This window comes from Shewanella sp. TC10 (assembly GCF_009663145.1).
Taxonomy (GTDB): Bacteria; Pseudomonadota; Gammaproteobacteria; order Enterobacterales; family Shewanellaceae; genus Shewanella.
Genome location: NZ_VKHR01000012.1, coordinates 1 through 95,879, shown reverse-complemented (window position 1 = coordinate 95,879; position 95,879 = coordinate 1). Strand labels below are relative to the sequence as shown.

Below are 95,879 nucleotides of genomic sequence, written 5' to 3'. Positions count from 1 at the left end.
CAAGTAGATAAAACAAACAAGCCGCGCAAGATGCRCGGCTTGTTTGTTTTATCTACTTGGTAATGCGAGACCTATAGCATATATGGCGATACCTCGTGACTTTATCAATGAGCTTATAGCTCGCACCGACATCGTTGATCTAATTGATCATCGTGTGCCTTTGAAAAAAGCAGGGAAAAATCACTCTGCATGTTGTCCTTTTCATAGCGAAAAATCACCTTCTTTTACTGTCAGTCGAGATAAACAATTTTATCACTGCTTCGGTTGTGGTGCCCATGGCAATGCCATCGATTTCATTATGGAATACGATAGGCTTGAATTTGTTGATGCCATCGAAGAACTCGCAGGTAAATTAGGACTGGATGTACCAAGAGAACAAGGTACAGGTCCTAAAAAAGATCAAGGTTTGAGCCGCGACTTATATCAACTGATGGAAGAAGCTAACCTCTTTTATCAAAGTCAGTTACGTCAGCACTCAGACAAACAAAAAGTACTAGATTATTTAGATTTCAGAGGGCTTTCATCCAATGTGGTTGAGCACTTTGGGATAGGTTTTGCGCCTGACGGTTGGGATGGACTATTAAGTCGCTATCGCCAAAATCAGTCAGCACAAGACAAATTACTGACTGCAGGCATGTTGATTGCCAACGATAACGGTAAACGTTACGACCGCTTTCGCGACCGTTTAATGTTCCCTATTCGTGACCGTCGTGGTCGTGTAGTTGGCTTTGGTGGTCGAGTTTTAGGCGATGGAACACCGAAGTACTTGAATTCTCCAGAAACGCCCATATTTCATAAGGGTAATGAGCTTTACGGCCTTTATGAATTGAAGCAAAGACATCGTGACCCTCAACAAGTGTTGATTGTTGAAGGCTATATGGATGTCGTTGCACTTGCTCAATTTGATGTAGACTACGCTGTTGCATCACTTGGTACGGCAACAACTGCTGAACAATTTCAGCTTTTAGTGCGTAGTGCTAAAGAAGTGATTTGTTGTTATGACGGCGATAAGGCGGGTAAGAAAGCCGCTTGGAGAGCATTAGAAACTGCCCTTCCGCTATTAAAACCCGGCGATGTGGTTAGATTTATGTTTTTACCACAAGGTGAAGATCCAGATACTATGGTTCGCCAAGTCGGTAAAGATGGTTTTGAAAAGTTAATGCTTGATGCGCTTGATTTACCAGCGTTTTTATTTGAGACATTAACCAATCAATACGGTACTGATAAGAGTGCATTGGCTAAAGAAGCAATTGCACTGATTGAACGAGTACAAGATACCGTTTTACAGAATTTATTATTAGAGAATCTTGCGCATAAGATTGGTATGAACAGCGCAGACGATCTAAAGAAAAAATTAGGTTTTGCCGTAAAACAGCAACAGCCTATGAATAAAAAGGGCTTACAAGGGCGCGGTACACCATTGCGATTAGCCATTGCTTTGTTAGTACAACGACCTGATTTAGGTTATGGCTTAGCCGCCCAACCTGCATTAGCCCATTTACAAATTGCTGGCATTGATTTGCTAATTGATTTGTTAAATTTAACTCGCGAACAACAGTTTAACAGCGCACAACTACTTGAGATATATCGAGAGCACGAGCAAAAAAGTGCCTTGATAAAATTGGCCCAATGGGACCACCAAGTGGCGGATGAAAACTTAGTTCAAGAGTTTAAACAAACCCTGATCTGGTTGAACAATCAATATATTGAACAGCGTTATCAGGAATTGAGTCTTAAACAAACTCTAACGAAAGCTGAAAAAATTCAGCTAACGAAGCTGATTTCAATAATGAAAGGCATCGCATAATTGCATTTTTTATTTTAAAAATGTTCAGTTAAGCAATGTCATGGACTAGCGTACTTTAGTTCATACAGCTATAATTGACGATTTGCTTGACACTTATGCTTCGGCAGGTGTCCAGTCGTTATTTCAGTTTCCCCAACTTGGATGATATCTATGGAGCATACTCCGCAGTCGCAACTTAAATTGTTGCTTGCTAAAGGTAAAGAGCAAGGTTATTTAACCTATGCTGAAGTCAATGACCACTTGCCAGCTGACATGGTCGATTCAGATCAGATTGAAGATATTGTCCAGATGATCAATGACATGGGCATCCGCGTTTACGAACAAGCGCCAGATGCCGATGACATTATGATGTCTGAGGACAACACCGATGAAGATGCTGCAGAAGAAGCTGCAGCAGCACTTGCAACGGTAGAGAGTGAATTAGGTCGTACAACAGATCCAGTACGTATGTATATGCGTGAAATGGGTACTGTTGAGCTATTGACCCGCGAAGGCGAAATCGTCATCGCAAAACGTATTGAAGAAGGTATTAATACGGTTCAAAGCTCTGTTTCAGAATACCCGCAAGCCATTGCGATGATTCTTGAGCAATTTGATAAGTATGAAGCGGATGAGCTTCGTTTAACCGACATCATTGCAGGCTTCGTAAACCCAGATGACGACGATGTAGCACCGACAGCTACACACGTTGGTTCTGAGTTATCTGAAGAAGAGCTTGAAGACGAAGATGATGACGGCGATGACGAAGATGAAGAGGAAGGCCCAAAAGGTCCAGATCCTGAAGAAGCTAAAGAGAAGTTCACTCAGTTACGTGAGTCTTACGAAAAAGGCTTAGCGGTAATTGAAAAGAAAGGTCGTGATCACCCTGAAGCCATTGGTGCTTTATTTGTCATCGGCGAACTCTTTAAAGAATTCCGTTTAATTCCTAAACAGTTTGATCGCTTAGTAAAAAGCATGCGCACCATGATGGATCGCGTACGTGTTCAAGAGCGTTTAATTCTAAAATTATGTGTTGATCAAGCTAAAATGCCGAAGAAAAACTTTGTTAAGTTCTTCACTGGCAACGAAACTGATTTAGCTTGGTTCCATGCAGAGAAAGACAGTAACAAGCCTTACGCTGAAGGCTTGAGAATGGTTGAAGAAGACGTGATTCGTTGTAGCACTAAATTAGCTGCAATCGAACAAGAAACAGGTCTAATCATTCGTGCAATTAAAGACATCAACCGTCGTATGTCAATCGGTGAAGCAAGAGCTCGTCGTGCGAAGAAAGAAATGGTTGAAGCAAACTTACGTCTAGTAATTTCGATTGCTAAAAAGTACACCAACCGTGGTTTACAGTTCTTGGATTTGATTCAAGAAGGTAACATCGGTCTGATGAAAGCGGTAGATAAGTTTGAATATCGTCGTGGTTATAAGTTCTCAACTTATGCAACATGGTGGATCCGTCAGGCAATTACACGTTCTATTGCTGACCAAGCGCGTACAATTCGTATTCCAGTACATATGATTGAAACGATTAACAAACTTAATCGTATTTCACGTCAAATGTTACAAGAAATGGGTCGTGAACCAACACCTGAAGAATTATCAGAACGCATGTTAATGCCTGAAGATAAGATTCTTAAAGTGTTGAAAATCGCTAAAGAACCAATTTCAATGGAAACACCAATTGGTGACGATGAAGATTCGCACTTAGGTGACTTCATTGAAGATAATACCTTAGAGCTTCCTTTAGACTCAGCAACAAGCGAAAGTTTAAAGAACGCCACTCACGAAGTATTAGCAGGTCTAACTGCTCGTGAAGCTAAAGTATTGCGTATGCGTTTCGGTATCGACATGAACACCGACCATACACTTGAAGAAGTCGGTAAGCAGTTTGACGTAACACGTGAACGTATTCGTCAGATTGAAGCAAAAGCGTTACGTAAATTACGTCACCCTTCTCGCTCTGAAATCTTGAAGTCTTTCTTAGACGAGTAATAAATACTCGAGTAAGACTCAGTTTGAATTATCAAACAAAAAGCCCGCTAATAGCGGGCTTTTTTATTGTTATAAATCAGCGATATCATCAACAGATAGTTAATTGATTGCTTAACAGATAACCAAACGATACCAAGAAGTGAATTTCTAGCTAATTGAGTGGTGACAAGTATCAATAAACTTCGTATACTTCCCTCCGCTTTTGATAGTGACGACTGTCTTAAGTCGGCCCCTTAGCTCAGTTGGTTAGAGCATACGACTCATAATCGTCAGGTCCCCAGTTCGAGTCTGGGAGGGGCCACCAATTTTGATAAGCCGCTTAAAGAAATTTAAGCGGCTTTTTCATGTCTAGATTTTGTAAAAAGTGCTTCATCACTTTTGTGTAGCTGATGTATCTATTACTGCATCAATATCCGCAACTTAACTTTGGCGAGTAAAGCGATAAGATTGGATTTGTACTTCTTTGCCATCAATTTGAGTAAAGCTGTCGACTAAAAACACATCCTGACCGACAAACCTCAGTTCAATACGCATTTTATTTCTGTCATTACCAGAAAAGCTTTCGCCGCTGACCTTAACAGGGTAGTAGCTATAGCGCCCATTTTCGCCTGCTTCACCCACAAACTTTAATGGCTGATTATCTTTAAAGTTTGTCGTAATTTGATAACCTTCTTCAGTGCTATAAGCTAAATCAACTTTACCTGCTAACGTTTGCTTTTTACCGTTTACAGTCAGGTTATCAACCGTAAGCTGAGTTGCTGTGGTTTTAACTAATGCACCTTGAGCTTCTGCATTCGCTTCAATTCGAGCACCTTCATTATTTAGTGCCCAGATATTCACCTGCCATTGGCCACTAAATGTGTCCAACTTATCCCATGTTGCGGGTTGTTGATTGTTCTGAGCCGTTGATTGACCATTTGCACTTACACCACCAGCAGGCAGGCCATTAATATTGATACTCTTGCTGGCATTTTCATTGCGGTAATCTTCGCGATCATTAGCATAGTCAGCACTCGCCCCAGCAACACCACCTGCAGCTGCACCAACTGCTGCGCCTTTAAGAGCCAAACTAGCATCTCCCGCTGCTGCGCCCATGGCTAAGCCTAGAATTGCCCCACCTGCGATACCCGTTTTCATACCACGGTTACTGTTTTCACTACCATCTTCATTTACTGCACCTGAATTAGCGCAAGCACTCAATAATGTAATACTCGCTGCTACCATCATCATCTTGGTTGATTTAATCATATTAATACCCTCAGTTTTATTGATAGCTAAGTAATGGCTTCATGTCTTATAACCATTGCTGCTTCGTTGGTCATCATTAAATCAAATTGTTAGGGAACACATTAGGGCATGCTAACGAAAAAAATATTTCGCCATGCCTAGAGGCTGCTGATCTTTGCTAGTTAAGTTTTGCTCGAAATAAAAGCGTTTTAAACGAGGTAGATAAAGTGATGCCTAGTCATCTAAGCACCTTGTAATCTCAAATGTCCATTTAACAAAGGTGCATTCAACAATAAGCGGTGTTAACTTGGAATGAGTCGTTTGTTCAGTGTTCAAATAACGAAAGCGGGAATTGGCTAATGCGTGAGAATACATTTAAAGACATTGCTGACTATATTGTGACTAGGCGATCTGAGGCGGGATTTTCACAAGAATCTTTGGCTCTAAAACTCGCAGCTTACAATACACTGTTTGAAAACCTAGACTCATTGACAATTAGTCGTTGGGAGAGAGGAAAAGTCAGCCCTAATATCGTAAGGCAAGTATCATTAATGGAGTTTTTTAATGATCAACCTCAGCAATTGCTTTGCGATGCAGCATTTGAATTAAAGCAGCTCCCTTCCATAGACAGTTTTTTCAAAATGATTGATCAACAACTCAACTACAACCATTTAATGGGCGCTCACCCCTACATATCCCAAGATACTATTAGCTTTGATAAATTGACCAAAAATGCAGATGAAGCCGAAAATATGTATGGCTGGATTGCGAACTACCACACAAACTTAACCAAAGGGCGAGAGGTATGGAGCAAGGATTTTATCAAGTCATTAGCTAACGTCGACTCCACAGAGGTCACATTCTATTTAGTTAATGGATTGCTAGCTGGGCATATATTTATTATCAAAGTCAGTGAAGCAACTTTTGATGCTTTATCAACAAACCAGCTTACAGATCAGCAACTCACCCATGAGCATTTGATACAAGCCCATGAGCCTGGTTGTTTGTATATGCTCAGCACCTACTTGGGAGGTAAGCATGTCACAGAAGATTTCTTGTCGCATCTATTGCTCACACTCGCTGAAACGGAAAATAATATTGCCTTTGGCTATAAAGCACGCTCAGACATTGGCGTAAAGTTGATGGACTTTTTAAGCGGGGAAGTTGTTGACCTTGGTGACACTCTGCAAGAGAAAATGGATGGCGCAAAATACCAAGGAAAACGTCGCAGTTATGTCTCATTTAAACTCAGTCGACAGTCATTAATTTCCAGCAGTTTATTTTTAAACCTCACCAGAAATTGCAGTTAAGTGCAGTCAGCTAAGACTCTTTTGCACTCAATGACATACTTACAGCTATCTACTGAAGCGATAATGAAATACAACATAGGACATTCAGCATACTCAGCTGCTATTTTTACTGAGCGATTCAGTTGAGCGCTGCTCTTTTATAGATTGGGCAATTTCTAAGTGTGTTTGCGCTGCAGTAATAGCCCTAACCGCTCGAGACTTAAACTCACGGCGATATAAAGTGTATACCACCAGCAAGCTAGCTAGTATCAATAAAATAGGGTTCCAGAACCAGCATAGCGCAGCCATAGAGAAGTAATATGATCTTAGGCCGTAATTGTATGAGTGAGCAGCTTGATCGCCTACAGTGGCCATTTGACGGGAATAAGCCAATAAGTTTTTATTTTCTCCAGAAGGATCTATTGGTGCAGCACCAATCATGACATTCAAAAAACCATATTGACGCATAGACCAAGTAAATTGGAAAAAGGCTAACACAAAAATTGACGCCAACATCGCCAGCTTCACTTGCACTAACGCATGGTTAGGTTCAGCTGAAAACGGAATTGAACTAATCACTTCTTCTAAACGCTCAACCTGGGCAAATAGTGTCAATACACCCGCTAGTACCAGTAAGGTTGTTGAAGCAAAAAACGCAATATTTCTCTCTAAATTTGCCAGTAAAGAGGCTTCCCCTACACGGATTTCTTTTTTCATCACTTCAGCCATCCAATGGATGCGATGTTGATGTAAGCAACGTGCAATACAATTGGTTGTTTTGGCTTTCCTGCGGGCAAAGAAGGTATAACCTATCCAACAAAGGAAAAAGCAAATTAACGCAATAATATCTAATGGGGAGAAAAGCATAATACTCAATGATTTATTTCAGATGTGTTTAATTATGCAACACATTGAAGCAGGCATAAATAGCTTTTCATCAATTATCAATTTAAACCGCTAAACACACGTATTTCATTTCAAGGTACTCATCTAAACCATGCCTTGAACCTTCACGGCCAAGCCCTGACGATTTAATGCCACCAAATGGCGCAACTTCAGTTGATATCAATCCCGTATTTACCCCAACCATGCCAAACTCGAGCGCTTCAGAGACTTGATAAACTAAACTGATATCACGAGCATAAAAGTAGGCAGCAAGACCAAAGTCAGTATCATTAGCCATTTGAATCACTTGCTCAACAGATTCAAATTCAAAGATAGGCGCCAGTGGTCCAAAGGTTTCTTCTGATGCTAATAGCATTTCCTGAGTCGCACCCGTTATTACTGTGGGCTCAAAATACATCCCTTCTGATTTAACTCTTTTTCCGCCCAATAATAACTCTGCGCCTCGTTCAAGTGCATTTTGAATATGAGATTCAACTTTAACTAGCGCATTGTTGTTAATTAATGGGCCAATGTCTGATTGGTTATCTAAACCATTTCCTACTTTTAGCGCTTTTACCGCTGCAACAAATTTATGGGTAAAAACCTCAAGCACATCTGATTGCACATAAATTCTGTTTGCACATACACATGTTTGGCCAGCATTTCTAAATTTGGCTTGAATCGCTCCCTGCACTGCGGCATCAATATCTGCATCATTAAATACGATAAAAGGCGCATTACCGCCGAGCTCTAACGATAACTTCTTAACTGTCGGTGCACATTGCGCCATTAGCTTAATGCCAACTGCCGTTGACCCTGTAAAAGAAAGCTTTCTAATAACTTTGTTACTACACAACTCATTGCCAATAGCTTTAGCATCTCCAGTGATGACATTAAACACACCTGCTGGCACACCTGCTCTATGGGCAAGCTCCGCAAGGGCTAACGCGCTAAAGGGGGTATCTGGTGCTGGCTTAACAACCATACTACAACCAGCAGCGAGGGCTGGAGCGGCTTTACGGGTAATCATCGCTAATGGAAAATTCCATGGCGTAATTGCAGCAGTCACGCCAATGGCCTGTTTGATAACGGTTATACGTTTATCTGTTTGATGACCTGGAATCGTTTCACCGTAAACTCGCTTGGCCTCTTCAGCAAACCATTCAATAAACGATGCTGCATAGCCGACTTCAGCTTTCGACTCTGCTATAGGTTTACCTTGCTCTAAGGTCATAATTAACGCTAGGTCATCACGGTTATCAATCATTAACTGATGCCAAGTTAATAATATTTGCTGACGCTCTTTGGCAGTTTTAGCTCGCCATTGTGTTAAGGCATTATCAGCCGCAGTAATCGCAAAGTTTGCCTCTTCTTCAGCCATGACAGGGACAGTACCCAATGTTTCATTTGTCGCTGGATTAACGATGTTTTCAACATTGCCGGTATTAGCGTGATGCCACAGACCGTTGATATATGCCTGTTGGCGAAATAAGCTTGGATCTCGAAGTTGCTGCATGACGGCCCTATAAGGTATGGCAAATTGATGATATTTACATTAACTCGACTTAAGGATTAAGGCCTTAAGTAACTCATTCAATATTAGCGAATTTCTCTTTAGATAACGAGGATAAATCGAGTGATTCAAATCTAAGCATCTCGCTTAATATCACTAGGGCCTGTTGATCTTTCAAGGTTGTTTTTGCAGCGAATTGTCGGTCATTTGTACAAGGCAGAGACTTTGTGGTGTAGTTATTCTACATAAAAAGTCGATAACGCAGTAAAAATGACCAACAAACGCTGCCCGAAGGGGTCGACTAAAAGCGTTTTACTCTTTGTTGAATGAACTTTGCTTAGATGACTAAGCATCAATTCATTCGCCTCGATTAAAACGCTTTTATTTCGAACAAAACTTAACCAGCAAAGAACAACAGGCCCTAGGCTTAATTGCAAGTGTGAGCTTGATTATAAAGCTATAAATAAAATTGCATTCCTCAATTAGCGGAGTATCTTAAATATTATAGATATTGTCATATAGAAGGAATTAAGCATGCTTGAAACAGGGTTTAAAGTATTCTTTGTTTTAGTTTTTTTCGTTATTGCCTACAAGCTCATCTTTTCAGGCGCCCGCGGTTTAAAGGTTTTTGAAATGCATTTTAAAGACGGCAAACTCAATAAACACTCGGGAAAAATACCTGAACGTTTTTCAAGAGAATGCAAGTCGATTGCCAAACATGAAAAACTCACATGCACGGTGAGAGCAGAAAAACTCAATGGCGTGCGACTGCATATTTCAGCAAATGTTGATGATAAAATTTCTCAACGGATTAGAAACGTATTTCCCTTTGAGTACTACGACAAAAAACAACCTGATAATTCCAAGTTAAAAGGTTAGTTGCTGATTTTAAATCACCATTAAAACACTAAAATACAAAACCAAAAACGGCATTGAAAACAATGCCGTTTTTGTAAAACTGATTAGTTATAAAAAAGTAGTTAGTTATAAAAAGTGATTAGTTATAATTGCTCATCTTTAAGGGTGGCTAAACTGAGTTCGCTCTTAAAATGACTATCGTTAATTCTCTTTTTGAATAACTAAGCTTAATTCACTTTTTGAATGACTAGAGTCACTTCAGCCACCGTTATACCAAATTTAATAATATCGCTTTTATTAATGATGGTATTTTCATCCACTAAGAACATCCAATCATCAAAGTGGACCTCATACTCAGAGTCATCTACCACTAAGTTCATATCATAAGCCCAGCGTAATGCACTGCCTCTAGCTTCTCCCTCGGCAATGCCCAAAATGTCATTTGCTGTACCTTGATATTGGCCGTTGCCTAAGTCAGTTATTTGCCAAATACGAGTTTGTTTTTCACCATCATCATAAATAAACCATTCATTAATAACCCCCTTATTACCCTGCCAACTGGCTTCCATCGTCACAGTAAATTTACGGGTAACCGTGCCAGAATAATCTTGCACTATGCCTGAGGCGGTCAACTCGCCATCAAAAAAGGTTTGTAAGTCTAATACAGGAGTGGTCTTGTCATAGTCCTCAATCGAGGCTGAAGAACACGACATCAGAAGCAATAAGCTGACCAGCAACAGGCAATACTTGGTGAACTGTTTAATCATAGTCATTACTGATTTGCTCCGATTAATTGCTCACGTAATTCAGGTCTACTGGTTTTTTCTGATAGCCATATACCTAAAAATGCTTTCGAAAAGCCAGTTTCTTCAATCAGTGGCAAGGGGTTATCATTGAAATAAAACTGACCTAAGTCATCGTTATGCATCATGAAGCTCAACTTATCGCCTTCTTTAACATCTGGCCAAGCTTGTTCAATTTGTTGCTGTAACCTCGGTATATCTTGCTCCGCAATCCCGATATGTTGCCACTGGTCTACAGTCGCTTCGATAAGATCTTCTGCTTCGATATCTCTGTGATATTGGATTTCAAGCTTGAGTGGGAATTGATTTTGTTGATAATCACCGTCTACAGACATCAACTTGGCGCTATAAATGGAAAACCACAGTAAGTCCATGTCGGCCTCACCGACCATTTGTAATGCTGACAATGATTGCAAATTAATTTGAGCCGTATCTTGAGTCTTATCTTGAGTCAAAAAATGCGACTCAGACTCTTGTGTCTTTTCAAGTTGATCCGCCCGAGCTTCATTCAATATCAAGGCAGATATCATAAATAAAAATGACATTTTAACTAATGGCATCTTCAAAACAGACTTTGATAAAGAAGGTTGCACTGATTTTTCAAGCGCTAAGTTTACTCTTTTCATCAGCGTTATCTCCTAACCAAGCTGCTACACGAGTTTTTCAAAAGCAACTCGTGAATGCTTTAAACCGATTGTTTTAGCAATCCAAAGTAATAATGGGAACATGAGTGACCAGACCATCAACAATATCAACCCCGAAAATACAGTGCCGTTTGGCAAGCTCACAGCCTGTAAATTGGCGCCACCGATATAACTCAAACTGCCAAAAACGCCTCCCAGTAGAGCCTGTACGGATATAGGAAGTCGATTAAACAGTGCCAGGCTGTAATTGAGGGAAATGGCAAAGTAGCACCACAATAGTCCTAACCAAAATGGGAAGACAGTAAACTCAAACAAGCCAGTAAACGTTAATACAGTATCAAGTGCTATGCCTATCACGCCACAGACTACTAATACTTTAAAATCAAACTTCTTTTGCTGGCTTACGACAAAATGCCAAACCACCAATAAAACTGGGATAATGATAAGCTGGTTACCCGCAAGTACTCCTGCCCACCAAATCACCTGAAAAGCGAGAGCATTGATAATGTTGGTATGAGCGGATAACGGCATGGTTTATAAACCACTTGCCAATGTAGTGCGATAATCAGGACGCACAGCGACTAAATGAACCGTACTTGTCGTGCGCTCTAAAAAACCACCTTCACAATAGCTTAAATAGAATTTCCACATTCTGATAAAGTCATCGCCATAGCCTAATTGCTTAATGGATTCTTGGGCTTTATCGAAACGTTCATGCCAGTGGTAAAGCGTTTGTGCATAATCTTTGCCCATATCGTCAACGGACCACACTACCATGTCAGTTTGTTTAGCAATGTGCTTATTCATTTCACTCACTGAAGGTAAGCAACCACCTGGGAAGATATAACGCTGAATAAAGTCGACACCTTTGCGATAACTGTCATAACGTTGATCAGCAATGGTAATCGCTTGAATCAACATTTTTCCAGAGGGCTTAAGTAAGGTTTCTAATTTCTTAAAAAAGCCGGGTAAGTATTCATGTCCTACGGCTTCTATCATCTCAATAGACACCACTCGGTCATACTCACCTTCAAGTAATCGGTAGTCACTCTTTAACAAGGTAACCTTATCTTGCAAGCCTTCTTGATTAACTTTTTCAACGGCATAGTCGTACTGAGCATCTGAAATGGTCGTCGTTGTTACATCAACATCAAAATGCTTCGCAGCGTAAATGGCTAATGCTCCCCAACCTGTTCCAACTTCTAAAAGGCTCTGACCAGGTTTAAGCTCCAAGCGCTCGCAAATAGTTTGCAGCTTGTGAATTTGAGCTTCTTCTAAACTTGCATCTTTATGAGGGTATAAAGCACTTGAGTAGAGCATTTCTTTATCAAGAAACTGCTCATACATTGCATTACCTAAATCGTAATGCGCTAGAATATTACGTTTAGAACCCGCTGCAGAGTTTCGATTAAACACATGGGTTAACCGATTCATACCAACGCTAAACCAAGAAAAATAACGTTCGATATTATCGAGTAGTGCTAAGTTACGTGCGAATAACTGAACAACTTTGGTCAAATCAGGGCTGGACCAGTGACCTTGAATGTAAGCTTCACCCGCACCAATTGAGCCACCCCATATAATTTGTTTGTAAAAGCTTGGATGTGACACTTGAATACTGGCGTGTAAGTCAGATTCAAAATCTCCGAAACTTAAACTTTGCTCCGCGGTCGCATGATTGTCAGAATTTACAATAGTTAAATAGCCGCCAGAGAGGTGTTTTAACGCGCGTAATAATATTTTCTTTGCAAAGCTGTCTGAAATCGTTGCTTGCACTACACTCGCATTAATCGCTGTATTTTCCATATCTCTCTCCGCTTCCTACTTTGTAGCAATTTAATAATGATATCTTTCAGTACGTAACAAATTTGATTTTGGTTTAAATAAACTCACTCACATAATTAAGACGAATAATTAAGACTATTTACTAAGACTGGGGATGCGCAATAAATGGGATTTTTTTGACAAATAGTTTCATTGCTTGCCAGTAAATCCCCCACATTATTTTCAGTGTCATCACTGGAAAACCCACTAACATCTTACGCACATTGCTGGCGGTAAATGGCCTTCTTTTGAGCTGAAGACTTGCATCAAATAGTTTGTTATTCGCATCATCTCTATTTTGAATCGTGACATTAAGACGCTTACTGGGGGCGACAACTTGCCATTGATAATGCATATCTAAATTCATAAATGGTGAAACATGAAAAACTTTGTCTGTGCTTTGGGTTTGCTCTAGGTTGACCAAATAACAATGGCGCTGATCCCATGGGGTATTACTGACTTCAGCTAACATATAAATGGGCTTGTCTTCTTGATAACAAAAATAGAAGTTAACAGGGCTAAAGTAAAAACCGAAATGACGAATTTGGCCAGCAAAAATAACGCTTTGGCAATCTTGAGATGCTCCAAGCTGTTTAATCGTCCACAACACCCGTTGCTTTAAGGCCTGCTCTGGTGAGGTTTCATCACTTGCAGAAACATCCATGAGGTTTGAATCTTGCTCTGTTAACCGTGCATCAGAAAATTGCTCCGCAAGACAAGTTAAATAGTCATCAGGATTAAACTTTAACATTGACCATTTAGCGGTACCGAAAAACCGGCTCACTTTATTTAATGCTTTGACTTCATCTAAGTCGATTGCCAATAGCGCCATTTCATAAGCAAAGCTGTGATTTTTAGGTGTAAAACGTCGGTGACTCACCTCGCCTTGATATACACCGCTATTAAAATCATCTTCGACAGTATTTGTATTCATAAGCAGGTACTCAAAGACTTATACCAAAGTTATTACACACATCTAGGCCACTACGCACTCCATCCTCATGAAAACCGTTATACCAATAAGCGCCAGCAAAATGGGTATGACGAACACCACAAATACGTGAGCGCTCTTTTTGCGCATTCATACTCGCTTCATTAAATACCGGATGGGCGTAATTAAATTTACGTAAAATCTTACTACTATCAATGGACTCTGTTTGATTTAAAGTTACGCAAAATGTGGGCGCATCTTTAGGTAACTGCTGCAGAATATTCATATTGTAGGTCACACTAGCTGGCTTGCTAGCAATATCATCAGCATCTTTACCATCCAAGCGGTAATTCCAGCTCGCCCACGCAGCTCTTCGTTTCGGTAAAAGGTTCACATCGGTATGCAGTACCACTTCATTGTTTTGATAAGCCATGGCACCTAATACTTCTTGTTCATCTTCAGAAGCATCTACCAACATGGCTAAAGCTTGATCACTATGACATGCCAAAATCACTTCATCAAAATACTGCACTTCGCCATTGTTGACTCTAATGTTTACCCCATCCTCTTTACGCTCAATGGATGTCACCCCAGAATTTAACAATAGTCGCTCTTTAAACGGTGCTATTAGCGCAGGAATATAGCTGCGAGAGCCACCTTGAAGTACATACCATTGAGGTCGGTCACTGATATTAAGTAAACCATGATGATGGAAAAAACGAATGAAGAAACGCAGCGAAAATGCGCGCATATCATTAATGCTAGCAGACCAAATCGCCGCGCCCATTGGCAAAATATAATGCTCACTGAAAAACTCAGAAAACCCTTGTGAATCTAAAAATTCACCTAAGCTGTTTATTTGATAATCTTCAGCGTCATAAATGGCTTTACATTGGTTATTAAATTTAACTATCTCAGCTAAAAAACGGTAAAAATCTGGCTTTAATAAATTACGACGCTGGGCAAACATACTCCACAAAGTGTGGCCGTTGTACTCGAGCCCGGTGCGAGTATTTTGAACGCTAAAGCTCATTTCAGTTGGTAATGACTTAACATCTAAACGGCTCATCAACTTTTGAAATCTTGGGTAAGTTCTATCGTTAAAAACGATAAAACCACTATCGATAGCATATGGCTTTCCTTCAACTTCAACATCAATCGTTGCGGTATGGCCACCAATATAATCATTTGCTTCAAACACAGTAACTTGGTGCAATTCACTGAGTAAATGTGCACAGGTCAACCCTGAGATACCCGAACCAACTACGGCAATTTTTTTCATATTAATCCTTCAGGCTTTTCGTTTAATTATTGTTTTAATTATTGTTTTAATTATCGTTATTAACTGTTCTTTAAAATACTGTGTTCAATTCACTTTAAACAGTTTGAACTTCTGTACAGCTCTGCTAAAAAGTTGTGCTTCATAACCCATGCTTAATGAATGCTCGACCATGACGGTTCATATTGCTCGACCATGACGATTCACAATAGTGATCAAGCTTTATCTGCATTAGGTGTTAGCATGCGAGAAACAAAAGCTTTAGGTAAACATGCTATGCACTTTAGTAAATAGGTAAATCGTTTAGGAAAATGTATCTCGCTTTGGCCTTTATTCATGCCATAGATAATTTCAGATGCTGCTTTATCAGCAGAGATTTGCATCGGCATCGCAAAATCGTTTTTGTCAGTTAATGGCGTTTTCACAAAACCAGGACAAATGACACTTACGCCAATTCCATAGGCTTTTAAGTCTATGCGAAGACTGCTTGCCAAATAATTAACCGCAGCTTTTGAAGCTCCGTAGGCTTCAGCTTTAGGAAAAGGTAAATAAGTTGCACTTGAACTCATTAGCCCCACCCGACCATTAGCGCCAACTAACGGCAAAAAGTGCTCTAAGCAATACCCCATGGAAACAACATTAGTTTGAATCACTCGTTCAAATAGCGCGCCATCGAAATGAACAGGATTATTGATGTACTCACAGCTACCAGCATTAAGTATCACCATGGTTAAACTTAAGTCATTTTGCTCAAGGGATGTTGAAAGCTGCAATGCAGCTTGCCGTATTTGATCTTTGTCGTTGATGTCAAAAACAAGTGGCGTCGCGCCTTTTATGCTATTTAACTTTTGCTCATTTCGACCGCAAGCAAAAACATGACAGCCTTTTTCGACATATTGAAGTGCTAGCGCAAGACCAATTCCGGAGCTTGCGCCAGTAATTAGCACAGCCTCTTTAGTCTGGGTTGTTAATTTGTTGGGTGTGGATGGTGAATCCGACAATGAGCTGTTCATGACGATGCCTTTGCTTTCACCATGCCAATCACTTTGCCTAAAAGTGGCAATTGTTCATATAGCATTTGCCCTAAGTCAAAGTAATCCCGGTGTGCCGTTATTTTTTCAGAAAACGAAAGGTGGCTCATGCCATCAACAGTGATAGATTTACCACCATTGAGTTTGCTGTGGCTGTAGGTCATACGCCAGAATATAGAAGCTTGCGAAGATGTAGAATTAACTTGCTGAATATCAAAATCAATACTGTCTACATTTTCGTAGAGATTAGCGAAGTAGTTTGTAAGGTCGTTTAGGCCATCCACTTTATGCAGTGGATCTTGAAACACAACATCCTTGCTATAAACCTGCTTAAGAAGATGCAATGAATTTTTATTAAGCGACTGGTACATATTGATAAAGTCATCAATAATTTGTGGCTGAACTAATTCATTAGCAAGTTTATCTGCAGCAACACTTTTTGGCTCAGCTCCCTGCTCAGTAAACAGCTCAGTTCCCTGACTCGTTTTAGTGAGCTTTATTTTAGAGGGCTCTATTTTAGTGGGTTCTATTTTAGTGGGCTTTAGTAACTCACTAACGTTATTAGCGCTACTGTGCATTAAAATCTCCTTGAACTATCTCATTAAACATCATGTTGCCGATATAACACGGTGCGCAATTAATCTTTCGAGTAATTTTTAACAATTAAAACGAGTAGTTATCTATTGATACTAATCTTAGTTGAAAGATTTGTCTTACAAAATTTAAACAAAAATAAAATTATTTTGTTAATTTTATATACGCTAAATAAATGGATGAAGATCAAAAAAGGCGCTTAGAATTATCTAAGCGCCTTTTTATTATTAAAGCGGAATATTATTAAAGCGGAATATAGTTAAAGTAGATTTCTAACTAAAGCGTTATTGATAACCTCTTATTGCAATTGGGTTCCAATGCTTCTCTACTTCTTCTTTGATGAACTTCTGTTTTGCTTCACTCAACTTAGCTTCATTAATACCCACAGCGGCATGTGCGGATTCTTTTGAGCTAATATCTGGATATTCAACGTCAGTGACTTTTAAGCTTTCAAGCACTTGCGCTAATACCGCTCTTGCCATTTTGGCTTGTGACGTCGCTCGGGTTAACAACATACGTCCTTCATCTGGATTATGTGCATACAAACCATGTGAGGCCATCGCAAAATCCCAATGCCATTGGCCATGACGAATCGCCATAATTGCACTGTTCATTTGTTCCCAGTTTGCGCCCGCATCCCAAGCAGCTTTTGCTTCGTAATGCGCTTTTACCAGTAAACCTTCCACTTCACGTGCCATGGTTTCAATTTCATGCTTATCAGCATCTAATTTTGCGGTAATCGCTTCTTTACTTTCATGACAACCAATACAGGTTTTATCAAAATGCGGCAGGGCTTTATCTACTTTGTGATTAGTAAACTCTTCACCTTTTTCATTTTCCTCAACCGGCATATGACAAGTGATACAGGTAACATTGGCTTCAGCATGTTTACTGCGACTCCAATGCTCAAATTCTGGATGACGAGCCTTCAATATTGGGGTTTTAGAAATCGGGTGGATCCACTCGTAAAAACGACGGGTATCGTAATACTTCAAAATATTGTCGGTATCACTGCCAAAAATCCATGGCATATTCACCACATTACTTTTTTCCGGTTGGAAGTAATACGTCACATGACATTGGCCACACACTTGCGCACCTTGCATGGAAACATCTTGTTTCTCAAACGGAATACCTGTCTTCTTCATTGCGTTTTGCGCATGAGGACGTGGTAACGCCAGTTCAGCACTACCATCCACATGACAATCAGTACAATAAACCACACTATTAATTTCAGTGCCTAAATCGGTAAAATTTGAAGCAGAATAGCCTTCAAAACCCATCTCTTTAATCAAGCGAGGAGCATCAGGAGTTTTACAGGTCCAGCAACTTGCTGATGTCCCCATTTCACCTTCTTTAGGTGGCACACCTGTTCGTAGCGTTTGGGTAACATCAGCCACAGCAAATTGGTGACCGCGAGGACTATGATATTCTTTAGCAAAAGATGAACCAGCCCATAAGATAATATTGGCAGGATAGCTAGCAAGCATGTCTTCTCGTTCAGTTTGCTCTTCAGTTTCAGCCCAAGTTTTAAATTGATCTGGAAACTTAGCCTCATTAACATCAGCTTTAGCAATCGCTGTAGCGCACGTTGCCGTGGTTAATATCGCACCGAGGGCTAAACAAAAGTTCTTGCTTAAGCTTTTAACTGTTAAGCGTTTTTTAGTAAACAATGCTAATTGCATATTCACAATTCTTCCTTTAAAAATAATCATTAAATGGCTTAATAACCCTAAGTTATTAACCCGGACGCCCATCAATTCGTGGGCGCGACAAAATTGGACTGTAATGCCAAACAAATAGCCCAAAAGCTAAAAACCAAAATCCACCCGCTAACCATAACCAGGTTTGTGTTTGAGCCGGAAACATTAGCGGCATCACCGCTCTCAAGAAAGCTGCAATAGGTAAGCAAATAAACGCAAATACCATATTGGGACCTTGATATATGTTTCTACTGGTGTGGCCGAGTGAAACCCGTGAGATCATCGATAAACACAATGAAGCCAAACAACCAATGGCAAACAAATGCAATAAGCTTCGATAAGCAAACTCATTGTTAATAAACCAACCTAACCCTAGTAAAGCGATAGGCAAGGATAAATACGATAAATGAAGAGACCACAACATAGGCTCTTTTAACGTTTTATGGGGCAACCATCGACTCATTCGAATCAAGTGTAATACACCGGCGCTGAGCAATAGCACTTGCTCTACGGCCATAGGTAAAACCTTAAAAATGGCCTGGACAACCAGTGCAACCATTAACACTAACAAGCTTTTTTCTAATGCAAAAATGGATTCGGCTTTCGTTTGCTTGACTCGCATTGCTGTAAAAAAGGGAATCACTCTCCCGCCAACAATGGTAATCAACAAAGCCAGCCAAAATAACATCCCTTGCCAAATTTGATTAGCTAAAATGAAATTACGTTCCTGTAATGCGTAATAACTCACAAGATTCACAACCAGTGCAACACTAAGCATGATCGAGAAACCAATGTTTTGCCATTGTTTGACACGATAGACACTGCGCCACATAGTGAAAGCAGCTGTCCCTAAAAAGATGCTGTCGAATATCGCAGGTAAAAACAAAGGGATATCAAATGGAAGCAACAGCAATAATCTAGCCAATAACCAACTTGCAAATGTAGCAGCTAATGTAGAACCTTTAAGACTAGGTTGATTGGTCCAGGTTTGCACTGCAGTCAGTAAAAAACCGCACACTATTGCCATAGCAAAGCCAAATAACAACTCATGAGGATGCCACCATAACGGCAATACATTCGACCAAAAGTTGCTATTAAACAAACTATATTGTGGTGTGTACCAGCCCATTAGCCATAATGGAATATACAACATCGCCAGCGCTGCCCCGCCTAAAAAGAAAGGCCTAAATGCTAATCGCCATATTGCCGCGGTTTTTTCTGTTTCTGCTGGGTCGTCAATATTTAGCATAATAATCAAACCTTTTTGATAAAATATTAAAGATGCATTTAAAATATATGTTTATTGTATGTGGTTATGCTCAATCCAGCAATCATAAAAATAACTCATCTTACTAACCTAGTAGAATCTGTGATCTGTAGCAAAGAAAGTGAGTAGAATTACTCAATAAAAAAGCCACTATCAAGTGGCTTTATCAAATAACGAATGGCTTTAATGGGGTATCCAGTATCAGCGCTTTAGTGCACTTAACACTTCAATGGCCCGTTTTCGCGCTACACTATGCTCGACCATCGGCGATGGATAAACTGGACTGGAACCCCTATCTTGTTGTGTAACATTGTCAAACAAATCATCCTCCGAAAAACCTGCCTGCTCATTAAAACGAATTTCAGACTGTTCAATAAACAAAGGCTGATGGATCAGTTTCAGTGATTGCTGCGATAACTCAGGCACATACTTTTTAATGAAGCTTGCATCAGGGTCAAATTTACTGCTTTGATTCATAGGGTTGAACACTCTGAAGTAAGGCTGTGCATCACACCCTGTTCCAGCAGACCATTGCCAACCACCATTATTTGCAGCGAGATCGCCATCAATTAATTGCTGTCTAAAATACTGCTCGCCCCAACGCCAATCGATAAGTAAGTGTTTAGTGAGAAAACTGGCCACCACCATTCTTAAGCGGTTATGCATCCAGCCCGTTTGATTAAGTTGTCTCATTGCAGCATCTACAATAGGGAAACCTGTACGCCCTTCACACCACGCCGTAAATTCAGTTTTATCATTACGCCAAACCACATAATCGCCTTTTTCATTGAAGCTTTTACCTTTTGAAAGACGAGGAAAGGCAACTAACAAATGACGATAGAACTCACGCCATGCTAATTCGTTTATCCATGTTTTAGCTGGGCTCGTATCATCCACCAGCCCCTCAGGATAATAATGTAAAGCAGCAGCTAAGCATTGCTTAGCACTTATCACCCCAATGGCTAAATATGGCGATAACTTACTGGTGTTATCGAGCGCGGGAAAGTCTCGTTCTAATTGATAATCTTGAATCTTATTTATACAAAATTGATCGAGTATTCGTTTGGCCTCGCCCTCACCTGCTCGCCACAGCTTACTTGAACGTTTATCGGCATCAAATTCGATAGTTGCAGGTGTAGGAAGCGCAGCGCCAATAGGTGCTGGAACAGATAATGGCGCGATCATTTTACTGGCTGCAATTTCACGCCACTTTTTAGAAAAAGGCGTAAATACCTTGTACATTTGCCCCGAAAGGTTATTTACGTCACCCGCATTAATGATGCAATCTTGAGCCACAAAAGTAATTGGCAATCCTATATCGAGTAATTGCTGATCACGTTTTCGCTCATTAAACTCAGGTTCTTGGCTTGCAAATATTTGCTCAAATTGATTATCGACGATAAAGCCTGGCATCCAATCCATCACATCATCAAACCATGGCAAGGTCACCACATTAAGCTTTACTCCAAGCGATGCTAACCCTTGGGCCAAAACATTCACATGTCGTTCAATAAAATCGATTTGAATCGGCGCAACATCATGGCTTTGCCATTGCTTAGGGCTAACAATATATAAGGCTTCAACCTGAGCGGTAGAGTCAGGTTTGCTAGTGTGTTGCTGACGAGCAAAAGCGAAGGCTTCGCAAACAGCTAGGTTGTCAGCAAGACGTAAATCTTGCCTAAACCAAATGAGAGTTTTCATTTACGCGCCCTCAACAGCATTAACAACTAATAGGCATATCTTAGTCTTAAGGCCTCTGGATGAGGGTTAAGATAAACCTGCCCTTCTATGTACGGCGTTGGAAACTCGCGTAAATAGTGGTTAATCAAAGTAATAGGCACCAAAAGAGGCAGCAATCCTTCACGGTATTTCATGATTGATTCACTAAGCTCTTGCTTCTGCTCTTTAGAAAGGTGCTTTTTAAAGTAGCCCTGAATATGCTGTAAAGTACTAGTATGATTCTTTCGGGTTGCTTTAATTTTTAACGCCGTCATAAAGCCAACAAAATAGGTTTGCGCAGTCGCATCAAGATCATCAATCTGGGCGAGAATAGGCCCTAAATCACGATACCATTGAGGGCTATGTGCCATTAAAAGATATTTATAACGCGCATGAAACTGCATTAGCTTGTGCTTAGTCCAACCTTCGGCTTGTAAGGTATGCCACTCATGATAGGCATACACTCGGGTGATAAAGTTTTCTTTAATCACAGGGTCGTGTAAGCGCCCTTCTTCTTCAACAGGTAACTCAGGGTATGTATCCATCAATTTTTTTGCAAATACACCCACACCACTTTTAGTACCATTATTGGTGCCATATTTGTACTCAATCACCCGCTCCATCCCACAAGTTGGAGATTTAGCACATAAAATATAACCGCCAATAAAGTCGAGTTCACCGACGCGTTTTTGACTGTATGCTTCAAGTTTATCTGTGACATCAATACTGCCATCACCACTCTTGATATAAATTTTATCGCCATCGCGTTCTTGACGAATACTTTTGCGCGGAGCACCCATACCAATTGCCATTTCAGGGCAAACACTGATGTAATCAAAAAATGGAGCAAGGTCGATATTGCAATAGTTTGAGTTTTTATGGCCGCCGTCAAAACGGACTTTTTGTCCTAATAGGCAGCTACTGATACCGATTTGTATTTTTTCAGGATTAAAGATTTCTTGATTCACGATACGACTCCTTGTGGCTTAAACAACATTACGAGCTGTAATGGTTTTCAGATCACTTGTGTGTATTGATATTAGTCTTTAACTTATTAAATTTTAATAAAAAGAAATAATTTATTTTATTATTTGGGAATGATTAACTTTGAAGGGGCATGCGATGGTTAAAGCGATAGTTATTACGATGAGCTATTTACTGCCTAGTTCAAGCCAGTAAATAGCCATTTTAGATTACCCATTAGGCCTTTTGGGCAGAGCGTTGACCGAACTTCTCTAATCCCCAAACCAAGCCAATTCCCACCAATAGGCACACAACAGCAGCAGCTAATTGCGAAGACTCGCCGGTCAGTTGTTCAAACTGCATCGGTGATAAGTTTTGCTCAGTTAATGGCACTTGTTCGCCCTTAGAGTTTTCACGCCAAGTGATGACTTCTTTCCAAGGCCAAATTTTTCCTAAGGTGCCGAGCATTAATCCGGTTAGAAACAATAATGTTTCGTCATGAAATTTACGTAACATCGCTGAAAGCACATGACTGAAGCTGAGCAAACCAACCACGCAGCCCATAGCAAAGCATGCAAGCAGTAAGATATCAAATCCCTTCGCCGCAGCTAATACAGCTGGATAAAGTCCAAGCAGCAGTAATATGAAACTGCCTGAAATACCCGGCAAAATCATTGCACATATGGCAATGCATCCAGCAAAGAAAAAGCTGGTATAGCCAGCATCTAACTCAATTGGGCTTAACACTGTAATAAACCACGCAAAAGCAACACCTAAAACGAATAAGACACAACGTAAAAGGTTGATACTTTTAACTTGTTTAAGCATGTGAATAACAGAAAACAAGATTAAGCCAAAAAAGAACGACCAAACGGGTACAGGGTGATTGGTTAACAACCATGAAATTAGCTTAGCAAGGCTGAATATGCTCGTCAGGATCCCACCAAATACCGCCACTAAAAAAGGACCATTGATATGCATAAATGCAGCTTTAATCCCCTGTTGCTTTATCACGCCGATTAATGAAGGGTTAATCTTTTTAATCCCCTCCAATAGTGGTTCTAAAATCCCAGTAATAAACGCAATCGTGCCACCCGAAACACCAGGAACCACATCCGCGGCGCCCATCGCCATTCCTTTGAAATAATTTAATAGTTGCTGCAAAGCCATTCCTTAATCAAACATTTGAAAACTACATTTATCTAATTAGCGCTGAGACTATATGTTGAGACCACATTTTAAGACAGTGCAATCGCCCAGAAGTGCCAAAAAAGTTAAGCCGAATTATACCTGTAACTGAGCTTTAGACTAATTAATCTTTCTCAACTTAATTAGGTTATGTGCAATCAGTTACAAGGATGTTAAACTATTTTCAAATCAACTCATCAGACCAGATGGGTAATAATTCTAAATAACCAAAAACTCTAATAAAAGAAAAGGATTGATATGAGCAGCTCAAAACCCAACCATGTTTTAGCTTTATACAATAGGGTTACCAAGTATCCTTTTGGTAATAAGATTTTTTCCATCATGGTCTCAAGAATGGCACCGTACTTTTCCACGGTAAAGCCTTTGGTGACAGAGCTAAAAGTTAATCGTTGCTCAGTGTTAATCAAAAAGCGTAATGCGGTGCATAACCATATCAAAACGGTACATGTTATCGCCATTTGTAATGGCTTAGAGATGGCGATGGGCGTTATGGCTGAAGCATCAATCCCAAAACATCTCCGCTGGATCCCAAAAGGAATGTCTGTTGACTACACTGCTAAAGCCGGTAGTGACATACTCTGCGTTGCCGAAGTCACACCAGAACAATGGCAAGTAGGTGACTTAATGGTTCCTGTTAACGCTTATGATACTGATGGTAATGTCGTGGTAAAAGGCACCATTAAACTGTGGATTTCTGAAAAACCACAAAAATAACATATCAATGATTGAAACGAGTCAGCAGTTTCAAACTAAGCAATGGCATAAACTAAGCAATGGAATAAACTAAGCAATTGTTTTGAAAGTCTAATCCTGTATCTTTTTTAGTTACAGACTGTTAGGCTTTCACCTTCCATTCATTATCAATAACAATAAAAATATAGATATGAATAGCGCAAAGGATTCTGCAGCTCATATTAGTTCCCCTCATGCTTCGAGAACTCAAGCTTCGGCAATTGATAGTTCGACAATTGCAAGCTCGACAATTAAAAACTCAGCTAATAACCATCCAGTTTCAGCCAATGGCCCAACGATCGTCCAACGACCAAATACGATTAATGAAAGCCATGGTAACCGTAATACCAATATTGATGCCTTAAGAGGCATAGCCATTTTAGGCATTTTGTTCATGAATATCTTTTTTATGAATGACAGCTTTTACGGCTACGCGCCTCACTCCCCCCAAATACAGTCCGACATCATTTTAGAAATATTCAGTAATTTCTTCCTTGAAGGGAGATTTTTAAGCCTGCTATCTATTTTGTTCGGTGCAGGGTTACTCATTCAATATCGCCGTTATGAAGCCAATGCGTTACCAGCATATCCTTTAATTAAACAACGCTTAAAGTGGTTAATTATTTTTGGCTTAATACATGGCATTTTCATTTGGGGCGGCGATATTTTACTCACTTATGGGATCAGTGCATTCTTAGCCCTCAATTATATTAATTCGGATATCGGCACGATTAAAAAACGCGCTAACCAGTATATTTTTATGGCGTTAGTTATCGTGGCTTTATTTAGCTTAACCATGGAAGAAGAGCATTACTTCAGAGGCTCAGAACTACATCAACAGCAGCTTTTAGATTGGTCTGCAGCTTATATTGATATTGTGCTACTACAGCTTTTGCAGGTGGGGTTTATGTTATTAGTTATCCCTCTCACTATAATGTGGTTTACAGCTGGATTAATGATGTGGGGAATGGCACTTTATCAGCAAGGCATTTTTGAGCATGGTTTAGATAAAAACACCTTATTAAAGTGCGTTGCGGTGGCGTTTATTTTTTCGACTATTGACTCAACAATCAGCTTTTCAGCCAACCCCATGTTAGTGGAGTTATCAACGATCATGATGATGGTAAGTGCAGTCGCTATGGCACTTATTTATGTTCATCTTGTGGTCAAAGCCTGTCAAAACAGCGATCAAATTCTCGCGCCATTTCAAGCCGTCGGTAAACTGGCTTTCAGCTGTTATATTTTGCAGTCACTCATTGGCGTCGGCATTTTTCGTTACGCTATCAACCATTATGCAAGTGACTTATACATGAGCCTGAATAGAGTGGACTATTTCCTGATTGCAATCATAATAAGCCTGTTACAGTTAGTGTTAGCGCCAGTTTATCTTAGATATTTTAATCAAGGCCCATTAGAAGCCCTGTGGCGTAAACGGGTTATGGCAAAGTTCAACACGTAAACGGCAAATCAGGATGACCTATGAGTCAATATCTCAAAGTATTATTTACGGGCATAGCACTATTATCGTTAAGCAGCTGCGTTAGCTGGATAGCCCCCAATGTAGAGTCTGAACTGGTTGAGCTGCAATCGGGTGAATATCAATTAGATGAAAACCATGCTGCGTTAATATTTAAAATCCAGCATCTTGGATTATCAACCTATGTCGGCCGCTTTAACCAGTTTGATGCTCAACTTAACTTTGACCCAAGCAATATGGCAGCAGCAACGCTCAGCGCCGTAGTTGAGATAAACTCGATTGATATTAATAATCCTGACTTAGCCGAAACATTACAAGAAGACACTTGGTTTGATAGTGCTCAATTCCCTCAAGCGGTATTTGTTAGTCATACCGTTACTCCCATTGATGACACCAGCTTTAATTTCAGCGGTGATCTAACCTTGCGCGGCGTAACTAAACCCGTGACATTTAAGGCCACTTTTCATGGCGGCGCCGATAACTGGATGACAGGGAAATATACCGTCGGGTTTAGCGCAGTGGGACAAATTAAACGTTCAGACTTTGGCATGAGCAGCTACATTCCAATCGTTGGGGATGAAATAGATTTAGAAATTTATGCAGAGTTTTTAAAATAAAAAAAGCGAGTAAATGATGAAAATTTTCGGCCTGATAAGTTTAACTACCATGTTAGTCATCGGCTTTATGATTTCATTGAATTTAGGTTACTACTTAGTCGCTATCAATGGGATCAGTGGCTTTATCACATGGCGAGATAAACGCGCTGCCAGTAAACAGCAATGGCGTATTCAAGAGCAAACATTACATGGCTTTGCACTCATTGGTGGTTGGCCAGCTGGTGTCATTGCTCAGGAAGTATTTAGGCATAAAACCCAAAAATCACCATTTAAATGGGTATATCGATTGATGATTTTACTTAACTTCTCTTGCGCATCTTTATTGGCTTATATCACTTTTTTTACTCAATAATGTCACATTTGACAGTTATTTCCGCTGCTAGATAAAACCTAAACACAACAAAACAAGCTTTCGCTTTACCCTGCTAAATTCAATCAGTAACATGCACCCTACAAGCGTTTATATCATGAGCTGTTATTAGACCTCTTCATTGGAGACTCTGGTTCAACCTTGAGCTTTCAGCGGTATAAACTTAAAAAAAATACATAGGAATGAACACTATGAAAGTCGTTTTGGCTGTATGCGTTATCGCAGGACTCATCTTTTACTTTTTCACCCAATCAAATAATAAAAAAGCAGCGCAAGAGAATATCGTTAAGGGCGACGCTTTCTTACTAGAAAACCAACAAAAAGAAGGTGTAGTAACCACACTTTCGGGCCTGCAGTATTTAGTGATGCACAAAGGTGAAGGAACTGAACACCCAAAAGCGACTGATACCGTTACCGTGCATTATCACGGCACCTTGATTGATGGCACTATTTTCGATAGCTCAGTCGACCGTGGTCAAAGTATTGATTTCCCACTTAATCGCGTTATTCCAGGTTGGACTGAAGGCGTTCAGTTGATGAATGTTGGCGATAAATTTAAATTCTTTGTCCCAAGCACTTTAGCCTATGGCAACCGTGCAGCAGGTAAAATTGAAGGTGGTTCGGTACTGATTTTTGAAGTTGAGTTATTAGCGATTAACTAAGACTAAAACTAAGAATAAGACTAAGCATAAAAATAAAACCGTTAAAAAGTCTGAATCAAAAAATGCCCTATTGGCTTAATCACCAATAGGGCATTTTTATTTTGCTCAAGCATTCGGTTTTAGCGCTAAGAATTACTTAGCTAAACCAAACGGATCGTCAATAGACTTAGCTGGTTTAGTAAACCAAACAGGGCCAGATTCAGTCATGTAGAAATGATCTTCGTGACGTACGCCAAACTCGCCTGGTACACACAGCATTGGCTCATTACTAAAACACATACCTGCTTCTAGTGGTGTGTGATCATTTAGTACTAAATAAGGCCACTCATGAATATCAAGACCTACTCCATGACCCGTACGGTGCGGTAAACCAGGGACATCATATCCAGGCCCAAAGCCAGCATCGACAATCACAGCTCTTGCAGCTTTATCGACATTAGCGCAGGTTTCACCAATTTGTGCAGCAGCAAAAGCGGCTAATTGTGCCTCTTGCTCAAGTGCCCATAAACTACGTTGACGGTCATTTGCCTCACCATAAACATAAGTGCGAGTGATGTCAGAGTTATAGCCGCCTAACTGACAACCAGTATCAATCAAAACCGTATCATTTTTTTCTAGTGTTTTGGGTGATTTAACGCCATGTGGATAAGCAGTATCTTCACCAAATAACACAATACAGAAATACGAGCCCGCTGGAGCGCCAACACGTTTATGAGCTTCATGGATAAAAGCTTCAACCTCAGCTGTGGTTATCCCTTCATGTAACATGCTGGCTGCAGCAACATGCACTGCTAAAGTCATATCTTTAGCGCGTTGAAGTAACGCGAGTTCTGCAGCAGACTTAATCATTCTACAACCTGCAGTAATGCTTTTAGCATTAATGTAGTTATAGCTATCATCAGCAAGTCGCATACCATCAAAAATGAAAAAAGCAGTAGACTCATCAATGCCTACCTTGCCGTTTTTAATCCCCATATTTGCCAAGGTCTGAGCAAATAAAGCATATGGACTTTCATCTTCTTGCCAAGTATTTACCTTACCTTTAATCGCCATATACCCTTCTAAGGTATCTAGCTCAAATGCTGGGGCAATATACTCAACCTCACCAACAGCAGGAATAATGACTCCTACAACTCGTTCACTGGCGTACCATTTTGTGCCCGTAAAATAGTACAAATTAGTCCCTGCATTAACATAAATCGCTTCAATGCCTTGCTGCTTCATTAAGCGTTGTGCTTTAGCAATACGCTGTTCAAATTCAGGTAAACCTATGCTGGCTACATCCATTGTCATATCCGACAAACTAGCAAATGCCTGTTCTTGGGTTTGAGTACCGACACCTATGGTCATAAATGACTCCAAAATTAAGGGTGATGAGATATTTGCCATAGTGTAAACTGCAAATCAAAAATGTATACAATATAAAGTTACAAAATATGTTTAATGGCTTATCACAAATGCAACAGCTAAACATGCAAGCTCTTTACTTGCAAAGCACCTAATGCAATTGCGATAATCGCCTTTCCTTAATAAGACTGAGCCAATCAGCAACCTCCAATGGAGCTACCATGTCAGAGATCATTAATCAGCGCCTTGATGCCATTCGTCAGGAACTTACCAAACATAATCTAGATGCATTCATTATTCCTAGAGCTGATGAATACCTCGGGGAATATGTCCCAGAGCGAAATGAACGCCTACTATGGGCAACGGAATTTACCGGTTCAGCTGGCATGGCTATCGTATTAAAAGATAGCGCGGCAATTTTCATTGATGGTCGTTATACCGTTCAAGTTAAGCAACAAGTTAGCCCAGAGTTATTTAGTTACCAAAGCTTGTATGACACGCCACAGGTAGAATGGTTAATTGAGCAACTTGGCGCAGGAAAAAGAGTCGGTATCGATAGTCGCTTACACACGCTAGCTTGGTTTGAGCAAGCTGAGCAGAAACTGATTAAAGCTGATATGAGTTTAGTTTGTGTTGATGAAAACCCAATTGATATCCATTGGCATGACCGCCCTGCGCTTTCAAGTGAGTTAATTACCTTATTTAGTCATGAAGGCGCTGGCCGCAATAGTCTTGAGAAACGCCAACAAATTGGTGAGCTAGTTGCGAAAGAAGGCGCTGATATGGCTTTAGTTTCAGCACTCGATTCATTTTGCTGGTTATTGAATATTCGTGGCAGCGATGTGCCACGACTTCCGGTGACACTTGGTTGTGCGCTGTTATCAGCTAATGGTGATATGACCTTATTTGCTGACAGTAATAAACTGCCTGCAGGCTTTAATGAGCATGTAGGTAGCGGTGTTGAGTTTAAAGATGAATCATTACTTGCCGATGCTCTGGCTCAATTAGACGGTGTAAAATTACTTGCTGACCCAAATACCGCGAATGCTTGGAGTCAATTAACAGCTAAAAATGCTGGAGCGATTCTAATTGCAGGTAGCGATCCTGTTGCACTACCTAAAGCGCAAAAGAATGCAGCAGAGCTTAATGGCATGCGTGAAAGCCATGTCAGAGATGGCGTAGCTGTCAGTCGTTTTCTTGCATGGCTTGATCGAAAAGTCGCAGCTAATATCATGCATGATGAAGCTGAACTCGCTGATAAACTTGAATCGTTCCGCTTAAGCGATCCGCTATATCGTGAGCCGAGTTTTGATACGATTTCTGCCACCGGCGGCAATGGCGCTATGTGTCATTACAATCACCTCGATGGCACTCCAAGCAAAATGACCATGAACAGCATTTACCTCGTTGATTCTGGTGCACAGTACATTGATGGCACCACAGATGTTACCCGTACAATAGCCATTGGCGATGTGACTGCCGAGCAGCAAAAAATGTTCACATTAGTCTTGAAAGGACATATTGCGCTAGACCAAGCTAAATTTCCTAAAGGGACTTCAGGTCAGCAACTTGATGGTTTTGCTCGTCAGTACTTATGGCAGCATGGTTTTGATTACGACCACGGCACCGGCCACGGTGTAGGCCACTTCTTGAGTGTTCATGAAGGGCCGCAGCGTATCGGTAAAAATGTCAATGGTGTAGCACTTGTACCAGGTATGGTGCTTTCAAACGAACCAGGATATTACCGCGCAGATGAATTTGGTATCCGTATCGAAAACTTAGTCGCTGTAGTTCCATCAACTAGCTTAGCCAATGCAGAGCGAGAAATGATGGAGTTTGATGCGCTTACACTTATCCCAATGGATAAGCGTTTAGTTGATAAGTCATTATTGTCTGAGGCTGAAGTGAACTGGTTTAACGCATATCACGCGCTAGTATTTAAAACCATCTCACCCTTGATGCAAGGTGAAGACTTAGTCTGGTTAACTGAGGTGACTCAAGCAATTTAACCTTAACTGAATGTAGTAAAGGTTAACGGTTTCGAAAGCCAAGCGAGTTAAAGCTTGGCTTTTTTATGCCAACATTGAGGTAACTTATAACCGAAAAAAGCACAATTAAAACCCTGATTAATCAACTAAACCAGTTCGTTGAAAATTAAGTTAAGAATTAATCAATTTTATTTGTTATACTCCGCCGCCGCTTGTAATAGCCGTTATACTTCTATCTACAATCGGCAAGCATTTAAACTGTTGAATAACGTGATTACCATAGGAAAGTCTACCGATGAAATTTGAATCTTTTAGCTTCGCCCCAGAAATACTAAGTGCGATCGCTGATTGCGGTTATAAAACTATGACACCTGTTCAGCAGCAAGCTATTCCAGCTATTCGCCGCGGTGAAGATGTGCTCGCAAGTGCGCAAACGGGGACGGGTAAAACAGCAGCATTTTCCTTACCAATGCTACAGAAAATGGTAGAGAACCCTCGCGAATTACAACACTCAAATACTCGCGCATTAATTCTTACGCCAACACGCGAATTAGCTGCGCAAGTTGCCGAAAACATTAACGACTACAGTAAAAATATCAACATTGAAGTGTTGACCATTTATGGTGGCGTTAAAGTCGCAACTCAAGCACAAAAGCTTAAACGTGGTGCTGACATTATTGTCGCGACGCCAGGTCGCTTATTAGAGCATCTTCAAGCATGTAACTTGAGCTTATCAAACGTTGAGTTTTTAGTGCTTGATGAAGCTGACCGTATGCTAGACATGGGTTTTAGTACTGACATTCAAAAAATCCTTCAAGCAGTCAACAAACAGCGTCAGAACTTATTATTTTCGGCAACCTTCTCAACAGAAGTTAAAAAGCTGGCTAACGAAATGCTCGATAAGCCAAAAGTGATTACAGCCGACAAACAAAACACCACAGCAGCAACGGTAAGCCAAGTGGTTTACCCTGTTGAGCAGCGTCGTAAACGTGAACTGTTATCAGAGCTCATCGGTACTAAAAACTGGCAACAAGTCTTAGTGTTCACCGCCACTCGTGATGCTGCAGATGTATTAGTAAAAGAATTAAACCTAGATGGGATCCCATCAGCAGTAGTACATGGCGAAAAGGCACAAGGTAGCCGCCGCCGTGCACTACGTGAGTTTGTTGAAGGTAAAGTTCGCGTATTAGTCGCAACAGAAGTGGCAGCCCGTGGCTTAGATATTCAAAACCTTGGCTATGTTGTTAATTACGACTTACCTTTCTTAGCAGAAGATTATGTTCACCGTATTGGTAGAACTGGCCGCGCAGGTAAATCAGGTACTGCTATTTCGTTTGTAAGCCGTGAAGAAGAGCGCACATTAGCGGATATTGAAAAGTTAATTGGTCAGCCGATCCGTCGTATCACAGTTGCTGGCTATGAAGTGGGTAGCCGCGAGCTATTACTTAAGCAAATTCAAAAACGTCGTAGTTTTGCTAAAAAACAACAACGCTCAGACAGTGCTGGCGCTCAGGTTGCAGCAGAGCGTAACATGCAAGGTCGCCGAGTTACCGTTGGTAAATCTAGCAGCACTGTAAAATACAAAAAACTTAAGTAATTTATATTTAGTTGTGACTTCATATGTAACTCCATTAAAGGCGCTGATAGCGCCTTTTTTATTGCCTGCTGTTTGTCTTTAATAACAAAAAGTAAACCCATATTCACTTTTACTTTTTGTCTTTAATAACAAAAAGTAAACCCATATTCACTTTTACTTTAATTCAATGAAATAAAAACTGCTATGCTCAGGTCTAATTAGGGTCTGATGATCTTTCAAGGTTATTTTTGCAGCGAATTGTTGACTATTTATACAAGGTAGAGACTTTGTGGTGTAGTTATTCTACATAAAAAGTCGATAACGCAGTAAAAATGGCCAACAAACGCTGCCCGAAGGGTTCGGCTAAAAACGTTTTAATCTTTGTTGTATGCATCTTTGTGAATAAAAGGTGCTTAGATGACTAGGCATCAATCCATCCGCCTCAATTAAAATGTTTTTAACTCGAACAAAACTCAACCAGCAAAGATCAACAGCCCCTAGTCGCTGTTAAAGCGAATTTGAACGACACCTAACGATCAACCATAAAAAAGTGTCTAGTTAGGGCACTTAAACAGTTCTTCCCTTTTAATTGAATATGGATTTCAGCATGTTAAAAAAAATTATCTTAGCCGCCGCAGTGACACTATTTAGCTTACCTTCATTGGCTAAACCTATTGCTAGTGATGAATATCACGTAATGCCACTAATGAATGGCCAGCAAATCCCTAGTGTTGAGCTGCAGGATGTAGAAGGGAATAAAGTTAATCTTGAAGAACTCACAGCCAAAAAACCAACGATCTTCTTTTTCTATCGTGGCGGCTGGTGTCCTTTCTGTAATGTGCAAATGGGACAATTAAAGGCAATTGAACCAAAACTAATTGAAATGGGTTTTCAACTAGTGGGGATTTCACCAGATTCACCAGAAAAATTAAAAGCGTCAATTAACGACAATGAATTAGATTACTTGTTGTTGTCAGATGAAAAAATGGCGGCTTCACAAGCGTTTGGTATTGCGTTCTACACCAGCGAAAAAGTGACCTCTATGTATCAAGCAAAACTCAAAGTAAACAACACACTTTGGACTACGCCTGAGGGTGAAGAACGCTTAGTTTTACCTGTTCCTGCAGTTTATGTAGCTGATAAATCAGGTCTGGTGCATTTTCAGTACATCAATCCAAACTATAAAGTGCGTCCTGCTCCAGAGCTAATTTTAACTGCAGCAAAATTACTACAACAGCAGTAACAGTTCATTAATTTAAGTGCTGTAAACTTTTGCAAAGCACAGATTCATTTGCAGCTTTTGGTGGCAGTGATTACATTAAGTTTGTAGCAGCGGTTTAACCACCTCTGCTACAATACAGCTAGAGTAATTTATCCAGTTGCAACGTTCCATCATCGAATATTTCTGTGATGGAACAATTTAATGAACGGTGCCCCAATAGTGCAAACCCAAACATACAATCAAGCCATTTTAGACGTCGCCGAAGCAGGCATTCAAGCACTGCAAGATTCTGCTGAAAATCAAAAAGCCAAGCGTACACCCGCTCAAGAAAGTCATTTTTTATGTGCATGGCTAGTTGAATCTTTTCGAATAAAACGTTTTTCAAAATTGGTAGCCGACGACATTTCAGCTTGGATCAGAATGGCTCGTAGCCAAGGTGCTGGTGCTATGCTACCTCAGCTATTTGAACGAATTGCCAAGCAGTACCGACAAGTACAACAAGCTGAACTATCCCAACATCAAGGTATAACTCAATTATTAGCAGAACTTGAAAGCGAAGATTGGTTTGTTATCGCTGATAGCGCTTTCTCTGATAATCGCGGCACTAAACTCAAACTCGCAGGTAATGGTCAGTCAAGCCTTGTGGTGTGTGAGTTACAACTTGAAAGCCATTTTGATGGTGAAAAGTTAGTTAAATCACTGCCTATTTATGTTCGCGGTGATGAAAATCACTTTGCTGAAAAAGCCTTAGAAAAAGGCTTGTTAGTCAGCCCTGGCAACAAAAAAACCAGTATGATAAAACATCATAAGACTTATCTTATTGCCCCTAATAACCAACTGAAACAACTGTGCTTTTTAATTAAATAGCCTTATCTACTTCTTATTGGTACCTAAAGTCGTGGCAAGCTGTTCACGACTTTTTTTTTCGCTGCCTCATCTCTAATTGCATCTGCTGATAATCTACCTACCATCAACGAATTGTCATAAACGAATAACCATATAAGAACAGTCATGAACGAATAACCATATACAAACAATCGTGAAGTATTCTAAACATGTCACATTAATCTCTTCTTTCAGCCTGATTTTAGAAGTAGGAAGTAGGAAGTAGGAAGTAGGAAGTAGGAAGTAGGAAGTAGGAAGTTACAACTAGAAACTGACAAATTTGGATTTCAGCTAAAGCTTTCTTATACTGATTTGGATGTTAATTAACATCAATTTCGAACATTCAGCCTTTATTCAAGTCAGAGGAAATTAAACATGGACGTGCTTTATAGTGTTTTATCATGGGGTTCTCCTATAGGCATAGGGTTATTCTTTTTCTTTTCTTGCTCAGGAGCTGGCATTTTATTCTGGGGCATTTCTCATTTAAAAAATGACCGCCAATAGCTAGCATCCGTTTGCTAACATAATAAACCCTTGCTGTATGAGCTCAAGCCGAATAAACCCTAGCTATATAAATGAGTCCAGTAAGTTCTGATGCTTATCGCTTAGATGTTCTGCTACACTGCGATTGATTTTACTTATCAAAAGATCTACTTGTTATGCAACGTCAAACGCTTCGCCAAGCCAAAACCATTGATAATGTGTTTAACAGTGCCTATTGGCACTTAAGTCAGCAGGATTTCACTATTAGTGAAATTCGCACCAAATTAGAGCGAAAAACTGATAATCAACAATGGGTTGATACTGTTCTCGCGAAATTAATTGAAAGTGGTTATTTAAAAAGCAATCAAGATTTTGCGGTGCGTTACTGTGAATTGGCTTTTCATAATGAAATTGGTACTAGCGCCATAAAACGCAAATTACAGCAACGAGGGATATCAATACCCGAAATTGATAATGCGATTGAACAAGTCATGGAAACTCAACAAATTGATACCTTTGAAATGGCGAAATCGCGCTTACTCAACAAGTTTGAACACTTCCAAGGCACGAATAAAGAGAAAGTTTACGCTCAGATGACCAGTAAAGGATTCTCAAGAGCTGAAATTGATCATGCATTATCTGTACACCCACAACGGGAAACATTGCGCAGTAAATTAGCTTTAAAAGCTGATAAAGCTGATTTAAGAACTGAAATCATCAAGCTTTATAATAAAGGCAAAGGCGAGAAGGTTATTTTACAAGAATTGAAACAACGCCTCATTGATATCAGTGAGTTTCAAGATACGATTTATCAGTTAAGCCAGGCTGAAGAAATCGATTTCTATCAAAGCTGTAAAGAGCAACTGATGAAAAAGCGTTACGACTTATCAGACTATAAAGATAAATCGAAAGCCTATGCCTATTTATCGCGTAAGGGATTTGGCAGCGATGAGATTAAAGAAGCGATGCAATTTGATGATGAGTAGCATCGCTAATCAGTTGATTTAGATGAGTTATTACACGCTAAAATGGGTTTGAGCTGTAATCTTGCCGCGCCAATACAGCGTGCGCTGTCATAGCCGATAACGCCATTTCAACACCTGGCAACAAGGACGCATTATCTAACCCGTAATAAGCAGCGCTTTGGCCACAAATATATATTTTAACGCCATAGTTAACCAATTGTTCAACTAAACCTTTGTTCGCATTTATCAGCTGTTGAGTCGCTAATTCTTGAGGTAATTGCCCTTGATAAAATGAATCCTTTGCTAAGTCGGCAACCGACGCACCATGAACCACCATGGCCAATTGAATGTTCTCAGCTTTAACACCTGCCGCAACATGCATATTAATGAAACGTGCCAAAGTATTTAAATTGCGATTAACCTCACCAGGTTTTGCAGCTTTACTCATATCAAAAGCGACTTTAAACACCATATCTTTGGGAATAGATAGCTGAGACTCGACCTTCGCAATCTGCCCATAGCCTTTAATTGCAGTGCCATCTTTAAATACTTCCATGCCAGCATGTGCAGGAATTGCTACCATTTGAAAAGCTAACCCAATTACGCCGATAAACACTATCTTAAGACTTGCAGACATTCTCTTTTCCTTTTGTATTGTGCCAATGAGCAACTCATTGTCGCTTCCCCTGTTATAAACAGATTTCGGTTTGATTTATGACTAGATGAATCATGTGTTAATTGCCAGTAAAAGCTATTCATCAGTGCTATCTTGCATCTTCAGCTTTCGTTATAATAGCCAACTTATTACAGCCGTGTCAGCATGAAAAGTGCAGCTGCTTATTTAGTCGTATGAGTTTATTTCTGCTCATACCACAGAACCCGATTTTAGGAGTTTCCATGGCTCGCCAAGTCATTTATATCTTTAAAGGTAAAACCAAAGTTATCCCGTTTAGCTATGACATTCATCACGACTTATATGAAGCCGCAGCAGAAGCGGAAGGCATAGATTTAACCCGCTTTCTCGCGATGGAACAACAAGTGGCGATGACTTCAAAAAAAGGCGCTAAGGCTGAAAAAGAATTCCGTAAAACTGAATTTGCTCGTTTTGGGTTTAGCAGCATTAAATTTGTCAGAGAAGACGACGAAGAAACACCAACTAGCTAATTCAAAGGGTTTACATGATTAATTCAGAACACGCGAACTTTCCTAGAGCCAGCTTTATTAAACGTTGTGGCGCTATGATTTATGATGCTTTACTTGCAGTGGCTGTATATATGGTTGCAGGTGTGATTGGCTTCGGACTCTTTTTTGGTTTAACCAGCACTGGGGTTATCGGTATGAATGGCCATGAACATGTTTCTGACTTACTGAACCAAACACCGCTTTACCAAGGCTTCTATCAACTTTGGTTAGTGATCTGTGTAGCTGGGTTTTACGCCATATTTTGGAGCCGTGGAGGCCAAACATTAGGTATGCGAGCTTGGCGTTTAAAAGTGCAACACCCAAATGGGCAAAACTTAAGTTTTATTACTGCTATCGCCCGTGTGGTTTGGTCTTTTGCTGGAATTGGCAATTTATTTATCCTGATTAATCCAGATAAACTAGCCTTACAAGATAAAATGACCCGCTCTGAAGTTGTGGTTTTATCTGTTGAAGCAAATCAAATGCGAAATTGGCGCGGTGCTTAGGCTAAGCATTTAAAACTCAGTGCTTAGGCTTAGACTTAGTAATTAAGACTTTAACTCGGTATTTAAAACTTAACGCTTAAAACCATTTATAAAGAGTCAGTATTACTTTTGTAGCAGCAATCATCCCATTAAAGCCAATTGAATAATCAATTGGCTTTTTTCATGCTTAATCATAAACCCTAACTGCTAGAGTCTGAGTCCTTCCGTACCCAATTAACGCAACAATAACCCTCAAGAGACAAACACATTACGCCAACATACGATTGTTACTTGGCGAGACAGAGATACTGGAGTATCTTAAGAGGATAATAAGTAAAAAAGCCATTCCTAGGAAAGTTCTTTTAACTTATTCATGGAATTTATTGCGTAAAGGGATGAACGGAAAACCTTGAATACCATAATTGCGATTAAAAAATTGCTGTTAAATTATCTGAACCGAGGTACAGAGCTTTACGACGACCCTGAAAAACGTCATAAAATCCTGATTATCAATTGGTTTGGTGTGGTAGGTTTTTCAATCACCTTTATCCTCGGTATCAATGCTTATATCGACAATAACTCCACCCTCGCGATGGTATTATTGCTCTCCAGTATCTTATTTTTTCTCTCGCTACAGAATCACTGGCTTTTTCTTAGACAATATAGATTTGAAACTTCTGGCACCTTAATTCAGCTGAGTTTACTGACGCTAATGCTGTATCTAGTTTATAGTGGCGGCGCAAACAACACTGGGCCCTTATGGATTTTCTTAGTCCCGCCTGTGATGATGTTTTTTGGTGGTTTAAAAGGTGGACTTAGAAACACCCTCGTATTTATTGCATGTTATTGCCTGATAATGTTCTACCCTAATGATGAATTATTGATCGCAACTTACACTTATGAATTTAAAACCCGCGTGCTTTATTCATTATTGACCCTTACCTTTTTAGCTGGCTATTATGAATACTCACGCCATCAATCTTTCTTACACGTTAAACAGCTCAGCGAAAAATTTGAGCAACAAGCCCTTCGTGATCACCTCACTAATATTCCAAACCGTCGTGCAATGATGGAACAGCTTGACTATGAATATGCCAGAGTATTACGCAATAAGCATTCGATGAGCATTTTACTGATTGATGTTGATTTTTTTAAGCAAGTTAACGACCAATATGGTCATTCTTATGGTGATGAAGTATTAGTAAAACTGGCTCAATTATTTGTTAGCACTTTGCGCAAGCAAGATATGATTTCGCGCTGGGGTGGGGAAGAGTTTTTAATTTTACTGCCACAAACTCCTTTTGAAGACGCCTATGAAGTGGCCGAAAAAATCAGAAATACCATTCATGACAATCCGATTGTTTATGAAAATATCACCATTCCTATTACAGTGAGTATTGGCATAGGCAAAGCGGATATCACTCACTCTGTCGACTCTGCAATATCCCAAGCTGACGAATATCTTTACTATGCTAAAGAGCATGGTAGAGATAGTGTTCACCCTAAAAAAGCAAGTTAACTCAACTCATCTTAATAAAGAGTAATCCTATTTACAGGCATAAAAAAACCAGCCACTCGTCATAATGTTAGGCTGGTTTTAGTGTCTTTTAGCTATGCGTAGTTACACACTGATTAATGCTCGATACGTCTACACCGTTTATTTCCTAATAAAGTATAACGCCCCAGCACTAAACAACACCGCTGGCATACTGGCACTGATGTAAGCAGGTAACCCATACACAATGCTTAACGGTCCAAATATTTCGCTACAGATGTAAAAGCTAAACCCTGCAACAACCCCCAATAACACCCTCGCGCCCATAGTCACTGTTCTTAAGGGACCAAACACAAATGACAACGCCACTAATATCATTACAGCAACGGTAATCGGTTGCATAATTTTACGCCACAGCGCTAGCTCATACCGACTTGGATCTTGCTGGTTCACTTTTAAATAATCTAAATAACCAATTAAGCCTTGAATACTTAATGCTTCAGGTTTTACTGACACCACACTTAATTTATCTGGCGTCAGTGTCGAGTTCCATACACGTTCTTCTTGGTACTCTAAGGTGATTTTATCTTGGGTAATATGGGTGTTTTTCACATCCATCAATCGCCATACGCCATTAGCAAAATTTGCACGCATTGCTTGGGTCATGGTCTTTAACTTTAAATCATCGTCAAACTCATAAAAGGTGATGTTATTGAGGGTATTGATGGTTTCAACTTCCCCAATATTAACGAATAAATCGCCATCTCGAGCCCAAACCCCTCGATGGGATTTTATCAAACTACCACCTGATACTTTGGTCGCTTGTAACTCTTTAGCGCTCCGCTCGGCTACGGGTGCACCCCACTCACCTAGCGCCATCACGATAATCATCAGCGGAATAGCGGTTTTCATCGCTGAAATAGTAATTTGTAGGCGTGACATGCCTGATGCTTGCATCACTACAAGCTCAGAATTAGACGCAAGCATTCCCATTCCGATTAATGCACCTAATAACACCGCAATAGGAAAGAACATTTCGATATCACGTGGAATTAAGAAGATGACATAAATCATCGCATCCAGCATGGTGTATGCACCGCGACCCACCACTCGTAACTGGTCGACCCACTTAATAATGCCAGACAGGCCTGTCAAGATAAGTAGACACAACGCTGATGTACTAATGATAACTCGCGCAATATAGAGATCTAATATCTTCATGATGCCACCTGCTTGCGCTTAAAGCTTTGCAGTATTTTAGCCCCACTCGGACGCTCTTTGCCCAGTAAAAACAAGCCCATCACCAGCGCAGAACCATGGATCCACCACATCCCTAGTGCTAATGGGATTACTTCATCCTCTAACGCTTTACGTCCAGCAACCATTAAACCGAAATAACCTAAGTAGAGCAAAATGGCTGGGAACATCTTGGCAAACTTACCTTGTCTTACATTCACTCTTGCCAGTGGCACAGCAATAAGTGTCATTAATGGAATAGCCAATGGTAAGGCAAGGCGCCACTGGAACTCAGCAACCGCTTCAGGCCCTGGAGTACTTAAAAGTTCTTTAACAGGTAGCGCTGATAACTTTCTGCGCCTTTCGTCAACTTCCTGTTCTTTAATTTCCATTCTATAACCACCAAACTCAATCATTTGATAATCGAGATGATGGGCACTTCCTTGATAACGAATACCGTTATCAAGCTGTAATTGTTGACTCCCAAAGCGATCTTCAACCACTCGACCTTGCTCAGACACCACAATATTAGTGAGGCCTTCTTCATCTTCAGGATCGGGAAGTTGTGCTACAAAAACTTTTTGTAACTCATTGGATTTCGATATTTTTTCAACGAATAATACGGCTCGCCCGTTGGGGCTAGCCTGAAAACGTCCTTGCACTATGGCTGCAAGTCCCGCCTCTGATTGTGCTTGCTCTAACACTTGGTTTTGCTTTTCTTCAGCCCAAGGCCCCACATACACAGATAAAATACCTGTGAATATCAAGTTAGCGACAGCAATCAACAAGGTTACCCTAGTGACATACCATTCACTGATCCCAACGCCATGGAGAACCACCATTTCGTTTTCGGCATACATTCGCCCATGAGCAAGCAATATCGCTAAGAAAAAACTCAGCGGCAACACCAGCACTGTAAGTTGCGGTAAATTAAGCCCTAACAATGTCAGCACTAATGATGCAGGAAATTCGCCATTTGAGGCATCCCCTAATACACGCACAAATTGCTGGCTAATAAAAATAGTTAACAGCACCAAAAGTATCGCAAATTGGGCTTTTAAAACTTCAACGATCAAGTATCTAAATACAATCACAGGTAGGATCCACTGTCTAAACTTGTCTTTTTGCTGGTATCAGAGTAAGTTCACTATAAAATGTCTGCTTTTAGCAGTTATTGATAGTTTTCTGACCAGCTCGTGAGCTTCCTTAAGTGTAATTCATTTAGCTGCGTAGCAGAAAATTACCAAGGATTTATTTCCTTAAAGGTTTGTAAATATGGCCTAACAGGCCTAATTAAAACATTATCTAATAAATATAAAAATTTGTCTTTAATAATCTAGGAGTGCTCATGGAGTTTAGCGTAAAGAGCGGCAGCCCCGAAAAGCAACGTTCAGCTTGTATCGTTGTCGGTGTATACGAACCTCGTCGTTTATCTGGTATCGCGGAGCAATTGGATAAAATCAGTGAAGGTTATATCAGTAACCTACTTCGACGTGGTGATTTAGAAGGCAAACCAGGACAGATGCTATTATTGCATCATGTACCAAACGTACTCAGTGAGCGCGTTTTGTTAGTCGGTTGTGGCAAAGAGCGTGAACTCGATGAGCGCCAATACAAACAAATTATCACCAAAACCATTAACACCCTAAACGAAACGGGTTCAATGGAAGCGGTTTGCTTCTTAACTGAATTGCACGTTAAAGGCCGCGACACTTATTGGAAAGTACGCCAAGCTGTTGAAACAACTTATAACAGTTTATACAGTTTCGATACTTTAAAAACCCGCAAAGGTGAAACTCGCCGTCCACTTCGCAAAATGGTATTCAATGTTCCGACTCGTCGTGAACTTACTATTGGCGAACGTGCTATTGAGCACGGAATGGCAGTTGCTGCAGGTATGGACTTATGTCGTGACGTGGCCAACATGCCACCAAACATATGTAACCCAGCTTACTTAGCTTCTCAAGCGCGTCAAATTGGCGAAGTTCATGAGAACTTAACTGTTACCACCATTGGTGAAGAGCAAATGGCTAAGCTAGGTATGAACTCATACTTAGCAGTGGGCCGTGCAAGTGCTAATGAGTCAATCATGACCATTATGGAGTACAAAGGCGCAGTTGATGAAACTGAAAAACCAATTGTACTTGTGGGTAAAGGCTTAACCTTCGACTCAGGCGGCATCTCATTAAAACCAGGTGATGGTATGGATGAGATGAAATATGACATGGGCGGCGCAGCAGGTGTTATCGGCGCGATGAAAGCGCTATGTGAAATGAACTTGCCAATCAATGTTATCGGTATTCTTGCGGGCTGTGAAAACATGCCTTCAGGTGATGCATACCGCCCAGGCGATATCCTTACCACCATGTCAGGTCAAACGGTTGAAGTACTTAATACCGATGCTGAAGGTCGCTTAGTATTATGTGATGTTCTAACTTACGTTGAACGTTTCGATCCTGAACTTGTTATTGATACAGCAACCTTAACTGGCGCTTGTGTTATTGCGCTAGGTAAGCACGCTTCAGGTTTATTCTCATCTCACAACCCATTAGCTCACGAGCTGTTAAATGCGGGTGAACAATCTGGCGACCGCGCTTGGCGCATGCCGATTTGGGATGAATATCAAGAAATGCTTGAAAGCCCGTTTGCTGATATGACTAACTTAGGTGGTCGTCCAGCAGGGTCTATTACTGCAGCATGTTTCTTATCTCGTTTTACTAAGAAATATAACTGGGCGCATATTGATGTTGCAGGTACTGCTTGGAACAGTGGTGCAAATAAAGGGTCAACAGGTCGCCCTGTACCATTATTAAGTCAGTTCTTAATCAATCGCGCAGGTGTAGATCAAGGCGAATAAGCCTTATTGACACGAGTCGATAGATTAAGCTTGATAAGAAAAGGTGAAGAAGCAATTCTTCACCTTTTTTGTTTTTCTAAATGAATTAAAAATCACATCTAAATGTTAATTTAACCGCTGTCCGCCCTAGCCCCATGAGTTGCTTTTAGTGTAAAATCCGTCTTTACTTCGTCAAATATAGTAAAAGCATGCCAAAGACTCTGTTTTACTTAATGCCCGCCATCAATACACAGCCCAGTGCTATCGAAAGTGTATTGTTAAGCGCCTGCCAATTAGCAGAAAAGCATTACCGTCAGCAGCAATTAATTTATATTCATTGCCAAGACAAACAGCAGGCATACGCCATTGACGAATTACTTTGGCAATTTGAGCCAACGGCATTTGTTCCTCACAATTTAAAAGGGGAAGGACCAGTAACCGGTTCACCTGTGGAAATAGGTTTTGATAAATTAGGCGCTAATAAAAGCCGCCATTTACTCATCAACCTCGCAGATCAAGTGCCATCATTTGCGGTTAACTTTCCGCATATTATCGATTTTGTTGCTAATGATGATGCGCTTAAACAGATTGCCCGTGCTCGCTACCGCGATTACAAGCAATTAGGCATTGAACTCACAACAACTGAGTTCACTGGCGTTTAAGTCCGTTGATTCGTTAACAATACCAACTATTAATTTAGATTGAGAAAACAAAAATCCCATGGAAAAAACATATAACCCGCAGTCAATTGAGCAATCTCTTTACCAAAACTGGGAAGAGCAAGGCTACTTCAAACCACATGGCGATGAGTCAAAAGGTAACTATTGCATCATGATCCCGCCACCGAATGTGACGGGTAGTTTACACATGGGTCACGCTTTCCAAGACACCATCATGGATACCTTGACACGTTACCAGCGCATGAAGGGTAAAAATACTCTTTGGCAAGTGGGTACCGACCACGCGGGTATTGCGACTCAAATGTTGGTTGAGCGTAAGGTCTTTGCTGAGGAAGGCTTAGGTCGTCATGACTTAGGTCGTGACAACTTTATCGAACGTATTTGGGATTGGAAAAACGAATCTGGTGGCACCATCACCAAACAACTACGTCGCCTAGGTGCCTCTGTAGATTGGGATCGTGAGCGCTTCACTATGGATGAAGGCATGTCAGAAGCCGTACAAGAAGTGTTTGTACGTTTATATGATGATGAATTAATTTACCGTGGTAAACGTCTAGTAAACTGGGATCCAAAGCTACACACCGCTATTTCAGATTTAGAAGTTGAAAACAAAGAAAAGCAAGGCAGCATGTGGCACTTCCGCTACCCGCTAGCTGACGGCGCATTAACTAGCGATGGTAAAGACTACTTAGAAGTTGCTACTACCCGCCCAGAAACCATGCTAGGTGATAGTGCGGTTGCGGTTCACCCTGATGATGAGCGCTACCAGTCATTAATTGGTAAGTTTATTCTACTGCCAATCGTAAACCGTCTAATCCCAATCGTTGCTGACGACTATGTCGACATGGAATTTGGTACAGGCTGTGTGAAAATCACTCCAGCTCATGACTTTAACGATTATGAAGTGGGTAAACGTCACGCTTTACCTATGTTCAACATTTTAACTATCAATGCTGACATTCGTAGCGCAGCTGAAGTGGTTAATACAGACGGCACAGCAAATAACGAATTAGATAACAGCTTACCTGAGCGTTACGCAGGTTTAGAGCGTTTTGCAGCACGTAAAGCGATTGTTGAAGAGTTCGAAACGTTAGGTCTGTTAGGCAAAATCGACCCGCACGGTCTTAAAGTGCCTTATGGCGATCGCTCTGGTGTGGTCATTGAGCCATTACTGACTGACCAATGGTATGTGTCAGTAGCACCAATGGCAAAAACGGCCATGGAAGCAGTTGATAACGGCGACATTAAGTTTGTGCCGCAGCAGTACGAGAACATGTACAACTCTTGGATGCGTGACATTCAAGACTGGTGTATTTCACGCCAGCTTTGGTGGGGACATCGTATCCCTGCATGGTATGACGAAGCAGGCAAAGTCTACGTTGGCCGTGATGAAGCTGAAGTTCGCGCTAAGCACAAATTAGCTGACTCAGTGGTTCTACGCCAAGATGATGATGTACTCGATACTTGGTTCAGCTCAGCATTATGGACATTCTCTACTCTAGGCTGGCCAAAGAACACTGAAGAATTAAAAGCATTCCACCCAACAGATGTGTTGGTTACCGGTTTCGACATTATCTTCTTCTGGGTTGCACGTATGATCATGATGACCATGCATTTCATCAAAGATGAAAACGGCAAGCCACAAGTACCTTTTAAAACCGTTTATGTCACAGGTCTTATCCGTGATGAAGCCGGTAATAAGATGTCAAAATCTAAAGGTAACGTACTTGACCCATTAGATATGATTGACGGTATCGACCTTGAGTCACTCGTTGATAAGCGTACTGGCAATATGATGCAGCCTAAAATGGCCGCTAAAATTGAAAAGAGTACTCGTAAAGAGTTTAGCGATGGCATCGAGCCACATGGTACTGATGCATTGCGCTTTACTCTTGCGTCTATGGCTTCAACAGGTCGCGATATCAACTGGGACATGAAACGTCTTGATGGTTACCGTAGCTTCTGTAACAAGATTTGGAATGCCTCACGTTACGTACTAATGAACACTGAAGTACAAACTGAAGGTGCTGATGAAGACGCTATTGGCGAAGCATTAGATTGTGGTCAATTGCTTGTTGATGGCAAGCCTGGTGAAATGGAATTGTCACTAGCTGACCGTTGGATTATCGGTTTATTTAATCAAACCGTTAAAGCTTACGACGAGCATATGACTAACTACCGTTTCGATTTAGCAGCTAACACCATTTACGAGTTCACTTGGAACCAATTCTGTGACTGGTACTTAGAATTAACTAAACCTGTTATGCAAAATGGCAGCGAAGCGCAGCTTCGTGGTACTCGTCATACATTGGTCACTGTACTAGAACAAATGCAGCGTTTAATGCACCCAATGATGCCGTACTTAACTGAAACCATTTGGCAGCGCGTTAAACCGCTTGCTGGTGTTGAAGGTGATACATTAATGCTCGCTTCGTTCCCTGAGTTCGATGCAGCTAAAGTTGATGCCCAAGCGATGGAAGATCTTGAGTGGGTTAAGCAAGTCATTACTGCAGTGCGTAATATTCGCGCAGAGCTAAACATTGCCCCTTCTAAACCACTTAATGCATTATTACGTGGCGTAAGTGAGCAAGATAAAGCGCGTATTGAAGCAAACCAAACCTTCTTCAAAACCTTAGCAAAACTTGAGTCTATGACTATTCTAGCTGACGGTGAAGCAGCGCCAATGTCAACGACACAACTTGTAGGCGATATGGAGTTATTAATCCCTATGGCAGGGCTTATCGATGTAGCTAAAGAAGTTGCCCGTATCGACAAGCTACTTGAAAAAGCTGCAGGAGAGTTTAAACGCATTGAAGGTAAGCTATCTAACCAAGGTTTTGTTGCTAAAGCACCTGCTGCGGTTATTGAGAAAGAACGCGCAAAGCAAGCTGAATATCAACGCGATATTGAAAAGCTAACAGAACAAAAAACTGAGCTTGCTAAGCTAGAAGGATAGAATACACAGCTAATAACTGTACATTGATTCACTGAAACTGAATCTATCCAGACTAAAAAGGCCATCAACAACTGTTGATGGCCTTTTTAATAGATATTGATAACTAACTCTCGCTAATACTTATGTAAAGGCTAAAAGCGCCTATTGCTCATCAACACTCAGCATATATTGTGGATATTTTAAGCCTTGTCCTGACTTTTTATTCGCAACAACTTTAGCGCCGATATCAATATACTCTCCACCAGCACCGGGGTTTTCTAACCCCAAAATAGGGAATGTTTTATAGGTTTTATTTTTGTATCTCACTTTGAAATTCTTAAGTTGAATAAGAGGTTCATTATCCAAACTCAAAAAGTTGATATCAATGGGAGCTGTGCCATCAGAAGTAATAAAGTACCTTCCCTGATAGTAGTCATTATCAAGTAAAGTAGAATTAGTGGCATTACCAATCGCCCCTTTCCAGTTCACAACAACAGTGGTGCTTGAACCACTATTTTGTAGCACTGTAGGAAATTTGATTGGTTGAATTTCAGTGATGGCAATTTGAGCAGTGGCAGTCAAGCTTATTAAGCTCATACACAGAGCTAGTAAACCTAATTTCAATGCTTCAAATAAAAAAATAGCACAATTAACAAACCCCATAGATATAGCGCCTCATGTAAATTTATTTTATTTATTATCAATACATTAGAAATCAAAAAACCAAATAAAAATGGTTTCAGATAAAAATAGACTCTAATAGCACATTAATGCACACCTTTTATATGTATCATTTTGTACAAACTTCAACATCTTCTCAATCAAATCATAAAAAATCAACAATGAAGCTATTTTGATATGCCTCTTTTCTCAATTCAGTGGAATCAAATAAATCCACTAAACTATACCAAAGCAATTCAAAATCAATTCAAAAATAGTTCAAAAACGATCTAAATAGATTAAAAAACAATCACACGATTGCTGTCATAAAACTTTAACAATGAACATAAAACGTACACAAATAATGTATTTATAAAGCTAACTGCAGTTAAACCTATATTAAAAAGTCTCAAAATCTCTAGTTTATCGTTTTGATTTTCAGCAAGTTAAACACCAGTTTGAATCCTAATACTTTTTAACTACCTATTCCATATTCACCTAGGTTATAAATTAGAACTTTTAGTTACACCAAAAGTACAAGTTTGAATTGTAATCAAAGTGTTGCAAAATATTTCAACAATGTTATTTTGATTCTGCCCTGCAAATAAGTCGTTGTTTAAATACGATAATTATCCGCACAAAAAGTATGGGCTATTAAAACTATAATATTTTACCTGGGAACATAGAAATGACTAAAAAAATACTATTATCTACAGTTATAGCTTCAACATTACTTCTTTCTACTCAAGCCGGTGCAGAAGATGCAACAGGCACAGCAAACTTCAACTTGGTTTACCCGATCACTGTTAGTGAAACTGAGCAAATGGAATTCGGCGACGTATCTATTGCAGCAGATGGACAATGTGCTTTAGATTATTCAGATGCCACTTCTGGTGCTGCATGTGTTGCTGGCGGTAATACTGCTAATACCGGTTTATTCACAGTAACTGCTGCAGATGGCACGGTTAACTTATCACTTTCTGCTGCAGATACTTCAGTATCTGGTGTCACTTTTACACCAACACTTGCTAGTGCAACTGGTACTGTGGCAAGTAACACCCTTGCTGTTGACGTTGGCGGTACATTGGATATTGTTGCAGCAAGTGCAGCTCCAGGTACTCACGCACTAAGTTATACGCTTTCAGTAACTTACTAATATTTATTAGGTGCAAATATTTTTAACTTACAAGTAGATAATTAATCTATTTGAGAAAACGTAAGCTAAATCCCGTAGTCGTTTTACGGGATTTAATTCCTATACCTCAACTCATTTACAACACAAGCTCGAAGTAAGCTAACAATAAAAAATTATAATAATTGCAACACGTTGCATATAAATTTAGCTGGGCATTGCCATGAAAAAATTATTTCTTTTTACCACTTTGGCTCTCACTTTAGTTCCAAGTGTGTATGCAAATCTATTAGTTACCCCAACACGCGTTGAGCTCGATAATAAACGCGACAAGAGTGCCGTGTTTTCATTGGTTAACAAAAGCAGTGAAACATCACGCTATGAGATCTACCTAGAAGATAAACGCTTATTGGATTCTGGTGAGTTTGAACTGCTTGAATCTGACGTTACCCCTACCTCCTTGACCCCTTTTACTCGCTACTCACCAAGAAGAGTCAGTTTGTCACCCGAGCAAGGTGCCCGAGTCCGTCTTGCTGTAAGACCACCAAAAGATATTCAAGCAGGGGAATATCGAAGCTACATTGTGTTCCATCAAATTCCACTTGCTCCTACCAGTGAAACAGATGCAAATACGCCATCTGACACTATGAAACTATCGGTTACTGCCTACTTACGTATAGCCATCCCTGTGATCATGCGTGTAGGACAGTTAACAGCTGAACTCACTATCGAATCTAACGGGCTCAATACTCAAGACGGTAAACAGCAGTTAATTGTCGAAATAGCGCGTGAAGGACAAAGAAGTAGTTATGGTGATGTAGAGGTGTTTGATGCTGATACTAACGAACTATTGGGTAGTTTGAAAAATGCGTCTATTTATACTGAAAATGAACGCCGCTCTTTTGCAATTACATTGAATGAACCGCTCAAACCCAATACTAAACTATTGGTAAAATACATCGAAAATGATGGTTTATTTGAAGCAAAAACGGTTGAGCAAACCGTTAATTTTTAGGGTTTAAAAGGACATTCACTGATAATAACTCTTAACTGATTATTCCTACCGTGATCAAACGGAAGATAAATCGATTAGCAAAATATGCTTTAGCCATTAGCTTACTTTTGCTTTATATCGAATTAGTCAATCCAGGGCTTGAATCATCAAAGCCCTGGAAGTCAGATCAACCCACTTTTTTATCATCACTTGAGCTACCTCCTCCAACGCAACAAATAAAAAAGTCCAAAACACTTCATGAGCATGAAACGATAGATGAAGTCACTCCAAACCCACCTATAGTGGCAAGTGAACATGGGAAAATCGATACTTCAATCAGTGATAATGTATTTAGTGAAAGTGAATTTAGTAATAATGCATTTACTCACAGCGAATTTAGTAATAGTGCAATTAGGGAAAGCACTGAAAATACAGATAGTGTAGATCAAATAGCCTCTGAACAAGTGGCCACTAAGTCTCTAATTAACAATGAAATACCGCGAGATACGATTAGCAATGGAATACCGCAAGATACGATTAGTAATATAAACAATAAAGATCTGATTTCAGCAGAAGTTCAAACACAAAACGCCAAGACGCCCCACACATCCAATTTTGCTCAAAAAAATACGGCCGTAGATACAGTAAGCGCCCCTATTTCCCTTCCGTCACAGCAATCTAGTTCAAATCAAGTTCTGCCAAAGCAGCCTATTTCTAAACTTTCCACTACCGATGTGGCCAGCCCTAAAGTAAGTGAATTAACTTGCTCAGGATTAATTAATCGAACCTATACTTCATCAGCTGCAAATGAAGAGCAATTTCTTGTCAGTCAATTTAACTATGGCACTGAGCGATTAAGTGATGAAATGTTCATTTATCAAAACGATGGAATTGTATATCTGCCCATGCAATTTTTAGCAGATATCTTAATGCTGCCATTGCAAACAGAAATGTATCCGCTCAGTTTAACTGGCTGGTATCTATCAACAGATAATCCAGTGGAGATTAACCAAGGCCTCATGCGCTTTACAGCACAAAATAGCGATTGCGAACACAGCGCAACGCAAGTTTACTTTGATGATTGGGATTTATATCTTGATATGTCAGTGGTCAAACAGATGACCGGATTAGATATTCAATTTGATCATGCAAGACAAATGCTCGAAATAATCGAAAATACGCATGTTCCTTTAAGCCAATTACTCGCTCGACAAAAACGCTATCAACAGTTCAACGATCAGAAAAAAGCCAACTCTCCTAAGAACCAACGTCACATTAAAACCCAATACGCCAACTTAGGTGATTTAGCGCTGCATGCCGATTTAGGTGTATCCCAACGTAAACAAACAGACACACAAGATCCCAGTTTTGATGGCTTTATCCAAGCTCGCACTCATCTCTTAGGTCATAGCGCCTACGCAGGATATTCATGGTCAGACTATGGAGAAAGCTTGAATGCTTATATTGAAAAACAAATGGCAGATACTTGGGTTAACTATTATCGGCTTGGCAGTATCGACTCTCATAACTTAGCACTTGTTTCTAGTTCAAGTACTGGTGAGGGCGTTGTTATTAATGCGGGCGATGCTTTTACTGATGATATTCGATACCTCGTCGTTGATGGCGAGTTAGAACCAGGTTGGGATGTAGAACTTTATCGAAATGGTGGTTTAATTGGTGTTCAACGAGTATCGGACAACGGCCAATACCGATTTGAGCAAGTCCCCTACTATATTGGCTTAAACCAATATCAACTTCGTTTTTTCGGTCCCAATGGCGAAACCCGCACAGAGTCTTTCAGTAAGTTACTTGACCCTTCGCAAATGAAAGCCAATAGCTTTGGCATGAATTTCGGGGCAATGCAGCGAGAACAAGATGATTTAAAGCAAGTTTATGCGAGTGCAAATTGGGCGGTGACAGATAATTTTTCAGCTGGAGTGGCCATCATTGAGCAACAAATATCAAAAGATAAATGGCTTTTTAATCCGACTGTCACCCTAAATCTTTTGACGGATAATAGTGTATGGCAACTTAACCTCACGGGTAATGAAACGGGTACAGCCGCCAACCTGATAGCCCAAGGCAGTAACGAGTTAATTGATTGGCAAACAGAGTGGGCAAAATACAATGATTTTGAATCTTGGGATAATCAAGACAATCAATTAAAACAACTCGCCAGCGTTAATTTAAGTGGTAACTTGGAGCACACCAACATGAGCTGGGCGCTCAGTGGTCGCTGGCAAGACCAAAATCTAGGTAGCGATAGTCTGTTTATTGCAGCTACCGTAGCTGGGCAATTTCAGCACTTATCATTAAGTAATGAATTAAGTTGGCAAAATATCGCCAACAACGAAGTGTGGGCAAATAGGCTAGCGCTTTCAGGTCGAATTGACGATTGGTATTTACGAACTTACGCTGATCTTGCGCTTTTACCTGATACAGAATTAACCCAGTTAGTATCCAATGTCAGGACTTCATTTACCGACAATAGTAACTATCAATTTGAAGTGCGCTATCAACCTATGGCTAGTGCAGAAGTCACAGTGAAGAACTCTTTGTCGTACTTTTTAGACACAAGTACCTTGAGGTTTTCTGTTGAAAATGACTCTGAAGGTGACTGGTTTGCTCAATTTAAGTGGAGTAGCTCGGCACTTTTAATCGCACCTGATAACACTTGGTTACTTGATCGCGTCAGCCATCTGAATACAGGAAGCGTTAAAATCATCGCCTTTCAGGATGATAATAATAACGGCTTATTTGATGAGAATGAATTGCCTATGGAAGGTTTACGTTTCTCTGGACATACACGTTCAGATGACGAAACAGATGAAAACGGCCAACTGCTCATTACCCACATTCAAACAACCAGGCCACATAAGTTAGTGCTTAATGAACGCTCTTTACCAGATCCCTTTTTATTACCGCTAAATAGCATCCTGCTTATCCAAGCCCACCCAGGCAACGTAGCTGAAATTCTTTTTCCTGTTCTATTTACTGCGGAATTAGATGGCGAAGTTTTCTATGACAATGGAGTAGCAGCGAAAGGCGTTCCAATCACACTGATTGATAAAAATGACGTCAAATACCATGCTCGAGTGGAATATGATGGCGTGTTTATCTTTGAGCAGTTAGTGCCTGGCGAGTATCAAATTGAAATCAACAAACAAATACAATCAGACCCGATAATACTTGCCCCTGGCGAATATGTGACCTTTCCCACACAAACACTCTCTCGTTAATCTTTAATGGCTAATTTAGCTGCACGTTAATCCATCAGCAACTACAATCTAGTCATTACTTTGTGACTAGTTTAATTAAGGATAGCGCGTGTCATTATTTATGTTAGCTAGCGCTATTGCTCAAGCACATTTCACTTTAGTATCACCTGTTGCCATTGAGCAAACTCAAACCCTCAATTTAGGCTTAATTTCCAATCAAGTCAGTGTCGAATGTCAACTTGATCAATTCCAACGACAAGGGACTGGCTGTATTAGTTCTGATAACCAATTGGGCCAATTTGCCATTAATGGAGATGGCCATTCAGTGATTAACGTTACTGTTTATCAAACCAATAATGCCAATATCAAATTTACGCCTATCTTGCCTAATGGCAGTCAGCAACAATCTTTTGCTTTAACGCAGCAAACAACCTTAATTAATGTGGGCGGAAAGGTCGATGTACTAAGTGACCAGTTGGCAGGAGAGCAGCAATTGAATTACACGATTGAAGTTAACTACCAATAACCTTTGTAATAGCTTACTCAGTATTCTTGATATTTCGGCCTTTATTTTCTAAAACGAGTTATTTGCTATTAATAACCCATTTATGGACGTTTTATTAGTCAACAGCAATGAATTCCTGTATAAGCATCGCCTCTATATTATTTTTCAATATACGCCTAAGTAGAATTACGAGTAAATCTACAATATACGTCGTCTATTGATATGCAACTATTCACTTTTTACACCGATGGGCAGATATCATTATGTCAGATAAATTTTTCTTCAAAGGCCGTCAAACGCCAAAACCTGCCTATGGCGAAAGTGGTTATAACACCAAGCGACAAGCTAAAATCGGTACCGCAACTAATCCGCTTGCGCTAACCGTTCAAACTGAAGAACGCCAGCAAGAAGTTCAGCTTATTGTTGAGCAACATAAGTTGGTGGCGAATATTACAATTAATGCTGAATTGGCTGAAGATATACTCCAACTTGAAGGGATCTTGAACAAACCTAAAGCGGTCACTGCAGAAGCTAAAATCAATCGTAATGATCCTTGTATTTGTGGCAGCGGCAAAAAATATAAAAAATGCTGTGGCTAATCGCCATCAGTCATTAAAGTCGCTCTTTCAGGCTGAGATACTAAGTAGTAATAAGGCACTAATAATTCGTGCAATAAAGATTAGGCCCAAATACTACCGCCAGTACTGATAATAAAGCCGTAATGGCTTAATACTTTGTGACTACTTAAACAGCAGTAAAAAAGCAAAACTTCGGTTTTGCTTTTTTTTATTCCATATCGTTAATAAAATATATTTATTTTGTGAAATATTATAAGCTTAACCTCGTTCTTATTTTCCTAAGGCCAGTTGCTTTCAACAAAAGAGCAAGCCTTTATCAGTAAATTAGGTATTCAACTAATGTGATAAACTAATGTGATAAAAGAGGTATGTGTGAACAGACATAAAGCGGTTAAAAGTTTCATTGTTACCGGGCTATTTTTAAGTGCAGGCTTTAGCTTGTCTGCGTTAAGTCATCAATTCACAATTGTAAATTCAAATTCTGAGCCTATGCCGAATATGGTTGTCTCCTTAACAGCCTTAGTCCCTTCACCAGAACAAAGTATCAACCAGCCAAAAGGTTCCACTCAGCCTCCCATTGAAGTCCACCAAGAAAATAAGCAATTTACTCCCTACATCACCGTTATCCAAAAAGGTTACCAACTAAAATTTATTAACGATGATGATATCACCCACCATATTTATTCTGCTTCAGGGCCAAAGCGATTCTCGTTTAAGTTACGTAAAGATAATGCCCAAAAAGATATGGTGTTCGATCAAGCAGGTCATATATCGATGGGTTGTAATATTCATGACTGGATGAGTGGTCATGTATTAGTGGTCGACACACCATTTTATGCTGTCACCAATAATCTAGGTCAAGTCGAGTTTGACTCTGTGCCTGATAATGAATATCAGCTCGACATCTGGCACCCTCAATTACAAATTGAAGATAACAAATATAGCCAAAAAGTTAGTACCCCATTATCTGACTCCCTAACAATACAAATAAATGCGTCTATGGATGATATTCCTAGTCAACAGAGTTTAGATGACTTTGACTTTCTGGAAGGCTACTAATGCTAAAAACGCTTAAATCGTTCAACAGTATTCAAACGCGCATTTTTGCTTTTTTTATGGTGCTTTTAATTGCAGTGCAAGCGATCTCGTTCGCCATTACTTATTACACTAATAAACGCTTAGAGCAGCATCAACTTGCCAACCAACTTTCTGTGGCTGAGCTCGTTTTTAAGTCTGAATACGATAATCGAAATTACTACTTATCTGCTTTTGCGGAAACTGCAGCAAAAGATTTTGGGCTCAAAGATGTCTTTATTGACGATGATAGCCGTAGTTTTCTTGTTGCATTGAATAATCATCGAAAACGCATCAATGCAGATCTTGCCATTGCCGTTGATATTGAAGGTAAAGTCATCGGTCAATTACTCACGACCCCAGATGGGCCAAATCAGGGCAAAGTAAAGGTTGGCCCTGAGCAAGGCGAAGCATTCCGTATGTCATTGGCTACTGAATTTGAAGCTATCAGCCCTTTATACCCTCTCGAAAACCATGTTTATCAGCTTCGCTTCTCACCATTAACGAGTGGAGCATCAAACATTATAGGTTGGGTGGGATTTGGTTATATCATCGGTGATGAGTTAACTCAGTCACTTTCACAACAAACCGGTCTAAACACCGGCTTCGTACTCACTGCTGAGCAGCAAACGAATCAGTTAATCAGCCTATCAAGTTCAAGCTTTTCTAAAGCAGACAACCAAGTCATATCCAGTTTTATTAAGCAAAATCGTCCCAATGATGATTACATTTTATGGCAATCTGATTTAGGCGAAGTCAGTCTAAAAGAAAACGATCACCGCCAGCTACATGCTTTCATGTTTTTAAGTCGCAGTGATGCATTAGAGTCAGCACAAAAACATTGGTTTCAGCAGGTATTGCTCATCCTGCTGATGTTACCGATTTCTTTATTCGTCGCATTTATTATCGCTAGAGGCGTGACTAAACCCCTGACACTATTAATTAAACAAGCAAGGTTCATTGCCAAGGGGAATTACAATTCTAAAGTCGAGGTGGGTAGCAGCGCAGAGATGCACGAGCTAGCAGAAGAAATTACCGCGATGCAACAGGCTATATTAAGCCGAGAAAACAAAATCACTTTTCAGGCCTATCATGACCCTCTTACCAGTCTTGGCAACAAAAACGAACTTATACGAGTCACATCAAATTGGTTTGAAGATAAGACGCCTATCGCTATCTGTTTAATCAACATTCGCAGAATGACAGAAATAAACGGTACTTTAGGTCATATCGTTGGTGATGTTGTCATTCAAGAAATTGGCCGACGTTTAGCAAGTTTTGATGAAATTGATTTAGTGTGCCGTTTAAGTGGTGATGAATTTGTATTGGCAATCAAACATACTGAACAAAAAAAACTGACAGCGTTAATTAAAAATATCCAGCGAAGCATTGAAACAGAGTTCTGCTACCAAGACATCTCTTTACACTTACAAACCACCATAGGTATCAGCTTTGTTCATTATCCTAACGATCTTGAAACCTTATTACGTCAAGCAGATACTGCGCTTCAACATGCCAAGAAAAATCGCTTACATTTACAAATTTACCACCAGCAAATAGATGTTAATACTTTAGATAGACTTCAATTAGTCAATGATTTAAAACCTGCTATCGAACAAGATGAACTCGTATTGTTTTATCAACCTAAACTCGACTTAACACTCAATAAAGTCACTCATGTTGAAGCATTAGTTCGCTGGCAACACCCAGTCAGAGGCATGATCCCCCCAGATAGCTTTATATCCATCGCAGAACAAATGGGTCAAATGAACGCCTTAACACAGTGGGTAATTAATGAAGCATTGGATCAATACCTCAGATGGCAACAGCAAGGTATTGAGCTTGCTATCGCAGTGAATATTTCACCTGAAAATTTAAAAGACAATCAGTTCTGTGATTACGTATTACAGACCATAAAAGATAAACGAGTACCGATTGAGGCACTCACACTGGAAATCACTGAAGATGCGGTTGTTGCCGATCCTGAACATGCCATTAAACAGTTAACAGAGCTTAAACAACACGGCCTAAAACTGTCTATTGATGATTATGGCACTGGCTATTCTTCATTAGCGCAGCTTAAACAGTTACCTGTTGATGAACTCAAAATTGATAAGTCTTTTGTGCAAAACCTGATGATCAACGAAGACGATCAAATCATTGTTAACTCAACGCTGCAGCTTGCCCATAATTTAGGGCTCAAAGTCGTTGCTGAAGGGATTGAAGACGAAGGTTCACTAAAATGGTTAACTGAACGTGGCTGCGAAATGGGACAGGGGTTTTATCTTTCAAAACCAGTTGATGCCACACGGTTGACTCAGTGGTTAATTCAGTCGAGTTACAGCTAGGCAAATCCGTAATAATTTAAATAATAAGGTTCACGGATGAAAAAATGGATTTTGATATTATGTTTAAGCAGCTATAGCGCTATAGCTGCAGATCACCATATATCAGGCATTATTGACTTAAGAGCAAGCCACACCCAAGGAACACATTCCTATGTCGACGGTGGTCTAGGAAAGTTTCGATTTGATGATGGTAGCCAAGTGTCACTATCTCAAATGGGAATGACATATAAAGTCGATTGGGAAAATGCTCTCTCAGCACATGTCACCGCTAATGGTTATGTCGATGGCATCCAAAATGGCGTTGGCATTACTGAAGCTTTTCTAAATTATCGAAGTTTACCTTGGGATAATGGTTTACGATTAAAAACCAGATTCGGTCTAATGTATCCTGACATTTCATTAGAAAATGTCGCCACAGCTTGGTCATCCCCCTACACTCTCACTAATTCTACTATAAACAGTTGGTTAGGTGAAGAGTTTCGCCACCTTGGCGCAGAAGTCACCTTAGAACGCCTTGGTAAATTTCACTCTTCAAAAAATGATTTCTCTGTTTCAGCAGCCCTGTTCCAGAGTAATGATACTGCTGGTGCAATGCTTTCTTGGCATGGCTGGACAATCAGCTCACGACAAACATTACTACAAGAGTCCCTGCCTTTAAGTAATATGCCAAGCCTGGATGGGGGCAGCCTTGATGAACAAGCGAAAGAATCCGATCCTTTTATTGAGTTAGACGATCGCTTTGGCTATCAGTTACACGGGAGCTGGCGCATAAAAGGCAGCGGAGAGATTTCTTTAGGGTATTACGATAATAATGCCAACACACGCATCGTCAAAAACGGCCAGTACGCTTGGCATACACGCTTTACTCATGCCGGCATTAAATGGCGCTTACCCTATAGCATCGATTTAATCAGCCAATATATTTATGGCAGTACATTAATGCAGTCACCAGATGCCGTTGATGTGGTCAACAACGACTATCAATCCGCTTTCATATTATTAAGCCGGCGCTGGGACAAACATCGCGTCAGTTTACGCCTTGAAGATTTCGATGTAACAGACAATGATCTCACCTTCGATGATGATAATAATGAGCAAGGAAATGCAATGACCTTGTCATATCAATACCGTTTAGCTCAAAAGTGGTTTATACAAGCAGAATATAATCGAATTGATTCCACTCGTAATGCTCGAGCAGAGCAAGATTTGCCCCGCGACTTAATCGAGCAGCAATGGCAACTCGCTAGCCGCTGGTACTTTTAATAAGCACAGTGTCTTTAAAAAGACAGTGTCTTCAATCAATAAAGTCACTCTGCAATAAAGACTTAAGTTTATATAACTCATTGGTTAAAAATTAATTTGAAGAACGGATATCCAAAATTAAAATTTAACCAATGTGACGCTTTAAAGCGCATTTTGAATACAAAACATCCCAGTACCAACATCTAGTCTAACTTTCTGTAACCGTACCTTTGGTAATTTCTTACAAATTAGGTAAAGTGTCTGCCTGTTAATATCACGATAACTAACAATAAAAGGGTGAACTATGGGTACGAACTCCCATTCAGGAAATGACTTAAGGGAAGTCAAACAATTGGGCATGTGGGCATCGATTGCCAGCTTGAGTTATATATTTTGGATCGTCGGCGGCATGGAGCTGGTTGAACGTATCGCATATTACGGTGTAAAAGCCAGTGCAGGTTTATACGCCAAAGCGCCAACTTCTGAAGGCGGTTTAGGGATCAGCCTTAGCGATTATGGTGTCATCATCGCAATATGGGCTTTTATGCAAACCTTCATTCCTGTATTCACAGGCGGTATTTCAGATCGCGTAGGCTATAAAGAAACCATCTTTGCTTCCACCATTATTAAAATAGCTGGCTACTTGGTGATGGCATTTTTCCCAAGCTTTTATGGCTTCCTCTTTGGAGCAATATTGCTTGCTGCGGGTACCGGCATATTTAAGCCAGGGATCCAAGGAACCTTAGTCCTATCCACCGGACGCCAAAACACTTCTATGGCTTGGGGAATATTCTACCAAGTAGTGAATATCGGTGGCTTTATGGGTCCGTTAGTCGCAGTGCATATGCGTCAACTTTCTTGGGATAATGTTTTCTACGCGTGTGCTGCAATTATCTCACTGAACTTCTTATTCTTACTGGCCTACAAAGAGCCAGGTAAAGAAGAGCGTTTAGAGCGAAACCGTAAAATCAAATCGGGTGAAATCCAACAAGAAGCTTTATGGCGTGATGCATTAAACGAGCTGAAAAAACCTGTGGTTATCTACTATATGCTGGTATTTGCAGGGTTCTGGTTCTTATTCAATGCATTATTTGACGTACTGCCGATTCACATTGCTGAATGGGTTGATACTAGCGTTATCGTCACTTCACTGTTTGGGCCTGAAGGTACATCTAATGGCTTTTTCCAGTTCTGGCTTGGCCTTGATAATACCGGTACTAAAGTGATGCCTGAAGGCATGCTTAACTTAAATGCTGGTATGATCATGACCACTTGTTTCTTGGTTGCGGCGCTCACAGCAAAATACCGGATTACTACAGCCATGCTGGGTGGTTGTTTGCTCAGTATTCTTGCCTTTGTCTTCATAGGTGCTACTAATGCAGCATGGATGATCGTACTGGCTATTGCTATGTTCTCGTTTGGCGAAATGATGATCAGCCCAAAGAAAAACGAGTTCATGGGCAACATTGCCCCAGAGGGGAAAAAAGCCATGTACTTAGGTTTTGTTATGTTACCTCAAGGGATAGGTTGGACACTTGAAGGTTACTTTGGACCTAAGCTATACGAGATGTATGCATCTAAAGAAGTATTCTCACTGCAACTGCTTGGCGAGCGAGGAATGGATGCGGCTAAAATTGACGCTATTCCGCAAGGGGAAGCATTTACGACGTTAGTGGCTTTCACCGGTGAGCCAGCACAAGAGCTGACCACATTAATGTATAACACCCATAATATCGGTATGGCGTGGTACATCATTGCCGCTATTGGCACCATCTCAGCCGTGGGTATTTTCTTGTACGGTAAGTGGTTATATCGTCTGCAGCAAAGTTAATAAAGTCCTAAATGTGTAATCACAAACTGGGCGAAACACTCAAAACAAAAAGCTGACCAATAGGTCAGCTTTTTTATTATAAACCGAGCAATTACAACGTCATTAAGCTGCTTCAAATGTCTCATTAGCATCTGCTACAGAGATAACTTCAGCTTGCTTTAACTCTCCAATAGGTAAAATCACCCGGCCATATTCAGCGTTTAATACTTGTGCCATGGCAAAATAAATCGCGCTCGCACCACAAAAAATACCTTCAAAACCAGCAATAGTGCCAATAAATGCTGAACCGGTAAAATCACGGGCTGCAAGTAGGAAAAATAATATTGTTAATGAACCAAATACCACCTGCTTAGCACGAGGGTAACGCAAAGAACCAACGAACATAAACGCAGTAAATACGCCCCATAAACCTAAATACCATCCCATAAAGCTTGCAGGACTCGCTTGAGAGATCCCCATTTCAGGCATCACTAATAAGCCAACTAATGTTAACCAAAATAAGCCATATGAAGTAAATGCAGTGGTACCGAAAGTATCACCACGTTTGAAGCACATCATACCCACTATGACTTGACCAATACCGCCATAAAAAATACCCATAGCTAAGATCATCGCATCGATAGGAAAGAACCCTGCATTATGGATATTAAGTAGAATAGTCGTCATACCAAATCCCATTAGACCTAAAGGCGCTGGGTTTGCAAATGATGAATTTGAAGTTGGTGATGAATTTGCTAATGCCGTTGACATAGCTTGCTCCTGAATGAAACCGCATTGAGTATGCTTAGATGTTTGCTTAGAGAATGGTTTGTAGCATTCAAATGGCTAAATATTAAGGTTAGTTAATGAAACTGCGGCGCATTTTAAGCAAGGATGAACTTACAGACAAATACACGAAAGCGGTGAAGGATTACCACAATAAATCGTACAATCTTTAGCTTTATTATCAAACACAATAGAAGCTACATAATCAAGTTGAATAAAGTTAGTAACTTAACTCAAACTAAGTGAGGTTTATTAACTAAAGAGTGAAAACACTGACAGTTAATATCTTCAATTGCCATTTAAAATTGATCAGCGAGAAACGGTTTTCCCAGCTACCGCGAAACATCTTACTTTTCAAATAATTTCGACCTCCATCACACTTAGTGCGGTTTTGGGCGATTAAAGGAATGTCCAAAATCGACCTTATATGATGAATAATTGCTCAAGTTCACAATCTCAAACATTAGTTAAGCAATCGCAAAATTAATTATTTTTCCTTTTTAAATCCCCATAAAAAAAGGAGCCCAGAGGGCTCCTTTAACATTTAACTGCAACTTGCAGGTTTTACAGAAAAATGTTTAATCTTAATTTAACGACTTAGTGACCTGTACCGCTATGCATTGTATCAACACCGTAAGTTTTACCTTCAGCGTGACAAGTAGAACAAGACTCTACAGGTACATCAGCGGCAGATTTAACGCCATCTTCATAAACTGTCGCGCCATTGCTCTTAAAGTGAGCTAATGCTGCTGCACCTGAGTGAGCATGACAAGTACGACAAGCTTCTGTTACAGGAGAAATGTAATTAACAGTAGCTCCGTAATCGTTACTTTCAGCGATTGCTGTGCGACCAGATGTTAATTCACCGTCACCAGCAAAGAAGGTCATGTCGTCACCGTTTGAATCGACATCTTTATGACAAGCCTGACAGTCAGTTTTAGATGCAGGGTAATTAACCCATGTTTCACCATCTTCACCTAAGTAGATACCGCCGCCAGTGCTACCTGCGAACATACCACTATGGAAACGGTGAGCAACGGTTGCTAAATCACGGTTGTAGTACTCTAAACCTTCAACTAGCTCAAATGTAGGTTCACCATCTTCGTCAGTACCAGCTTGTTTATAAACATCGGCATGGTATGAACCAGGGTAATTATTATTGTGACAATCTGCACACTGAGTAAAGTCAGTCACACCATGGCGAGGAGCTTTAATGTGCGATAAATTCTCATGACATGCATTACACTTAGCTTCATCAGCACTGGTGCGATCATTCATCGCTTGTGTTGGCATGGTGAAGTTTTCAAGTGAAGAAGGCACAAAACGTAAATTTTCTTCAGTTTCAACACCGACAGCTGCAACATCGTCAAACATGAAGAACTTAGTCACGATATTCGCTGGAATAGCGATTTCACACTCTTCATCTGTGCCTAAAGTCGTTCTATCAATGACCATACCTGATTCAATGTCACCACACATACTAAACTCTGAACTTACAGAAAGTGTTTTTCCGTCAAGAGAGTTGGCATCAATAGCTTGAGATAAAGTGAGTTTGCCGCCAGTAGTAACAAATAAACCTGAACTAGTATCAAGGCTTAAACCACGAACATAATCACCATTTTCATCTAAAGTACCCATCATAATTGCATGAGCATAACCTTCAGCAGCTAAATAATCGGCTAAAACGGTACCATCTGCAGGTGTTTCGCCATTGATCGTTACGTCGACAACAACAGTTAATTGATCAGCTGCAACTTCAGCAGACATAACATCAAATACGACACCGTCTTTTAACGTTCCACGAGCACCCACTGCGTGAGCTTCCATTGGGCTTAAACTACCAGCGCCATGACAACCCGAACACGATGCATCACTTTCTGGCACGATACCGCGGTGATTATCACCTGTTTCGAAATCAACATCGGTATGGCAAGACACGCAAGCTTCAGCGTAAATATTGTCATTCCACTGCGTGCCATTATCATGACAAACCGTACATTCATTCAACTCAGCAGGGAAACCCACCTCGCTAAACATTTCTTTTGCTTCACCAACTAAATCTAAGTGATGACCTGCATGAATGGTATGGATCATGGCATTCCAGTTAGGGTTATAACCTTTCTCTGGATCGTTTTGATCAGCTGCATAAGCTGGGTTATGACAAGCGACACAATTTTCTACTTTTTGGTAATTATGGTGAGCATCAATATTACCAATACGCATATCATCTTCAGCAAATCCATCTAGTGCGCTATGACATTGAATACACGCTGCGTTTGATACTGAATCTTTATTGGATACTGCAAGCTCGCCTGTTGCTGGAATATAATCTAATGGCTTAGTCAGCAGTTTATCTGATATAGCATTACCTTCATCGTCAGTAATATCGTAAGTTCTAACCATAACGCGATGTAAGCGATTAACATCACCCTCAGCCAGAACGATAGGAGCATTACCTTCATGCTCCCAAGTACCAGTATAAGTGCCAGGGTTTTCAGTATCTTCGACCAATGTACATGCGTCGACCTCACTACCCCAAGATGTTGTCGTTCCGGTTAAACTACAATACATGCTATAGCTAAAGTCATTTTCAAGTCCGTGACTTTGCCAAAAATATGGGCCACCAGTATCGGTAGTGTTTGGCGCTTCATTCATCACGTAAAGCGCAACTTTTTCTAGACCAGAAAATGGTAATTCTTTACCAGCACTGTTTTTTCCAGTGACAGTAAATTTAACCGAGAAATCTTCAGTACCAACAACAACGATATCTTCTGGTGTTAGGGTTAACGTAAAGTCTGCTGCTGAATTTACGGTTTCAACAACATTACCGACAGATGTACCCGGTTCACCAGGTGTTCCTGGCGCACCATCCTGACCATCTTTCCCATCGTCCCCATCACTACAACCCGTCAACCCGATCGCAGCCATCAACGCTGCAGCAAGTATCGACTTTTTATATGTTCTCATTATCGTATCCCTTTTTTAGGTATTTGATTCTGCATTAGCAGTTTTTCAAATATAAAAGATACCTCTTTAGATGTATTAATATTGTTCCGCAAATGTGACTGGAATTTAAAGATGCTTTAGTGGCAATTTCACAATTCGCCCTTGGTAATTTCGATATCTAAAATATCGATATCTTTCATAGTATTAGATAATTATAATACTTTGACTTAGATCATATTTAAGTGCGGTTAATCATGTTCAAGATTTAAAGAAAACCTGACTAAATTAATATTTTTTTACGACTTTTTAGAAGTGAAAATTGAATTTAAAATGGAATAAAGCTATAAAAAAAGAAGACTCATGGTCTTCTTTTTTTACTCGCTAAACTGATTAAATCTTGAGATTACTGCAGAACAATTCCAAGGACTGAATCCAGAATGATCTTACGGCTAGTTTCACAATATCGTCGATAAGGTGCGCTTTTTTCAATAAAATTATATTGAGGCGCGAGAGAAGTCCCTGTGAGTTTCTCCCTTTCAAAATCATCCATTTTTGCAACCTTAACATCATCGAAATTATTAAAAATTGCTGACTCAGCAGTACTCATAAAGCTCACGCTTCTCATGGTCAGTATGTGACAGAACCAATCTTCGATTGATGTAAAACGGTGAACACTCGCTGGTTCTATTCCTGTTTGACGACAGTATATTTGAAAGGGATCCAGCTTATCGTTAAACCCCATCCCTTCAAGGATTAAAAATGGATAATTGGCGACATCTTCTAAACAAATATATTCGTTATTCCAAATTGGATGATTGTGCCTTGCTACAATGGAAGTTGAAGGCGATGTACCAATGACTTCTGACTCAAGTTCTGAGGAAGTAGCAGAACCTAAATTAATCCCCAAATCAATATCACCTTGATGGATTTTCTCTTCTGAATCTTCGTTCCACATGTGAACTCTTATTTTGCCCAACTTTTCCATCACTTCTTCACGGCCTAACGCCGAAGATACAGACGTCATAATGATAGGCGTGACCGCAATATTGAGAATGTTTGATGCATTGGTGTTATTGCCCTCACAGGCAATTCTTTCAATATTAGAGGCTGACTCACAAAACTGGCAAATCGGTTGGTAGAGGTGTTCGGCTAAAGCTGTTGGTTTTAGACCTTGTTGGCGGCGATAAAATAATTCGTCATCAAAAGTTAACCTTAAGGAGGTTAAACAACGACTAATTTTAGGTGCTGAAACACTCAGTTGTCTTGCTGCAAGGTTAGCGAATCCTGTTTCATAAATTATTTTAAAGACAAGCAAACTGAAAATATCTAATTCACTGATCTTTTTTAAGGCTTTTATATCCATTTCGCTACCTAGAATTGTTTATCTTACAAAAAGGTAGCATGAAAATTTACAGAGAATATTGATCCAACCCAGCCTTCTTAAGCTTCAATTAAGCTTTACCTTCCCCTTTTTATTTCATACATATCTCTTTGTTATCTAAATGACGATATTCACCTGGCTTAAGATGTTTATCTAATAAAATTGTGCCAATTGACTCTCTGTGCAATTCAACAACTGGGTTTCGAAACCGGCCAAACATTCGTTTAATTTGATGATACTTACCTTCTTGTAATGTCACTCTTGCTTGAAACTCTGTCACCAACTCAAACTTTGCCGGTTTTGTGGTGATATCTTCATAACCAAAATACATTCCGTCAGCAAAAGCCTTTTCATAACTCTCATCAATAGGGTTTGCCAACGTCACTAGGTATTGTTTATCGACTTTCGTTTCTGGCGCCATTAAGGCTTGTGACCATTGACTATCATTAGTGATTAACAAAAGCCCTGTTGAGTTCAAATCTAGTCGTCCTGCAATATGCATTAACTCAGAATTGACCCCTTTTAATAAAGACAAGGCTGTGGGATGAATATCATCTATAGTCGCACTCACCACGCCCACAGGTTTATTGAGCATGTAATACTCGCGGTTACGCTGTTGTAACCAAGTGTCATCAAATCGAATATGACTAAACTCATTTATTTGCTTATCCACTGCCTTACAAATTTCACCATCAAGCTCTACCCTGTTTTCAAGCAATAGTTGCCTCACTGCTTTTTTCGAAATCTGCAGTTTTTGAGCGACAAACTGGTCTAATCGACTTCTTTTACTACGCATTGATTATTTATTCTCATTTAACTAGTTAAAAGAATTAACTTATTCCAATTCATTTTAGCGGTTCGTTTGAGTTAACAAACCAAATCGAATACTCTGTTTGTGGGCAAAACAATAAGGAGTAACATGTCTTTGCAACCAGCTTATCCGATTTTACAGCCAGAAATGAGCATTGTAGAGCTTAAACAAGCCATTACTGAGTTTGATACCTGGTTAGAACAACAAATTAGCAGTTGTTCTATCGCAGAAATTCTGCAGCATCGCGCACAGTTTTTCGACATATTACTTAGCCATATATGGCATTCCTCTCAGTTTGAAACTCAGACAATCTCGCTTAATGCCGTCGGTGGCTATGGCCGCAAAACCCTGCACCCTTATTCAGATATTGATATCTGTATTATCCATGACGATGATTTATCAGCTAATGATGCCAGCACCCTTGGGGACTTTCTAACTCAACTTTGGGACTTAGGCCTAGATCTTGGTCATGCAGTAAGAAGATTAGATGATACCTTTATCGCCTGCGCTGAAGACGTCACCATCGCTACCACTTTACTAGAAATACGTCATATTTGTGGCCATGAGAACCATCAACATCAAGTACTGAGTAAGTTGTACGGTGAAACCGTTTGGTCTAGTGAAGCTTTTTTCGAAGCGAAATTAAATGAACAAAAAGGCCGCCATCATAAAGCCCAAGGCACTGCATTCAATATTGAACCTAATTTAAAAAATAGCCCTGGTGGAATGCGCGACATCCAAACTATCACTTGGATTGCTCGAAAACATTTTTCCATTGATGGCCTTAAAGATTTACGTCGTCTCAAATTTTTAACTGACGATGAATATGCTGAATTTATGGAGTGTCAAAACTTCATTTGGCGGGTGCGTTTTGCATTACATCAAGCATCTAACCGTCCTGAAAATCGGCTACTACTGCAACATCAAGCAGAAGTTGCTCGCCTTCAAGGTTTTGGTGACAGTGGCAATATTGCCATCGAAAAAATGATGCGCCAGTTATTTAGAGCTATGAAACGTATTCGTGAGCTCAACCTGATGCTGATGGCATATTTTGAACGTGAAATTGTGCCACAGAAAACCCCAGAAATAGTTAAAATCAACGAAGACTTTCAAATTTTCAACGGTCAAATTCACGCAGAGAACCAAGACGTATTTATCGACCGTTCACAAATTATGGCGATGTTTAACTACATTGCCGTTCATCATGAGCAAGTCACAGGGATCACCCCTGAAACACTGAGACTATTAAGACAGGTTCGTCGCCGATTAATGGGCGACTTGCAAGACTATCAAGTTTGTCGTGAATTATTTGTCAGGTTATTTAAAAACCCACATGGAATGGGCTTAGCAATAACCTTAATGCATCAGCATGGAATTTTAGCATCATATTTACCCCAATGGCGTGAAGTCGTAGGCCAGATGCAATTTGATTTATTTCATGCATATACGGTCGATGAGCACACTCATAAGCTATTAAAGAACTTATACAAGCTCACTCAGGACGCTGTGTCTCCAGATCAAAAGTTAGCCGCCGATATTTTTGAGCGTTTTCAAGCTAAAGAGTCGATACTATTTGCCGCATTATTTCACGATCTTGCCAAAGGCCGTGGTGGCGACCACAGTGAGCTTGGGGCTGTCGATGCTAAATTATTTGCCAAATTCCATGGGCTTAAAACTTCTCAGCAACAATTAATCAGTTGGTTGGTGGAGCAGCATTTATTAATGTCTATTACTTCCCAGCGCATGGATATATACGATCCAGAGGTGATTAAAACCTTTGCTAAATCGGTCGGTAGTATCACTAAATTAGATGCACTCTATTGCCTTACGGTTGCTGATATTCAAGCGACTAACGACGATTTATGGAACGATTGGAAAGCAAGCTTGCTAACAGACTTGTACTTTGCGACTCGTAAAGCCCTGCGTAATGGCCTCGAAAACGTATTACAGCTCAGAACCGTTGTCAGAGAACACAAACAGGAAGCGCTAGGATTAATTGATGCTGATGAAGCTCAACTTGTCGCAATAAATAAATTATGGAAACGCTTGCCGTTATCATTTTTCAGTAATGCTATCCCCACTGAAATAGCCAAATATACCCTTGGGATATTAGCCCATGAGTCAGAGCATGAACACGGCACAACTTTTTACAAAGAAAATGATACTGAAGAAAATGTAACTGAAGCTAATTTTGCTGAAAACAATATCACTGAACCGCCTTCGCTGATTATACTCGATGACAGTAGTGTTAAAGGCTGTAGTGATGTGTTCGTTTATACCAAAGACAGACCAGGGCTATTTATCTCACTGTTTAATACCTTGTCGACATTGAAAATATCAGTCAATCAAGCGCAAATATCTAAAACTAAAGATGGCTATGTTGTAGAAGCATTTAAAGTGCTCGACTTTGACGGCAAACCCATTTTTAGTTCTCAAAGACGTAAACAAGTCACTAAAAAATTACGACAAATTTTAGATGACAACATGTCTCCACCTAAAAATCGCCCTTCAAGGCACACCAAAAATTTTGATAATAAGCCGACTATTGAGTTTATTCATTCTAAAAAAGCAGATCGCACATTAGTGCATATTTTAGCGTTAGAAACCCATGAGTTTATGGGGCAAATTGCCAGTGCGTTTAGAACGCTAGATCTTAATATTCATTCAGCAGCCATTAGTACTGTAGGTGAAAGGGCTGATAATGTGTTTGCGCTATCAAATCAGCATGGGGCTCAATTAACTGAGTTAGAACAAGTTGAGTTACAGGAAAAATTAGTTAAATCGATTACCTCAAGCTAAGCATCAACCATAAAAAATCGAGCTGTTTGGCTCGAAAATGAAGGGTTATGAGCAATAAAGATGAATGAACTATCTATAGCTGACTTAGCTAACAGATTAGTTAACCGCCCTACTCAAGCTCAGTTGCAGGAAAAATTAGTCAAATCGTTCACTTCAACCTTATAATTAGCCCATTAAGATTGATTATGAGCACAATATGTCTGCTAGCAATACTCCAACAACCACTGAAGCCGATAACTTAACTGATATCGGTTTTAACTTTTCTAAAGAATATATCTTAGATAAATCACACTTCGCTGAAACCTTTGATGAGTCTGTGGTGATTAACCATAGCCCAAAACGATATTTAAAAGCAGTGGCTTTTATTGTGGCGGGTTTCTTAATGACTCAAACTGATGTCACACCTTATCTTGCATACTTTTTTATAGGCTTAGGAGCGGTTGAAGCACTTCAAGTACGCTTTAATCGAGCTTGGTGGTTGATGAGACAAATGATCAGTAAATCAGCTAATAACCCAGTGACATTAACTATCAATGACCAAGGCATTCATTCCAAATCTGCATATATTGACCATTTGCTCAAATGGACAGATATCTACCGTTCGCAGGAAACAGAACAAGGTTTTTTATTAACGACTGAAAAGCTTAAACATTACGTTTCTAAGCGTTGTTTAAACGATGCTGCGATTGAATTTATAAAACAAAAAATGAACTAATTTTGCATCTATTTGACTAATTAATTGTTCAATTTACAAACTGCTATTTACAAACATAGCGGCTATAACAAACAAGGTTGTTTGCGAACTTATTTGCGAAAATTGTTTGCAAATACAGCTCGTTAAATTCACAAGATATTAATAATAAGTTCTAACAAAGGACAACCCATGCAAAATTTTTCATTATCAGCCCTTCTAGCAACGACTGTTTTACTGAGTGCTTCAGTTTTTGCAAATAACATTAAAGCGCCTAAAGAAACGTTAATTTCTCTCACTGATATTTGTACTAAAGCCGCAGCACAAGAACAAATAGAATCAGTCGAAGAGCAACAGTTTGTATCAGATTGCGTCAACGCTCAGTTGATCGAAATGGGCTATCAACGCCAATCTTCTTTAGCTAAAACAGAATTAACAAAAGATAATTTATAACACATTAAAACAAAGGTTTAGCTAAAAACGATACAATGAGCAACACCATTAACACTTGCGAATCACAAGTATCAGTTTGTATCATTTTAATTAAAGCAATTTTTCCGACTTCATTTTAATGATAAAGTCGCATTTATTAGCTGTTTTATTTTGATATTACAAAGGTTGTTTGTTGTTGATGTATCGATTTCTTGTCATTTTCACCATTTTTTTTCTGTCCATTGCACCCGCTGTGGCAGATGAGCCTTGTCAAAAAGATGGTGACTGTATCGTTGTAGGTGAGTGGGATATTAGTGTTGCTATTGGTTATGGCAATAAAACTAACCCTCTAGCCAGCTATGATGACATACCTCTTTATGTAATACCTTCAATAGCTTACTATGGAGAACGTTGGTTTTTTGATAACTTCAACTTCGGCTATACGCTATCTGAGCAAGAAAATTTCACAATCAATCTCGCTACTAGCTACAGCGACGAGCGTGCATTTTTTTATCGTTGGGATCCTGCCAATATTTTCTTACCTCAATCAGCAAATATTGACAGTGCGACAGACATACCTGCAATTGGAGGATTTGGAACTCAAGCTGTAAGCCAAGCTCCTGTTTTAAATGAACTTGAAAGTAGAAACTTCACCGTATATGGTGGTGTAGAACTTTTCTGGTATGGCAAATTAGGCGTGTTTAAAATTGCCGCTACCCATGATTTATTAAACGTACATAATGGTCAAGAAGTTGATATCAGCTGGACATATTCTCTCGCCATCTCAGACTGGCGTTTTGACTTAGCATTGAAAACAGCATGGAAAAGTTCAGAAGTTATTGACTATTACTTCGGTGTTCGAGCCAGTGAGAATGCGTACTGGAGTGAAGAGTACCAACCCAATTCTGATTGGAGTAATGCAATAGAATTGACAACGCGCTACCGTATTTCACCCAGCTGGGATTTACTATTAGCAGCACGTTATACCCAATTAGCCGATGAAATTATCGACAGCCCAATTATTGATGAAGATTACTCAAGCTCCTATTTTGTTGGAGCTGCATACAGGTTTTAACCTTGTTCCTTAAAGAACATAAGGTCTATCACTTTTTCGGTATCTTAATACTGATTTTTAGTGCTTTCTATGCCAAAGCTGATACGCTTACCGGGCAAGCACAGTTTTCGGCTACCCCTCGTTTATGTCTTATTGATGCTGGAGACAGCATTTGTGAAATTGACATTAAGCTAAATTGGAGTGTCGACACTGAGCAACTGGTGTGTATTATCTCAAATTACCCATCCTTATCTCGGTGGTGTAGTGATTCAATTAATGAACACTCATTGCAAATTTCTGTAAAAACAAACAAAGATATTCATTTTGTCTTAATAAATAAGAATAATAATAATGAACTGGCGGACGTTTTACTAAAAGTCACAACTGCGTCAGAAACAAAAGTTCGCAGACGTTACCGTAACCCTTGGAGTTTATTTTAATGGCAACCCCCCCATCAACTCATAGAGTTTTGTTGGTCGAAGATGATATTCGTCTTGCCAACTTAATTGTGGATTACCTTAAGTCACATGATATGCACGTCGAAGTTGAACGACGTGGTGATACCGTATTAACACGATTAATTAGTTACAAGCCTGATATAATTTTATTGGATATCATGCTACCTGGACTTGATGGATTAAGCCTGTGTGAAAAACTACCTGATTACTTTGCAGGTCCGATTTTATTAATGAGTGCGTTAGGTTCACCTGAAGACCAAATCAAAGGCTTAGAGTTAGGCGCCGATGATTACGTGGTTAAACCAGTAGACCCTAGCTTGTTGGTAGCTCGTATCAATAACCTACTTCGCCGTCAGGCTCAGCCTTCAAAACCTGAGTCTCACTGTTTAAGCTTTGGTAAATTGAGCATAGATCCTCATACTCAAGCTATTCGCTTAGGTAATACTGAGGTTGATCTAACTAGCCATGAGTTTGAATTATTATGGCTACTAGCTTCACAAGCAGGCCAGGTACTGAGTCGTCAGTATATTTATCAATACCTTCTTAATATCGACTTTGACGGTAAAGATAGAAAAATTGATGTTCGTATCTCGCGCTTACGTAAGAAGTTAGGTGATAGCATCGAAACACCATTCAGAATTAAAACTGTTTGGGGACAAGGTTATTTATTCGCGCCGGAAGCGTGGAATAACTAATCAGGTTATAGAAGACTTTGAAAAGACTCTTCATCAGCCTATACCTATTATTAAGCTTAAGCTTTTTAGGTATAGGCTGGACATTAGATAGCTTATGGCAACAACAAGTCGAAGATAACGACAACCTCGACTCACCACTAATTGCCTTTGGTTTGCTTCTCGCTCAGCAACCTAAAGCCGATCGCCAAGCTCAGCTTGATAAGATCAATAAACAATTCCCCTACCCACTGCAATTATTCGAAAAAAATGAGATAGCTTTAAGCGGTGATGTTGTATTTTCTGAAACGCAGATTATCACGACTACAGCAGATAAAAGCCATGAATTACAGTTCATTGCCGTAGGCGACCAAGTTCTTATGGCAGGCCCTGTTGATGTCGATCCCCGAGGCCAGTTACGCAGTCTATTTACTATTTTTTTCTATTTATCTTTAGCTTTTGTGGCACTAATTTGGGTTTGGCCACTGTCTAAAGATTTAAAGACCTTAAAAAAAGCAACTCAAAACTTTGGTGAAGCCAAATGGAATACTCGAATTGAGCTTAATGCCAGTTCTCAAGTTGCCCCACTTGCTAATACCTTCAACGATATGGCGCAACATATTAGTGACCTAATCGAAAATCAAAAACATTTATCTAATGCAGTTTCCCATGAAATTAGAACCCCTTTAGCTAGGTTGAAGTTTGCTTTGGCTCTTTTACCACAATACTGCCTTCCGAAAAGTGACGAGCAGCGGAGGCAAGAGTTCCTTGACGAAATGCAACTTGATATCAAGGAAATGGAAACCTTATTACAAGAGTTGTTGACCTATGCAAGCTTAGAAGTACAGCAAGAACCAACACTTGAAAAGTGTGAACTAATTAGCATGACAGAAGAGCTAACTGCTCGATTATCACCATTGAGTGATAAGCCTATTAACTTCCATTACTCTATGGATAAAATGTTAATTATGGCTGAGCCGCCTTTGGTTGAACGTGCAATTCAAAACCTCATCACTAATGCCCAACGTTATACTCAAACCAGTATTGAGCTGTATTTGAGTTACGATGAAAGATTGGTTTTCTTGTCGGTCGTAAATGATGGTGAAGCAGTCCCAGAAGAGGACCAAGAGAAACTTTTTGAACCTTTCTATCGCAGTAAATCTCAACATAAAGGCAATAAAGGGCATGGTTTAGGCTTAGCAATTATCAAGCGGATCATGCATCGCCATAAAGGCCAAGTTAAGCTAGTAAGCGATGAAGATAATACTTCTTTCACTTTGATTTGGCCGAGAGAGCATTTATTTGTTAAGCCAAAGATGGATGATTAATTAACAATTTAATCTAGAGAGAAATCACCAAAATCTAAGTTATCTTTATTCTCTTGCGTATCTTCTTCAAAATCGAGCTGAGTATTAACTTCAGCTTGTTGTTCTTTAATCGCTATCTGCTGCGCTTTGTACTTTGCATATTGCCTACGACGTTTACGCTGTATACACAAACGAATGATGTTGTGTTTTTGCGCATCACTGAAATGCAGCCAATTAAAGCGCTCATCTCTATTACGTAAGCAACCCGCACAATAACCACGCGCATCAGTTTGACACACGCCTATACACGGACTGGGTACTTCCAGAAAACTAAGTTGTTCCATATCCTCACTAACATGTGGTTATTTATTACTCTAATCTAGCACTAAACTCACTAAAAGGCATATTCAATTTTGCTTATTTATCAAATAAATCAGCATGTAAGATCAACTAAGGTTGGTTTAAACCGCCAAATTACATTAAGCTAATTAAAAGACTTATTCGCTATACCACTAAATTTATGAATAAATTTGCGTGTATATTACCCTGCTGACAGCCATCAATTTTAAGCATATGTCATACTAAAACGAAGTATGCCGCTTTGGAGAGTGCTATGTTATTTCGAAACCTAATACTGCTTTCGGTGATACTGTGTTTCACCGCTTGTAAAAGTACCAACAGTAATTCTGACTACGATACCAAATACGATTTCAGCCAACTTCAAACTTTTTACTTTATTGATACACCAGATCAAGGCGACCAGCTCAGTGCCGAACGAATTCGGGCTAACATAAGAACCTCCTTGACCGAAAAAGGTTTTGTTGAAAAATCAGAGCAAAGTGATTTTGCAGTCAGCTATGCATTTTTAACTAAAGATAAGCCAAAAAGTTCAGGACTTTCGATTGGATTAGGTACAGGAACCAGCGGCAGTCACGGTGGAGTAGGTGTCGGTACCAGCATGGGGATCCCAATAGGTAGTGACAGCGCGAAAATTCAAGTGATCCAAGTTGATATTATTGATGCCAAAGAAAATCGCTTAATCTGGCGTGGCACTGACGAATTTGATTTTGAATCCGGTGGCGATGAAAAAGTAGCTGAAACCAGTAAGACAATTAGCAATATATTAGCTCAATTCCCTCCTTTGCCTCAGCCTGAGTAATAAACTTGTAGTTGAAGTTATTTCAATAAAAAAGTCCGCTATAAGCGGACTTTTTAATTAAATAAACAATAACTTTATCAATCGATAAGTAGCGGGCGATTAATTTAGTGCCCTTCTGCAAACAAGTAGTTTAGCCAACCTTGCATCCTCAGCAATACTTTTCGAATGATCGATACATGCGTGAAATGTTCAGTATAAATAGCTGACTGGCCAGCCACCCCCGCAGGTAAGTTAGCTAACAATTCATTTTCGTCATCAAGCTCAATAAGCACCAGTGCGCGGCCTCGCTTGAACAAATCATTTGAAGATCGTAATGATCCACCAAATTGCAGCTCACCTTCAGCCATTGCTGGTAAAACTTTAACAACTTTACCTTTATGAACCACGCCAGGCATAGCATCTAAGATTAACTCGGCTTCGTCACCTTCTTTTAAACGCAGCAATGAGTTTTGCCAAAACGCGCCAGCAAAATACCTATCTTCATCAGGTATAAATGTCATCGCAGGACGAAGTGGGATAGGTACTGCCATGACTCCTGGGCGGAGCGCCATCTGGGTAACAACACCATCTACAGGGGCTTTAACCTCTGTGCGCTCAAGGTTAAATTGTGCTTCGTCTAATTGAGCTTGAATAACTGCAACATCGGTATTTACGCCATCAATATTCGATTGAAAAGCCAAGCGGAAACGAATCTCATCAGCTTGAGCAGCTTTAAATTGAGCCTCAGAAGCTAAATAAGTTTGGCGTTTATTATCCAATTCAATTTCAGAAAATGGTGAGTTCTTGCCACCCTTTCGCTTACCTTCATCATAACGTTCATAAGCTTGCTTAGCCCTATCGCGGTTAGCTTCAGCTTGTGTCACTTTTGCAATCGCGCTATCCCACGATGCTTTCAGTTGCGGTACAGCTTGTTTAGCGTCTTCCAGCGCTGCCTGCTTTTCTTTTACTTCAGCGATAAAAGGAGTGGGGTCAATTTTAAATAATACATCACCCTTTTTAACCGGAACATTTGGCTTTACATTGACCTCAACCACTAAGCCACGAACTGCGGGGTTAATTGGAATAGAAACAAAGTACTCACGTGCAAACTTAGTGTAAGGATGGTTGTAGTTCATCAATACCAATAAGGTACCGATTAAAGCTATGCCACCTAAAACGGCTGTAGGCACTGTCCATTTAGTTAACGGTATTTTGAATATTTTAAATATCGCAACACACAAAGCGGTGTAGGTTAAAATCAGTAACAGATCCATAATTACACCCCTTGTTCTGGTTGTTGTGGTTTTTGGCTTGGTTCTGCCTTAGCCTGTGATTCAGGAGCAGCAGTTGAAGACTCAGGCGTTTCAATAGATGCAAGTCGTTGATTTAAATTCTCAACCTTCTCCATCAGTTCACGCACTTCTCCTTCAAGGATTAATTCACGCTTCTTGCCATTACTGAAACCCCATCCTCGGTCTTCGCGATACAAGGTCGCCCAAATCCATAGAAATGGCCATATGGCATGCATAGTAAATAAGCTCACCCAACCCGCAATATGCAACGCATCTTGTTGAGGGTGGTTTCGCTTCTTAGCAATTTCATAGGGAATATCATGAATTGCAATCACACCGTAAAAAATCACTAGAGCAACAAAAAAAAGTAGCCCTAACGCAAAATAATCCAAAAACATATAACTCTCCTATCAACTCACCAACAAGAAAAGTAACCAAGGTTAATAAACGCTAAACCTTAAACTGTTTAGCCCAAAATCAAAGTTTCATAAATCGGTAATTCACCAACTCGCACAACATAAAGCGCAACACAAACACAACCTAAACATAACACAAGAGTATCAATAAATATCTGTAAAACACTGTTTATTCGCTAAAAAAATAACTCTTTTCTCGTGATCTTTTACACATTTATAGGCTTTGCTAATCAATCAAGTTCGAATACAAGATAAAATCCTGATGCAATAACCCTACGAAGCTTCCTAGAAGGTAAAACAATGAACGCGAAGACCCCATTTGATTTTGGTACAGCAGGCACTGAAGGCTCAATTAAAGCAATGCTGTTAGGTTGTGGTGAACTTGGCAAAGAAGTTGCCATTGAACTGCAACGATTTGGAATCGAAGTCATTGGAGTAGACCGCTACCCTAATGCGCCAGCAATGCAAGTTGCTCATCGATTTCATGTGGTCAACATGCTTGATGAAGTCGCTTTAAAAAATGTTATCGAACTAGAGAAGCCACACTTAGTTATCCCAGAGATTGAAGCTATTGCCACTCAGACCTTAGTTGAAATGGAAGCCCGTGGGGTTAACATTATCCCAACGGCCAAAGCAACTCAGTTGACCATGGACAGAGAAGGCATTAGACGTCTTGCAGCTGAGACATTATCAATCCCCACTTCACCTTATTTCTTTTGCGATACTCTTGCTGAATTTAAAGCAGCAATCGTACAAATTGGTCTACCTTGCGTAGTTAAGCCTGTCATGAGTTCATCAGGCAAAGGCCAAAGTGTTATCAAGACGGAACAGCAAATAGAGCAAGCTTGGCAATATGCACAAGAAGGCGGAAGAGCTGGCGGTGGACGAGTGATTGTAGAGGGTTTTATTGATTTTGATTATGAAATCACCTTGCTAACAATTAGTGCGATTAATGGTATTCATTATTGTGCTCCTATCGGTCATAGACAAGAAGACGGGGACTATCGTGAATCTTGGCAACCACAAGCTATGTCAGCAATAGCACTGGCAAAATCTCAAGAGATTGGTCAATCGGTTGTTAAGGCCTTAGGCGGATTTGGATTATTTGGCGTCGAGCTATTCATTAAAGGCGATGAAGTCTACTTCTCAGAAGTTTCACCGCGTCCCCATGATACTGGATTAGTCACTTTAATTAGCCAAGATACCTCTGAATTTGCTTTGCACGTTCGAGCCATCTTGGGTCTACCAATTACTGATATTAAGCAGCATAGCGCAAGTGCATCTGCGGTTATTCTTGCTGAAGGTCAATCATCAAACATTCGCTACCAAGGCGTAGCTAATGCCTTGAAAGAGACCGACACTCAAGTTAAGTTGTTTGGTAAACCTGATATCGATGGCCGCAGAAGATTAGGTGTCGCACTAGCTAGAGATAAAGATATTGAATCTTCAATCGCTAAAGCCAAACGTTCTGCAGCTGAAGTAAAGGTCGTTTTTTAATTCGCAGTAAAATGCTGAGCACCTTACTCGTAAAACGAAAAAGCCTAACATGTGAGTGTTAGGCTTTTTACTTGAGCATTATTTGAGACATGCTAGTTCACTGTATTAATCGGTGAGCCATTCAAAAACTGCTTCACATTATTCACTGCAATGTTCAATAGGTTTTGTCTGGCTTCAATTGTTGCCCACGCTATATGTGGAGTAATAATAATATTATCGGCTGATAATAAAGGATTATCTTTTTCTGGTGGCTCGGTAGAAAGCACATCAACTGCGGCGAATAATTGTTGCTGAGATAATGCTTTAGCCAATGCCTCCTCATCAATTAATCCTCCCCGCGCAGTATTCACCAACAAAGCACCTTTTTTTAATAGCGATAAACTATCCGCATTAATCATCTTATCTGTCGCCTCATTAAGTGGGCAATGTAATGAGATAATATCTGCTTGAGCAAGTAAGCTATTCAAAGGTTGCCAACTGATATTATCAGCTAAGCCAGTCTTCTCACGACCACTAGTAATTATCACCTTCATATTAAATGCTAATGCTAAATTAGCCACTTGTTGGCCAATGTCACCAAAGCCGACAATCCCGATTGTTTTTCCTTTGAGCGACATTAACGGTGATAAAGTAAAACAAAAGTCCCGAGACTGTGTCCATTGACCTTGTTTAACGGCAGAGTCATGTAAAGTGACTTGCTGGCTGTGCTGCAAAATTAATGCAAAAACCATTTGAGCTACCGCATCAGGGCCGTATGCAGGAACATTGGTGACGACGATATTACGAGCACTCGCGGCCTTCATATCGACAACATTGGTGCCTGTTGCTGTCACACCAATGTATTTAAGCTTGCTACATTGTTGAAGAATGGCTTCAGTGATAACAGCTTTATTAGTCAATACAATATCGGCTTGATGGCAGCGAGGAATAATTTGATCGACTGTACTGTGCTCAAAAGCCTCTACATCACCTAATGCTGACAATTCTGACCAGCTAAGATCCCCAGGGTTTAATGTATAGCCATCAAGTATCACAATTTTCATTCGCAAAGACCTATTTAAAATTTAACCTCTAAACCGACATTGGCTTGTCCTTGCCACATAACATCTGCCGATATATGCCATAAACATTCATCGGGGCCGCAAAAGAATGTGTTATCTGAATTTACGAATGTCGCATAACCCCTTACATCAGCAAATAATGCAACCTGAGGGGTAATCTCGAATGCGGCGCCACCGCCAAACCCCATTGAAAAACGTGTTTCTGAAGAAAAGTTACCACTAGGACGCATATGCGTCGCGCCCGCGCTGACCGTTACATAAGGCTTAAACTTGCCATTAGGGAAATATAAACTGCCGCCTAAATGGAAATAATCAACATCTAGCTCATTAAAGACTTCATCTGTAAATGCGCCATTTCTGACATCTGTTGCCTGAGTGCTATATAAAAAGTAAATGTTGCCAGGATCTTTGGTGGTGGTACCAATCATAACCCCATAATGCTCAGATTCAGTAATCTTTAATTTGCCAGTGTCATTGGTATTAGGGTCAGAAATATCAAACTCACTACTACCAAAACTATAACCGCCGAAAGGCGATACATAAATTTCAGCTTTGGCAGGAAGCGTCATAGCGGCGGTACAAGCAATAGAAACAAAACTAGCAATAACGGTTATTCTCATGTGTAACTCCATATACAACAATCAAGCATCATTGAAATTGCTCGAATATGTCTACCCGAGCGATTCTTTTTAGTTATAAGCTCTTTTAGCGCATCCCTCTGGATGTTTTTACAGTTTCATAAGCAGATTGAATATCTTGAGCTTTTGCTTTGGCAAGCTCCATCATTTCTTCTGGCAGTCCTTTGGCAACTAATTTATCTGGATGATGTTCATTCATCAATTTACGGTAAGCCCGTTTAATCTCTTGATCGCTTGAAGACTCTTCCTTGCCTAACAAGGAGTAGGCGTCATCAAGTTGCATTGTATTGCCTTGTCCCGACTGATGATGGTGAAACTCAGCTTGCCAGCGGCTCAGTAACGCATCTAAATGAGCTTGCCCCAAGCCTAACTCTTTGGCAACAGTAGATAAAATTTGTTTTTCTTTACTGTGTAACTCACCGTCTGACAAGGCTGTTTGGATTTGAATCTCTAAAAACATCTGCAGAATTTCATTGCGGCCTTGAGTCATCGCCCGAAATTCACGAAGTGTCTGCACCAAGTCAAAATCAGCATCGCGACCTTTTCTGAATGCCGCTTGGGCATCTCGTCTAGCATCGCCAGTTAATTTCATTTGATCCATTAACATCGAAGCGATGCGAATATCCACATCAGTTACATGCCCAGATGCTTTTGCCACATGCCCCATTACTGTAAATGTGGTATTGAAAAACTGCGCTTGTCTTGCTTGACCTTTGCGCAGCATGTCAGCAAAGCCTGCACGCTTATCAAATAAATGACCTAGCCATAAACCAATAAGGGCACCAAAAAACCTGCCAAACATAAAGCCAATGATAGCTCCAAAAAACTTACCCCAAATACGCATCAAACTTCCCGCTAAATAACACCAGCACAAGTAAAGTGTACCGGTTAAATGAATTAATGATTTTCAATAACTTGCTAAAGGCTTTTAATCAGCCGCTAAAACTTTTTAGTAACCGAATTTAAATGACCAACTAAAAGCTCATTCATAAACCACTAAAGGCTTTCAATATAATGTGTCAATTGCTCTAATCGCTCGACAGTGCCGACGTCGCACCAATACGATGTGCTATGACTTCCCGCTATTTTATGTTGCGATATCTTCTGTCTTAATATCGGCCCTAGGGCACTTTTACCCGATGCTAAATCAGCAAACATTTTCGGATGATAAATTCCCATTCCTGAATAAGTCAGCTTATTTTCAGTAGATTCAGCTAATTGATTATCAATAATAGCAAAATCCCCGTGTGGGTTGTGCTGTGGATTATCAACTAACCATAAAAAAGCATCTAATTCTAAATTATTTTGCATAATCGTTTTAGCATGCTCTAAATCAGGTAATTCATCGATATAAATATCGCCATTAATAACCAGAAAAGGCTCAGTCCCGAGCAGAGGTAAAGCGTGTTTTATTCCGCCTGCAGTTTCTAATGCCGTATCTTCAGCACTATATTGAATGCTTAATCCCCATTCACTGCCATCGCCTAATAATTCAGCTAATTTATGACCTAACCAAGCATGGTTAATTACAACCTCTTTAAAGCCTGCAGCTGCCAGTTTTTCTAAGTGGTAGGCAATTAATGCTTTCCCAGCAGCTTTAACCAATGGTTTAGGTAACGAATCCGTTAGGGGTCTTAAGCGTTCACCGCGGCCAGCGGCCAAAATCATTGCTTTCATCGTTTACCCCTTATCACTGATTCTAGTCAAAACATGCTGTTCAACCCATTGACTAAATGGCGCTAACTTGGGGTACAAGGCTGCAATTTCAACGATATAAGACAATGTGAGTGGAATATCTTTAAGGTAACCTGATTTACCATCGCGATGATTTAGTCTGGCAAATATACCTGCCGCTTTTACATGTCGCTGTAACCCCATCAAGTCAAACCAAGTCTGATACTGCTCAAATGTGACACTTTCACTAATCAATTTTTTATTTTGGCATAAGCTAAAGTGTTCAAGCTTTAGCTTATCAATAATCTCTACAGGCCATTTTATATAACAGTCTCTCAGTAATGAAACAGCATCATAAGTCACAGGGCCGATGACAGCATCTTGAAAATCGATTAAAGCTAATGTGTTATCAACCACTAAAATATTTCGGCTATGGAAATCTCGATGCATGCCAACTTTAGGCTGTTCAAGCGCTGATAATGTCAATTCAGAAAATGCATTTTCAATTATCGATTTATCTTGCTCAGATAACACTAAACCTAAATGCTTAATCAGCAGCCATTCAACGAAAATATCAAGTTCTCGCTCCACAAATACTTTGTCATATGTAGGAAGCGGACCACTTTCAGTTTCAGTTACTGAGGCAACTTGAGGCAACAATGCCAACGCATTTTGATAAAGCCGAGTAACGGTTTGTTCATTTAATTGATTTATAAGCTGCTTATCACCTAAATCTGACTGTAAAACAAAACCATTTTTATCATCTTGAGCAATTATTTCAGGCACTATCAAGCCCGCTTTTTTATAGACATTGGCCATTTGAACGAACGGCAAAATAGGAACCAGCTCAATAGGTGAATCAGAGACTATATAAGAGTTTGCTAAATGTTGAACTCGAAAGTAACGACGAAAACTGGCATCACCGCATATCAGTTCTACAGACACCTCTGTCTTGAAATATTGACTTAACCAGTTCGTTAATAAAATAAATCTTGTATCAGATAAACTCATCTCAATGGCTCTTATTGGAAAATTGCTTTATTATAGCCACATAACACTTGGAAACAGCTAAAGATAAATTGTTAGCTGCGGCTTTTTTTCGTTTCATTTTGTCTAGACTAAGAATTCATAATCATTAATTAAAATGCAGATCCGCTACTTTCTGGCATTGAGCCTGTTACCTAACCTAGTCTCGGCACAAGAACCCTCTGACACAGAAGCGGTTGAGCTTCATTGTGTAATTAACCCTCCGGTTTCTAGTTCTATTGACGAACGTCAACAAGTCCCCAATTTGTCAGCAGAAGATATTGTGATCATTTCAGATCGTTCTGAAGCTGCTATGGGAGATAAAGCGCATTTCTCTGGTAACGTAAATTTTAGCCAAGGCACACGTCACATTAGTGCTGACGAAGCTATTTTGGACCAAAAAAATGAACAACTCGATGCTAATGGCAACCTAATTTTTTCCGATGAGCTATTTACCGTTACGGCAGATTCTCTCAATGCGCAGATGCTTTCTAACAGCGCAACCTTAAATGGTGCTCAGTATTGGTTACACGGCCAGCAAATCCATGGTGATGCCGAACAACTTAAAGTCACTGAACAAAATAACCTTGAATTAAAGAATACCAATTTTACCACTTGTCCTGTTGGTGATAATTCATGGCTGTTAGAAGCGAAAGAAATCAAGATTGATAGCACAGAAGAATGGGGAGAAATTTGGGAAGCTAAAATTCGAATTGCCGGCGTTCCAGTGATGTATGTGCCTTACATGACAATACCCGTATCTGATAAACGTAAATCAGGTTTCTTATTCCCTTCCTTTAGTACTAGTACCACCAATGGCGTTGAAGTCAGCACACCCTATTACTGGAATATTGCCCCAGAATACGATTTAACTTTTACGCCTACTTACATGTCAGCACGTGGTTTTTACTCTAAAACTGAATTTCGATATTTAGCAGGTGAAGATCAAGACGGTCAACTCAACTTAGAGTACTTAGCTGAGGACGACAAATTAGATAACAGCCCTGATCGTTATCTTTATCACTGGCGTCATCAGGGTTCGATAAATGAAAATTGGCGTGTGCTTGCTAACTTTACTGACGTTTCTGATAATAATTATTTCAATGATTTAAGTTCTGATGTCAATCGCTCAACAGACAACCAACTATCTAGAGTTGGTGAGCTTAATTACTTTGAAAAAGATTGGGACTTCGGTATGAAAATCCAAGACATTAAAGTACTTGGTGAAGATGAAGTACCTTATCAAGTGATGCCACAACTTAACTTCAACTACCAAACTAATGATTTTTGGGAAGGGCTAGATTTTAAATTTAATTCTGAACTCACTAACTTCCAACATAAAGAAAATGAATACTCGACAGCAACTCGATTGCACATGGAGCCGAGCATCACTCTGCCAATTCAGGGACCAGCAGGCTCGCTGACCAGTGAAGTAAAATTGCTGCAAACTCAGTACTGGCAGAGTAATATCGATGAGAGCAGTGAACTAGAAGACTCTGTAAATCGTACAATCCCTCAAGTTAGATTGCATGGTCAAGTAAACTTTGAACGTCAAACTCATTTATTTGTTGCTGATTTTAAGCAAACTCTAGAGCCTCAATTTCAATATTTATATGTAGGCTATGAAGATCAAGACGGCATTGGTATTTACGACTCAGCTCAATTACAAGAAGATTACTTTGGACTGTTTAGGGACAGACGTTACTCAGGATTAGATAGAATTGCTGATGCAAATCAAATGACCCTTGGTGTAACAACCCGATTGTTTGATGATGCTAACATCGAAAAACTTAAATTCAGTATTGGTCAAATCATCTTTTTCCAAGACAGCAAAATTAACTACACAGATGAAAATATAGAAGCTGCGCCATCGACTTCAGTATTAGCTGCAGAAATTGATGCGAATTTATATGAAGACTGGTTTATCAGTGGTGCGCTTCAATTTGATACTGAACACGGTGACACTAAAAAGAGTGAAGTGACTTTAGATTTTCGACCTAGTAACGAAAAATTACTTCAGTTCAGTTACCGATATGTACCAGATCTATTGAATACCAATACCAATGACCGCGTTGATATTTCTCAAGTCGGTATGCGTACATCTTGGCCAATCAGTGATGACTTGTATTTTGTTGGGAATTTTTATTACGATCTTAACGAATCTCGTAGCATTGAAACCTACACTGGTGTTCAATATGAATCTTGCTGCTGGGCAATGCGTTTAAGTTATCATTACCGTATTAAAACCAATTATGATGACGATTTAAATCCAAGCATTGATGCTAGAGAGCAATTTGAGAGTGGTATATACCTCAACTTTATTATTAAAGGTTTAGGTGGTTCAGGCCCTCTCGGTGTTGAAGATATGCTAAACGAAGGATTATTTAACTATCGTAAACCACTTTACTTAAGCAATTAGCCATCATTTGTGCATCATTTGTGATAGATTGCTGAACCTAGTGGAAAACAAATAGTCCTATTAAACGTTAACAACACTATTTTGGCGACAGTGCCAATAATAATTAGAAAATTTAAGTGCCAAGGATTCTGTGGATGAAACACTGTAAGAAAATGATTTTAGCTTTATTTACTATGGCTGTTAGCCAAGTATCGATAGCCGCTCCCGTACCATTAGATAGCGTTGCCGTACAAATAAATGAGGGCATCATACTAGAAAGCGAAATCAGCCATATGGTCACTTCAGTAAAAGCCAATGCTGAAAAAGCAGGCCAAGGCTTACCTTCTGATAATGCCCTTCGCACTCAGGTTATTGAACGTCTGATTCTAACTCATTTACAGTTGCAAATGGCAGAGCGAATTGGTTTATCTATTGGTGATTTACAACTCGATCAGACCATCGAAAATATTGCTAAAGAGCAAGGCCTCACCGTTAGCCAAATGCAGCAACAAATTGAAAGTGAAGGTATGAGTTTCGGTCAATACCGTGAACAGTTACGTGAAGAAATCACCATTGGTGAAATTCAACGAATTCAAGTTCAACGTCGTATTCAAGTTTCGCCTCAAGAGATCAATAACCTAGTTAAAATGATCCAAGAGCAAGGCTTAAAGGATGTTGAATTCCAAGTCGGTCATATTTTAATTGAAGTACCAAGCAACCCTACCAGTGAGCAACTAGAAGCTTCTAGCAAACGCGCTAACATCGTGCTTGAACGTTTAAATAGCGGTGAAGATTTCCGTCGTACTGCCATTGCTTCATCATCTGGTCCTAAAGCGCTAGAAGGTGGTATTTGGGATTATATGAGCATTAACGAAATGCCGACGTTATTTGCTGAAGTTGTCACAGATGCCAAAAATGGCGATGTGATTGGCCCTATTAAGAGTGGTTCAGGTTTTCATATCATTAAAATTATGGATGCTCGTGGTTTACAAACCCAAGAAATTAAAGAAGTACGCTCACGTCATATATTGTTAAAGCCATCTCCAATTCTTTCAGAAGATAGAGCAAAAGCAATGTTAGAAAGCTTCTTATCACAAATTCGTTCTGGTGAAGCTGACTTTGCAGACCTTGCCCGCCAATATTCTGAAGACCCAGGTTCTGGGGCAAAAGGTGGTGAATTAGGTTGGGCTGAACCTTCTGTTTATGTTCCTGAGTTTGCCCAAACATTGAACAGCCTAGAACTTTATGAAATCAGTGAACCATTCCGTACTACTCACGGATGGCACATTGCCCAGCTAGAAGAAAAACGTACCACTGACGCAACGGATCAGTTTAATAGTAACCGTGCTCACCAGTTAATCTATCGTCGTAAGTTCAACGAAGAACTGCAAAACTGGTTAGATGAAATGCGTACAGATGCTTACATTGAAGTTTTTGAGCCACAGAGTACGCGGGGTTAACCTAACTTAATGACACAAAGAATTGCGATTACGCCGGGTGAACCGGCGAGTATCGGCCCAGATATTGTTATTAAACTTGCTCAGCAGGCTTGGCCTGCTGAGTTAGTTGTTTGTGCAGATCCACAATTATTAACCAGCCGAGCTAAAATGCTTGGATTACCACTGACTCTTCGCCCTTACCAGCCGACCCTTGAAGCTAAACCTCAAGAGGCTGGTACATTGACGATAGCGCCGTTCACACTTGCAGCTGAAGTTGAATGTGGCAAGCTAAACGAAGCAAACAGTGCTTATGTTGTTGACACCTTACGTTACGCTGGTGAAAAAAATATGAGCAATGAATTTGCAGCAGTGGTGACAGGCCCGGTACACAAAGGAATTATTAACCAAGCAGGTATTCCTTTCAGTGGCCACACTGAGTTTTTTGCATTACAAGCTAATTGCCAAGATGTTGTCATGATGCTTGCAGCTCCTGGGTTACAAGTGGCATTAATGACCACACATATTCCATTGGCTTATGTCTCAAAAGCGATTACTCGTGAACGTTTACACCATATTATTCAAATTTTGCATAGTGAATTAGTGCAAAAATTTGGCATCACTTCACCAAAAATTTATGTATGTGGTTTGAACCCTCATGCGGGTGAAGATGGACACTTAGGACGGGAAGAAATTGATATCATGATCCCTGCTCTTAATGAGCTGCGTGAACAAGATATTGATATTGTTGGGCCATTGCCTGCTGATACGCTTTTCCAACCTAAATACTTACAAGAAGCAGATGTGGTTCTTGCTATGTATCACGACCAAGGACTCCCTGTACTTAAATCTTTAGGTTTTGGGAAATCGGTTAACATCACCTTAGGTCTTCCGTATATTAGAACCTCTGTCGATCACGGCACTGCATTAGAACTTGCAGGCACCGGTGAAGCAGATTGCGGTAGTTTTACCTGTGCATTAAATAAAGCCATTGAATTGGCCTCAAAAGTAAGTAAATAAATTTCCAATGAGCAATAAAGTACATTTAGGCCACACGGCCAGAAAACGTTTCGGACAAAACTTTTTAACTGATGAAAGTGTCATCAGTAGAATCGTGGGCGCTATTTCTCCTGATAATGACCATGTCATGGTTGAAATTGGTCCGGGTCTTGGTGCATTAACCGAGCCTGTAGCTGAAGCCGTTGATAACTTAACGGTTGTCGAGCTTGATAAAGACCTTGTTGAACGTCTGCAAGCTCATCCAGTACTGAAAGATAAATTAACCATCAATCAAGGTGATGCACTTAATTTTGACTTTAGTCAGCTGCAACAAGATGGTAAGAAGATGAAAGTGTTTGGTAACTTGCCATACAACATCTCTACCCCGCTTATGTTTCACCTTTTCGAATTTGCCGAAATAATCGAAACCATGCACTTTATGCTACAAAAAGAAGTGGTTTTACGTCTTTCTGCAAGCCCAGGGACAAAAGCTTACGGCCGTTTAACAGTCATGGCTCAGTATTTCTGTAAAGTTGTGCCAGTTCTTGAAGTGCCACCAGAAAGCTTCAAGCCTGCACCAAAGGTAGATTCTGCAGTCGTGCGCTTATTGCCTTATGATGTGAAACCTTATCCTTGTAAGGATGTAAATGTCCTTCGTCATTTGTGTACGACAGCATTCAACATGCGCCGTAAAACATTAAGAAATAACTTGAAGCAAATGATCACTGATGAAGAGTTTACTCAACTAAACATTGACTCAACTTTAAGACCAGAGCAAATAAGCGTTGAACAATATGTCGCGCTAGCCAATTTGGTTTGCGATAAAAGTTAGATTTTTAAAGGGCACTTTTCACAAGATGCCCTTTCTTTTTTAGGAAGTTTAATGACCTCTGTAGCTGCTAACGTAAAAATCAAAGTAGAAACTAAATACCTCGAAGAACAATCATCAACAGAAGATGAAAAGTATTTATTTAGTTATACCATCACCATTATTAATCTCAGTGAAATTCCTATCACACTTAAAGATCGCCATTGGATAATCACCAATGCAAATGGCGATACCAGTGAAGTGAAAGGCCCTGGGGTTGTAGGTGAAACCCCTACCATTGATCCTGATACCGCTTATCAATACTCAAGTGGCACTGTCATGGAAACGCCCGTTGGTTTTATGGAAGGAAGTTACGGAATGATCACTGAACAGGGTGATAGTTTCAAAGCAGACATTCCGACTTTTAGATTGGCCGTTCCAGGCATTTTGCAGTAACCCTATGGCGCATTATTTCGTTGGAGATATACAAGGCTGTTTTGACGAGCTGCAATTACTACTCGCTAAAGTGGATTTCAACCCAGCTAAAGATGAACTGTGGGCTGTAGGAGATCTGGTCGCACGCGGAAAAGGCTCCTTACAAACCTTACGTTATTTGAAATCTTTAGAAGGCAGCGCAAAGATTACTTTAGGTAATCATGACCTTCACTTACTCGCATTGCACGGTAAGCTCAAAAAAGCCAATCCTAAAGATAACCTAGCTGAGTTACTTGCGGCAGAAGATATCACCAAGCTTATTGATTGGCTAAGACAGCAACCTTTAGTGCAAACATTATCATCACATAATATCGTTATGACCCATGCAGGTGTCCCACCGCAATGGGATCTAAAAACACTGCAAACAGAAGCCCTTGCTGTCAGTGACGCGCTGAAAAAAGACGATTATTTATCTGAATTAATTGCAAAAATGTACACTGAAGCCCCTGATTTATGGGATAGTAAGTCAAAAGGTTTACCACGCTTACGATATTGTATTAATGCACTGACTCGTATGCGCTATTTACACCCAGATGGCAGTTTAGATTTTGCCTGTAAAAAACCACTAAAAGATAAGTCCAAAGGTCTTACGCCATGGTTTAATTTTGATTCAGATCTTAAGAAAACTCACACTTTAGTATTTGGTCATTGGGCCGCCCTTATGGGAGTAACTAACCAAGAGAAAGTATTAGCGTTAGATACGGGCTGTTGCTGGGGCGAATATATGACACTTTGGCATGCTGAAACCAATGAAAAAATAACGCAGCAAAAACTAAAATAATGAATAAATTGTTAAACTAATAAAAATCTTAGCCGATAAAGCTAATAGATCTCACATGATCACATTACCCTGAGCGATCAAGAGACAAATTCGGGATAAAATAATAACAGCCGGAGTATGCTATGAAAATTAATGTTGCCACCAGAGTTATTGGCGGTTTTACTGTTGTCACACTACTTTTAATTGTATTGGGAGGCGTATCACTGCTCACCAATAGTACAATTAAAGATAGTACTACAACATTGCAGAAGGTCAGCTTACCTGCGCTTACTGCAACAGGTGAATTAACACAAAATTTAAGTGCACAGCAAATTCAAATCCTATTTGGTTATTACACAGATCAATCAGCACAAATCCCAGCTGTTGAGAAACAAATCAAAGATGAGTCTGCTGAGTTCACAAAGACACTCAATAAGTTATCAAGCCTTATTTCTGACAGACAAGAATTCTCTTCAAATCTATCCCAGTTAAAATCCAGTTATGCAAGTTTTGAAAAAAACAGCAAGCTAATGCTAGAAGAGCATGAAAGTGCACTGATTAAACACGAAACGCTATTGTCATTGCGCAGTGATTTAGAAGACAGTGCCGATGAAGCATCTTCAATTTTGTTAGATCTTATTGATTTAGAAATGAGTGACGATACAACTGAGCAAAGTATTGCCGCAACAGCCGGCGTTGTAGACAGTACTTTTATCAACATTATCACTACGATTTATGACTTAGTAGCAGCTAAAGATAACAGCAAATACAACGTGATAGTTAATGAGCTTGACTATATGGTCAGTGACACACGCGTTAAGATTGAACACATCAATCGACAGGGGCGCGGTATTGTCAGTGACAACACACTAAATAACTTAAATAGCGAAAGTGAAGCTGTATTTAAATTAATTAATGACAGCAATGGTATTATTGCTATCAAGGGTCAGCAACTGAGCCATGATCAACAAGCAGAGAAAGAGTTGGCTGCAACTGATAAAGCACGTTTAGATGTCAATGCTAAGATGATAAACCTTGCCAACAACATTGAAGGGTTTACTGGCGAAATCAGTAATAACGCCATTGAAAATATCGATTCTGCAAGCTTGAAAACTATGTTTGTAGTCATTCTTGCGATTCTGGTTTCTATCATTGTAAGTATTGCAGTGGTTAAGCCGCTCACTCGCTCTTTAGCGAAAGTGAACCAAGCATTGAACATTTTAGCTTCTGGTGATTTAACTCATAAGCTTGATGACTCTGGCCATGATGAATTCGCTGAATTAGCTAAAAACTGTAATAGCTTAGTCGATAGCTTACGTAATCTGATTGTGGGTATTTTAGACCGCTCAAACCAGCTTGCCGCTGCGGCAGAAGAAACATCTGCGATCACCACCCAAACGACCAGTGGTATCCAAGAACAGAAGAGCCAAGTTGATCAAGTTGCTACTGCGACAACTCAGTTAAGCTCAAGTGCGCAACAGGTTTCAATGAGCGCCGACCAAGCACTAGAGCAAATTAAGCAAGCTGATGAAGAAACCCAGCACATGCGTTCACTAGCTGAAGAAAATAAAGTCACTATTCTCGCTTTAGCTGATGAAGTTGCCAAAGCGGGTCAAGTGATTAATAAGGTTCATTCAGACAGTGCATCTATTGGTTCAATTCTTGACGTTATTAGAGGAATTGCTGAACAAACCAATCTACTTGCACTTAATGCTGCAATTGAGGCTGCACGCGCCGGTGAGCAAGGTCGTGGCTTTGCGGTAGTTGCTGACGAAGTTCGAAGTCTTGCTTCTAGAACACAAGAATCAACCAGCGAAATTCAGCAAATGATTGAGATGCTGCAACAAGGTGCTCAGCAAGCTGTGTCAGTAATGGAGCTAGGACGTACCCAAGCTACAAGCTGTGTTGATAAAACTGAACAGGCTAACTTAGCACTTGAAACGATTAGTCAATCAGTTCATAAAGCTTACGACTCTGGTAACCACATTGCTCAAGCTGCTCAAGAGCAAAACTTAGTGAGCCAGCAAGTTTCTGAGATGCTAGAACATATTGCAGCAATATCAGAAGAAACGGCTACAGGGGCGGATCAAACAGCACAGTCAAGCCATCAAGTTGCAATGCTTTCAGAAGAGCTACAAGGCTCTGTAGGTGAATTTAAAGTCTAACCTTTAAGATGATTCATCTTTTACCCAAAAGGCTCTTAGGAGCCTTTTTTAATGCCTTAAATTATAAAGTGTTCACTCTTTCAGTTAAAGCATGCATAAAGTATCCAAACTTGTCGTTTGTAATTAGCCTTAATACACTAGCCACTTAATGTTCCCTGCTCGCCTTTTGATGTAAATATCAATTTATTATTCATAGTTGCTGATATTTAGCCCATAAAAAAACCGCCATAAAGGCGGTTTTTAGATTAATTGTTATTTGTACTAACGAAAGACGCAAACCAACAACCAATCTGGTTTGTCATGACGCATTAAACGTTCTAATGCACCATAGCGTAACAAATGACTCAATACGTTAATTAACGTTTATTCACCACCGCTGATACGACTTTGAACTGCTGCAGTAATAGCACTTCCACTATGACCATTTGCATTTGCCCAATCAAGAATGCTTTTGCCGTCAGCCTCAGGTGAATTTAAATCACCAGCTGGAAGACGTTTAGCAATATACTCACCCACTTCTAAAGAATTAGAGTTGTAAGCAGTTCTTAATAAGCTGTTACCGTCACAAGAAACACCATCGTAGATATTACGTAATTTAACTCGGCTTTCTTTCAACTTTTTGCGTAAACGATTTTTGTCATTAGATTTTACATAATCACAAATGTTAGCGACAAGTTGTTCAGTATTGGCTTCGGCAGGGGTTGACACAAAAGATGCTGCAATTAGGGCTGCTAAGGCCACTGGCAATAAACGCATCTGACACTCCTTTTTAGGTATTTTTATTTTGTACCTACCATCAAGGGTAAGTATCTATTCAGGGTAACACAGGACACAATTTAACATTATTTAACCAAAGTGTTAAAGCTATATTGCAATTGTGATTCATTTATCTCAACAACCTTCTCTGTCAACTTCCAGCTACCATCATCCCATTCAGGGAAAAAGGTATCACCATCAACAGTTAATTCTATGAAGGTTAGATAAAGGGTATCGGCCACTGGTAGAATTTCTTTATAGAGTTGACCACCACCAATCACAACTAATTCGTCACAATCTTTGACTAACTCTTTTGCTGCCTCAAAAGAATTAACACAACTCACACCATCTGGTTGATAGTCGGCTTGGCGAGTTATCACAATATTGTGACGTCCAGGGAGTGGTCTGCCTATTGATTCGAATGTCTTGCGCCCCATCACTACGGGTTTTCCTAACGTCATGGCTTTAAAGTGTTTTAGGTCTTCAGGTAAATGCCAAGGCATTTTGTTGTCTTTACCGATTACACGATTGTTTGCCATAGCGGCGATCATTGCGATGCGCATGTAAAAATCCTTATAGATGCTTAAGAAATTAAATAATGGGCCTAGTGCGGTAGTAGACGAGAGCTGGCATTGCTAACCCAACAGCTAATGCACCAAGAATAAATACCGTTTTTAAACCATTGAAGATAACCAGCGACGTCAGGTCACTGCTAATTTGATCTTGTACGCTAAGCTGGACTATTGAAATAAGGGTATTGTAAGCGTAGGTTCCAGGTACCATAGGAATAATTGCGGCAACTGAATACATCAAAGGTGGGGCTAAGTGCTTTTTAGCAAATCTAATCGTTATCACGCCGACAAGGGCTGCAGCGGTGAAGGTTGCCCATTCAATTGGCATATCAAAATGCATCAATAATGAGCGAAAACTGTGGCCAATCGCACCAGCTAGTCCGCAGTATGGTAAAAATCGCTTTGGGACATTAAACACCATAGCAAAACCAAGTGCTGGAATGGCTGAGAAAAACGCATCATGCAATAACTCTAAAATGAGGTTCATAGAAATAAACTACCGCCTAATGCCATAGCCAGGGTAATACCTATCACTGTTGCTAGCGTTAATAGCGTGGCGTGTCCCCAGCGAGAGATACCGACATTCATATGACCTTTAACCATATCTGAAATCGCATTAATTAAAGGAAAACCCGGCACCAGCATTAATACACTCGCCGCCATCGCGGTTTTAGGTGTACTCGTTATATCGACGATATAGCCCACTTGAGCAATGAGTGTGGTTATAAATGCAGTGATTGAAAAAATAATCAATAAGTTGAAGTGTTTTTTAACTAAGGACAATCGCACTGACATCCCAATTGCTGAAGCAATAAAAGTAATAACACATGATGCTAAATCGCCACCGAATAAGTGACAAAAGCTGGCACATGATAGACCAATCATCCCTATGACATACTTAGCAGGATAACTCTTTGGTTCAATTCTTTCTAATCGTCTTTTGACTTGCTTAGCATTATAAATGCCTTTCTCTGCCAACAAGCAAATCCGCTGTACTTCACACACAATCATCATATTGATGCCGTGCTCTCTAATACGTCTTGTTGTTGTAATACAGCGCCCATGAACTAGGCTGGTTAACACGAGGGAGTTTGAAGAAATGGAAAGCTCAACACTGGCTAAACCTAGTGCTTTGCCTAAGCGCTGACTAATCTCTTCAACAAGATCAGATTCAGCGCCATAAGCTAAGAGTAATTGCGCACTGCGTACGACAAGACGAGTGATGTCATTTTGAGTTTCTGCGTACACTGGTCTCTCTTATTACCCTTTTAGTGACTCAATGATAATCGAGTAAAATTTATCTCACAATATTAGCGTTGATAAATAATTTCTACATCATAATCGTCTTCGTCAAAGTCATCATCAAAGTCATCGTCATAATCTTCGTTAACTGACTCAACGTTAGCTTGATGATAATTATCCCACTTGAATTCTACTTCATCTTCAGGATTTGCTAGTTCATCTTCAGCAGGAAGCGCTGAAATGAAGTCTAACAATTTCAAACTTAGATCTTCAGTGTTGGTACGGTTGAATGCTGACATCGTATAAATGTCACCTTTCCAATCCATTTCCTTCACGATGCGCTCCATTTTTTCAGCAAGCTCATCTTCTTGAAGTAAGTCGATTTTATTAAACACTAACCAGCGAGGCTTAGCTGCCAGTTTAGGAGAATATTTCTCTAATTCAGCGACAATTGAACGTGCAGACTCAACAGGATCGCTACCATCAATAGGATCAATATCAATGATATGAAGTAATACACGGCAACGCTCTAGATGTTTTAAGAAACGAATACCTAAACCTGCGCCATCTGAAGCCCCTTCAATCAAACCCGGGATATCCGCAATTACAAAACTTTGACCAGGACGTGGGCTGACCACACCTAAGTTTGGCACTAATGTGGTGAATGGATAATCTGCCACTTTCGGTGTTGCACGAGATACAGAGCGAATAAATGTTGATTTACCCGCATTTGGTAAACCTAATAGGCCAACATCTGCAAGCAATAACAACTCAAGTTTCAGCATACGAACTTCGCCTGCTGTACCTAAGGTTTTTTGTCTTGGTGCACGGTTAGTACTACTCTTAAAACGTGTATTTCCAAGACCGTGGAAACCACCTTTAGCCACTAATAGTTTTTGGCCATGAGTGGTTAAATCACCCAATAATTCTTCAGTTTCAAAATCCATAGCACGCGTACCGACAGGTACTTTTAATAACGTGTCTTCGCCACCATGACCAGTACAGTCACGACCACGACCATTCTTACCGCGTTCAGCGATATAAGAACGTACAAATCGAAAATCAATAAGCGTGTTCATGTTTTCGTCTGCGACTAAAAATACGCTACCGCCATCACCGCCGTCACCACCATCTGGTCCGCCGTCTGGCACATATTTCTCACGTCTGAAGCTAACGCAGCCACTGCCACCGTTACCCGCTTCAACTTTGATTTTAGCCTCATCAATAAACTTCATACATACTCCTGACACCACTTAATGTGCCAATTATAACCTCAAAAGACTGAGATGTGCAGGGAAGCGTAGAAGATACAATCACCACAAGTCGCTTACTGCAAAATAAATAACTATCGATGTCATACATCGAAATACTTCGTTGAAGTTTAGTTAACTTAAATCAACAATGAAGTAAAAAACACAAAAGCCCCGCCAGAAGGCGGGGCTTTCAAAGACTGATTAGAGTCTAGAATTAAGCTTCGATGCTAATAAACTTACGGTTATTAGGACCTTTTACTTGAAACTTAACTTTACCGTCTGTTAATGCAAACAAAGTATGGTCACGACCAATACCTACGTTTACACCAGCGTGGAACTTAGTACCACGTTGACGTACGATGATGTTACCAGCAACAACTGATTCGCCACCGAAACGCTTAACACCAAGACGTTTACTTTCTGAATCGCGGCCGTTACGAGTAGAACCGCCAGCTTTTTTATGTGCCATGAGTTAGACTCCTAAATTATGCGCTGATCGCAGTGATTTTAACTTCAGTGAACCATTGACGATGGCCCATTTTCTTTTCGTGATGCTTACGACGATTGAACTTTTGAATAGTTACTTTCTCACCGCGACCGTGGCTAACCACTTCAGCAACAACTTTACCACCAGAAACTAGAGGAGCACCAACGGGG

The 95,879-nt window shown here is 40.0% G+C and carries 85 protein-coding genes and 1 tRNA gene; 46 read left to right on the top strand and 40 right to left on the bottom strand.

Going from position 1 to position 95,879, the window contains the following annotated elements:
* Positions 1-82 precede the first annotated feature (82 nt).
* From dnaG to FNZ24_RS06390, 3 genes are all read left to right on the top strand, one after another.
* Positions 83-1,807, top strand: coding sequence for a DNA primase (gene dnaG, locus FNZ24_RS06400; protein ID WP_153913631.1), 1,725 nt, complete (start codon positions 83-85; stop codon positions 1,805-1,807).
* A gap of 150 nt (positions 1,808-1,957) precedes the next feature.
* Entirely contained in the window at positions 1,958-3,787 is a 1,830-nt protein-coding gene (rpoD, locus tag FNZ24_RS06395) for an RNA polymerase sigma factor RpoD (RefSeq protein WP_153913630.1), read from the top strand.
* A 227-nt stretch (positions 3,788-4,014) separates the two neighbouring features.
* Positions 4,015-4,091, top strand: a tRNA-Ile gene (locus tag FNZ24_RS06390).
* Between the two features lie 116 nt (positions 4,092-4,207).
* On the opposite strand, the gene FNZ24_RS06385 is transcribed toward FNZ24_RS06390, so the two are convergent.
* Positions 4,208-5,035, bottom strand: a complete 828-nt coding sequence (locus tag FNZ24_RS06385) for a hypothetical protein (RefSeq protein WP_153913629.1) — start codon at positions 5,033-5,035, stop codon at positions 4,208-4,210.
* 338 nt (positions 5,036-5,373) lie between these two features.
* Between FNZ24_RS06385 and FNZ24_RS06380 the strand changes: the two genes are divergently transcribed.
* Positions 5,374-6,324, top strand: coding sequence for a helix-turn-helix domain-containing protein (locus FNZ24_RS06380; protein ID WP_153913628.1), 951 nt, complete (start codon positions 5,374-5,376; stop codon positions 6,322-6,324).
* Between the two features lie 93 nt (positions 6,325-6,417).
* On the opposite strand, the gene FNZ24_RS06375 is transcribed toward FNZ24_RS06380, so the two are convergent.
* Complete coding sequence (locus FNZ24_RS06375) at positions 6,418-7,170, bottom strand: DUF599 domain-containing protein (protein ID WP_153913627.1); 753 nt, start codon at positions 7,168-7,170, stop codon at positions 6,418-6,420.
* A gap of 82 nt (positions 7,171-7,252) precedes the next feature.
* Complete coding sequence (locus tag FNZ24_RS06370) at positions 7,253-8,704, bottom strand: NAD-dependent succinate-semialdehyde dehydrogenase (RefSeq protein WP_153913626.1); 1,452 nt, start codon at positions 8,702-8,704, stop codon at positions 7,253-7,255.
* 531 nt (positions 8,705-9,235) lie between these two features.
* Between FNZ24_RS06370 and FNZ24_RS06365 the strand changes: the two genes are divergently transcribed.
* The gene (locus FNZ24_RS06365; protein WP_153913625.1) at positions 9,236-9,580 is read left to right on the top strand and encodes a DUF3634 family protein; all 345 of its coding nucleotides are present in this window, start codon (positions 9,236-9,238) and stop codon (positions 9,578-9,580) included.
* 206 nt (positions 9,581-9,786) lie between these two features.
* On the opposite strand, the gene FNZ24_RS06360 is transcribed toward FNZ24_RS06365, so the two are convergent.
* From FNZ24_RS06360 to FNZ24_RS06300, 13 genes are all read right to left on the bottom strand, one after another.
* Entirely contained in the window at positions 9,787-10,332 is a 546-nt protein-coding gene (locus tag FNZ24_RS06360; protein ID WP_153913624.1) for a DUF3833 domain-containing protein, read from the bottom strand.
* Positions 10,332-10,988: a chalcone isomerase family protein gene (locus tag FNZ24_RS06355; RefSeq protein WP_153913623.1), complete on the bottom strand. Its 657-nt coding sequence runs from the start codon at positions 10,986-10,988 to the stop codon at positions 10,332-10,334. Before FNZ24_RS06355 ends, FNZ24_RS06360 begins: the two co-directional genes overlap by 1 nt.
* Positions 10,989-11,012: 24 nt before the next feature.
* On the bottom strand, positions 11,013-11,537 hold the full coding sequence (locus tag FNZ24_RS06350; RefSeq protein ID WP_153913622.1) for a DUF2878 domain-containing protein: 525 nt from the start codon (positions 11,535-11,537) through the stop codon (positions 11,013-11,015).
* A 3-nt stretch (positions 11,538-11,540) separates the two neighbouring features.
* A complete protein-coding gene (locus FNZ24_RS06345) occupies positions 11,541-12,812 on the bottom strand; it encodes an SAM-dependent methyltransferase (RefSeq protein WP_153913621.1) in 1,272 nt (423 codons plus the stop codon).
* Between the two features lie 121 nt (positions 12,813-12,933).
* Positions 12,934-13,764: a DUF1365 domain-containing protein gene (locus FNZ24_RS06340; RefSeq protein ID WP_153913620.1), complete on the bottom strand. Its 831-nt coding sequence runs from the start codon at positions 13,762-13,764 to the stop codon at positions 12,934-12,936.
* A 10-nt stretch (positions 13,765-13,774) separates the two neighbouring features.
* Complete coding sequence (locus FNZ24_RS06335; RefSeq protein WP_153913619.1) at positions 13,775-15,043, bottom strand: NAD(P)/FAD-dependent oxidoreductase; 1,269 nt, start codon at positions 15,041-15,043, stop codon at positions 13,775-13,777.
* 212 nt (positions 15,044-15,255) lie between these two features.
* Positions 15,256-16,053, bottom strand: a complete 798-nt coding sequence (locus FNZ24_RS06330; protein ID WP_153913618.1) for an SDR family NAD(P)-dependent oxidoreductase — start codon at positions 16,051-16,053, stop codon at positions 15,256-15,258.
* Positions 16,050-16,649: a nuclear transport factor 2 family protein gene (locus FNZ24_RS06325; RefSeq protein WP_228768399.1), complete on the bottom strand. Its 600-nt coding sequence runs from the start codon at positions 16,647-16,649 to the stop codon at positions 16,050-16,052. Before FNZ24_RS06325 ends, FNZ24_RS06330 begins: the two co-directional genes overlap by 4 nt.
* Before the next feature lie 300 nt (positions 16,650-16,949).
* Positions 16,950-18,350 (bottom strand): ammonia-forming cytochrome c nitrite reductase subunit c552, encoded by a 1,401-nt coding sequence (locus tag FNZ24_RS06320; protein ID WP_153913635.1) that lies wholly within the window; start codon positions 18,348-18,350, stop codon positions 16,950-16,952.
* A gap of 55 nt (positions 18,351-18,405) precedes the next feature.
* Positions 18,406-19,617 carry an NnrS family protein gene (locus tag FNZ24_RS06315; protein WP_153913617.1) on the bottom strand — a complete coding sequence of 404 codons (1,212 nt, stop codon included), beginning with the start codon at positions 19,615-19,617 and terminating at the stop codon, positions 18,406-18,408.
* 219 nt (positions 19,618-19,836) lie between these two features.
* Positions 19,837-21,336 (bottom strand): cryptochrome/photolyase family protein, encoded by a 1,500-nt coding sequence (locus FNZ24_RS06310; protein WP_153913616.1) that lies wholly within the window; start codon positions 21,334-21,336, stop codon positions 19,837-19,839.
* A gap of 26 nt (positions 21,337-21,362) precedes the next feature.
* Positions 21,363-22,322, bottom strand: coding sequence for a YbgA family protein (locus tag FNZ24_RS06305; protein ID WP_416384820.1), 960 nt, complete (start codon positions 22,320-22,322; stop codon positions 21,363-21,365).
* Positions 22,323-22,554: 232 nt separating this feature from the next.
* On the bottom strand, positions 22,555-23,481 hold the full coding sequence (locus FNZ24_RS06300) for a DUF368 domain-containing protein (protein ID WP_153913614.1): 927 nt from the start codon (positions 23,479-23,481) through the stop codon (positions 22,555-22,557).
* A 282-nt stretch (positions 23,482-23,763) separates the two neighbouring features.
* On the opposite strand from FNZ24_RS06300, the gene FNZ24_RS06295 reads away from it, so the two are divergent.
* From FNZ24_RS06295 to FNZ24_RS06275, 5 genes are all read left to right on the top strand, one after another.
* Positions 23,764-24,240 carry a hotdog fold domain-containing protein gene (locus FNZ24_RS06295; RefSeq protein ID WP_153913613.1) on the top strand — a complete coding sequence of 159 codons (477 nt, stop codon included), beginning with the start codon at positions 23,764-23,766 and terminating at the stop codon, positions 24,238-24,240.
* A 169-nt stretch (positions 24,241-24,409) separates the two neighbouring features.
* A complete protein-coding gene (locus tag FNZ24_RS06290; RefSeq protein WP_228768398.1) occupies positions 24,410-25,717 on the top strand; it encodes a DUF418 domain-containing protein in 1,308 nt (435 codons plus the stop codon).
* A 20-nt stretch (positions 25,718-25,737) separates the two neighbouring features.
* On the top strand, positions 25,738-26,352 hold the full coding sequence (locus tag FNZ24_RS06285) for a YceI family protein (RefSeq protein ID WP_153913612.1): 615 nt from the start codon (positions 25,738-25,740) through the stop codon (positions 26,350-26,352).
* A 13-nt stretch (positions 26,353-26,365) separates the two neighbouring features.
* Positions 26,366-26,704 (top strand): DUF1294 domain-containing protein, encoded by a 339-nt coding sequence (locus FNZ24_RS06280; RefSeq protein ID WP_153913611.1) that lies wholly within the window; start codon positions 26,366-26,368, stop codon positions 26,702-26,704.
* A gap of 209 nt (positions 26,705-26,913) precedes the next feature.
* Positions 26,914-27,384 (top strand): FKBP-type peptidyl-prolyl cis-trans isomerase, encoded by a 471-nt coding sequence (locus FNZ24_RS06275; RefSeq protein WP_153913610.1) that lies wholly within the window; start codon positions 26,914-26,916, stop codon positions 27,382-27,384.
* 132 nt (positions 27,385-27,516) lie between these two features.
* On the opposite strand, the gene FNZ24_RS06270 is transcribed toward FNZ24_RS06275, so the two are convergent.
* A complete protein-coding gene (locus FNZ24_RS06270) occupies positions 27,517-28,734 on the bottom strand; it encodes a M24 family metallopeptidase (RefSeq protein ID WP_153913609.1) in 1,218 nt (405 codons plus the stop codon).
* A 218-nt stretch (positions 28,735-28,952) separates the two neighbouring features.
* Here FNZ24_RS06270 and FNZ24_RS06265 point away from each other — a divergent pair, with 218 nt between their 5' ends.
* The 5 genes from FNZ24_RS06265 to FNZ24_RS06245 all read left to right on the top strand — a co-directional run bounded on the left by FNZ24_RS06265 (position 28,953) and on the right by FNZ24_RS06245 (position 35,871).
* Positions 28,953-30,740 carry an aminopeptidase P family protein gene (locus tag FNZ24_RS06265; RefSeq protein ID WP_153913608.1) on the top strand — a complete coding sequence of 596 codons (1,788 nt, stop codon included), beginning with the start codon at positions 28,953-28,955 and terminating at the stop codon, positions 30,738-30,740.
* 274 nt (positions 30,741-31,014) lie between these two features.
* Entirely contained in the window at positions 31,015-32,316 is a 1,302-nt protein-coding gene (locus FNZ24_RS06260) for a DEAD/DEAH box helicase (RefSeq protein WP_153913607.1), read from the top strand.
* A 586-nt stretch (positions 32,317-32,902) separates the two neighbouring features.
* A complete protein-coding gene (locus FNZ24_RS06255) occupies positions 32,903-33,538 on the top strand; it encodes a peroxiredoxin-like family protein (RefSeq protein WP_153913606.1) in 636 nt (211 codons plus the stop codon).
* 198 nt (positions 33,539-33,736) lie between these two features.
* Positions 33,737-34,384, top strand: coding sequence for a DUF2913 family protein (locus tag FNZ24_RS06250; protein WP_153913633.1), 648 nt, complete (start codon positions 33,737-33,739; stop codon positions 34,382-34,384).
* Between the two features lie 677 nt (positions 34,385-35,061).
* Complete coding sequence (locus tag FNZ24_RS06245; protein WP_153913605.1) at positions 35,062-35,871, top strand: RecX family transcriptional regulator; 810 nt, start codon at positions 35,062-35,064, stop codon at positions 35,869-35,871.
* Positions 35,872-35,908: 37 nt separating this feature from the next.
* Here FNZ24_RS06245 and FNZ24_RS06240 read toward each other — a convergent pair whose 3' ends face one another.
* The gene (locus tag FNZ24_RS06240; RefSeq protein ID WP_153913604.1) at positions 35,909-36,487 is read right to left on the bottom strand and encodes a DsrE family protein; all 579 of its coding nucleotides are present in this window, start codon (positions 36,485-36,487) and stop codon (positions 35,909-35,911) included.
* 260 nt (positions 36,488-36,747) lie between these two features.
* On the opposite strand from FNZ24_RS06240, the gene FNZ24_RS06235 reads away from it, so the two are divergent.
* The 3 genes from FNZ24_RS06235 to FNZ24_RS06225 all read left to right on the top strand — a co-directional run bounded on the left by FNZ24_RS06235 (position 36,748) and on the right by FNZ24_RS06225 (position 39,036).
* The gene (locus FNZ24_RS06235; protein WP_153913603.1) at positions 36,748-37,014 is read left to right on the top strand and encodes a DUF2960 domain-containing protein; all 267 of its coding nucleotides are present in this window, start codon (positions 36,748-36,750) and stop codon (positions 37,012-37,014) included.
* A 14-nt stretch (positions 37,015-37,028) separates the two neighbouring features.
* Positions 37,029-37,538, top strand: a complete 510-nt coding sequence (locus FNZ24_RS06230) for an RDD family protein (RefSeq protein WP_153913602.1) — start codon at positions 37,029-37,031, stop codon at positions 37,536-37,538.
* Between the two features lie 388 nt (positions 37,539-37,926).
* Positions 37,927-39,036 carry a GGDEF domain-containing protein gene (locus FNZ24_RS06225; RefSeq protein WP_153913601.1) on the top strand — a complete coding sequence of 370 codons (1,110 nt, stop codon included), beginning with the start codon at positions 37,927-37,929 and terminating at the stop codon, positions 39,034-39,036.
* Between the two features lie 138 nt (positions 39,037-39,174).
* Here the strand turns inward: FNZ24_RS06225 and lptG are convergent, their stop codons facing one another.
* A complete protein-coding gene (lptG, locus tag FNZ24_RS06220; RefSeq protein ID WP_153913600.1) occupies positions 39,175-40,233 on the bottom strand; it encodes an LPS export ABC transporter permease LptG in 1,059 nt (352 codons plus the stop codon).
* Complete coding sequence (gene lptF, locus FNZ24_RS06215) at positions 40,230-41,342, bottom strand: LPS export ABC transporter permease LptF (RefSeq protein ID WP_153913599.1); 1,113 nt, start codon at positions 41,340-41,342, stop codon at positions 40,230-40,232. Before lptF ends, lptG begins: the two co-directional genes overlap by 4 nt.
* Before the next feature lie 254 nt (positions 41,343-41,596).
* Between lptF and pepA the strand changes: the two genes are divergently transcribed.
* From pepA to FNZ24_RS06200, 3 genes are all read left to right on the top strand, one after another.
* Positions 41,597-43,105 (top strand): leucyl aminopeptidase, encoded by a 1,509-nt coding sequence (gene pepA, locus FNZ24_RS06210; protein WP_153913598.1) that lies wholly within the window; start codon positions 41,597-41,599, stop codon positions 43,103-43,105.
* Positions 43,106-43,293: 188 nt separating this feature from the next.
* On the top strand, positions 43,294-43,746 hold the full coding sequence (locus FNZ24_RS06205) for a DNA polymerase III subunit chi (RefSeq protein WP_153913597.1): 453 nt from the start codon (positions 43,294-43,296) through the stop codon (positions 43,744-43,746).
* A gap of 58 nt (positions 43,747-43,804) precedes the next feature.
* A complete protein-coding gene (locus FNZ24_RS06200; protein WP_153913596.1) occupies positions 43,805-46,720 on the top strand; it encodes a valine--tRNA ligase in 2,916 nt (971 codons plus the stop codon).
* A 141-nt stretch (positions 46,721-46,861) separates the two neighbouring features.
* Here FNZ24_RS06200 and FNZ24_RS06195 read toward each other — a convergent pair whose 3' ends face one another.
* Entirely contained in the window at positions 46,862-47,362 is a 501-nt protein-coding gene (locus FNZ24_RS06195) for a hypothetical protein (RefSeq protein WP_153913595.1), read from the bottom strand.
* A gap of 685 nt (positions 47,363-48,047) precedes the next feature.
* Here FNZ24_RS06195 and FNZ24_RS06190 point away from each other — a divergent pair.
* From FNZ24_RS06190 to FNZ24_RS06150, 9 genes are all read left to right on the top strand, one after another.
* Positions 48,048-48,515 (top strand): VCBS domain-containing protein, encoded by a 468-nt coding sequence (locus FNZ24_RS06190; RefSeq protein ID WP_153913594.1) that lies wholly within the window; start codon positions 48,048-48,050, stop codon positions 48,513-48,515.
* A gap of 199 nt (positions 48,516-48,714) precedes the next feature.
* The gene (locus FNZ24_RS06185) at positions 48,715-49,506 is read left to right on the top strand and encodes a molecular chaperone (protein ID WP_153913593.1); all 792 of its coding nucleotides are present in this window, start codon (positions 48,715-48,717) and stop codon (positions 49,504-49,506) included.
* A gap of 50 nt (positions 49,507-49,556) precedes the next feature.
* Entirely contained in the window at positions 49,557-52,724 is a 3,168-nt protein-coding gene (locus FNZ24_RS06180) for a carboxypeptidase regulatory-like domain-containing protein (protein ID WP_153913592.1), read from the top strand.
* A gap of 88 nt (positions 52,725-52,812) precedes the next feature.
* Entirely contained in the window at positions 52,813-53,229 is a 417-nt protein-coding gene (locus FNZ24_RS06175) for a DUF4402 domain-containing protein (protein ID WP_153913591.1), read from the top strand.
* A gap of 242 nt (positions 53,230-53,471) precedes the next feature.
* Positions 53,472-53,807 (top strand): PBPRA1643 family SWIM/SEC-C metal-binding motif protein, encoded by a 336-nt coding sequence (locus tag FNZ24_RS06170; RefSeq protein WP_153913590.1) that lies wholly within the window; start codon positions 53,472-53,474, stop codon positions 53,805-53,807.
* A 351-nt stretch (positions 53,808-54,158) separates the two neighbouring features.
* On the top strand, positions 54,159-54,845 hold the full coding sequence (locus FNZ24_RS06165; protein ID WP_228768397.1) for a hypothetical protein: 687 nt from the start codon (positions 54,159-54,161) through the stop codon (positions 54,843-54,845).
* Entirely contained in the window at positions 54,845-57,208 is a 2,364-nt protein-coding gene (locus FNZ24_RS06160; RefSeq protein ID WP_153913589.1) for a bifunctional diguanylate cyclase/phosphodiesterase, read from the top strand. Before FNZ24_RS06165 ends, FNZ24_RS06160 begins: the two co-directional genes overlap by 1 nt.
* 36 nt (positions 57,209-57,244) lie before the next feature.
* Positions 57,245-58,471 (top strand): hypothetical protein, encoded by a 1,227-nt coding sequence (locus tag FNZ24_RS06155; RefSeq protein WP_153913588.1) that lies wholly within the window; start codon positions 57,245-57,247, stop codon positions 58,469-58,471.
* Between the two features lie 283 nt (positions 58,472-58,754).
* Positions 58,755-60,281, top strand: coding sequence for an MFS transporter (locus FNZ24_RS06150; protein WP_153913587.1), 1,527 nt, complete (start codon positions 58,755-58,757; stop codon positions 60,279-60,281).
* A gap of 102 nt (positions 60,282-60,383) precedes the next feature.
* On the opposite strand, the gene FNZ24_RS06145 is transcribed toward FNZ24_RS06150, so the two are convergent.
* From FNZ24_RS06145 to FNZ24_RS06130, 4 genes are all read right to left on the bottom strand, one after another.
* Complete coding sequence (locus FNZ24_RS06145; protein ID WP_153913586.1) at positions 60,384-61,031, bottom strand: acetate uptake transporter; 648 nt, start codon at positions 61,029-61,031, stop codon at positions 60,384-60,386.
* A gap of 612 nt (positions 61,032-61,643) precedes the next feature.
* Positions 61,644-64,013 carry an OmcA/MtrC family decaheme c-type cytochrome gene (locus FNZ24_RS06140; RefSeq protein ID WP_153913585.1) on the bottom strand — a complete coding sequence of 790 codons (2,370 nt, stop codon included), beginning with the start codon at positions 64,011-64,013 and terminating at the stop codon, positions 61,644-61,646.
* A 382-nt stretch (positions 64,014-64,395) separates the two neighbouring features.
* The gene (locus FNZ24_RS06135) at positions 64,396-65,355 is read right to left on the bottom strand and encodes a LysR family transcriptional regulator (protein WP_153913584.1); all 960 of its coding nucleotides are present in this window, start codon (positions 65,353-65,355) and stop codon (positions 64,396-64,398) included.
* Positions 65,356-65,464: 109 nt separating this feature from the next.
* Positions 65,465-66,169: a 16S rRNA pseudouridine(516) synthase gene (locus FNZ24_RS06130; RefSeq protein WP_153913583.1), complete on the bottom strand. Its 705-nt coding sequence runs from the start codon at positions 66,167-66,169 to the stop codon at positions 65,465-65,467.
* Positions 66,170-66,292: 123 nt separating this feature from the next.
* Here FNZ24_RS06130 and glnD point away from each other — a divergent pair, with 123 nt between their 5' ends.
* The 7 genes from glnD to FNZ24_RS06095 all read left to right on the top strand — a co-directional run bounded on the left by glnD (position 66,293) and on the right by FNZ24_RS06095 (position 73,617).
* Complete coding sequence (glnD, locus tag FNZ24_RS06125; protein WP_153913582.1) at positions 66,293-68,983, top strand: [protein-PII] uridylyltransferase; 2,691 nt, start codon at positions 66,293-66,295, stop codon at positions 68,981-68,983.
* A gap of 196 nt (positions 68,984-69,179) precedes the next feature.
* Positions 69,180-69,698 (top strand): YcxB family protein, encoded by a 519-nt coding sequence (locus FNZ24_RS06120; RefSeq protein WP_153913581.1) that lies wholly within the window; start codon positions 69,180-69,182, stop codon positions 69,696-69,698.
* Between the two features lie 168 nt (positions 69,699-69,866).
* Positions 69,867-70,127 (top strand): hypothetical protein, encoded by a 261-nt coding sequence (locus tag FNZ24_RS06115; RefSeq protein ID WP_153913580.1) that lies wholly within the window; start codon positions 69,867-69,869, stop codon positions 70,125-70,127.
* 178 nt (positions 70,128-70,305) lie between these two features.
* On the top strand, positions 70,306-71,181 hold the full coding sequence (locus tag FNZ24_RS06110; protein WP_153913579.1) for a MipA/OmpV family protein: 876 nt from the start codon (positions 70,306-70,308) through the stop codon (positions 71,179-71,181).
* A 2-nt stretch (positions 71,182-71,183) separates the two neighbouring features.
* Positions 71,184-71,600, top strand: a complete 417-nt coding sequence (locus FNZ24_RS06105; RefSeq protein WP_194945008.1) for a DUF3019 domain-containing protein — start codon at positions 71,184-71,186, stop codon at positions 71,598-71,600.
* Positions 71,600-72,313: a winged helix-turn-helix domain-containing protein gene (locus FNZ24_RS06100; RefSeq protein WP_055024304.1), complete on the top strand. Its 714-nt coding sequence runs from the start codon at positions 71,600-71,602 to the stop codon at positions 72,311-72,313. The genes FNZ24_RS06105 and FNZ24_RS06100 overlap by 1 nt, the downstream gene beginning before the upstream one ends.
* Before the next feature lie 17 nt (positions 72,314-72,330).
* A complete protein-coding gene (locus FNZ24_RS06095; protein ID WP_153913577.1) occupies positions 72,331-73,617 on the top strand; it encodes an ATP-binding protein in 1,287 nt (428 codons plus the stop codon).
* Positions 73,618-73,625: 8 nt separating this feature from the next.
* Here FNZ24_RS06095 and FNZ24_RS06090 read toward each other — a convergent pair whose 3' ends face one another.
* Positions 73,626-73,940, bottom strand: a complete 315-nt coding sequence (locus FNZ24_RS06090; RefSeq protein ID WP_153913576.1) for a DUF1289 domain-containing protein — start codon at positions 73,938-73,940, stop codon at positions 73,626-73,628.
* A gap of 269 nt (positions 73,941-74,209) precedes the next feature.
* Here FNZ24_RS06090 and FNZ24_RS06085 point away from each other — a divergent pair, with 269 nt between their 5' ends.
* On the top strand, positions 74,210-74,755 hold the full coding sequence (locus FNZ24_RS06085; RefSeq protein WP_153913575.1) for a DUF4136 domain-containing protein: 546 nt from the start codon (positions 74,210-74,212) through the stop codon (positions 74,753-74,755).
* 104 nt (positions 74,756-74,859) lie between these two features.
* Here the strand turns inward: FNZ24_RS06085 and FNZ24_RS06080 are convergent, their stop codons facing one another.
* Together FNZ24_RS06080 and FNZ24_RS06075 are read right to left on the bottom strand one after the other, a co-directional pair.
* The gene (locus tag FNZ24_RS06080; protein ID WP_153913574.1) at positions 74,860-76,008 is read right to left on the bottom strand and encodes an HlyD family secretion protein; all 1,149 of its coding nucleotides are present in this window, start codon (positions 76,006-76,008) and stop codon (positions 74,860-74,862) included.
* 2 nt (positions 76,009-76,010) lie between these two features.
* The gene (locus tag FNZ24_RS06075; RefSeq protein WP_153913573.1) at positions 76,011-76,424 is read right to left on the bottom strand and encodes a DUF3302 domain-containing protein; all 414 of its coding nucleotides are present in this window, start codon (positions 76,422-76,424) and stop codon (positions 76,011-76,013) included.
* A gap of 318 nt (positions 76,425-76,742) precedes the next feature.
* Between FNZ24_RS06075 and purT the strand changes: the two genes are divergently transcribed.
* Entirely contained in the window at positions 76,743-77,939 is a 1,197-nt protein-coding gene (gene purT, locus FNZ24_RS06070) for a formate-dependent phosphoribosylglycinamide formyltransferase (RefSeq protein ID WP_153913572.1), read from the top strand.
* Positions 77,940-78,031: 92 nt separating this feature from the next.
* Here purT and FNZ24_RS06065 read toward each other — a convergent pair whose 3' ends face one another.
* From FNZ24_RS06065 to FNZ24_RS06045, 5 genes are all read right to left on the bottom strand, one after another.
* The gene (locus FNZ24_RS06065; protein ID WP_153913571.1) at positions 78,032-78,982 is read right to left on the bottom strand and encodes a D-2-hydroxyacid dehydrogenase; all 951 of its coding nucleotides are present in this window, start codon (positions 78,980-78,982) and stop codon (positions 78,032-78,034) included.
* Positions 78,983-78,996: 14 nt separating this feature from the next.
* A complete protein-coding gene (locus FNZ24_RS06060; RefSeq protein WP_228768396.1) occupies positions 78,997-79,620 on the bottom strand; it encodes an outer membrane beta-barrel protein in 624 nt (207 codons plus the stop codon).
* Positions 79,621-79,705: 85 nt separating this feature from the next.
* Positions 79,706-80,482, bottom strand: coding sequence for a co-chaperone DjlA (djlA, locus tag FNZ24_RS06055; protein ID WP_153913569.1), 777 nt, complete (start codon positions 80,480-80,482; stop codon positions 79,706-79,708).
* A 152-nt stretch (positions 80,483-80,634) separates the two neighbouring features.
* Positions 80,635-81,315: an N-acetylmuramate alpha-1-phosphate uridylyltransferase MurU gene (gene murU, locus FNZ24_RS06050; protein WP_153913568.1), complete on the bottom strand. Its 681-nt coding sequence runs from the start codon at positions 81,313-81,315 to the stop codon at positions 80,635-80,637.
* A 3-nt stretch (positions 81,316-81,318) separates the two neighbouring features.
* Positions 81,319-82,323, bottom strand: coding sequence for an aminoglycoside phosphotransferase family protein (locus FNZ24_RS06045; protein ID WP_153913567.1), 1,005 nt, complete (start codon positions 82,321-82,323; stop codon positions 81,319-81,321).
* Positions 82,324-82,456: 133 nt separating this feature from the next.
* Here FNZ24_RS06045 and lptD point away from each other — a divergent pair, with 133 nt between their 5' ends.
* The 7 genes from lptD to FNZ24_RS06010 all read left to right on the top strand — a co-directional run bounded on the left by lptD (position 82,457) and on the right by FNZ24_RS06010 (position 91,399).
* Positions 82,457-84,757, top strand: coding sequence for an LPS assembly protein LptD (lptD, locus tag FNZ24_RS06040; protein ID WP_153913566.1), 2,301 nt, complete (start codon positions 82,457-82,459; stop codon positions 84,755-84,757).
* Between the two features lie 134 nt (positions 84,758-84,891).
* A complete protein-coding gene (gene surA, locus FNZ24_RS06035) occupies positions 84,892-86,196 on the top strand; it encodes a peptidylprolyl isomerase SurA (RefSeq protein ID WP_153913565.1) in 1,305 nt (434 codons plus the stop codon).
* 9 nt (positions 86,197-86,205) lie between these two features.
* On the top strand, positions 86,206-87,192 hold the full coding sequence (gene pdxA, locus FNZ24_RS06030; RefSeq protein ID WP_153913564.1) for a 4-hydroxythreonine-4-phosphate dehydrogenase PdxA: 987 nt from the start codon (positions 86,206-86,208) through the stop codon (positions 87,190-87,192).
* 7 nt (positions 87,193-87,199) lie between these two features.
* Positions 87,200-88,003, top strand: coding sequence for a 16S rRNA (adenine(1518)-N(6)/adenine(1519)-N(6))-dimethyltransferase RsmA (rsmA, locus tag FNZ24_RS06025; RefSeq protein ID WP_153913563.1), 804 nt, complete (start codon positions 87,200-87,202; stop codon positions 88,001-88,003).
* Positions 88,004-88,054: 51 nt separating this feature from the next.
* Positions 88,055-88,435 carry a Co2+/Mg2+ efflux protein ApaG gene (gene apaG / locus FNZ24_RS06020; RefSeq protein ID WP_153913562.1) on the top strand — a complete coding sequence of 127 codons (381 nt, stop codon included), beginning with the start codon at positions 88,055-88,057 and terminating at the stop codon, positions 88,433-88,435.
* 4 nt (positions 88,436-88,439) lie between these two features.
* Positions 88,440-89,255 carry a symmetrical bis(5'-nucleosyl)-tetraphosphatase gene (locus FNZ24_RS06015; RefSeq protein ID WP_153913561.1) on the top strand — a complete coding sequence of 272 codons (816 nt, stop codon included), beginning with the start codon at positions 88,440-88,442 and terminating at the stop codon, positions 89,253-89,255.
* A gap of 122 nt (positions 89,256-89,377) precedes the next feature.
* Positions 89,378-91,399 carry a HAMP domain-containing methyl-accepting chemotaxis protein gene (locus tag FNZ24_RS06010; protein ID WP_153913560.1) on the top strand — a complete coding sequence of 674 codons (2,022 nt, stop codon included), beginning with the start codon at positions 89,378-89,380 and terminating at the stop codon, positions 91,397-91,399.
* Positions 91,400-91,762: 363 nt separating this feature from the next.
* Here FNZ24_RS06010 and FNZ24_RS06005 read toward each other — a convergent pair whose 3' ends face one another.
* The 7 genes from FNZ24_RS06005 to rplU all read right to left on the bottom strand — a co-directional run.
* Positions 91,763-92,155 carry a DUF3718 domain-containing protein gene (locus FNZ24_RS06005; protein WP_153913559.1) on the bottom strand — a complete coding sequence of 131 codons (393 nt, stop codon included), beginning with the start codon at positions 92,153-92,155 and terminating at the stop codon, positions 91,763-91,765.
* Positions 92,156-92,241: 86 nt separating this feature from the next.
* The gene (gene folA / locus FNZ24_RS06000; protein WP_153913558.1) at positions 92,242-92,718 is read right to left on the bottom strand and encodes a type 3 dihydrofolate reductase; all 477 of its coding nucleotides are present in this window, start codon (positions 92,716-92,718) and stop codon (positions 92,242-92,244) included.
* 28 nt (positions 92,719-92,746) lie between these two features.
* A complete protein-coding gene (locus tag FNZ24_RS05995) occupies positions 92,747-93,214 on the bottom strand; it encodes a threonine/serine exporter family protein (RefSeq protein WP_153913557.1) in 468 nt (155 codons plus the stop codon).
* Positions 93,211-93,975 (bottom strand): threonine/serine ThrE exporter family protein, encoded by a 765-nt coding sequence (locus FNZ24_RS05990; protein ID WP_153913556.1) that lies wholly within the window; start codon positions 93,973-93,975, stop codon positions 93,211-93,213. The genes FNZ24_RS05995 and FNZ24_RS05990 overlap by 4 nt, the downstream gene beginning before the upstream one ends.
* A gap of 62 nt (positions 93,976-94,037) precedes the next feature.
* A complete protein-coding gene (cgtA, locus tag FNZ24_RS05985) occupies positions 94,038-95,204 on the bottom strand; it encodes an Obg family GTPase CgtA (protein WP_153913555.1) in 1,167 nt (388 codons plus the stop codon).
* Positions 95,205-95,436: 232 nt separating this feature from the next.
* Positions 95,437-95,691, bottom strand: a complete 255-nt coding sequence (gene rpmA, locus FNZ24_RS05980; protein WP_055024328.1) for a 50S ribosomal protein L27 — start codon at positions 95,689-95,691, stop codon at positions 95,437-95,439.
* A 16-nt stretch (positions 95,692-95,707) separates the two neighbouring features.
* On the bottom strand, positions 95,708-95,879 hold a 172-nt coding region (gene rplU / locus FNZ24_RS05975; protein ID WP_153913554.1), incomplete at its 5' end, for a 50S ribosomal protein L21.

What these genes read in the sequence shown, in the direction of transcription:
- dnaG (WP_153913631.1), top strand. Translation starts at nt 83, where the DNA reads ATGGCGATACCTCGTGACTTTATCAATGAGCTTATAGCTCGCACCGAC.
- rpoD (WP_153913630.1), top strand. Translation starts at nt 1,958, where the DNA reads ATGGAGCATACTCCGCAGTCGCAACTTAAATTGTTGCTTGCTAAAGGT.
- FNZ24_RS06385 (WP_153913629.1), bottom strand. Translation starts at nt 5,035, where the DNA reads ATGATTAAATCAACCAAGATGATGATGGTAGCAGCGAGTATTACATTA.
- FNZ24_RS06380 (WP_153913628.1), top strand. Translation starts at nt 5,374, where the DNA reads ATGCGTGAGAATACATTTAAAGACATTGCTGACTATATTGTGACTAGG.
- FNZ24_RS06375 (WP_153913627.1), bottom strand. Translation starts at nt 7,170, where the DNA reads ATGCTTTTCTCCCCATTAGATATTATTGCGTTAATTTGCTTTTTCCTT.
- FNZ24_RS06370 (WP_153913626.1), bottom strand. Translation starts at nt 8,704, where the DNA reads ATGCAGCAACTTCGAGATCCAAGCTTATTTCGCCAACAGGCATATATC.
- FNZ24_RS06365 (WP_153913625.1), top strand. Translation starts at nt 9,236, where the DNA reads ATGCTTGAAACAGGGTTTAAAGTATTCTTTGTTTTAGTTTTTTTCGTT.
- FNZ24_RS06360 (WP_153913624.1), bottom strand. Translation starts at nt 10,332, where the DNA reads ATGACTATGATTAAACAGTTCACCAAGTATTGCCTGTTGCTGGTCAGC.
- FNZ24_RS06355 (WP_153913623.1), bottom strand. Translation starts at nt 10,988, where the DNA reads ATGAAAAGAGTAAACTTAGCGCTTGAAAAATCAGTGCAACCTTCTTTA.
- FNZ24_RS06350 (WP_153913622.1), bottom strand. Translation starts at nt 11,537, where the DNA reads ATGCCGTTATCCGCTCATACCAACATTATCAATGCTCTCGCTTTTCAG.
- FNZ24_RS06345 (WP_153913621.1), bottom strand. Translation starts at nt 12,812, where the DNA reads ATGGAAAATACAGCGATTAATGCGAGTGTAGTGCAAGCAACGATTTCA.
- FNZ24_RS06340 (WP_153913620.1), bottom strand. Translation starts at nt 13,764, where the DNA reads ATGAATACAAATACTGTCGAAGATGATTTTAATAGCGGTGTATATCAA.
- FNZ24_RS06335 (WP_153913619.1), bottom strand. Translation starts at nt 15,043, where the DNA reads ATGAAAAAAATTGCCGTAGTTGGTTCGGGTATCTCAGGGTTGACCTGT.
- FNZ24_RS06330 (WP_153913618.1), bottom strand. Translation starts at nt 16,053, where the DNA reads ATGAACAGCTCATTGTCGGATTCACCATCCACACCCAACAAATTAACA.
- FNZ24_RS06325 (WP_228768399.1), bottom strand. Translation starts at nt 16,649, where the DNA reads ATGCACAGTAGCGCTAATAACGTTAGTGAGTTACTAAAGCCCACTAAA.
- FNZ24_RS06320 (WP_153913635.1), bottom strand. Translation starts at nt 18,350, where the DNA reads ATGCAATTAGCATTGTTTACTAAAAAACGCTTAACAGTTAAAAGCTTA.
- FNZ24_RS06315 (WP_153913617.1), bottom strand. Translation starts at nt 19,617, where the DNA reads ATGCTAAATATTGACGACCCAGCAGAAACAGAAAAAACCGCGGCAATA.
- FNZ24_RS06310 (WP_153913616.1), bottom strand. Translation starts at nt 21,336, where the DNA reads ATGAAAACTCTCATTTGGTTTAGGCAAGATTTACGTCTTGCTGACAAC.
- FNZ24_RS06295 (WP_153913613.1), top strand. Translation starts at nt 23,764, where the DNA reads ATGAGCAGCTCAAAACCCAACCATGTTTTAGCTTTATACAATAGGGTT.
- FNZ24_RS06290 (WP_228768398.1), top strand. Translation starts at nt 24,410, where the DNA reads ATGAATAGCGCAAAGGATTCTGCAGCTCATATTAGTTCCCCTCATGCT.
- FNZ24_RS06285 (WP_153913612.1), top strand. Translation starts at nt 25,738, where the DNA reads ATGAGTCAATATCTCAAAGTATTATTTACGGGCATAGCACTATTATCG.
- FNZ24_RS06280 (WP_153913611.1), top strand. Translation starts at nt 26,366, where the DNA reads ATGATGAAAATTTTCGGCCTGATAAGTTTAACTACCATGTTAGTCATC.
- FNZ24_RS06275 (WP_153913610.1), top strand. Translation starts at nt 26,914, where the DNA reads ATGAAAGTCGTTTTGGCTGTATGCGTTATCGCAGGACTCATCTTTTAC.
- FNZ24_RS06270 (WP_153913609.1), bottom strand. Translation starts at nt 28,734, where the DNA reads ATGACCATAGGTGTCGGTACTCAAACCCAAGAACAGGCATTTGCTAGT.
- FNZ24_RS06265 (WP_153913608.1), top strand. Translation starts at nt 28,953, where the DNA reads ATGTCAGAGATCATTAATCAGCGCCTTGATGCCATTCGTCAGGAACTT.
- FNZ24_RS06260 (WP_153913607.1), top strand. Translation starts at nt 31,015, where the DNA reads ATGAAATTTGAATCTTTTAGCTTCGCCCCAGAAATACTAAGTGCGATC.
- FNZ24_RS06255 (WP_153913606.1), top strand. Translation starts at nt 32,903, where the DNA reads ATGTTAAAAAAAATTATCTTAGCCGCCGCAGTGACACTATTTAGCTTA.
- FNZ24_RS06245 (WP_153913605.1), top strand. Translation starts at nt 35,062, where the DNA reads ATGCAACGTCAAACGCTTCGCCAAGCCAAAACCATTGATAATGTGTTT.
- FNZ24_RS06240 (WP_153913604.1), bottom strand. Translation starts at nt 36,487, where the DNA reads ATGTCTGCAAGTCTTAAGATAGTGTTTATCGGCGTAATTGGGTTAGCT.
- FNZ24_RS06235 (WP_153913603.1), top strand. Translation starts at nt 36,748, where the DNA reads ATGGCTCGCCAAGTCATTTATATCTTTAAAGGTAAAACCAAAGTTATC.
- FNZ24_RS06230 (WP_153913602.1), top strand. Translation starts at nt 37,029, where the DNA reads ATGATTAATTCAGAACACGCGAACTTTCCTAGAGCCAGCTTTATTAAA.
- lptG (WP_153913600.1), bottom strand. Translation starts at nt 40,233, where the DNA reads ATGAAGATATTAGATCTCTATATTGCGCGAGTTATCATTAGTACATCA.
- pepA (WP_153913598.1), top strand. Translation starts at nt 41,597, where the DNA reads ATGGAGTTTAGCGTAAAGAGCGGCAGCCCCGAAAAGCAACGTTCAGCT.
- FNZ24_RS06205 (WP_153913597.1), top strand. Translation starts at nt 43,294, where the DNA reads ATGCCAAAGACTCTGTTTTACTTAATGCCCGCCATCAATACACAGCCC.
- FNZ24_RS06200 (WP_153913596.1), top strand. Translation starts at nt 43,805, where the DNA reads ATGGAAAAAACATATAACCCGCAGTCAATTGAGCAATCTCTTTACCAA.
- FNZ24_RS06195 (WP_153913595.1), bottom strand. Translation starts at nt 47,362, where the DNA reads ATGGGGTTTGTTAATTGTGCTATTTTTTTATTTGAAGCATTGAAATTA.
- FNZ24_RS06190 (WP_153913594.1), top strand. Translation starts at nt 48,048, where the DNA reads ATGACTAAAAAAATACTATTATCTACAGTTATAGCTTCAACATTACTT.
- FNZ24_RS06185 (WP_153913593.1), top strand. Translation starts at nt 48,715, where the DNA reads ATGAAAAAATTATTTCTTTTTACCACTTTGGCTCTCACTTTAGTTCCA.
- FNZ24_RS06170 (WP_153913590.1), top strand. Translation starts at nt 53,472, where the DNA reads ATGTCAGATAAATTTTTCTTCAAAGGCCGTCAAACGCCAAAACCTGCC.
- FNZ24_RS06160 (WP_153913589.1), top strand. Translation starts at nt 54,845, where the DNA reads ATGCTAAAAACGCTTAAATCGTTCAACAGTATTCAAACGCGCATTTTT.
- FNZ24_RS06155 (WP_153913588.1), top strand. Translation starts at nt 57,245, where the DNA reads ATGAAAAAATGGATTTTGATATTATGTTTAAGCAGCTATAGCGCTATA.
- FNZ24_RS06150 (WP_153913587.1), top strand. Translation starts at nt 58,755, where the DNA reads ATGGGTACGAACTCCCATTCAGGAAATGACTTAAGGGAAGTCAAACAA.
- FNZ24_RS06145 (WP_153913586.1), bottom strand. Translation starts at nt 61,031, where the DNA reads ATGTCAACGGCATTAGCAAATTCATCACCAACTTCAAATTCATCATTT.
- FNZ24_RS06140 (WP_153913585.1), bottom strand. Translation starts at nt 64,013, where the DNA reads ATGAGAACATATAAAAAGTCGATACTTGCTGCAGCGTTGATGGCTGCG.
- FNZ24_RS06135 (WP_153913584.1), bottom strand. Translation starts at nt 65,355, where the DNA reads ATGGATATAAAAGCCTTAAAAAAGATCAGTGAATTAGATATTTTCAGT.
- FNZ24_RS06130 (WP_153913583.1), bottom strand. Translation starts at nt 66,169, where the DNA reads ATGCGTAGTAAAAGAAGTCGATTAGACCAGTTTGTCGCTCAAAAACTG.
- glnD (WP_153913582.1), top strand. Translation starts at nt 66,293, where the DNA reads ATGTCTTTGCAACCAGCTTATCCGATTTTACAGCCAGAAATGAGCATT.
- FNZ24_RS06120 (WP_153913581.1), top strand. Translation starts at nt 69,180, where the DNA reads ATGTCTGCTAGCAATACTCCAACAACCACTGAAGCCGATAACTTAACT.
- FNZ24_RS06115 (WP_153913580.1), top strand. Translation starts at nt 69,867, where the DNA reads ATGCAAAATTTTTCATTATCAGCCCTTCTAGCAACGACTGTTTTACTG.
- FNZ24_RS06110 (WP_153913579.1), top strand. Translation starts at nt 70,306, where the DNA reads ATGTATCGATTTCTTGTCATTTTCACCATTTTTTTTCTGTCCATTGCA.
- FNZ24_RS06100 (WP_055024304.1), top strand. Translation starts at nt 71,600, where the DNA reads ATGGCAACCCCCCCATCAACTCATAGAGTTTTGTTGGTCGAAGATGAT.
- FNZ24_RS06090 (WP_153913576.1), bottom strand. Translation starts at nt 73,940, where the DNA reads ATGGAACAACTTAGTTTTCTGGAAGTACCCAGTCCGTGTATAGGCGTG.
- FNZ24_RS06085 (WP_153913575.1), top strand. Translation starts at nt 74,210, where the DNA reads ATGTTATTTCGAAACCTAATACTGCTTTCGGTGATACTGTGTTTCACC.
- FNZ24_RS06080 (WP_153913574.1), bottom strand. Translation starts at nt 76,008, where the DNA reads ATGGATCTGTTACTGATTTTAACCTACACCGCTTTGTGTGTTGCGATA.
- FNZ24_RS06075 (WP_153913573.1), bottom strand. Translation starts at nt 76,424, where the DNA reads ATGTTTTTGGATTATTTTGCGTTAGGGCTACTTTTTTTTGTTGCTCTA.
- purT (WP_153913572.1), top strand. Translation starts at nt 76,743, where the DNA reads ATGAACGCGAAGACCCCATTTGATTTTGGTACAGCAGGCACTGAAGGC.
- FNZ24_RS06065 (WP_153913571.1), bottom strand. Translation starts at nt 78,982, where the DNA reads ATGAAAATTGTGATACTTGATGGCTATACATTAAACCCTGGGGATCTT.
- FNZ24_RS06060 (WP_228768396.1), bottom strand. Translation starts at nt 79,620, where the DNA reads ATGAGAATAACCGTTATTGCTAGTTTTGTTTCTATTGCTTGTACCGCC.
- djlA (WP_153913569.1), bottom strand. Translation starts at nt 80,482, where the DNA reads ATGCGTATTTGGGGTAAGTTTTTTGGAGCTATCATTGGCTTTATGTTT.
- murU (WP_153913568.1), bottom strand. Translation starts at nt 81,315, where the DNA reads ATGAAAGCAATGATTTTGGCCGCTGGCCGCGGTGAACGCTTAAGACCC.
- FNZ24_RS06045 (WP_153913567.1), bottom strand. Translation starts at nt 82,323, where the DNA reads ATGAGTTTATCTGATACAAGATTTATTTTATTAACGAACTGGTTAAGT.
- lptD (WP_153913566.1), top strand. Translation starts at nt 82,457, where the DNA reads ATGCAGATCCGCTACTTTCTGGCATTGAGCCTGTTACCTAACCTAGTC.
- surA (WP_153913565.1), top strand. Translation starts at nt 84,892, where the DNA reads ATGAAACACTGTAAGAAAATGATTTTAGCTTTATTTACTATGGCTGTT.
- pdxA (WP_153913564.1), top strand. Translation starts at nt 86,206, where the DNA reads ATGACACAAAGAATTGCGATTACGCCGGGTGAACCGGCGAGTATCGGC.
- rsmA (WP_153913563.1), top strand. Translation starts at nt 87,200, where the DNA reads ATGAGCAATAAAGTACATTTAGGCCACACGGCCAGAAAACGTTTCGGA.
- apaG (WP_153913562.1), top strand. Translation starts at nt 88,055, where the DNA reads ATGACCTCTGTAGCTGCTAACGTAAAAATCAAAGTAGAAACTAAATAC.
- FNZ24_RS06015 (WP_153913561.1), top strand. Translation starts at nt 88,440, where the DNA reads ATGGCGCATTATTTCGTTGGAGATATACAAGGCTGTTTTGACGAGCTG.
- FNZ24_RS06010 (WP_153913560.1), top strand. Translation starts at nt 89,378, where the DNA reads ATGAAAATTAATGTTGCCACCAGAGTTATTGGCGGTTTTACTGTTGTC.
- FNZ24_RS06005 (WP_153913559.1), bottom strand. Translation starts at nt 92,155, where the DNA reads ATGCGTTTATTGCCAGTGGCCTTAGCAGCCCTAATTGCAGCATCTTTT.
- folA (WP_153913558.1), bottom strand. Translation starts at nt 92,718, where the DNA reads ATGCGCATCGCAATGATCGCCGCTATGGCAAACAATCGTGTAATCGGT.
- FNZ24_RS05995 (WP_153913557.1), bottom strand. Translation starts at nt 93,214, where the DNA reads ATGAACCTCATTTTAGAGTTATTGCATGATGCGTTTTTCTCAGCCATT.
- cgtA (WP_153913555.1), bottom strand. Translation starts at nt 95,204, where the DNA reads ATGAAGTTTATTGATGAGGCTAAAATCAAAGTTGAAGCGGGTAACGGT.
- rpmA (WP_055024328.1), bottom strand. Translation starts at nt 95,691, where the DNA reads ATGGCACATAAAAAAGCTGGCGGTTCTACTCGTAACGGCCGCGATTCA.